Annotated in this window: 101 protein-coding genes, 1 pseudogene and 2 riboswitches (1 of these 104 running past the window's edge); of the genes and pseudogenes, 67 read left to right on the forward strand and 35 right to left on the reverse strand. The window is 72.7% G+C overall.

All coding sequences use genetic code 11. The features are described 5' to 3' along the window. The first annotated feature begins 115 nt into the window (after positions 1-115). On the forward strand, positions 116-889 hold the full coding sequence (locus tag ABZ862_RS08770) for a spherulation-specific family 4 protein (RefSeq protein WP_360954571.1): 774 nt from the start codon (positions 116-118) through the stop codon (positions 887-889). Here the strand turns inward: ABZ862_RS08770 and ABZ862_RS08775 are convergent. Next, the gene (locus ABZ862_RS08775; RefSeq protein WP_360955479.1) at positions 852-1,664 is read right to left on the reverse strand and encodes an adenosylcobinamide-GDP ribazoletransferase; all 813 of its coding nucleotides are present in this window, start codon (positions 1,662-1,664) and stop codon (positions 852-854) included. The genes ABZ862_RS08770 and ABZ862_RS08775 overlap by 38 nt on opposite strands. Positions 1,665-1,725: 61 nt before the next feature. Between ABZ862_RS08775 and ABZ862_RS08780 the strand changes: the two genes are divergently transcribed. Beyond that, positions 1,726-2,544 carry a hypothetical protein gene (locus ABZ862_RS08780; protein WP_360954574.1) on the forward strand — a complete coding sequence of 273 codons (819 nt, stop codon included), beginning with the start codon at positions 1,726-1,728 and terminating at the stop codon, positions 2,542-2,544. Positions 2,545-2,647: 103 nt separating this feature from the next. On the opposite strand, the gene ABZ862_RS08785 is transcribed toward ABZ862_RS08780, so the two are convergent. From ABZ862_RS08785 to cobT, 3 genes are all read right to left on the reverse strand, one after another. After that, positions 2,648-3,334, reverse strand: a complete 687-nt coding sequence (locus ABZ862_RS08785; protein WP_360954577.1) for a hypothetical protein — start codon at positions 3,332-3,334, stop codon at positions 2,648-2,650. A gap of 64 nt (positions 3,335-3,398) precedes the next feature. Further along, a complete protein-coding gene (locus ABZ862_RS08790) occupies positions 3,399-5,159 on the reverse strand; it encodes a phosphatidylglycerol lysyltransferase domain-containing protein (protein WP_360954580.1) in 1,761 nt (586 codons plus the stop codon). 88 nt (positions 5,160-5,247) lie between these two features. Next, entirely contained in the window at positions 5,248-6,384 is a 1,137-nt protein-coding gene (gene cobT, locus ABZ862_RS08795) for a nicotinate-nucleotide--dimethylbenzimidazole phosphoribosyltransferase (protein ID WP_360954583.1), read from the reverse strand. Positions 6,385-6,661: 277 nt separating this feature from the next. Between cobT and ABZ862_RS08800 the strand changes: the two genes are divergently transcribed. Further along, complete coding sequence (locus ABZ862_RS08800; RefSeq protein WP_360954586.1) at positions 6,662-7,654, forward strand: class I SAM-dependent methyltransferase; 993 nt, start codon at positions 6,662-6,664, stop codon at positions 7,652-7,654. 28 nt (positions 7,655-7,682) lie between these two features. On the opposite strand, the gene ABZ862_RS08805 is transcribed toward ABZ862_RS08800, so the two are convergent. Continuing rightward, positions 7,683-8,885: a bifunctional adenosylcobinamide kinase/adenosylcobinamide-phosphate guanylyltransferase gene (locus tag ABZ862_RS08805; RefSeq protein WP_360954589.1), complete on the reverse strand. Its 1,203-nt coding sequence runs from the start codon at positions 8,883-8,885 to the stop codon at positions 7,683-7,685. Positions 8,886-9,036: 151 nt separating this feature from the next. On the opposite strand from ABZ862_RS08805, the gene ABZ862_RS08810 reads away from it, so the two are divergent. Beyond that, the gene (locus tag ABZ862_RS08810; RefSeq protein WP_360954592.1) at positions 9,037-9,252 is read left to right on the forward strand and encodes a hypothetical protein; all 216 of its coding nucleotides are present in this window, start codon (positions 9,037-9,039) and stop codon (positions 9,250-9,252) included. A gap of 85 nt (positions 9,253-9,337) precedes the next feature. Here the strand turns inward: ABZ862_RS08810 and ABZ862_RS08815 are convergent, their stop codons facing one another. Together ABZ862_RS08815 and ABZ862_RS08820 are read right to left on the reverse strand one after the other, a co-directional pair. Next, complete coding sequence (locus ABZ862_RS08815; RefSeq protein ID WP_360955481.1) at positions 9,338-10,075, reverse strand: methyltransferase domain-containing protein; 738 nt, start codon at positions 10,073-10,075, stop codon at positions 9,338-9,340. Between the two features lie 83 nt (positions 10,076-10,158). Next, the gene (locus ABZ862_RS08820) at positions 10,159-10,842 is read right to left on the reverse strand and encodes a DUF3043 domain-containing protein (RefSeq protein WP_360955483.1); all 684 of its coding nucleotides are present in this window, start codon (positions 10,840-10,842) and stop codon (positions 10,159-10,161) included. 223 nt (positions 10,843-11,065) lie between these two features. Between ABZ862_RS08820 and ABZ862_RS08825 the strand changes: the two genes are divergently transcribed. The 5 genes from ABZ862_RS08825 to ABZ862_RS08845 all read left to right on the forward strand — a co-directional run bounded on the left by ABZ862_RS08825 (position 11,066) and on the right by ABZ862_RS08845 (position 17,753). Beyond that, positions 11,066-11,848, forward strand: coding sequence for a PspA/IM30 family protein (locus ABZ862_RS08825; RefSeq protein WP_360954595.1), 783 nt, complete (start codon positions 11,066-11,068; stop codon positions 11,846-11,848). A 60-nt stretch (positions 11,849-11,908) separates the two neighbouring features. Further along, complete coding sequence (locus ABZ862_RS08830; RefSeq protein ID WP_360955485.1) at positions 11,909-12,187, forward strand: hypothetical protein; 279 nt, start codon at positions 11,909-11,911, stop codon at positions 12,185-12,187. Between the two features lie 177 nt (positions 12,188-12,364). Then, positions 12,365-13,588 carry a sensor histidine kinase gene (locus ABZ862_RS08835; protein ID WP_360954598.1) on the forward strand — a complete coding sequence of 408 codons (1,224 nt, stop codon included), beginning with the start codon at positions 12,365-12,367 and terminating at the stop codon, positions 13,586-13,588. A gap of 61 nt (positions 13,589-13,649) precedes the next feature. Next, entirely contained in the window at positions 13,650-14,336 is a 687-nt protein-coding gene (locus ABZ862_RS08840) for a response regulator transcription factor (RefSeq protein ID WP_360954601.1), read from the forward strand. Positions 14,337-14,612: 276 nt separating this feature from the next. After that, a complete protein-coding gene (locus tag ABZ862_RS08845) occupies positions 14,613-17,753 on the forward strand; it encodes an efflux RND transporter permease subunit (protein WP_360954604.1) in 3,141 nt (1,046 codons plus the stop codon). Between the two features lie 106 nt (positions 17,754-17,859). On the opposite strand, the gene nadA is transcribed toward ABZ862_RS08845, so the two are convergent. Continuing rightward, a complete protein-coding gene (nadA, locus tag ABZ862_RS08850; protein ID WP_360954607.1) occupies positions 17,860-19,044 on the reverse strand; it encodes a quinolinate synthase NadA in 1,185 nt (394 codons plus the stop codon). A 353-nt stretch (positions 19,045-19,397) separates the two neighbouring features. Between nadA and ABZ862_RS08855 the strand changes: the two genes are divergently transcribed. Next, on the forward strand, positions 19,398-19,754 hold the full coding sequence (locus ABZ862_RS08855) for an iron-sulfur cluster assembly accessory protein (RefSeq protein WP_360954610.1): 357 nt from the start codon (positions 19,398-19,400) through the stop codon (positions 19,752-19,754). Between the two features lie 93 nt (positions 19,755-19,847). Here the strand turns inward: ABZ862_RS08855 and ABZ862_RS08860 are convergent, their stop codons facing one another. Together ABZ862_RS08860 and ABZ862_RS08865 are read right to left on the reverse strand one after the other, a co-directional pair. Beyond that, the gene (locus tag ABZ862_RS08860; protein WP_360954613.1) at positions 19,848-21,764 is read right to left on the reverse strand and encodes a hypothetical protein; all 1,917 of its coding nucleotides are present in this window, start codon (positions 21,762-21,764) and stop codon (positions 19,848-19,850) included. Positions 21,765-21,941: 177 nt separating this feature from the next. Then, complete coding sequence (locus ABZ862_RS08865; RefSeq protein ID WP_360954616.1) at positions 21,942-22,160, reverse strand: hypothetical protein; 219 nt, start codon at positions 22,158-22,160, stop codon at positions 21,942-21,944. Between the two features lie 130 nt (positions 22,161-22,290). On the opposite strand from ABZ862_RS08865, the gene ABZ862_RS08870 reads away from it, so the two are divergent. Then, positions 22,291-23,265, forward strand: coding sequence for a carbohydrate kinase family protein (locus ABZ862_RS08870; protein ID WP_360954619.1), 975 nt, complete (start codon positions 22,291-22,293; stop codon positions 23,263-23,265). Positions 23,266-23,269: 4 nt separating this feature from the next. Here ABZ862_RS08870 and ABZ862_RS08875 read toward each other — a convergent pair whose 3' ends face one another. Continuing rightward, a complete protein-coding gene (locus tag ABZ862_RS08875) occupies positions 23,270-24,652 on the reverse strand; it encodes an aminotransferase class V-fold PLP-dependent enzyme (protein WP_360954622.1) in 1,383 nt (460 codons plus the stop codon). Between the two features lie 267 nt (positions 24,653-24,919). Here ABZ862_RS08875 and coxB point away from each other — a divergent pair, with 267 nt between their 5' ends. The 4 genes from coxB to ABZ862_RS08895 all read left to right on the forward strand — a co-directional run bounded on the left by coxB (position 24,920) and on the right by ABZ862_RS08895 (position 29,366). Then, positions 24,920-25,846, forward strand: a complete 927-nt coding sequence (gene coxB / locus ABZ862_RS08880) for a cytochrome c oxidase subunit II (RefSeq protein ID WP_360955487.1) — start codon at positions 24,920-24,922, stop codon at positions 25,844-25,846. After that, positions 25,843-27,570: a cytochrome c oxidase subunit I gene (ctaD, locus tag ABZ862_RS08885; RefSeq protein WP_360954625.1), complete on the forward strand. Its 1,728-nt coding sequence runs from the start codon at positions 25,843-25,845 to the stop codon at positions 27,568-27,570. The genes coxB and ctaD overlap by 4 nt, the downstream gene beginning before the upstream one ends. Next, positions 27,567-27,965: a cytochrome c oxidase subunit 4 gene (locus ABZ862_RS08890; protein WP_360954628.1), complete on the forward strand. Its 399-nt coding sequence runs from the start codon at positions 27,567-27,569 to the stop codon at positions 27,963-27,965. The genes ctaD and ABZ862_RS08890 overlap by 4 nt, the downstream gene beginning before the upstream one ends. Before the next feature lie 150 nt (positions 27,966-28,115). After that, complete coding sequence (locus tag ABZ862_RS08895) at positions 28,116-29,366, forward strand: Ig-like domain-containing protein (protein WP_360954631.1); 1,251 nt, start codon at positions 28,116-28,118, stop codon at positions 29,364-29,366. A gap of 145 nt (positions 29,367-29,511) precedes the next feature. Here the strand turns inward: ABZ862_RS08895 and ABZ862_RS08900 are convergent, their stop codons facing one another. After that, the gene (locus ABZ862_RS08900) at positions 29,512-29,913 is read right to left on the reverse strand and encodes a hypothetical protein (RefSeq protein ID WP_360954634.1); all 402 of its coding nucleotides are present in this window, start codon (positions 29,911-29,913) and stop codon (positions 29,512-29,514) included. A gap of 190 nt (positions 29,914-30,103) precedes the next feature. On the opposite strand from ABZ862_RS08900, the gene ABZ862_RS08905 reads away from it, so the two are divergent. The 6 genes from ABZ862_RS08905 (at position 30,104) to ABZ862_RS08930 (ending at position 37,858) form a co-directional block, all read left to right on the forward strand. Beyond that, a complete protein-coding gene (locus ABZ862_RS08905) occupies positions 30,104-30,724 on the forward strand; it encodes a heme-copper oxidase subunit III (protein ID WP_360954637.1) in 621 nt (206 codons plus the stop codon). A gap of 126 nt (positions 30,725-30,850) precedes the next feature. Next, a complete protein-coding gene (locus tag ABZ862_RS08910) occupies positions 30,851-31,663 on the forward strand; it encodes a c-type cytochrome (protein WP_360954640.1) in 813 nt (270 codons plus the stop codon). Continuing rightward, positions 31,660-32,718: a Rieske 2Fe-2S domain-containing protein gene (locus ABZ862_RS08915; RefSeq protein ID WP_360954643.1), complete on the forward strand. Its 1,059-nt coding sequence runs from the start codon at positions 31,660-31,662 to the stop codon at positions 32,716-32,718. The genes ABZ862_RS08910 and ABZ862_RS08915 overlap by 4 nt, the downstream gene beginning before the upstream one ends. Next, the gene (locus ABZ862_RS08920) at positions 32,715-34,355 is read left to right on the forward strand and encodes a cytochrome bc complex cytochrome b subunit (RefSeq protein ID WP_360954646.1); all 1,641 of its coding nucleotides are present in this window, start codon (positions 32,715-32,717) and stop codon (positions 34,353-34,355) included. Before ABZ862_RS08915 ends, ABZ862_RS08920 begins: the two co-directional genes overlap by 4 nt. A 360-nt stretch (positions 34,356-34,715) precedes the next feature. After that, positions 34,716-35,780 (forward strand): anthranilate phosphoribosyltransferase, encoded by a 1,065-nt coding sequence (gene trpD / locus ABZ862_RS08925; protein ID WP_360954649.1) that lies wholly within the window; start codon positions 34,716-34,718, stop codon positions 35,778-35,780. Positions 35,781-35,933: 153 nt separating this feature from the next. After that, positions 35,934-36,050, forward strand: a riboswitch (SAM riboswitch). Between the two features lie 428 nt (positions 36,051-36,478). Next, positions 36,479-37,858, forward strand: a complete 1,380-nt coding sequence (locus tag ABZ862_RS08930; RefSeq protein ID WP_360954652.1) for an aminotransferase class V-fold PLP-dependent enzyme — start codon at positions 36,479-36,481, stop codon at positions 37,856-37,858. Positions 37,859-38,024: 166 nt separating this feature from the next. On the opposite strand, the gene ABZ862_RS08935 is transcribed toward ABZ862_RS08930, so the two are convergent. Together ABZ862_RS08935 and ABZ862_RS08940 are read right to left on the reverse strand one after the other, a co-directional pair. Then, positions 38,025-38,306 (reverse strand): Lrp/AsnC ligand binding domain-containing protein, encoded by a 282-nt coding sequence (locus ABZ862_RS08935; protein WP_360954655.1) that lies wholly within the window; start codon positions 38,304-38,306, stop codon positions 38,025-38,027. Next, positions 38,303-39,061: a rhomboid family intramembrane serine protease gene (locus tag ABZ862_RS08940; RefSeq protein WP_360954658.1), complete on the reverse strand. Its 759-nt coding sequence runs from the start codon at positions 39,059-39,061 to the stop codon at positions 38,303-38,305. Before ABZ862_RS08940 ends, ABZ862_RS08935 begins: the two co-directional genes overlap by 4 nt. Positions 39,062-39,256: 195 nt before the next feature. Here ABZ862_RS08940 and ABZ862_RS08945 point away from each other — a divergent pair, with 195 nt between their 5' ends. The 5 genes from ABZ862_RS08945 (at position 39,257) to ABZ862_RS08965 (ending at position 44,736) form a co-directional block, all read left to right on the forward strand. Further along, on the forward strand, positions 39,257-39,496 hold the full coding sequence (locus ABZ862_RS08945; RefSeq protein ID WP_014672226.1) for a hypothetical protein: 240 nt from the start codon (positions 39,257-39,259) through the stop codon (positions 39,494-39,496). 61 nt (positions 39,497-39,557) lie between these two features. Beyond that, positions 39,558-40,901, forward strand: coding sequence for an NYN domain-containing protein (locus tag ABZ862_RS08950; protein ID WP_360954661.1), 1,344 nt, complete (start codon positions 39,558-39,560; stop codon positions 40,899-40,901). 209 nt (positions 40,902-41,110) lie between these two features. Then, positions 41,111-42,145, forward strand: coding sequence for an NlpC/P60 family protein (locus ABZ862_RS08955; protein WP_360955489.1), 1,035 nt, complete (start codon positions 41,111-41,113; stop codon positions 42,143-42,145). A gap of 260 nt (positions 42,146-42,405) precedes the next feature. Beyond that, positions 42,406-43,428, forward strand: coding sequence for an NlpC/P60 family protein (locus ABZ862_RS08960; protein ID WP_360954664.1), 1,023 nt, complete (start codon positions 42,406-42,408; stop codon positions 43,426-43,428). Between the two features lie 156 nt (positions 43,429-43,584). Continuing rightward, on the forward strand, positions 43,585-44,736 hold the full coding sequence (locus ABZ862_RS08965) for a hypothetical protein (RefSeq protein ID WP_360955491.1): 1,152 nt from the start codon (positions 43,585-43,587) through the stop codon (positions 44,734-44,736). Here the strand turns inward: ABZ862_RS08965 and ABZ862_RS08970 are convergent. Continuing rightward, positions 44,693-46,009 (reverse strand): glycosyltransferase family 87 protein, encoded by a 1,317-nt coding sequence (locus ABZ862_RS08970; protein WP_360954666.1) that lies wholly within the window; start codon positions 46,007-46,009, stop codon positions 44,693-44,695. The two genes, ABZ862_RS08965 and ABZ862_RS08970, sit on opposite strands and share 44 nt — an antisense overlap. A gap of 131 nt (positions 46,010-46,140) precedes the next feature. Between ABZ862_RS08970 and ABZ862_RS08975 the strand changes: the two genes are divergently transcribed. Both ABZ862_RS08975 and ABZ862_RS08980 read left to right on the forward strand, forming a co-directional pair. After that, positions 46,141-47,283, forward strand: a complete 1,143-nt coding sequence (locus tag ABZ862_RS08975; protein WP_360954669.1) for a glycosyltransferase family 4 protein — start codon at positions 46,141-46,143, stop codon at positions 47,281-47,283. 291 nt (positions 47,284-47,574) lie between these two features. After that, entirely contained in the window at positions 47,575-49,218 is a 1,644-nt protein-coding gene (locus tag ABZ862_RS08980) for a GMC oxidoreductase (protein ID WP_360954671.1), read from the forward strand. Between the two features lie 53 nt (positions 49,219-49,271). Here ABZ862_RS08980 and ABZ862_RS08985 read toward each other — a convergent pair whose 3' ends face one another. Further along, positions 49,272-51,068, reverse strand: coding sequence for an AMP-dependent synthetase/ligase (locus tag ABZ862_RS08985; protein WP_360954674.1), 1,797 nt, complete (start codon positions 51,066-51,068; stop codon positions 49,272-49,274). Between the two features lie 312 nt (positions 51,069-51,380). Here ABZ862_RS08985 and ABZ862_RS08990 point away from each other — a divergent pair, with 312 nt between their 5' ends. From ABZ862_RS08990 to ABZ862_RS09015, 6 genes and pseudogenes are all read left to right on the forward strand, one after another. Then, positions 51,381-52,178 (forward strand): metallophosphoesterase, encoded by a 798-nt coding sequence (locus ABZ862_RS08990; protein ID WP_360954677.1) that lies wholly within the window; start codon positions 51,381-51,383, stop codon positions 52,176-52,178. 162 nt (positions 52,179-52,340) lie between these two features. Continuing rightward, positions 52,341-52,784 carry an SRPBCC family protein gene (locus ABZ862_RS08995; protein WP_360954680.1) on the forward strand — a complete coding sequence of 148 codons (444 nt, stop codon included), beginning with the start codon at positions 52,341-52,343 and terminating at the stop codon, positions 52,782-52,784. A 151-nt stretch (positions 52,785-52,935) separates the two neighbouring features. Next, positions 52,936-54,114, forward strand: coding sequence for an ArsA-related P-loop ATPase (locus ABZ862_RS09000; protein WP_360954683.1), 1,179 nt, complete (start codon positions 52,936-52,938; stop codon positions 54,112-54,114). A 483-nt stretch (positions 54,115-54,597) separates the two neighbouring features. Further along, positions 54,598-55,053 (forward strand): annotated as a pseudogene (locus ABZ862_RS09005) (DUF5304 domain-containing protein); the annotation flags it as partial. Between the two features lie 54 nt (positions 55,054-55,107). Further along, on the forward strand, positions 55,108-56,061 hold the full coding sequence (locus ABZ862_RS09010; RefSeq protein ID WP_360954686.1) for an ROK family glucokinase: 954 nt from the start codon (positions 55,108-55,110) through the stop codon (positions 56,059-56,061). A gap of 101 nt (positions 56,062-56,162) precedes the next feature. Continuing rightward, positions 56,163-56,927 carry an endonuclease/exonuclease/phosphatase family protein gene (locus ABZ862_RS09015; RefSeq protein WP_360954689.1) on the forward strand — a complete coding sequence of 255 codons (765 nt, stop codon included), beginning with the start codon at positions 56,163-56,165 and terminating at the stop codon, positions 56,925-56,927. 235 nt (positions 56,928-57,162) lie between these two features. Here ABZ862_RS09015 and ABZ862_RS09020 read toward each other — a convergent pair whose 3' ends face one another. Both ABZ862_RS09020 and ABZ862_RS09025 read right to left on the reverse strand, forming a co-directional pair. After that, on the reverse strand, positions 57,163-57,933 hold the full coding sequence (locus ABZ862_RS09020) for a hypothetical protein (RefSeq protein WP_360954692.1): 771 nt from the start codon (positions 57,931-57,933) through the stop codon (positions 57,163-57,165). Further along, entirely contained in the window at positions 57,926-58,705 is a 780-nt protein-coding gene (locus tag ABZ862_RS09025; protein ID WP_360954695.1) for an alpha/beta fold hydrolase, read from the reverse strand. Before ABZ862_RS09025 ends, ABZ862_RS09020 begins: the two co-directional genes overlap by 8 nt. 139 nt (positions 58,706-58,844) lie before the next feature. On the opposite strand from ABZ862_RS09025, the gene ABZ862_RS09030 reads away from it, so the two are divergent. The 5 genes from ABZ862_RS09030 (at position 58,845) to ABZ862_RS09050 (ending at position 64,026) form a co-directional block, all read left to right on the forward strand. Beyond that, positions 58,845-59,588: a lysophospholipid acyltransferase family protein gene (locus tag ABZ862_RS09030; protein ID WP_360954698.1), complete on the forward strand. Its 744-nt coding sequence runs from the start codon at positions 58,845-58,847 to the stop codon at positions 59,586-59,588. Positions 59,589-59,670: 82 nt separating this feature from the next. Next, complete coding sequence (locus ABZ862_RS09035) at positions 59,671-60,948, forward strand: DUF5931 domain-containing protein (RefSeq protein ID WP_360954700.1); 1,278 nt, start codon at positions 59,671-59,673, stop codon at positions 60,946-60,948. Continuing rightward, on the forward strand, positions 60,945-61,628 hold the full coding sequence (locus tag ABZ862_RS09040; RefSeq protein ID WP_360954703.1) for a response regulator transcription factor: 684 nt from the start codon (positions 60,945-60,947) through the stop codon (positions 61,626-61,628). The genes ABZ862_RS09035 and ABZ862_RS09040 overlap by 4 nt, the downstream gene beginning before the upstream one ends. Before the next feature lie 190 nt (positions 61,629-61,818). Next, positions 61,819-62,853 (forward strand): 6-phosphofructokinase, encoded by a 1,035-nt coding sequence (locus ABZ862_RS09045; protein ID WP_360954706.1) that lies wholly within the window; start codon positions 61,819-61,821, stop codon positions 62,851-62,853. A 153-nt stretch (positions 62,854-63,006) separates the two neighbouring features. Next, positions 63,007-64,026 (forward strand): 2-hydroxyacid dehydrogenase, encoded by a 1,020-nt coding sequence (locus tag ABZ862_RS09050; protein ID WP_360954709.1) that lies wholly within the window; start codon positions 63,007-63,009, stop codon positions 64,024-64,026. Here ABZ862_RS09050 and ABZ862_RS09055 read toward each other — a convergent pair. Both ABZ862_RS09055 and ABZ862_RS09060 read right to left on the reverse strand, forming a co-directional pair. Next, on the reverse strand, positions 63,954-65,858 hold the full coding sequence (locus tag ABZ862_RS09055; RefSeq protein ID WP_360954712.1) for an anthranilate synthase family protein: 1,905 nt from the start codon (positions 65,856-65,858) through the stop codon (positions 63,954-63,956). The genes ABZ862_RS09050 and ABZ862_RS09055 overlap by 73 nt on opposite strands. Before the next feature lie 106 nt (positions 65,859-65,964). After that, positions 65,965-66,090 (reverse strand): trp operon leader peptide, encoded by a 126-nt coding sequence (locus tag ABZ862_RS09060; RefSeq protein WP_360954715.1) that lies wholly within the window; start codon positions 66,088-66,090, stop codon positions 65,965-65,967. Between the two features lie 120 nt (positions 66,091-66,210). Between ABZ862_RS09060 and ABZ862_RS09065 the strand changes: the two genes are divergently transcribed. Beyond that, positions 66,211-67,566 (forward strand): class II 3-deoxy-7-phosphoheptulonate synthase, encoded by a 1,356-nt coding sequence (locus ABZ862_RS09065; RefSeq protein WP_360954718.1) that lies wholly within the window; start codon positions 66,211-66,213, stop codon positions 67,564-67,566. A 165-nt stretch (positions 67,567-67,731) separates the two neighbouring features. Beyond that, complete coding sequence (locus ABZ862_RS09070) at positions 67,732-67,965, forward strand: (2Fe-2S)-binding protein (protein WP_360954721.1); 234 nt, start codon at positions 67,732-67,734, stop codon at positions 67,963-67,965. A 27-nt stretch (positions 67,966-67,992) separates the two neighbouring features. On the opposite strand, the gene bfr is transcribed toward ABZ862_RS09070, so the two are convergent. Further along, positions 67,993-68,472: a bacterioferritin gene (gene bfr / locus ABZ862_RS09075; protein WP_360954724.1), complete on the reverse strand. Its 480-nt coding sequence runs from the start codon at positions 68,470-68,472 to the stop codon at positions 67,993-67,995. Positions 68,473-68,657: 185 nt separating this feature from the next. Here bfr and ABZ862_RS09080 point away from each other — a divergent pair, with 185 nt between their 5' ends. Further along, positions 68,658-69,308 carry a sulfite oxidase-like oxidoreductase gene (locus tag ABZ862_RS09080; protein ID WP_360954727.1) on the forward strand — a complete coding sequence of 217 codons (651 nt, stop codon included), beginning with the start codon at positions 68,658-68,660 and terminating at the stop codon, positions 69,306-69,308. Between the two features lie 22 nt (positions 69,309-69,330). On the opposite strand, the gene ABZ862_RS09085 is transcribed toward ABZ862_RS09080, so the two are convergent. From ABZ862_RS09085 to thiO, 5 genes are all read right to left on the reverse strand, one after another. Continuing rightward, positions 69,331-70,206, reverse strand: a complete 876-nt coding sequence (locus ABZ862_RS09085) for a deoxyribonuclease IV (RefSeq protein ID WP_360955493.1) — start codon at positions 70,204-70,206, stop codon at positions 69,331-69,333. A gap of 178 nt (positions 70,207-70,384) precedes the next feature. Continuing rightward, a complete protein-coding gene (pknB, locus tag ABZ862_RS09090) occupies positions 70,385-72,340 on the reverse strand; it encodes a Stk1 family PASTA domain-containing Ser/Thr kinase (protein WP_360954730.1) in 1,956 nt (651 codons plus the stop codon). A gap of 172 nt (positions 72,341-72,512) precedes the next feature. Beyond that, entirely contained in the window at positions 72,513-73,307 is a 795-nt protein-coding gene (locus ABZ862_RS09095; RefSeq protein ID WP_360954733.1) for a thiazole synthase, read from the reverse strand. A gap of 3 nt (positions 73,308-73,310) precedes the next feature. Next, the gene (thiS, locus tag ABZ862_RS09100) at positions 73,311-73,532 is read right to left on the reverse strand and encodes a sulfur carrier protein ThiS (protein WP_360954736.1); all 222 of its coding nucleotides are present in this window, start codon (positions 73,530-73,532) and stop codon (positions 73,311-73,313) included. Continuing rightward, positions 73,529-74,815 (reverse strand): glycine oxidase ThiO, encoded by a 1,287-nt coding sequence (gene thiO / locus ABZ862_RS09105; protein ID WP_360954739.1) that lies wholly within the window; start codon positions 74,813-74,815, stop codon positions 73,529-73,531. Before thiO ends, thiS begins: the two co-directional genes overlap by 4 nt. After that, positions 74,813-74,924: riboswitch (TPP riboswitch) on the reverse strand. (Overlaps the previous gene by 3 nt.) A gap of 63 nt (positions 74,925-74,987) precedes the next feature. On the opposite strand from thiO, the gene ABZ862_RS09110 reads away from it, so the two are divergent. The 6 genes from ABZ862_RS09110 to ABZ862_RS09135 all read left to right on the forward strand — a co-directional run bounded on the left by ABZ862_RS09110 (position 74,988) and on the right by ABZ862_RS09135 (position 80,474). Beyond that, a complete protein-coding gene (locus ABZ862_RS09110; protein ID WP_360954743.1) occupies positions 74,988-75,338 on the forward strand; it encodes a hypothetical protein in 351 nt (116 codons plus the stop codon). A 233-nt stretch (positions 75,339-75,571) separates the two neighbouring features. After that, positions 75,572-76,738, forward strand: coding sequence for an FAD-dependent oxidoreductase (locus ABZ862_RS09115; protein ID WP_360955495.1), 1,167 nt, complete (start codon positions 75,572-75,574; stop codon positions 76,736-76,738). A 125-nt stretch (positions 76,739-76,863) separates the two neighbouring features. Next, on the forward strand, positions 76,864-77,229 hold the full coding sequence (locus ABZ862_RS09120) for an Rv2175c family DNA-binding protein (RefSeq protein WP_360954746.1): 366 nt from the start codon (positions 76,864-76,866) through the stop codon (positions 77,227-77,229). 457 nt (positions 77,230-77,686) lie between these two features. Next, on the forward strand, positions 77,687-78,334 hold the full coding sequence (gene thiE / locus ABZ862_RS09125) for a thiamine phosphate synthase (RefSeq protein WP_360954749.1): 648 nt from the start codon (positions 77,687-77,689) through the stop codon (positions 78,332-78,334). Between the two features lie 122 nt (positions 78,335-78,456). Then, positions 78,457-79,413 (forward strand): methylenetetrahydrofolate reductase [NAD(P)H], encoded by a 957-nt coding sequence (gene metF, locus ABZ862_RS09130; protein ID WP_360954752.1) that lies wholly within the window; start codon positions 78,457-78,459, stop codon positions 79,411-79,413. Positions 79,414-79,436: 23 nt separating this feature from the next. After that, entirely contained in the window at positions 79,437-80,474 is a 1,038-nt protein-coding gene (locus ABZ862_RS09135) for a hypothetical protein (RefSeq protein ID WP_360954755.1), read from the forward strand. Here the strand turns inward: ABZ862_RS09135 and ABZ862_RS09140 are convergent, their stop codons facing one another. The 4 genes from ABZ862_RS09140 to ABZ862_RS09155 form a co-directional block, all read right to left on the reverse strand. Beyond that, entirely contained in the window at positions 80,475-81,983 is a 1,509-nt protein-coding gene (locus tag ABZ862_RS09140; RefSeq protein ID WP_360954758.1) for an NAD(P)/FAD-dependent oxidoreductase, read from the reverse strand. 446 nt (positions 81,984-82,429) lie between these two features. Next, a complete protein-coding gene (locus ABZ862_RS09145) occupies positions 82,430-83,065 on the reverse strand; it encodes a TetR/AcrR family transcriptional regulator (protein WP_360954761.1) in 636 nt (211 codons plus the stop codon). 153 nt (positions 83,066-83,218) lie between these two features. Further along, complete coding sequence (locus ABZ862_RS09150; RefSeq protein ID WP_360954764.1) at positions 83,219-85,303, reverse strand: YhgE/Pip domain-containing protein; 2,085 nt, start codon at positions 85,301-85,303, stop codon at positions 83,219-83,221. Then, positions 85,275-86,348 carry an ATP-binding cassette domain-containing protein gene (locus tag ABZ862_RS09155; RefSeq protein ID WP_360954767.1) on the reverse strand — a complete coding sequence of 358 codons (1,074 nt, stop codon included), beginning with the start codon at positions 86,346-86,348 and terminating at the stop codon, positions 85,275-85,277. Before ABZ862_RS09155 ends, ABZ862_RS09150 begins: the two co-directional genes overlap by 29 nt. 194 nt (positions 86,349-86,542) lie before the next feature. Here ABZ862_RS09155 and ABZ862_RS09160 point away from each other — a divergent pair, with 194 nt between their 5' ends. The 3 genes from ABZ862_RS09160 (at position 86,543) to ABZ862_RS09170 (ending at position 88,846) form a co-directional block, all read left to right on the forward strand. Next, on the forward strand, positions 86,543-87,118 hold the full coding sequence (locus ABZ862_RS09160) for an SAV_6107 family HEPN domain-containing protein (RefSeq protein ID WP_360954770.1): 576 nt from the start codon (positions 86,543-86,545) through the stop codon (positions 87,116-87,118). 247 nt (positions 87,119-87,365) lie between these two features. Further along, the gene (locus tag ABZ862_RS09165) at positions 87,366-88,178 is read left to right on the forward strand and encodes a methyltransferase (RefSeq protein WP_360954773.1); all 813 of its coding nucleotides are present in this window, start codon (positions 87,366-87,368) and stop codon (positions 88,176-88,178) included. 278 nt (positions 88,179-88,456) lie between these two features. Continuing rightward, entirely contained in the window at positions 88,457-88,846 is a 390-nt protein-coding gene (locus ABZ862_RS09170) for a DUF3040 domain-containing protein (protein WP_360954776.1), read from the forward strand. A 278-nt stretch (positions 88,847-89,124) separates the two neighbouring features. Here the strand turns inward: ABZ862_RS09170 and ABZ862_RS09175 are convergent, their stop codons facing one another. The 4 genes from ABZ862_RS09175 to ABZ862_RS09190 form a co-directional block, all read right to left on the reverse strand. After that, positions 89,125-91,509 (reverse strand): DUF3488 and transglutaminase-like domain-containing protein, encoded by a 2,385-nt coding sequence (locus tag ABZ862_RS09175; protein WP_360954779.1) that lies wholly within the window; start codon positions 91,507-91,509, stop codon positions 89,125-89,127. Further along, positions 91,506-92,879, reverse strand: coding sequence for a DUF58 domain-containing protein (locus tag ABZ862_RS09180; protein WP_360954782.1), 1,374 nt, complete (start codon positions 92,877-92,879; stop codon positions 91,506-91,508). Before ABZ862_RS09180 ends, ABZ862_RS09175 begins: the two co-directional genes overlap by 4 nt. Next, positions 92,879-93,883: a MoxR family ATPase gene (locus ABZ862_RS09185; protein ID WP_360955497.1), complete on the reverse strand. Its 1,005-nt coding sequence runs from the start codon at positions 93,881-93,883 to the stop codon at positions 92,879-92,881. Before ABZ862_RS09185 ends, ABZ862_RS09180 begins: the two co-directional genes overlap by 1 nt. Before the next feature lie 334 nt (positions 93,884-94,217). Then, positions 94,218-94,766: a carbonic anhydrase gene (locus tag ABZ862_RS09190; protein WP_360954785.1), complete on the reverse strand. Its 549-nt coding sequence runs from the start codon at positions 94,764-94,766 to the stop codon at positions 94,218-94,220. 411 nt (positions 94,767-95,177) lie between these two features. On the opposite strand from ABZ862_RS09190, the gene rsmH reads away from it, so the two are divergent. From rsmH to ABZ862_RS09270, 16 genes are all read left to right on the forward strand, one after another. Beyond that, entirely contained in the window at positions 95,178-96,134 is a 957-nt protein-coding gene (gene rsmH, locus ABZ862_RS09195; RefSeq protein WP_360954788.1) for a 16S rRNA (cytosine(1402)-N(4))-methyltransferase RsmH, read from the forward strand. A gap of 162 nt (positions 96,135-96,296) precedes the next feature. Continuing rightward, positions 96,297-96,839: a septum formation initiator family protein gene (locus tag ABZ862_RS09200; RefSeq protein WP_360954791.1), complete on the forward strand. Its 543-nt coding sequence runs from the start codon at positions 96,297-96,299 to the stop codon at positions 96,837-96,839. A gap of 5 nt (positions 96,840-96,844) precedes the next feature. Next, positions 96,845-98,791, forward strand: a complete 1,947-nt coding sequence (locus tag ABZ862_RS09205) for a penicillin-binding protein 2 (protein ID WP_360954794.1) — start codon at positions 96,845-96,847, stop codon at positions 98,789-98,791. A gap of 81 nt (positions 98,792-98,872) precedes the next feature. After that, positions 98,873-100,528, forward strand: a complete 1,656-nt coding sequence (locus tag ABZ862_RS09210) for a UDP-N-acetylmuramoyl-L-alanyl-D-glutamate--2,6-diaminopimelate ligase (protein WP_360954797.1) — start codon at positions 98,873-98,875, stop codon at positions 100,526-100,528. Positions 100,529-100,532: 4 nt separating this feature from the next. Next, positions 100,533-101,939 carry a UDP-N-acetylmuramoyl-tripeptide--D-alanyl-D-alanine ligase gene (murF, locus tag ABZ862_RS09215; protein ID WP_360954800.1) on the forward strand — a complete coding sequence of 469 codons (1,407 nt, stop codon included), beginning with the start codon at positions 100,533-100,535 and terminating at the stop codon, positions 101,937-101,939. After that, on the forward strand, positions 101,936-103,009 hold the full coding sequence (gene mraY, locus ABZ862_RS09220) for a phospho-N-acetylmuramoyl-pentapeptide-transferase (protein WP_360954803.1): 1,074 nt from the start codon (positions 101,936-101,938) through the stop codon (positions 103,007-103,009). Before murF ends, mraY begins: the two co-directional genes overlap by 4 nt. Further along, positions 103,006-104,442 carry a UDP-N-acetylmuramoyl-L-alanine--D-glutamate ligase gene (gene murD / locus ABZ862_RS09225; RefSeq protein WP_360955499.1) on the forward strand — a complete coding sequence of 479 codons (1,437 nt, stop codon included), beginning with the start codon at positions 103,006-103,008 and terminating at the stop codon, positions 104,440-104,442. Before mraY ends, murD begins: the two co-directional genes overlap by 4 nt. A 226-nt stretch (positions 104,443-104,668) precedes the next feature. Further along, positions 104,669-106,048: a putative lipid II flippase FtsW gene (gene ftsW / locus ABZ862_RS09230; RefSeq protein WP_360954805.1), complete on the forward strand. Its 1,380-nt coding sequence runs from the start codon at positions 104,669-104,671 to the stop codon at positions 106,046-106,048. A gap of 6 nt (positions 106,049-106,054) precedes the next feature. Continuing rightward, a complete protein-coding gene (gene murG / locus ABZ862_RS09235) occupies positions 106,055-107,143 on the forward strand; it encodes an undecaprenyldiphospho-muramoylpentapeptide beta-N-acetylglucosaminyltransferase (protein ID WP_360954808.1) in 1,089 nt (362 codons plus the stop codon). 200 nt (positions 107,144-107,343) lie between these two features. Continuing rightward, positions 107,344-108,138, forward strand: coding sequence for an FtsQ-type POTRA domain-containing protein (locus tag ABZ862_RS09240; protein WP_360954811.1), 795 nt, complete (start codon positions 107,344-107,346; stop codon positions 108,136-108,138). Positions 108,139-108,416: 278 nt separating this feature from the next. Beyond that, positions 108,417-109,616 carry a cell division protein FtsZ gene (gene ftsZ, locus ABZ862_RS09245; RefSeq protein WP_360954814.1) on the forward strand — a complete coding sequence of 400 codons (1,200 nt, stop codon included), beginning with the start codon at positions 108,417-108,419 and terminating at the stop codon, positions 109,614-109,616. A gap of 10 nt (positions 109,617-109,626) precedes the next feature. Then, positions 109,627-110,355 (forward strand): peptidoglycan editing factor PgeF, encoded by a 729-nt coding sequence (gene pgeF, locus ABZ862_RS09250; protein ID WP_360954817.1) that lies wholly within the window; start codon positions 109,627-109,629, stop codon positions 110,353-110,355. 6 nt (positions 110,356-110,361) lie between these two features. Next, positions 110,362-111,081 (forward strand): YggS family pyridoxal phosphate-dependent enzyme, encoded by a 720-nt coding sequence (locus ABZ862_RS09255; RefSeq protein WP_360954820.1) that lies wholly within the window; start codon positions 110,362-110,364, stop codon positions 111,079-111,081. 130 nt (positions 111,082-111,211) lie between these two features. Next, entirely contained in the window at positions 111,212-111,853 is a 642-nt protein-coding gene (gene sepF, locus ABZ862_RS09260; RefSeq protein WP_360954823.1) for a cell division protein SepF, read from the forward strand. A gap of 50 nt (positions 111,854-111,903) precedes the next feature. After that, positions 111,904-112,188 carry a YggT family protein gene (locus ABZ862_RS09265; protein WP_360954826.1) on the forward strand — a complete coding sequence of 95 codons (285 nt, stop codon included), beginning with the start codon at positions 111,904-111,906 and terminating at the stop codon, positions 112,186-112,188. 53 nt (positions 112,189-112,241) lie between these two features. Continuing rightward, on the forward strand, positions 112,242-113,588 hold the full coding sequence (locus ABZ862_RS09270; protein WP_360954829.1) for a DivIVA domain-containing protein: 1,347 nt from the start codon (positions 112,242-112,244) through the stop codon (positions 113,586-113,588). A gap of 224 nt (positions 113,589-113,812) precedes the next feature. Here the strand turns inward: ABZ862_RS09270 and ileS are convergent, their stop codons facing one another. Beyond that, positions 113,813-115,343, reverse strand: the 3' end of a protein-coding gene (gene ileS, locus ABZ862_RS09275; protein ID WP_360954832.1) for an isoleucine--tRNA ligase. Its footprint extends 1,613 nt past the window's final position; 1,531 of the gene's 3,144 nt are visible here — the last part of the coding sequence; its start codon lies beyond the right edge, outside the window; the stop codon is at positions 113,813-113,815.

Consider the following 115,343-nt stretch of genomic DNA (forward strand, 5'->3'; position numbering starts at 1 on the left):
TCCCTAACGGCCGGGGGCGCCCCCGGCCCCCCGCCGCCGCGCCCGCCACCGGGCGGGGCCGGCGGCGGGGCCGCCACCGTCAGCGCACCCTGCTGGGAAGGGCCACCGCCCACCGATGACCGCACTGCTGGTCCCGTACTACGAGCACCCGTCCGCCCGCCCCGCCGACTGGGAAGCCCTGATCGCGGCCGCGCCACGGCTGTACGGCGTGGTCCTCAACCCGGCCGGCGGCCCCGGCCCGCGGCCCGACCCCGCGTACGCCGCGGTGGCCGCCCGGCTGCGGGCCGCGGGGGTACGGGTGCTCGGGTACACCGACACCGGCCACGGCCGCCGTCCGGTCGGCGACGTCCTGCGCGACCTGGCGTACCACCGCGCCTGGTACGCCGTCGACGGCGTCCTCCTCGACCGGGCGGCGGCCGACCCGCACCGCTTCCCCCACTACCGCCGCCTGGCCTGCGCCGCCCGGGCCGCCGGCTGCGCCACGGTCGCCCTGAACCCCGGTACACCCCCGCACCCCTGCTACGCGGAGATCGCCGACGTCCTGATCACCTTCGAGGGTCCCTGGACGGCGTACCGCCACCTCCAGGGCCCGCCCTGGTACGGCCCCGCGGGACCCCTGACCTGCCACCTGGTCCACGGCACCCCACCGGGAGCGGACGCGGGCGCGCTGTCCCGCGCGAGGGGCGCGGCCCTGCACTGCGCGGCCCCGGGCACGGGCACCCGTCCGTGGGGCGCGCTGCCGGAAGCGGTGGCGCGCGTTCCCGGGGCGCGGGGCCGTGCCGGGACGCGGCTCCGCCCCGCGGACCCGACCGGCCACGACGCACCCGCGGCCACCAGGGACGGGAGTCCGGCTACCGTCCCAGGGCCGCCACGACCACCGCGACGGTGAAGACGGTCTCCTCCACCCCGCCGAACACATCACCCGTGATCCCGCCGAAGCGGCGGACGCAGCGCCGCAGCAGGAGTTCCCCCGCCCCCAGCGCCAGCAGCGCCGCGCCGCCCGACCGTACGGCGTCGAACCCGCCGAACCCGCTGCCCGCCGCCGCGGCGGCCAGCGCGACCGTCCCCGCCGCCGCCCAGGCGGACCGCACCGGCACCACGCCCGCGACCGCCGCTCCCAGCCCCTCCGGCCGGGCCGCGGGCACCCCGTCCCGCGCGGCCAGCGTGAGCGCCGCCCGGGAGGTGACCGCGGCCACCACCACGGCGAGCGCCCCGCCCGCCCACGAGCCGTCGTAGACCCGTGCCAGCGCCGCGACCTGCGCGAGCAGCGCGAACAGCAGCGTGATCACGCCGAACGGACCGATGTCCGACTGCTTCATGATCCGCAGCGCGTCCTCGGCCGGTTTCGCGCTGCCCAGCCCGTCCGCGGTGTCGGCGAGCCCGTCCAGATGCAGACCCCGGGTGAGCAGGGCGCACACGGCGACGGAGCCGACGGCGGCCAGCAGCCCACCGGAGCCGAGGGAGAGCAGCAGCAGCCCGGCGACGGCGGCGCAGCCGCCCACGACCAGCCCCGCCAGCGGAGCGCTCAGCATCCCGCCCCGCGCGGCGTCCCGGTCCCAGCGGTGCACGGTGACCGGCAGCACGGTGAGCGTGCCGAAGGCGAACCGCGGTCCGTGCAGCGGCGGTACGGACGGTCGGGACGGCTGCCGCGGCGGCGACGGGATCTCGGGCACGGCGGCAGGCTACAGGGAGGCGCCACCGCGGTGATCAGGGCAAACTTGACGTATGGGGCACTGGTTGTACCGGAACGTCGTCGAACCCGGCAAGCTGCCCTTGCTGCTGGCGCTGATCGCGTTCATGACGACGTTCCTGGTGACCCGGGTCGTCGTCCGGATGATCCGCGCGGGCAAGGGGCCGTTCGGCAATGTCCGGGCGGGCGGACTGCACATCCATCACGTGGTGCCCGGGGTGATCCTCACGGTGGTGGGCGGGTTCGGGGCCGCCGCCAGCAACGGCAACGCCATCGGCGCGTCCGTCTCGGCGGTGCTGTTCGGGATCGGCGCGGGGCTGGTGCTGGACGAGTTCGCGCTGATCCTCCACCTGGACGACGTCTACTGGAGCGAGGAGGGGCGGCAGAGCGTCGAGATGGTGGTGGTCACGGCGGCGCTGGTGGGGCTGATGCTCGTCGGATTCGCGCCGTTCGGGGTCAACGACCTCTCGCAGGCGGAGCTCCAGGACCGGGGCGCCGTGCTCTCCACCGTGGGGGTGAACGTACTGTTCGCGGTCATCGCGCTGGTGAAGGGGAAACCCCTGCTGGCGGTGTTCGGGGTGATCATCCCGGTGGTGGCCCTGGTCGGAGCCGTCCGGCTGGCCCGCCCCGGCTCGCCCTGGGCCCGCCGCTTCTACCGCCGCCGCCCGCAGGCCCGGGCCCGCGCCGCCCGACGCGCCTACCGCCACGACCGCCGCTGGGCCGGCCCGAGCCGAACCTTGCAGGACTGGATAGGCGGCCGCCCGGACCCACCCCCACCGCCCGGCCCCGGCGCGGAACGGGGGTCGCCCCCGGGCCGTGGCCCGGATCCGGCGAGGCTGCCTGACCACCGCTGACCGCTGCGGCCGCACCGCCCGCGCGGCGGAGCCGCAGGTCCGGGGGTCCGGGGGCGAAGCCCCCGGGGACGGGAACGGGAAGGGGCGACGGGGGCGAGACACCTCACCGCCCGCCCGCGCCGCGGCCCCGCGCCCACCGTACGGCGACGGCGCGGACGGCCATGAGCAGCAGCACCCCGACGATGGCCGCGACGTGCTCCTTCCCGGCGAGGTTCTCCTTCACCGCCACCTCGGCCGCTATCGCCACGACCACCGCGATCGCCGTGACATGGGCGCCGTAGCGCCAGCCGACGTACACGGCGAGGCCCACGACCGCCGCCGAGGGCCCGGTGTCCACGACCCGGGCGTCGGAGGCGGGCAGTCCGAGCGGGCTGCCGGGGCCCAGGGCGATGCCCACGCGCGCGTAGAGCGTGCCGGCGAGGGTGGCGACGTAGGCGATCGTGAGGGTCCGCCACCAGCCGAGGCAGATCTCGGAGATCCCGAACACGAACAGGATCTGCACCAGCGCGCCCCACACCGGCAGGTCGAGGGCGGGGACGAAGAGGGAGAGCGGGGTGCGCAGCAGGGCGAGGCCCAGGGGGTCGGCGGCGCGTACCCCGCCGGCCTGCACGACCGGTCGGTGGCCCCACGACTGGTTCTGCACCAGTTGCAGCAGCGCGGTGAGCCCCACCGCCGTGAGCGCCATCGGGACCGCCCCGGGTAACCGCCGGGGCCCCTTCAGCAGCGGCTCACGCACGGTGACCCACAGCAGTCCCCACTCCGCACGGGCCCAGCGGGCGAGCACCTTCACCGCCCGCCGCTCCCGGGCCGGGCGACCCGGCCGGGAGGCGTGCCGCGGAGCCGCGCCGCAGCGGTCACCGGTGGGTCTCCAGATGTCTGCGGTGCAGCCACTTCGGCAGGCCCGGGGCCTCCAGGAAGCCCTCCGCGCGGGCCGCCGCCACCCCGATGCGGGGCAGGTCCGAGCTCTTCTCGAAGAGCAGGAACCGCGGCTCCCAGATCGGTCGGTACTTGGCGTTGGCGCGGTACAGCGACTCGATCTGCCACCAGCGCGAGAAGAAGCTCAGCAGCGACCGCCACAGCCGCAGCACCGGCCCGGCGCCCAGCCGCCCGCCCCGCTCGAACACCGAGCGGAACATCGCGAAGTTCAGGGAGACCTGCGTGATGCCGATCTCGCCCGCCCGGCGCAGCAGTTCGATGACCATGAACTCCATCAGACCGTTGTCGGAGTCCCGGTCGCGCCGCATCAGGTCGAGCGACAGTCCGTGCGGTCCCCACGGCACGAAGGACAGCAGCGCCCGCAGTGTGCCCTCGGCGTCATGGCACTCGAGCATCACGCAGCGCCCGTCCTCCGGGTCCCCGAGCCGTCCCAGGGCCATGCTGAACCCGCGCTCGGTGGCACCGTCCCGCCAGTCGTCGGCGCGCTCGACGAGGTGCGCCGTCTCGCCGGCGGGGATGTCCTCGTGGCGCCGGATGCGCACGGTGTACCCGGCCCGCCTCACCCGGTTGTGGGCCTGCCGCACGGTGCGCATGGCGCGGCCCTCCAGGGTGAACTCGGCGACCTCGACGAGCGCCTCGTCACCGAGTTCGAGGGCGTCGAGTCCGTGCCGGGCGTAGACGGTGCCGGCCTCCTCGCCCGCCCCCATCACCGCCGGGATCCAGCCGTGCGCGCGGGCCTCGGCGAGCCACGGGGCGATGGCGCCCGGCCAGGCCTCCGGGTCGCCGATCGGATCGCCGGACGCCAGCGACACCCCGCCCACCACCCGGTAGGCGACGGCCGCCTTCCCGGTCGGCGACCAGACGACGCTCTTCTCCCGGCGCAGCGAGAAGTAGCCGAGCGAGTCCCGGTCGCCGTGCCGCTCCAGCAGGGCCCGCAGCCGCTTCTCGTCGTCCTCGGTGAGCGGATCCACGGCCCGCCGGGCGCGGAACGCGGCGTAGGCGACGGCGACGACCAGCGCGGTGCTCAGCACGTTGATGGCGACGTTCACCCAGTTGGGTGCCGCGATCCCCGGGAAGTGCGACTCGTCGACCGTGACGGTGACCAGTCGCAGGGTGCCGTAGTGCCAGCGTTCCGCGAAGGTCGAACGGCTCGCGTCCGGCGCGCGGTTGGTGACGGTGACCAGGAGCCCGGCGAGCAGCGACGACACCAGCAGTCCGCCGACGGCCACGACGGCGGCGAGCCTCGGGTTGGAACGGTCGCCCTTCGCGTAGAACTCCCGGCGCCCCACCAGCAGCGCGGCCACGAAGGCGGCGGTGAGCAGCACCGAGATCCAGTTCTGCGCGTACCGCCGGATCTCGGGGAAGGACATGGCGAAGCAGAACAGCCCCAGGAACGGGCCGCTGAGCGCCAGGTTGAGGATCCACGCCGCGCGCTTGCGGCGCCGCATGGTGACCGCGAGGAACGCGGTGAACACCCCGGAGGCGAAGCCCGCGGTCAGCAGGTACGGCGTGAAGAGGTTCTGCTGGTTGTGCCGCCGTACGTCCTGGCCGAGGGAGACCCAGATCGCGCTCAGGAAATTGACGAACGCGACCGCCCGCAGATACCACACGGCGTAGGCGGCGGCCCGTTGCGAGAGGGGCCTGTGGTCTTGGTCTGCGGTGATCCGCGTATCGCCCATGAGCCAGGATCATATGGGGGCCGGGGGGACGAACCGCTCTTTTCGGTCCCCCGCGGCCGGACGGTTCCCCGTGGGCCCGTGATTCTCCTCACGCGCCGGGATCCGTGCCGTTCTCCGCGCGCGGCGCCGGTGTCGTCCCCGGCTCCTTTTCCCCTTCCTCTTCCTCCCCCGGGAGTTCGGCTTCCTTCTCCGGCAGTTCGGCGGCCAGCGCCGCCGCGGCCCGTACCAGCGGCAGGGCGAGCAGCGCGCCCACGCCCTCCCCGACGGTCACCCCCTGGTCGAGCAGCGGCTCCAGCGCCATCCGGTCCAGTGCCTTCGCCTGCCCCGGCTCACCGCTGCTGTGCCCCGCCAGCCACCAGTCCGGCGCCCGGAAGGCGACCCGCTGGGCGGTCAGCGCGCACGCGGCGGCGACGACACCGTCCAGCACCACCGGCAGCTTGCGCACCGCGCACTGCAGCAGGAAGCCCGTCATGGCGGCCAGATCGGCGCCGCCCACCGTGGCCAGCAGCTGCAACTGGTCCCCGAGGACCGGACGCGCCCGGCGCAGCGCGTCCCGGATCGCCGCGCACTTGCGCATCCAGGCCAGGTCGTCGATGGCCTGGCCGCCCCGCCCGGTCACCACGGAGGCGTCGGTCCCGCACAGCGCGCCCACCAGCACCGCCGCCGCCGTCGTACCGCCGACGCTGAGGTCGCCGAGCACCACGAGGTCCGTACCGGAGTCGGCCTCCTCGTCGGCCACCGCGATCCCGGCCCGCAGCGCGGCCTCGGCCTCCTCGGCCGTCAGTGCGTCCTCGACGTCGATACGGCCGCTGCCGCGCCGCACCCGGTGCCGTACGACGTCCTGAGGCAGCGACTCGGGCGGGCAGTCCAGCGCCATGTCGACGATCCGCACCGGTACGCCGAGCCGCCGCGCCAGCACCGCCACCGGGCTCGCGCCGTCGAGGACCGCCCGCACCAGCTGCCCGGCCCCGCCCGCGGGACGCGCCGACACGCCCAGGGCCGCGACGCCGTGGTCGCCGGCGAACAGCAGCACCTTCGGCCGCTCGACCGGCCGCACCGGCACGGCGCCCTGGGCGGCGGCCAGCCACTCGCCCAGGTCGTCGAGGCGCCCCAGCGAGCCGGGCCGCACGGTCCGGCGCTCCCGGTACGCCTCGGCGTCACGCCGGACCCCGCCGTCGGGGCGCTCGATCAGATCGGTGAAGTCGTCGAGATTAAGCGTGGTCATTCGCCGAACAGTACCGGCACCGGCCGAACGGAACGGCGCCACGTCACCACCACACGGGGGTCACGTCGTTGCACCCGGGATCGTGATCCTTTACGTTCCGGTACGACGTCTGGTTTGTTGCGAATTGTCGCACGCCTGTCCGAACTCGCCCGCCTGCCCCTGCCCGCCCGGCCCTTCCCGTCCCCTCCGTCCGAACCCGTCCCCTCCGTCCGAACCCGTCCTCTCCGTCCGATCCCGTCCTCTCCGTCCGATCCCGTCGTGCCGTCCGGGAGCGCTCATGCCGTCCACCCCGCCGCCCCCAGCCGGCGGCCCGCCCGCGCCGCGCCGCGACGACTGCCCCTGGTGCGGCTCCGTCCGGCTGCGCACCAGGCTGCGCCCGCACCCCCGGGCGACGCCCCGGACGGCGTCCGCCGTCGACGAATGCCGTGACTGCGCCCACGCGTTCCGCAACCCGCCCCCCGTGCCGGAGGGACCCGCCCTGCCCAGGCCCCTGCCCGGCACCCTGCCCGGACCCCCGCCCGACCGCCGCCGCCATCGCCGCCACCGTCTCGCCGCCGCCCGCGCCCTGCTGCCCTTCCCCGAGCCGGAGAGCTGGCTGGACGTCGGCACCGGCCACGCCCGCTTCCCGGAGGCCGCGCGCGACGTCTTCCCGTACACCGCCTTCGACGGCCTCGACCCCACCCCGCGCGTGATCGCCGCCCGGGAGGCCGGACGGATCGAGGAGGCCCACGTCGGCCGGCTGACGGACCCGCGGATCGAGGAACGGCTCCGCGGCCGCTACGACGTGGTCAGCCTGTTCCACCACCTCGGCCGCACCCCCGACCCGCGCGAGGAACTCCGCGCCGCCCTGGCCGTGCTGCGCCCCGGCGGCCACCTGGTCGTCGAGGTCCCCGACCCGGCCTGCGCGTTCGGCGCGCTGCTCGGCCCCTGGTGGTTCCCGCACAGCCGGATCCGCCAGCTGCACCTGCTGCCGCTGGACAACCTGTGCGCCGAACTGGAGGCGCGGGGCTGCGAGATCGTGTCGACGGACCGCCGCGGTGCCCATGTCCCGTACGACCTCTCGGCGGCCCTGGCCCTGCTCCTGGCCCGCGCCCTGCCGGCCCCCCTGCGCCCGGCGGGCACCCCTCTGGTGCTGGCGGCGGCGGCCGTGGACCACACCCTGGCGCCCCTGCTGCGCCGGACCCGCTTCTCCAACGCCTACCGCGTCGTCGCCCGCAAGGCCCCGGCCGGGGACGGCCCGCCGACCGGGCCGTGGACCGGAGGGCCGTAGGCCAGAGGAGCGAGGGACAGCCCCGCCGTCAGCCCCGCAGGACCAGGGCCTGGCCCGCCGTCACCAGCACCACCTGCTCGCACTCCGCCGCGAACGCCGCGTTCAGGCGGCCGAGTTCGTCGCGGTAGCGGCGCCCGGAGGGAGTGGCGGGGACGATGCCCGAGCCCACCTCGTTGGAGACGGCGACGACGGTGCGCCGCGTGGCCCGTACCGCCTGCGTCAGTTCCCGCACCCGCTCGCGCAGCGCCCGCTCCCCGCCGTCCGCCCACATCGCGTCGTCCCAGGCGCCCACGGAGTCCATCGCGTCCGTCAGCCACAGCGACAGGCAGTCGATCAGCAACGGCGGTCCCTGGACCGCGAGCAGGGGGACCAGGTCGCAGGTCTCCTCGGTCCGCCACGAACCGGGCCGCCGCTCCCGGTGCGCCGTCACCCGGTCCGCCCACTCGGTGTCGCCGCCCCGGGTGCCGCCGGTGGCGACGTAGCGCACGTCCGGGAAGGACTCCAGGCGCCGTTCCGCCTCCACCGACTTCCCGGAGCGGGCCCCGCCCAGCACCAGGGTGCGGCGCGGCACGTCGGGCACGGCCTCGTACTCGCCCACCGTCAGCGTCGTGCCGTCCGGCACCGCCCGCGCCCCGGCCGCCGCGAGCCGCCGCCGCAGTTCGCCGCCCGGGGGCACGTCGTGGTCCAGGTGCACGGCGACGACGTCGGTCGTCGGACCCACCGCGCCCGCGGCCCGCAGCCGGGCCAGCGCGTCCGGCCGCGCCACGGCATCGGCGAGGACCATGTCGTACGGCGGTCCGGAACCCTCCTCCAGACCCGCCGGAGCGGCGCCCGGCGGCAGATACAGCAGCCGCTGCCCGGCCGGCCCGGTCACCGCGTAGCCCGTGCCCGGCGAGTCCGTCGCCAGGGCCCGCACCCGGTGCCCCGTCAGCAGCGTCAACTCCTGTCCGTCCGGCACCCGGCCGGGTTGCGGCACGCCCGCGGGCACCTCCAGTGCGGGGCCGTCGTGCGGATGCGTCAGCAGCACCTGGCCGACGGTGCCCAGCGACCGGCCCGCGCGGGCCGCCGCGAACGCCGCGCCCGGCGTCAGATCGAACAGCAGCACCCCGTCGACCAGCAGCGCGGTCGCCGCGCGGGCGTCCGGGCCGGTCGCGGTGGCGCACGCGGCGCAGGGACAGTCGGGGCGGGGCAGTCCCGCAGGGGCACCGGTGCCGAGCAGAGTGAGGTCCACGCACCGATTTTCCCGTGCGGCGGGGCCCGCTGCGCGCCCATGGCCCCCGACCGCCTCTGACGTCACACCGGGCGGAGCGCATAGGCTCTGATCAGGAGCCGGATCCGAACCGGCTCCCGCCGTGCAGTGTGGTCACACCAGGGAGGCGTACATGGTGGCGTGGACGTGGCGGTTCGAGAAGACCGACGGGGCGGAGGTCCAGCCCGCGGTGCTGCCCGAGGAGTTCACCACGCAGGGGGACGCCGAGTCCTGGATCGGGGAGAACTGGAAGGAACTGCTGGAGGGCGGCGCGGACCAGGTGCGGCTGTTCGAGGAGAGCACGGAGATCTACGGGCCGATGAGCCTGCACGCCGACAAGACGTCGTGAGCGGACGGGCGGCTCTCGACCGGCCGCCCGTCGTCCTCCCCCTCCGGCTCCTGACCGGTTCGGCCGGTCCTGCCGGGGGGGCACGTCAGCCGCGTACGCCGCACAGATGCAGCAGCGCCGCGACCCCGCGGTACGGATCGGTGCGCCCGGCCCGCTCCTCCACCGCCAGCAGTGTCTCCGGGTCCGCCGGGAGCGGCGCGTCGTCCGCCGCGGTGTCCGTGAAGACGCGTACGCCGTACCAGGTGTGCAGCGGGGCGCCGATGCCGGCGAGGGTGGCGGTGAGGGTGGCCAGCCGGTCCGCGCGGACGTCCGGCCCGAGGCGGATGGGGGTCCCCCCGTTCGAGTCTGTCCGAGAATGGGGGAGGTAGGCGGTGGTGTCGAAGGCGGCGAGCGCGCCGGCCCAGTCGCCGTAGAGGCCGGGCCGCATGGCGAGCGCGTCGCCGTTGCGCACCAGCAGGGAGAGCAGCCCGCCCGGGGCGAGCATCCGGGCCAGCCCCGCCAGCAGGGGGTCGGGCTCCTCGACGTACATCAGCACGCCGTGGCACAGCACCACGTCGAAGCCGCCGGGCAGGAAGTGCACACCGGTGTCCCGGCCGTCGCTCTCGACGATCCGCATGCGTTCCCGGATGCCGGGCGGTTCGGCGTCCAGGGCCTGCCGGGCCGCGGTCAGCATCGTGGGGTCCTGCTCGACGCCCGTCACCTGATGACCGGCCCGCGCGAGCCGCAGCGCCTGCGTGCCCTGGCCCATTCCCACGTCGAGCACCCGCAGCCGCTGCCCGACCGGGAAACGCCCGGCTATCTGCTCGTCGAGCTGCCGGGCCACCAGTTCCTGGCGCACGGCATCACGCAGCGCGCCGAGCCTGCTCAGCCAGGCGTCCGCCGCGTCCCCGGTGAAAGCGGCCGCTGTCAGAACTTCTCCCCGCGCTTGAGCTGCGGCTTCGGCAGCCGCAGCCGACGCAGCTGGAGGGAGCGCATCAGGGCGTAGGGAACGGCACCCCGGCGGTTCTGGTCGGGGAAGCGCTCGGCGAGCCGCTTGCGCAGCCGCATGCCGCTGAAGACCGAGTCCAGCACGATGAGGACGATCACCACGAGCCACAGCAGCAGCGCGATCTGCTGGATCGCCGCCGCCCGCACCAGGGTCATGACCAGGATGATCACGGCCATCGGCAGGAAGAACTCGGCGACGTTGTAGCGCGAGTCGACGTAGTTACGGGCGTACTTGCGGACCGGGCCCTTGTCCCGGGCCGGGAGATACCGCTCGTCACCGCCCGCGAGCGCCTGGCGCTGCCGCTCCATCTGCGCCCGGCGGTCCTCGCGCTGCCGCTTGGCCGCGTCCTTGCGCGTCGAGGGCGTACTGGCGACACTGCGGCGCTGGGACTGTGCCTCACTGCGCTTCGGCGTGGGGCGGCCCTTGGGAGCCTGCGGGTCGCGGGTCTGCTTGGAGAAGTTCACCGGCGCCTTGTCGGCGGGGGCCTTCTCTTCTTTGGCACGGCTACGGAACACAAAACCCAAGGGTACGGGGTGGCGGGGTGTGGACCCCCGTCCCCCGGGGAACGATCCGGCAACACCATTCGTCTGTAGTGGGGACAGAGGGGACGTCGCGGACGGTTCGCTCGGTGTGCGGCACGGAGCCTTCGGGGGCCACCTACTCCTCACGCCGGAGCGCGGCCGTGCACAGTCGTCCTTGGGGATGAGCGCATCGGTCCCCGAACAGTGCGGTAATGGATGCAGGGCCCGTACTGTGGGTTCTGTTGCAGGGTCGCTTGAGCTCAAGTCGGTCAGAAGGGGGCGCGCGAAGCCCATGAGCGGTGTCATGAAGCGTATGGGGATGATCTTCCGCGCGAAGGCGAACAAGGCCCTTGACCGGGCCGAGGACCCGCGCGAAACCCTGGATTACTCGTACCAGAAGCAGCTGGAGCTGCTGCAGAAGGTGCGCCGGGGTGTCGCCGACGTGGCCACGTCGCGCAAGCGCCTGGAACTGCAGCTGAACCAGCTTCAGCAGCAGTCCTCCAAGCTGGAGGACCAGGGCCGCAAGGCGCTCGCGCTCGGGCGCGAGGACCTCGCCCGCGAGGCACTGTCCCGCAAGTCCGCGCTCCAGCAGCAGGTGACGGACCTGGAGACCCAGCACTCCACGCTCCAGGGCGAGGAGGAGAAGCTCACCCTCGCGGCGCAGCGCCTCCAGGCCAAGGTCGACGCCTTCCGCACCAAGAAGGAGACCATCAAGGCCACCTACACCGCCGCCCAGGCCCAGACCCGGATCGGCGAGGCGTTCTCCGGCATCTCGGAGGAGATGGGCGACGTCGGCCTGGCCATCCAGCGTGCCGAGGACAAGACCGCCCAGCTCCAGGCCCGCGCGGGAGCCATCGACGAGCTCCTCGCCTCCGGTGCCCTCGACGACCCCACCGGTATGCACAAGGACGACATCGCCGCCGAGCTCGACCGCATCTCCGGTGGTACGGATGTAGAGCTGGAACTGCAGCGCATGAAGGCCGAGCTGGCCGGAGGCACGGCGGCCCCGCAGGCCATCGAGGGCGGCACCGGCCAGGGTCAGCCCCAGCAGCAGCCGCAGGACACCCCGCGCTTCGACAAGCAGTAGCACCCCGGAGACCGCATCCGGGGCCACGCCGAGGAGACGGACATGGGCGACACGGGCGAGATGGTCGTACGGATCATGGGCGAGGGACAGGTGAGGCTGGCGAAGAGCCACCTCACCGAACTCGACACCCTGGACGACGAACTCCTGGCCGAGATGGAGAACGGCGACGGTCCCGCTTTCCGCCGCACCCTCCAGTCGCTCCTGACCAAGGTCCGCGACCTCGGCACCCCGCTGCCCCCCGACACCCTGCAACCCTCGGACCTCATCCTCCCGTCCCCGGACGCCACCCTCGACGAGGTCCGGGACCTCCTGAGCGACGACGGCCTGATCCCGGGCTGAGGACCCCCACGGACCCGCGGAACCGCGCGGACCCCCACGGACCTGCGGACCCGGACGGGACCCGTGACCCGTGACCCGCACAGATCCGCCCGCCCGCGCGGCGACGGCCCTCGCCGGCCGTCCGTCCTCGCGCCCGGCGGGGACGACTCCGCTCACCTCTCAGAAACGGGCGGACACGTGACCGCACTGGACCGGGCCCGCTGCAAGCTCGGCGCACACCCGCTCGTCCTCGACGCCGCCCTCGCCGCCGCCGTCCTGCTGTGCATGATCGTCAGCGCGCTGATCGACCCGCACGGCGACAGGAGCACGGCATGGGGCGTCCGCACCCCGGACCCGCTCAGCCTGCTGCTGATCGTCGCCGCCGCCGCGGCCCTCGTGCTGCGCCGCCGCGCCCCGCTCCCGGTACTGGCGGTGACGGGCACGGCGACGCTGCTCGAGAGCGTCACCGGCGACCCGCGCGCCCCGGTGGCGATGTCGGCGGTGGTGGCCCTGTTCACCGTCGCCGTCAGCACCGACCGCACCACCACCCTGCGGGTCGGCCTGCTCACCGTGACCGTCCTGACGGGTGCCGCGATGCTGGCGGGCCCGCTGCCGTGGTACGCCCAGGAGAACCTGGCGATCTTCGCGTGGACCGGCATCGGCGCCACGGCGGGCGACGCGGTGCGCAGCCGCAAGGCGGTGGTGCGGGCGATCCAGGAGCGCGCCGAGCGGGCGGAGCGCACCCGCGAGGAGGAGGCCCGCCGCAGGGTCGCCGAGGAACGGCTGCGGATAGCCCGCGACCTGCACGACGTGGTCGCCCACCACATCGCCCTGGTGAACGTGCAGGCCGGTGTGGCGGCGCACGTCATGGACAAACGGCCCGACCAGGCCAAGGAGGCCCTCGCGCACGTCCGCGAGGCGAGCCGGTCCGCGCTGAACGAACTGCGGGCGACGGTCGGTCTGCTGCGCCAGTCCGGCGATCCGGAGGCGCCCACCGAACCGGCCCCCGGCCTGGACCGCCTGGAGGAACTGGTCGGCACCTTCCGCAAGGCCGGACTGCGGGTGGAGGTCGCGCGGTCCGACCTGGGCGCCGTACTGCCCGCCGCCGTGGACCTGGCGGCGTTCCGGGTGATCCAGGAGGCCCTCACCAACGCCCAGAAACACGCGGGCACGGCGGCGAGGGCCGAGGTCAGCGTCGTACGGGTGGGACCGAACGTGGAGATCACGGTGCTGGACGACGGCCGCCCCGACGACGAGCCGCTGCCCGTCCAGGGCGGCGGGCACGGACTGCTGGGGATGCGCGAACGGGTCACCGCCCTCGCCGGGACCCTCACGACGGGCCCCCGCTACGGCGGCGGCTTCCGCGTCCATGCGATCCTCCCGCTGAGACCCCGCACCCGCGCGGCGGAGAGCCGCGTATGAGCGGCCGCCCGGCGTGACCCGCGACCGCCACCGAACTCCCGAGGACTCCGAGGACCCCGACATGACCATCCGCGTCCTGCTCGCCGACGACCAGGCCCTGCTGCGCAGCGCGTTCCGCGTGCTCGTCGACTCCGAGCCCGACATGGCGGTCGTCGGTGAGGCGGCCGACGGCGCCGAGGCGGTGCGGCTGGCCAAGGAGCGGAGCGCGGACGTGGTCCTGATGGACATCCGGATGCCCGGCACCGACGGCCTCGCGGCCACCCGCCTGATCAGCGCGGACCCGGACCTGGCGAAGGTCCGGGTGGTGATCCTGACGACGTTCGAGGTCGACGACTACGTCGTGCAGTCGCTGCGCGCCGGCGCCTCCGGTTTCCTCGGCAAGGGCAGCGAACCGGAGGAGCTCCTGAACGCCATCCGGGTCGCGGCCGGCGGTGAGGCGCTGCTGTCCCCGGTGGCGACGAAGGGGCTCATCGCCCGTTTCCTCGCCCAGGGCGGCGACCGGGCGGACGGCGGGACGGGTCCGGCCGGCGCGGAACGGCTGGACGCGCTCACCGGCCGGGAGCGCGAGGTGCTGGTACAGGTCGCCGGGGGCCATTCCAACGACGAGATCGCCGAACGCCTGGTGGTCAGCCCGCTCACGGTGAAGACCCACGTCAACCGGGCCATGGCCAAGCTGGGCGCCCGGGACCGGGCCCAGCTGGTGGTGATCGCGTACGAGTCCGGGCTGGTCCGTCCGCGGGTGGACTGACCTCCGCCCCGCCTACTGCGGCGGCAGTATCCGGCACCGCGCGAAATGGACCTGGGGCTTACGGAATCACCCCCTCCATGGACCAGGGTGTAGGAGCGCGGCCCCGCACGCGCCCGCCCGCACGCCTACTCGCACCCGCCCGCCCACCCTCACGATCCACCCTCGCCCGCCCCGCCCGACCGGCGCGCCCGGCCGCGGCTCACCGCCGCACGCCCACGCCCGTTCCCGCGCGCCCGCCCCGCCCGTTCCCGCTCACGGAAGAGAGACCCCCGCTCCATGTCCCGGCTGTCCCGGTTCAGCCTCGCCCAACGGGCCCTCATAGGTCTGATCTCGATCGTCGCCGTCGTCTTCGGCGCGATCGCCATCCCCCAGCTCAAGCAGCAGCTCCTGCCCACCATCGAACTGCCCATGGTGTCGGTGGTGGTGCCCTTCCCGGGCGCCTCGCCCGACGTGGTGGAGAAGCAGGTCGTCGAGCCGATCGAGAACACGGTCGAGGCCGTCGACGGCATCACCGGCGTCACCTCCAAGGCCAGTGAGGGCAGCGCCGTCATCATGGCGTCCTTCGACTACGGCAACGACACCAAGCGCCTGGTCGCCGACGTCCAGCTCGCCGTCAACCGGGCCCGCGCCCAGCTGCCGGACTCCGTGGACCCGCAGGTCGTCGCCGGTTCCACGGACGACATGCCGACCGTCGTGCTCGCCGTCACCTCCGGCAAGGACCAGCAGGCCCTCGCCGACCAGCTCGACAAGAGCGTGGTGCCGGTGCTGAAGAACATCGACGGCGTCGGCCGGGTCACCGTGGACGGCGTACGGGACCTCCAGGTCACCGTCACCCCCGACCAGGCGAAGCTGGCCCGCGCCGGGCTCACCCCCGCGGCCCTCGCCCAGGCGTTGCAGACCGGCGGCGTCACCGTCCCGGCCGGTTCCTTCGACGAGGCGGGCAAGAACCGCACCGTCCAGGTCGGCAGCGGCTACACCTCCGTACGGCAGATCCAGGACCTGATGGTCACCGGCGAGGGCGTCAGGAAGCCGGTACCGCTCGGCGACGTCGCCACGGTGAAGCAGGAGGAGGCCACCGCCGACTCGATCACCCGCACCGACGGCAGGCCCAGCCTGTCCGTCAGCGTCACCATGGACCACGACGGCAGCGCGGTCGCGATCTCGGACGCCGTCCGGGACAAGCTGCCCGGCCTGCGGGGGGATCTCGGCTCCGGCACCGTCATCACGGTCGTCAGCGACCAGGGCCCGGCCGTGTCCAAGTCCATCAAGGGCCTCACCACCGAGGGCGGCCTCGGTCTGCTCTTCGCGATCGTCATCATCCTGGTGTTCCTGGCGTCGGTGCGTTCGACGCTGGTGACGGCGGTGTCGATCCCGCTGTCCGTCGTGCTGGCCCTGCTCGTGCTGTGGACGCGCGACCTGTCGCTGAACATGCTGACGCTGGGCGCGCTGACCATCGCCATCGGCCGGGTCGTGGACGACTCGATCGTCGTCCTGGAGAACATCAAGCGCCACCTCGGCTACGGCGAGGAACGCCAGGAGGCCATCCTCGGCGCGGTGCGCGAGGTCGCCGGGGCCGTGACCTCCTCGACCCTCACCACGGTCGCCGTGTTCCTGCCGATCGGCCTGGTCGGCGGCATGGTGGGCGCGCTGTTCGGCGCGTTCAGCCTCACCGTCACGGCGGCGCTGCTGGCGTCGCTGATCGTCTCGCTGACGGTGGTGCCGGTGCTGTCGTACTGGTTCCTGCGCGCCCCCAAGGACACCCCCGAGGACGCCGGCGAGGCCCGCAGGCAGGCGGAGGAGAAGGAGGCGAACAGCCGTCTCCAGCGGTTCTACGTCCCCGTCCTGCGGTTCGCCACCCGGCGCCGTCTCACCAGTGTGCTGATCGCCGTGGTGGTGCTGCTCGGCACCTTCGGCATGGCGCCGCTGCTGAAGACCAACTTCTTCGACGCGGGCGACCAGGAGGTCCTCACCGTCAAGCAGGAGCTGACGCCCGGCACCAGCCTGGCCGCCACGGACGTCCAGGCGCGCAAGGTCGAGAAGCTGCTCTCCGGCATCGACGGCGTCAAGGACTACCAGGTCACCATCGGCTCCTCCGGCTTCCTGGCCGCGTTCGGCGGCGCCACCAGCTCCAACCAGGCGTCGTACCAGGTCATGCTGGACGACTCGGCGTCCTACGACGCGGTCGAGCGGCGCATCACCGACGGTCTGCACGGTCTCAAGGGCATCGGCACCACGACCCTCACGGCGGGCGCCGGCTTCGGCAGCCAGGACCTCGGTGTCGTCGTCAAGGCGTCCGACGCGGAGGTGCTGCGCACGGCGTCGGAGCAGGTCAGGAAGGCCGTCGCGAGCCTGGACGACGTCACCGACGTCACCAGCGACCTCGCGCAGAGCGTGCCGAGGATCTCCGTGAAGGCCAACAGCAAGGCGGCCGCCGCGGGCTTCACCGACCAGACCCTCGGCGCGGCGGTGGCACAGTCCGTGAAGGGCACCACGGCCGCCAAGGTCGTCCTCGACGACACCGAGCGCGACGTCGTCATCCGCTCGGCGAAACCGGCCGCCACGCTGGCGCAGCTGGAGAACCTGCCGCTCGGCCCGGTGAAGCTCGGTGACATCGCCACGGTGAAGCTGGTCGACGGACCCGTCTCCCTGACCCGTATCGACGGCCAGCGGGCCGCCACCGTCACCGCCAAGCCGACCGCCGACAACACCGGCGCGGTGAGCACGAAGCTCCAGGCCAAGATCAAGGCGCTGAAGCTCCCGGCCGGCGCCACGGCCCAGATCGGCGGCGTCACCTCCGACCAGGACGACGCGTTCAAGAACCTCGGTCTGGCGATGCTCGCGGCGATCGCGATCGTCTTCCTGCTGCTGGTCGCGACGTTCCGTTCGCTGGCCCAGCCGCTGATCCTGCTGGTCTCCATCCCGTTCGCGGCGACCGGCGCGCTCGGCCTGCTGATCGTGACCGGCACCCCGATGGGCGTCCCCGCGATGATCGGCATGCTGATGCTGATCGGCATCGTGGTGACGAACGCGATCGTGCTGATCGACCTGATCAACCAGTACCGCGCCCAGGGCCACGGCGTCGTCGAGGCCGTGATCGAGGGCGGCCGGCACCGGCTGCGCCCGATCCTCATGACGGCCCTGGCGACGATCTTCGCCCTGCTCCCGATGGCCCTCGGTGTCACCGGTGAGGGTGGTTTCATCGCCCAGCCGCTGGCCGTGGTGGTGATCGGCGGTCTGGTCACCTCGACCCTGCTGACCCTGCTCCTCGTCCCCACGCTCTACGCGATGCTCGAACTCCGCACGGAGCGGCGGGCCGCGAAGCGGGCGGCGAAGCGGCGGGGGAAGGACACCGGGCAGGGTCCGGGGGCCGGACCGGAGACGGAGTCGGACGAGCCCAGGGAGCCCGCCACGGTATGAGGCCCAGGCGGACCCCTGCCGCACGGCAAGGAGACCGCACGGCACGGAGGCTCGGTACGCGCTCGTCGCGCGTACCGGGCCTCCGGTGTTTCGGCAGGGGGAGCGCCTACGGCAGGGCGAGCATCCGCTCGAGAGCCAGCTTCGCGAAGCGCTCCGTCTCCTCGTCGACCCGGATGCGGTTGACGACCTTGCCGTCCGCCAGGGACTCCAGGGCCCAGACCAGGTGGGGGAGGTCGATACGGTTCATCGTGGAGCAGAAGCAGACCGTGCGGTCGAGGAACACGATCTCCTTGCCCTCGGGAGCGAAACGGTTCGCCAGACGGCGGACCAGGTTCAGCTCCGTGCCGATCGCCCACTTGGAGCCGGCCGGGGCGGCCTCCAGGGTCTTGATGATGTGCTCGGTCGAGCCCACGTGGTCCGCGGCCATGACGACCTCGTGCGTGCACTCCGGGTGGACCAGGACGTTGATGCCGGGGACCCGCTCGCGCACGTCCTTGACGGAGTCCAGGGTGAAGCGGCCGTGCACCGAGCAGTGACCGCGCCAGAGGATCATCTTCGCGTCCCGCAGCTGCCCGGCGGTCAGTCCGCCGTTCGGCTTGTGCGGGTTGTAGACGACGCAGTCCTCCAGGGACATGCCCATGTCCCGCACGGCGGTGTTGCGCCCGAGGTGCTGGTCGGGGAGGAACAGCACCTTCTCGCCCTGCCTGAACGCCCACTCCAGGGCCCGGCGGGCGTTGGACGAGGTGCAGATCGTGCCGCCGTGCCGGCCCGTGAACGCCTTGATGTCGGCGGACGAGTTCATGTACGACACGGGCACGACCTGCTCGGCCACGCCGGCCTCGGCCAGCACGTCCCAGCACTCGGCGACCTGCTCGGCGGTGGCCATGTCGGCCATCGAACAGCCCGCGGCCAGGTCCGGCAGCACGACCTTCTGGTCGTCGCCCGTCAGGATGTCCGCGGACTCGGCCATGAAGTGGACACCGCAGAAGACGATGTACTCGGCCTCCGGCCGTGCCGCCGCGTCACGGGCGAGCTTGAAGGAGTCGCCGGTGACGTCCGCGAACTGGATGACCTCGTCACGCTGGTAGTGGTGGCCGAGCACGAAGACCTTGTTCCCGAGCTTCTCCTTGGCGGCGCGGGCGCGCTCCACCAGGTCCGGGTCGGACGGCGCGGGCAGGTCACCGGGACACTCGACGCCGCGCTCGCTCCGCGGGTCGGCCTCGCGGCCGAGGAGCAGCAGGGCGAGGGGCGTCGGCTGTACGTCGAGCTCCTGGGTCTGGGCGGTGGTCACGACACGCACCCTTTCTGTTCTGCGGTTTCTGCGGCTCACCGGTCCGGAGGCCGGGCCGGCGGGTCAGGCGGACGCGCCTTTTCGTCGAATTGACGCTATCTATCATAACCGCTTCACGTCATATTGACGACGGCCATAGCGTCCATGTGACGTGAATCCCGGCGGCCCTCCTGGCACGGCACCGGACCCGACCTAGGGCCAGTGACCGCTTCGGCGGGCATGTGCGAGCATGAAGGGGCAGGGACACCACACAGTGCTCGGCCCGGAGTGATCCGCGGACCCGGAATGAATCCGGGAACGTGCCGGTTGCACTCGTCGGCAAGCAGTCTCCGTACAACCCGGGAGAGATGTAGATGTCCGTATCGGACGAGACCAGCACCGTCACCGACGGCATCGTTCTGACCGACGCCGCGGCGTCCAAGGTCAAGGCTCTGCTCGAGCAGGAAGGCCGTGACGACCTCGCGCTGCGCGTCGCCGTCCAGCCCGGCGGCTGTTCCGGCCTGCGCTACCAGCTCTTCTTCGACGAGCGCTCCCTCGACGGCGACGTGGAGAAGGACTTCGGCGGGGTCAAGGTCGTCACGGACCGGATGAGCGCCCCGTACCTGGGCGGCGCCACCGTCGACTTCGTCGACACGATCGAGAAGCAGGGCTTCACGATCGACAACCCGAACGCGACGGGCTCCTGCGCCTGCGGCGACTCCTTCAGCTGACCGGCCCGTACGGCGTCGCCCGTACGGCGTACGTACGGACAGGGAAAAGGCGGCGGCTCCCGCGCTGAGCGGGAGCCGCCGCCTTTTCGTGACTCAGCGGGCCGAAGGGGCGGACGAGGCCGTGGGGGCGGGCACCCGCCTGCCCGGCTCGCCCCGCGGGATCTCCTTGCCGTCGGTGCCGACCACCTTCCGGTCGCCGAGCGGCCGGTCCAGCTCGACGACCTGCTCGTAGAACTTGGCGATCATGACGCAGACCGTACCGGGCCTCGTCGTCCCGGTCACCTTGACGGTCACCTTGCCGGACTCCTCGGTGGCGGAGGTGCGGAAGGTGGCACAGACTCCGCTGGTGAAGGTCACGGTCAGCTCCCTGCCGTCGGCCCGGTAGCCCTCCACGGCGATGTCCCGGGTCTGCGCGCCGCCGGTGCCGGTGCCGGTCGGCAGGGGAACCGGCTGCGCGGAGGAGGCGGAGGAGGCCAGGTACCGGGGATCGACGGCCGGACGGGCCACCGTGGCCGTGGCACCGCGCCGCCCGCCCTCCCGTACCTCGAACAGCCAGGACGGCACCAGCACCTGACGTCCGCCGGAGGTGTACGCGGCCAGCCCGAACACCGCCTTCTCCACGACGGCGGTGGCTGCCGCCGTGGACGTGGTGGCAGCCGTGGCCGTCGTACCGGTCCCGCAGGGCGCTTCCAGCCGGTCCTTGAGCGGTACGGGACTGGCACAGCCCCCGATGCCCATACGGTGGTCGCTCCCCGGCGCGGCGTTCATCAGGTCCAGGGTCTTCCGCGCGCTCAGCACGGGGTACGTCTCACCGCGCACCGGCATCTTCAGCCGGCCGGTCCCGGCGGCCACTTCGCCCTGCGCGTCGATCGCGAGCCCGGTGGTCCAGCCGTCGGTGGGCAGGTCGCCGACCACGGGATCCGCGTTCACCACCCGCTGGGAGCCCAGGAGCCGGCCCGCGTCCACCGCGGCGTCGTCCTGTCCGAGCGCCTCGAGCACGGGGGCGGCGGCCCGCTCGGCGGCGGACTCGCTCACCGGCGTGGCGGAGGAGGCGGAGGGCGAGGCGCCGGGGGTGCAGCGGGCGGTGCCGCTCCCGCACCCGTCGGTGCCGGGGGCGTACCGGCTGAAGGTCCAGGCGCCGGGTGCCGTCGTGCTCACCCGGAGACTCGGCCCGGTGCCGTCCCGGCCGGGGCCCACCCGCCATTCCGGTCCCTCGGTCACCGGCGTCCCGTCGACACCGAGCGCCTTCGCGAGCCGCGCCACGTCGCTCCGGGTGACCTCACCCGCGGCCCGGTACACGGGCGCGGAACGGGGACCGCCGGGGAGGGTGCCGGAGGCGCGGTAGGCCGTGCCGTAGGGATTCGGTTCCCCGGGCGCGACAGCGCCGGTACCGCCGGTGCCGCTGCCGCCGTACCCGTCGAGTACGAGCACCCCGGGCGTCCCCGCGGCCCCGGCACCGCCGCCTCCGCCCAGGGCGGAGGCACCCAGATAGGCGCCGCCGCCGACGACGAGCACGGCGGCGACGACACCGGCCACCAGCGCCGAGGGCCTCCGCCGCCGGACGTCCCGCCCCGCACCCTTCCCGGTGCCGGCCGCCCCCACCTCGACGACATCGTGCTCGTCGTCGGCGGGCTCACCGGCGGCGACGGCACCGCGGTCGCCCTCCCGGGCCGCGCCGGCCTCGGCGGTCTCCTCCACCGCGTCCGTGCCGGGAGTCCCCGCCGTCGTCTCCGTGCCGCCGGCCGCCGTGCCGCGTTCCTCCGCCGGGCCCGAAGGCCGTGACGCGTCGGAGGTCGGCGGGTCCGGCCGCGTGCCGCCGGCCGCCGTCGCCGGATCCCCGGCGCGGTCCCCGGGCGCCGGAGCCCCGCCCCCGCTCACCGGTGAGTCCGGTGCGGAGACCGGTCCGGAGGCCGGGCCGGATGTCCCGTCGGCCCGGTCCGGGCCGGAGTCCGGTGCGCCGGGCGTGCCGGGCGTGCCGTCGTGCTGCTCGGGTCGGTCGTCGGTGGTCACCGCATCGCTCCTTCGGCTGCGCCCTGCTGTCCCTGGCCCCGGCGGGCCGCAACCGGCTCGCGGGGCGTATCGCGCCTCCCCTGTACGGGGTGCGGCGATGGGACGCGGCGGGGGAGCGCGCGGTTCCCGTGGTGTGCTCCGACCGGGTGCTCGGCGCCCCGGCCGGCCGGCGGGCGGTCAGTCGCCGTAGTCGGACATCGCGTCCAGGAGATGTGCCGAGGAGGCCGGGACCTTCACCCCGTGGATCAGGGACGGCGGCACCGGGAGGGCGGCGGGGCGCTCGGGGACCGTCCAGTGCGGGGCCATCCGGGCGCAGTCGCCGCGCAGGGAGGCGAGGTCGCCGACCGGGCCGAAGAGGTCCGCCGGAGCGGGGGCATGGACCTTTAGGTTCGTCATAGCGGCACCGTAAGCATGCCGAAGCCTGCGAAGAAAGCGCTACTATCGGGTAGTTTCGGATGCTTCAGAGGCAGGCCCCCACCGGGTAGCGTGAAACGTCAATACCCCTCCCCCCAGGAGAGTTCCCGCCGTGCGCATCGCAGTCACCGGCTCCATCGCCACCGACCATCTCATGACCTTCCCCGGCCGCTTCGCCGACCAGTTCGTCGCGGACCAGCTGCACACGGTCTCGCTCTCCTTCCTGGTCGACAACCTCGACGTCCGCAGGGGAGGGGTCGGCGCGAACATCGCCTTCGGCATGGGCCAGCTCGGCTCCCGGCCGATCCTGGTGGGCGCGGCGGGCTTCGACTTCGACGAGTACCGCGCCTGGCTGGAGCGGCACGGGGTGGACACCGAGTCGGTCCGCATCTCCGAGACGCTGCACACCGCCCGCTTCGTGTGCACCACGGACGCCGACCACAACCAGATCGGCTCCTTCTACACCGGCGCGATGAGTGAGGCCCGCCTCATCGAGCTGAAGACCGTCGCCGACCGGGTGGGCGGCCTCGACCTGGTCCTCATCGGTGCCGACGACCCGGAGGGCATGCTCCGGCACACCGAGGAGTGCCGCTCCCGCCAGATCCCCTTCGCCGCCGACTTCTCCCAGCAGATCGCCCGGATGAACGGCGACGAGATCCGGATACTGCTGGACGGGGCGGCGTACCTCTTCTCCAACGAGTACGAGAAGGGCCTCATCGAGGCCAAGACCGGCTGGAGCGACGAGGAGATCCTCGGCAAGGTCGGCACCCGCGTCACCACCCTCGGCTCGCGCGGTGTCCGGGTCGAGCGGGCCGGTGAGGACCCGATCGAGGTCGGCACCCCCGACGAGGAGCGCAAGTCCGACCCCACCGGCGTCGGCGACGCCTTCCGCGCCGGTTTCCTCTCCGGCCTGGCCTGGGGCGTCAGCCTGGAGCGCGCCGCGCAGGTCGGCTGCATGCTCGCCACCCTCGTCATCGAGACGGTCGGCACCCAGGAGTACCAGCTGCGGCGCAACCACTTCATGGACCGCTTCACCAAGGCATACGGCGACGACGCCGCCACGGAGGTCAAGAAACACCTCCTCTGACCCGTCAGGACAGCCGGCGGACCAGATAGGCGGCACCCTGGTCCGCCGGTTCCTCGCCGGCGTACTCCTGGCCGCGCATCTCGCACCACGCCGGGATGTCCAGCCGCGCCGCCTCGTCGTCGGACAGCACCCGCACCAGCCCGCCCACCGGCACGTCACCGAAGACCTTCGCCAGCTCGATCACCGGAACGGGGCACCGCTTCCCGAGCGCGTCCACCACGACCCCCTCACCGCTCCCCGGGCCGCCGGCCGCCGAAGGGGGCGCGCCCAGCTTCTCCCGTACCCCGGCCACCGCCCCCGGCAGCACCTCCAGGAACCGCTCCACCTCCGCCTCGGGCGTGCCCGGCGGCAGCGACACCCGCACATTGCCCTCGCTCAGCACCCCCATCGCCTTCAGTACATGGCTGGGCGTCAGCGTGCCGCTGGTGCACGACGACCCCGACGACACCGAGAAACCGGCCCGGTCCAGCTCGTGCAGCAGGCTCTCCCCGTCGACGTACAGGCACGAGAACGTGACGACCCCCGGCAGCCGCCGCTCCGGATCGCCCACCACCTCCACGTCCGGCACCAGCACCGGCACCCGGGCCCGGATCCGCTCCGTCAGTTCCCGCAGCCGCAGCGCCTCCCCGGCCGCCTCCGCCCGCACCGCCCGGAGCGAGGCCGCCGCCGCCACGATCGCCGGGAGGTTCTCGAACCCGGCCACCCGGCCCGACTCCCGCTCGTCCACCGGCCCCGGCGGAGCGAACCGCACCCCCTTGCGCACGGCGAGCAGTCCCACCCCCGACGGGCCGCCCCATTTGTGCGCACTGCCCGTCAGCACCGACCAGCCGTCCTCCACCGGCCCCCAGGCCAGCGACTGCGCCGCGTCCACCAGCAACGGCACCCCCGCCGCCCCGCACACGCCGGCCACCTCGGCCACCGGCTGCACGGTGCCCACCTCGTGGTTGGCGGACTGGAGGCAGGCCAGCGCGGTGTCCTCCCGCAGCGCCTCGCCGTACGCCGCCGCGGTCACCGCCCCCGTACGCAGCACCGGCACCCGGGTCACCGTCCCGCCGCCGTCCTCCAGCCGCTGGGCCGAATGGAGGACGGAGGAGTGCTCGACCGCCGACACGACCAGGTGACGTCCGGTCCTGCGCCGCCCGGCCAGCGCCCCGGCGACCCCGAGGTGCACGGCCTGCGTGCCCGACGCCGTGAACACCAGCTCGTCCGCCCGGCACCCCACCGCCTCGGCGGCGGCCTCCCGGGCCGCGTCCAGCAGCAGCCGGGCCCGTCTCCCCTCCCGGTACAGCCGGGCGGGATCGGCCCAGCCCTCGTCCAGGGAGGCCAGCAGGGCCTGGCGTGCGACGGGATGAAGCGGAACGGCGGAGGCGGCGTCGAAATAAGACATACGGCCACGTTAGAACGCCGAATCGCACCCCCGGGGGTGAAGGGCGACGCGTATGCCACCCTCCCCGCGAACGCCGACAGAGCGTCGGCTAGGGTTTGCTCCGCATAAACATCCAAACCCTGCCCGACGCAGGGCGGCGACCGTGCAGACCGGGCCGCAGCCATGTCGCGGGCGAGACTCTCGGGAAGGCGCTACGTGAGTCCCAACGGCTCCGACCTCCCCCACGGCCCGAAGGGCGTGGGCGGGACCCTCAAGCCGCGGCGCCCGATGCGGCGGAAGCTGCTGCAGGCAATGACCGCGGGCCTGGTCCTGGCGACTGCCACCGGTTGCACATACAAGGACTTCCCCCGCCTTGGTATGCCCACCCCGACCACGGAAGAGGCGCCCCGCATCCTCTCCCTGTGGCAGGGATCGTGGGCGGCCGCGCTTGCCGTCGGCTGCCTCGTCTGGGGCTTGATCCTGTGGTGCGTCGTCTTCCACCGGCGCAGCCGCACCAAGGTCGAGGTTCCTGCGCAGACCCGGTACAACATGCCCATCGAGGCGCTGTACACCGTGGTCCCTCTGATCATCGTCTCCGTCCTGTTCTACTTCACGGCCCGGGACGAGTCGAAGCTCCTGGACATCTCCAAGAAGCCCGACGTGACGGTCAACGTCGTCGGCTTCCAGTGGAGCTGGGGCTTCAACTACATCGCGAACGTCGACGGTTCGACCGGCGACGCCAGGACCGACGCCAACCTGTCGGCCATCCCGGACGCCTACAGGAAGCAGTTCCCGTCGAACGCGGGCGGCGTCTACGACGTCGGCACGCCGAACACGAAGAACCCGCAGACCGGCAACCCCGGACCGACGCTCTGGCTCCCGGAGGGCCAGACCGTCCGCTTCGTCCTCACCTCACGTGACGTCATCCACTCCTTCTGGGTGGTGCCGTTCCTGATGAAGCAGGACGTCATCCCGGGCCACACCAACGCCTTCCAGGTGACCCCGAACAAGCAGGGCACGTTCCTCGGCAAGTGCGCCGAGCTCTGCGGCGTCGATCACTCCCGGATGCTGTTCAACGTGAAGGTCGTCTCGCCCGAGCGTTACCAGCAGCACCTCAAGGACCTCGCCAAGAAGGGCCAGACCGGCTACATCCCGGCGGGCATCCAGCAGACGGAGCACGAGAAGAACGCCGAGACGAACAGGACGAAGAATTGAGCATCCTCAACGAACCCCAGGGTGCCGCGGCAGAGGATTCGTACGAGAACGAGCTACCGGTACGACGCCGCCGGCCCGGCAATGTCGTGGTCAGGTGGATGACGACCACCGACCACAAGACCATCGGCTCGCTGTACCTGATCACGTCGTTCGTGTTCTTCTGTGTCGGCGGTGTGCTCGCGCTGGTCATGCGCGCCGAACTGGCCCGGCCCGGTCTGCAGATCCTGTCGAACGAGCAGTTCAACCAGGCGTTCACCATGCACGGCCTGATCATGCTCCTGATGTTCGCGACGCCGCTGTTCGCCGGCTTCGCGAACTGGATCATGCCGCTTCAGATCGGCGCGCCCGACGTCGCGTTCCCGCGGCTGAACATGTTCGCCTACTGGCTGTACCTGCTCGGCTCGCTCGTCGCGGCGGCCAGCTTCCTCACCCCGAGCGGCGCCCCCGACTTCGGCTGGTTCATGTACGCGCCGCTGTCGGACGCCGTCCACTCGCCGGGCATCGGCGCCGACATGGGCATCATGGGCCTCGCCCTGTCCGGTTTCGGCACCATCCTCGGCGCGGTCAACTTCATCACCACGATCATCTGCATGCGCGCCCCCGGCATGACCATGTTCCGCATGCCGATCTTCGTCTGGAACGTGCTGCTGACCGCGATCCTCGTGCTGCTGGTCTTCCCGGTCCTCGCGGCCGCGCTGTTCGCGCTCGAGGTGGACCGAAAGTTCGGCGCCCACATCTTCGACCCGGCCAACGGCGGGGCCCTGCTGTGGCAGCACCTCTTCTGGTTCTTCGGCCATCCAGAGGTGTACATCATCGCGCTGCCGTTCTTCGGCATCGTCTCCGAGATCATCCCGGTCTTCTCGCGCAAGCCGATGTTCGGCTACATGGGCCTGATCGCCGCGACCATCTCGATCGCCGGTCTGTCCGCGACCGTGTGGGCGCACCACATGTACGTCACCGGCGGTGTGCTGCTGCCGTTCTTCTCGTTCATGACCTTCCTGATCGCGGTCCCGACCGGCGTGAAGTTCTTCAACTGGATCGGCACCATGTGGAAGGGCAGTCTGTCCTTCGAGACCCCGATGCTGTGGGTGACCGGCTTCCTCGTCACCTTCACGTTCGGCGGTCTGACCGGCGTCATCCTGGCCTCGCCGCCGCTGGACTTCCACGTCTCGGACTCGTACTTCGTGGTGGCGCACTTCCACTACGTCATCTTCGGCACGGTCGTGTTCGCGATGTTCGCCGGCTTCCACTTCTGGTGGCCGAAGTTCACCGGCAAGATGCTCGACGAGCGGCTCGGCAAGATCACCTTCTGGACGCTGTTCATCGGCTTCCACGGCACCTTCCTCGTCCAGCACTGGCTGGGTGTCGAGGGCATGCCCCGCCGCTACGCCGACTACCTGGCCTCGGACGGCTTCACCGTCCTGAACACGGTCTCGACGATCAGCTCGTTCCTGCTCGGCATGTCGATGCTGCCGTTCTTCTACAACGTGTGGAAGACCGCCAAGTACGGCAAGCCGGTCGGCGTCGACGACCCGTGGGGCTACGGCCGTTCGCTCGAGTGGGCGACGTCCTGCCCGCCGCCGCGGCACAACTTCGTCACCCTGCCGCGGATCCGCAGCGAATCCCCGGCGTTCGACCTGCACCACCCCGAGATCGCCGCCCTCGAGCAGCTGGAGTACGCCGGTCACGGCGCCGCCGCGGGCAGCAAGGAGGCCGGCAAGTGAAGATCCAGGGCCGGCTGTTCATCTGGCTGAGCGTCTTCCTGCTCGTCATGGCCATCGTCTACGGCGTGTGGTCCAAGGAGCCGGCGGGCACCACGGCGCTCTTCCTCTCCTTCGCCCTGACCGTGATGATCGGCTTCTACCTGGGCTTCACCGCCCGGCGGGTCGACGCGGGCGCCATGGACGACACGGAGGCCGACGTCGCGGACGAGGCGGGCGAGGTGGGCTTCTTCAGCCCGCACAGCTGGCAGCCGCTCGCCCTCGGTGCGGGGGCCGCGATCGCCTTCCTCGGTGTCGCGATCGGCTGGTGGCTGCTGTTCTTCGCCGCGCCGGTCATCCTGATGGGCCTGTGGGGCTGGGTCTTCGAGTACTACCGCGGCGAGAACCGCACCCAGTAGCACGCCCGAGCAGGTCGAGCAGTCCGGGAGCCCGGGTCCTCCGTCACAGAGGACCCGGGCTCCCGTCGTTGCCTCGATTGCCGCAATGTCCCTCCCTCTTCCGAGTCACCCAGCGCGCCGCCCTTGACGGATCTTCCTAGCGTGGACCGCATGAACCCGTCTCCGCGCACCCGCACCGTCATCGGCTGCAGCCTGCTGGCGATGACCGCCCTCGGCGCGGGCCTCACCGCCTGCGGCACCGACGGCAACCCCCTGTCGGCCGAGCCGTTCGACGCGGCCGACCAGATCTCCGTCAACACGCCCACCGGCGGCGGCGAGAAGGCCGACCCCGACAAGCCGCTCGAGATCACCACCGAGGACGGTGACGGCCGCATCACCGACGTCACGGCCGTCGACGCCGCGGGACGCCGTGTGACGGGCGAACTCTCCTCGGACGGCACCCGCTGGCACAGCACCTCCGTGCTGGCCGCGGACGCCCGCTACACGGTGCGGGTGAGCACGGAGGACGAGGACGGCGCCCCCGGACGCCGGGTCGTCGCCTTCGACACGGGGAAACCGGTCGGCCGGGACCTGAACGTCGTGTTCGGCCCGGAGTCGGGCGCCTACGGCGTCGGACAGCCCGTCACCGCGCAGCTCAGCCGGCCGGTCAGGGACCGGACCGAGCGCGCCGTGGTGGAACGCGGCCTGCACGTCGACTCCGAGCCCGCCGTGCCGGGCGCCTGGTACTGGGTGGACGACAAGGAGCTGCACTACCGCCCCGAGAACTACTGGCCCGCCCACGCCACGATCCGCGTGCACAGCACCCTGGACGGCGTCCGCATCGGCGACCGCCTCCGGGGCACCGCCGCCAGGCCGCTGGCGCTCGCCATCGGTGACCGCGTCATCGCCGTCACGGACGCCGCGGCGCACCGGATGACGGTCTACAAGAACGACACCGAGATCCAGCAGATGCCGGTCACCACCGGCAAGCCCGGCTTCGAGACCCGCAACGGCGTCAAAGTCGTGCTGGCCAAGCAGTACTTCGTACGGATGCGCGGTACCACCATCGGTATCTCCGAGGACAGCGACGACTCCTACGACCTGCCGGTCTACTACGCCACCCGCGTGACCTGGAGCGGCGAGTACGTCCACGCCGCCCCCTGGTCGGTGGACTCCCAGGGCAGCGAGAACGTCAGCCACGGCTGCACCGGCATGAGCACGGAGAACGCCGAATGGTTCTACGACCACATCCACGAGGGCGACGTGGTCAAGGTCGTCAACTCGAACGGCGACCCGATGGAACCCTTCGGCAACGGCTACGGCGACTGGAACGTCCCGTGGTCCGTCTGGCGCAAGGGCACCGCCCTCACCCCGCCCCCGCCCCCGCAGGACCCGTCAAGACTGACCCCCACAGCGATCTAGCAACCCCGGCCCCCCCACGACCCGCCCGCAGCGAACGACGGACCGGCACCCCCCAAGGGGCGCGGGGCTGTGCCGATGTGCGGCTCCGCCGCGTGGGCGCGAACAACCCCCACCCGGCAGGGCACCGCAGAGGGGAAGGGGGCCGTCAGACCCCCACCAACCCCCGCCGCCGCAGCAGAGAAGCCAACGCCGCCGCAAACTCCACCGCCTCCAGCGGATGCGTGACCGTCGACTCGGCCCGGCTCCACGTGGCCAGCCACGCGTCCTGGGGCCGCCCGATCAGCAGCAGCACCGGCGGGCACTCGAAGACCTCGTCCTTGATCTGCCGGCACAGCCCCATGCCGCCCATCGGCACCGCCTCCCCGTCCAGGACGGCGACGTCGATGCCCCCCTTGTCCAGCTCACGCAGCGCCGCCTCCGGCGTCGCGCACTCCACGAACTCCACCACCGGCGCATCGGGAGCGGGCCTGCGCCCCGTCGCCAACCGGACCTGTTCGCGGGTGTTGGAGTCGTCGCTGTAGACCAGCACCGTGGCGGTCGGCTGCATGTTTCCTCCGGGACGTCAGCGTCGTACGGACTGAACCGCTGCCGCGGATGCTACTCCCTCGGACTCCCCGTCGACAGCCGTTGGATCACCCCTTCGATCACCCCTTTGATCAGCCATCCGGGCAGTCCAGGAGGGCCGGACACTCCGAACGGCACCCCCCGGAGTGAGGGCGAGATAAGCGACCGACATAATGTCGGTCGTGGCGACAGCAACGACAGTAGACACCGGGCACGCGCACCCGTCGGTCAATAGGCCGAACCTCACCAGCGTCGGGACCATCATCTGGCTGAGTTCCGAGCTGATGTTCTTCGCGGCCCTCTTCGCGATGTACTTCACCCTGCGATCGGTGACCGGTCCGGACCACTGGAAGGAGATGGCCGGCCATCTCAACCTTCCGTTCTCCGCGACCAACACCACGATCCTGGTGCTCTCCTCCCTCACCTGCCAGCTCGGCGTGTTCGCGGCCGAGCGCGGGGACGTGAAGAGGCTCCGGGGCTGGTTCATCGTCACCTTCGTGATGGGTGCCATCTTCATCGGCGGTCAGATCTTCGAGTACACGGAGCTGGTGAAGAAGGACGGGCTCTCGCTCTCCTCCGACCCGTACGGCTCCGTGTTCTACCTGACCACCGGCTTCCACGGCCTGCACGTGACGGGTGGCCTCATCGCCTTCCTGCTGGTCCTCGGCCGTACCTACGCGGCCAAGAGGTTCACGCACGAGCAGGCGACCGCCGCCATCGTCGTGTCCTACTACTGGCACTTCGTCGATGTGGTCTGGATCGGCCTCTTCGCCACGATCTACCTGATCAAGTAACCGGGCTGCCCGTCCGCGGCAGCCGGTCACCGCAGGTCCCGCAGTTCAGCGGGAGACCGCCCGGCCACGACGAGCCGATCCCTCACCAGAAGCATCGACGCAGAAGATCCTGACACCGGGGTAATCGTGAAAAAGCTCTCCGCACGACGACGCCATCCGCTGGCGGCGGTCGTCGTCCTACTCCTCGCGCTGGCGGCCACCGGGGGGCTGTACGCGGCCTTCGCGCCCGCGAGCAAGGCGCAGGCCGATGAAACCGCCCAGTCCCTGACCATCGAGGAGGGCAAGAAGCTCTACTCGGTCGGCTGCGCCAGCTGCCACGGCACCGGTGGCCAGGGCTCCTCCGACGGCCCGAGCCTGGTCGGCGTGGGCGCCGCCGCCGTCGACTTCCAGGTCGGCACCGGCCGGATGCCGGCCGCCACCTCGGCCGGCGCCCAGGCACCGCGCAAGAAGGTCCAGTACACGCAGGCCCAGATCGACCAGCTCGCGGCGTACGTCGCCTCGCTGGGCGCCGGTCCCTCGGTGCCGACCAAGGAGCAGTACAGCAAGGACGGCGCCGACATCGCCAAGGGCGGTGAGCTGTTCCGCACCAACTGCGCCCAGTGCCACAACTTCACCGGCAAGGGCGGCGCGCTGACCAAGGGCAAGTACGCCCCGTCGCTCACGGGCGTCGCTCCGAAGCACATCTACGAGGCCATGCAGACCGGCCCGCAGAACATGCCGTCCTTCCCCGACACGACGATGTCGCAGCAGAACAAGAAGGACATCATCGCGTACCTGAACGCGGTCAACGGTGACGAGACGACCAACCCGGGCGGTCTGGAACTGGGCGGTCTCGGTCCGGTCACCGAGGGCCTGTTCGGCTGGATCTTCGGACTCGGCGCGCTGATCGCGGTCGCCGTCTGGGTCGCCGCTCGGACCGCAAAGGCCAAGAAGTCATGAGTAGCCAAGACATTCCGGAAGAGAACCTGCCCACCGGGCAGGACACCGCGCACGGCACGGTGAGCGTCGCGGACGAGAAGCACCCGTTCGCCGACCCGGGCCTGCCGCCGCACGAGCACCGTATCCAGGACATCGACGAGAAGGCCGCCCGGCGCTCCGAGCGCACGGTCGCCCTGCTGTTCACGCTGTCGATGCTGGCGACCGTCGGCTTCATCGCCTCGTACGTGTCGATCCCGCACGACAAGAGCATCTACGTCTTCCCGATCGGTCACATCAGCGCGCTGAACTTCGCGCTGGGCCTGACCCTCGGTGCGGCGCTCTTCTGCATCGGAGCGGGCGCCGTCCACTGGGCGCGCACCCTGATGTCCGACGCGGAGATGACCGACGAGCGGCACGCCATCGCGGCCCCCCAGGACGTCCGTGCCAAGGTCCTCGAGGACTTCCGGCAGGGCGCCAAGGAGTCCGCGCTCGGCCGCCGCAAGCTGATCCGCAACACGATGCTCGGAGCGCTCACCCTGGTGCCGCTCTCCGGTGTCATCCTGCTGCGCGACCTCGGCCCGCTGCCCGGCACCTCGCTGCGGCACACCCTGTGGGCCAAGGGCAAGCGCCTGGTCAACATGAACACCAACGAGCCGCTCAAGGCCGAGGACATCAGCGTCGGTTCGCTCACCTTCGCCAAGCCCGACGGGCTGGAGGAGACCGACGAGGACTTCCAGACCCAGATCGCCAAGTCGGCCCTGATGATCATCCGGCTCCAGCCGGACAACATCAAGGACAAGCAGGAACTCGAGTGGTCCCACCAGGGCATCGTGGCCTACTCGAAGATCTGCACCCACGTCGGCTGCCCGATCTCCCTGTACGAGCAGCAGACGCACCACGCGCTGTGCCCGTGCCACCAGTCCACCTTCGACCTCTCCGACGGCGCCCGAGTGATCTTCGGCCCCGCCGGCCACGCCCTGCCGCAGCTGCGCATCGGTGTGGACAGTGAGGGCTACCTCCAGGCGCTCGGCGACTTCGAGGAGCCCGTCGGTCCTGCATTCTGGGAGCGCGGATGAGTACTACGGCAAGCAACGCGTCCGGCCGCGACCGCGGCAAGGCACCCGCCGGTGAGCGGGTGGCCGACTGGGCCGACGGCCGGCTGGGGATCTACTCCCTGGCCAAGTCCAACATGCGCAAGATCTTCCCCGACCACTGGTCGTTCATGCTGGGCGAAGTGTGCATGTACAGCTTCATCATCATCATCCTCACGGGTGTGTATCTGACGCTGTTCTTCCACCCGTCGATGAACGAGGTGGTGTACCACGGCAGCTACGTCCCGCTCCAGGGACAGCTGATGTCCGAGGCGTTCAACTCGACCATGCACATCTCGTTCGACGTGCGCGGCGGGCTGCTCATCCGGCAGATCCACCACTGGGCCGCGCTGGTCTTCATCGCGGGCATGTTCGTGCACATGATGCGCGTGTTCTTCACCGGCGCGTTCCGCAAGCCGCGTGAGGTCAACTGGCTGTTCGGCTTCCTGCTGCTCGTCCTGGGCATGTTCACCGGCTTCACCGGTTACTCGCTCCCGGACGACCTGCTGTCCGGCACCGGTGTGCGGTTCATGGAGGGCGCCGTCCTGTCCGTGCCGATCGTCGGCACGTACCTGTCGTTCTTCCTCTTCGGCGGCCAGTTCCCCGGCGGCGACTTCGTGGCCCGCTTCTACTCGGTCCACATCCTGCTGCTGCCGGGCATCATGCTCGGGCTGATGGTGGGCCACCTGATCCTGGTCTTCTACCACAAGCACACCCAGTTCGCGGGCCCCGGCAAGACGAACAACAACGTCGTCGGCATGCCGCTGCTGCCGGTCTACATGGCCAAGGCCGGAGGCTTCTTCTTCCTGGTCTTCGGCGTCATCGCGGCCATCGCCGCGGTCGCGCAGATCAACCCGATCTGGGCCATGGGCCCCTACCGTCCGGACCAGGTGTCCACCGGCGCCCAGCCCGACTGGTACATGGGCTTCTCCGAGGGCCTGATCCGCTTCATGCCGGGCTGGGAGATCAACTTCTGGGGCCACACGCTCGTCCTGGGCGTGTTCATCCCGCTGGTGGTCTTCCCGCTGGTCCTGGTCGCGATCGCGGTCTACCCGTTCATCGAGTCCTGGGTCACCGGCGACAAGCGCGAGCACCACATCCTGGACCGCCCGCGCAACGCCCCGACGCGCACCGCGTTCGGCGTCGCCTGGCTGACGGTGTACTTCACCCTGCTGATCGGCGGCGGCAACGACCTGTGGGCCACCCACTTCAACCTGTCGATCAACTCGGTCACCTGGTTCGTCCGGATCTTCGTCTTCGTCGGCCCGGTGATCATGTTCATCACCACCAAGCGGATCTGCCTCGGCCTCCAGCGCCGCGACCGTGACAAGGTGCTGCACGGCCGGGAGACCGGCATCATCAAGCGCCTGCCGCACGGCGAGTTCATCGAGGTCCACGAGCCGCTCAGCCAGGAGCAGCTGCACACCCTCACCGCGCACGAGCAGTACACGCCCGCCGAGATCGGCCCGACGGTCGACGAGAACGGCGTCGAGCGCAAGGTGAAGGGTTCGCTGAAACTGCGCGCCAAGCTCAGCAAGGCGTACTACGGCGAGGAGAACCAGATCCCGAAGCCGACCGTCGAGGAGTACAAGGAGATCACCAGCGGCCACGGTCACCACTGATCACCTGGATCACCGCGTGTCGCCACGCCACAGCCGAGGGGCCCCGTCCGGTGTTCGGACGGGGCCCCTCGTCGATCCCTGCGGCTCTAGTGCCGCAGCAGGCAATGTTCGCCCCGTCGCGACGCCCGGCACTCCCCCAAGCTCTTCGAGCAGGGACCCCCACTCGCCGCACCGGCCGAAAGCCCGAGTACATCCAGTACGGGGGCTTCCGGCCGGCACTCCCCCAAGCTCTTCGAGCAGGGGGGACCCCCAGAGAGCACGCACCGGACGCCGCTCCTTCACGGGCAAACATTGCCTGCCGCGGCACTAGGCTGGGGTCGCACCCCGATTCACGACACCCAGGACACCCAGGAGCGGCTGATGAGCGCTGTGACCCCCGCTGGAGGCGACACCGCGGCGGGCCGTTCCTGGCCCCAGGTACTGAACGCCCTGCTCGACGGCCGTGACCAGAGCGCCGACTCCACCGCCTGGGCGATGGACCGGATCATGCGCGGTGAGGCGACCGACGCCCAGATCGCCGGGTTCGTGGTGGCCCTGCGCGCCAAGGGCGAGACCGTCGAGGAGATCACCGGCGTCGTCCGGGCGATGTACGAGCACGCCAACGTCATCGAGGTGTCCGGCCGTACGGTCGACATCGTCGGCACGGGCGGCGACGGCGCGCGGACGGTCAACATCTCCACCATGTCGGCGCTCGTCGTCGCCGGCACCGGCGCCAAGGTCGTCAAGCACGGCAACCGGGCCGCGTCCTCCGCCTCCGGCTCCTCCGACGTCCTGGAGAAGCTCGGCGTCAACCTCGACCTCACCCCGCAGCGGGTCGCCGAGGTCGCCGAGGAGGCCGGCATCACCTTCTGCTTCGCCGTGAAGTTCCACCCCGCGCTGCGCCATGTCGCCGCCGCCCGCGGCCAGCTGGGCATCCGTACGGTGTTCAACGCGCTCGGCCCGCTGACCAACCCGGCCAAGGTGAAGGCCCAGGCGATCGGCGTCGCCGACCCGCGCATGGCGCCGATCATCGCGGGAGTCCTCGCCGACCGGGGCAACTCCTCGCTGGTGTTCCGCGGCGACGACGGCCTCGACGAGCTGACCACGACCGCCACCTCGCGGGTGTGGACCGTCCGCGACGGCAAGGTCGCCGAGGAGACCTTCGACCCGCGCGACGTCGGCATCGAGCGGGTGCCGGTGGACGCCCTGCGCGGCGGCGACCCCTCCTACAACGCCGATGTCGCCCGCCGGCTCCTGAACGGCGAGCGGGGCCCGGTCCGCGACGCGGTGCTGCTCAACTCGGCCGCCGCCCTCGCGGCCCTGGACCCGGCCGACGCGCCGCTCGCCTCGCAGCTGGCGGCCGGGATGGCGAAGGCCGCCGAGTCGATCGACTCGGGGGCGGCGGCGCGGACACTGGAACGCTGGGTGGCGGCGAGTCACGCCTGAGCCGGCACGCCTGACGGCTTCCCGGGGGCGGCTGCGCGGCCGGCGGTCCGCCCCCTCCGCCCCCTCCGCCCCTTCACCTCCGCGCTTCTCCGCCGGTCCGGTATGTGGACCGCGTCTTGCGCGGTGGTGATCGTGTGGCAAGATTCTGGACCAGGTCATGAGTGACAGTCATCAGGCCCCGGCCGACTGTCCGGCAACCCTCCGTCCGTGGCGGGGTGCCCCGGGTGAAGACCAGGTCGTGGACAGCAACGTCCACGGCAAGCGCGGACCCCTCGCGTATCAGGGGTCCTGGTCGTCGAGGAGCCTTCCGTGAGCAAGCGAATGCGCTAGGCCTGTCCGGCCGATCAAGCCGTGGACACCGGCGGTGCCCGCCCCCTCCGCGACGACCATCGGGTGTACAGGCCTCAGGCCCTGTCGTCACCTCCCCTCCGCCGTCTGTGACCGGCTCGACCGGCGGTCCGCCGTTCCGGACCGCCCGGCCGCCCCGCCACTCGGCGGGTGACGGGAACCCGACGACAGGCACCAGGGCCGCAGAGCTCTCTCCGCGCCCCCGGACCGCCCTGTCGCTCTTCCTTCCTTCGTCTTCACCCCGCTCGAGCCGTCCGCACCGGCCCGGTGACCGCCGCTTTCCGCGCGGCACCCGGCACCGGTCGCACGCGCCCGCGTGGTGAGTCCTTCTGCCTCACGGGAGTTCAGCCATGTCCGTCGCCACCGCCACCGCTGTCCGTACCGCCGCCGCCACCGAAGAGCCCCCCTGCGCTCCGCTGCCCGTGCTGGGGCGGGACGTCGCCGTGCCGCTCGTCACCGGTGGCTCCGTCACCTACGCCGCCCTCGACTACGCGGCCAGCGCGCCCGCGCTCCAGCGGGTCTGGGACGACGTCGCCGCGTACGCCCCGTACTACGGCAGTGTCCACCGCGGTGCCGGACACCTCTCCCAGCTCTCCACCGAGCTGTTCGAGAACGCCCGCCGCACCGTCGCCGCCTTCCTCGACTGCCGCCCCGACGACCAGCTGGTCTTCACCCGCTCCACCACGGACTCCCTCAACCTGCTCGCCGCCGCGCTGCCCGCCGGCTGCGAGGTCTACGTCTTCGAGACCGAGCACCACGCCGCCCTGCTGCCCTGGCAGAGCGCCCGCCTCACCGTCCTCGACGCCCCGCGCAGCCCCCGCCAGGCCGTCGAGACCCTGGAGCGGGCCCTCGCCGGCCGCGACCCCCACGGCCCGGCCCTGGTCTGCGTCACCGGCGCCTCCAACGTCACCGGCGAGCTGTGGCCGGTGCGCGAACTCGCCGCCGCCGCCCACGCGCACGGCGCCCGGATCGTCCTGGACGCCGCCCAGCTCGCCCCGCACCACCCGGTGTCGGTACGCGACCTCGACGTCGACTGGGTCGCCTTCTCCGGCCACAAGCTCTACGCCCCGTTCGGCTCCGGCGTCCTCGCGGGCCGCGCCGACTGGCTGCGCGCCGCCGAGCCCTACCTCGCCGGGGGCGGCGCCAGCCGCCGGGTCACCCGGGACACCGACGGCACGGTCGCCGTGGAGTGGCACGACAGCGCCGCCCGCCACGAGGCCGGCTCACCGAACGTCATCGGCGCCTACTCCATCGCGTCCGCCTGCACGGCGCTCACCGAGGCGGGCTTCGCCTCGCTGGTCGCCCGGGAGCAGCGCCTGATCGCCCGGGTCCGCGCGGGCCTCGCCGAGGTTCCCCAGGTCACAGTGCTGTCCCTGTTCGGCGACGACGCCCCGCGGGTCGGTGTGGTGTCCTTCGTGGTCGAGGGCTGGAACAGCTCCCACTTCGCCGCGGCCCTCTCCGCGGAGTACGGCATCGGCGTCCGCGACGGCCTCTTCTGCGCCCACCCGCTGCTCCGCACCCTGCTGGGCACCGCCCCGGCCACCGAGGCGGAGTGCGGCGCCCCGCAGAACCCCCTGAGCGCCCTCCGCGTCAGCTTCGGCGCCGGCACCCCCGACGAACACATCGACCGCTTCCTCACCGCGGTCCGCGAACTGGTCACCCACGGCGCCCGGTGGACCTACGAGACCAAGGACGGCCGCTGCGTCCCCGTCCAGGAAGACGGCAACTGATCACCGGTCATGTGGAAGCGCCGGCCACTCCAGCCGGCCCAGGGGCGCGGGGCTGTGCCGATGTGCGGCTCCGCCGCGTGGGCGCGAACAACCACGACGCACCCGCACCCGCGAACGCACCACGCGCCCCCACCCCCTGACCGGGCCCCCACCCGGCAGGGCTCCGTCAGGAATCCAGCCCGATGGAGAACGCCGCCTCCAGGTCATGCTGGGAGTACGTGCGGAAAGCAACGTGCGTGTCCGTGGCCTCCACCCCGGGAATCTTGCTGATCCGCCCGGGAATGACCGACGCCAGCTCCTCGTGCTCCCGCACCCGCACCATCGCGATCAGGTCGTACGTCCCGGTGACGGAGAACACCTCGCTGACGGACTCCAGCGCGGCGATCGACTCCGCGATCTCGGGGATCCGGTCCACGCTGGTCTTGATGAGGACGATCGCGGTGATCACGGTTGGTTCTCTCCCTCGTGGGCCGGAGCCTGAGCTGGGGCGGCTTGCGCGGCTTTCACTCTAGTCGCACGCCCGAACCGCACCCAGGCGAAGCAGAGCCCCAGCGCGAAGCCCACCAGATGGGCGAGGTAGGCCACGCCGGGTCCCTGGGGCGCCCGCTGGGCCGCCAGCCACTGGACGGCCGCCCAGAACGGCAGCACCACCCAGGCCGGCAGCCGCAGCGGAAGGAAGAACAGGAAGGGGAAGAGGCTGGTCACCCGGGCCCGCGGAAAGAGGAACAGGAAGGCGCCGAGCACCGCCGAGATCGCCCCGGACGCGCCGACCAGGGCCTGCCCGGAGGCGGAGTTCGCGACGGCGTAGCCCAGCAGGGCGAGATACCCGCAGCCGACGTAGAACAGCACGAACCGCAGGCGGCCCATCCGGGCCTCGGTCATCGCGCCGAAGACGTAGAGGAACAGCATGTTGCCCAGCAGATGCACCCAGTTGGCGTGCACGAAGAGCGCGGTGACGGGGGTGAGGGCCTCGCGGGCGGCGCTGTCGAAGAGGTCCGCCGGGACGACGCCCCAGCGCCGGAAATAGGCGTGCCGGGCGGTGAGCAGCGCCGCGCCGGACCCGTAGGACGGGTTCAGGCCGGAGACCGGGGCGGCCAGGAAGACGAGGGCGCACAGCGCGATCAGGCCGTGCGTCATCGGTGCCGGGGTGCGGCGCAGCGCCCTCAGCGCCCGGCCGGCCGGTGTGCTCCAGTTGCCGATCATGGTGATAGAGCATGACGTAACGGGACGCAACGGCGCGGACCGCCTCGCCGCCGTGGACGGACGGGCGACGAGTACCCGCCAGGCCGTAGGGTTACGAGCCAAACGCGCCGGGCAACCGGCGGTCACGGACACTGGACACTGCGACAGCGCCCGGACCTGGCGAAGGACCATGGAGAAGGAAGGCGAACAGCCCCGATGACGGTTCCCCTGCCGACCGCCACGACGCGGTGGCGCTGCACCCTGTGCGGCAACCTCACCCGTTTCGACGTGACCCGTTCCTCGAAGGTGGTGGAGTACGTCCACCTCGACCTGGCCGGGGAGCCCACGGTCGAGGAGCGCGAGGTGGTCAGTGAGACCATCGAGTCGGTGCGGTGCCGTTGGTGCAACGCCGTGGATCAGGTGGAACTGGTGGACAGGCCGGGCGCCGGCTCCTGACGGGAGCGGCCCCGCGGACGGCCCCTCGCAGGGGGCCAGACAGAGGCATGGGTGGTGACGGATGGTGGAGACCGCGGACGCGGAGCCTGACGACGGCGCCGCGGAGACGCTCGACCGTCCGCTGCCCGACGGCGTGCGCCGCCGGGTCGTGCAGATCGTCTCGGACGGCTTCGGCGGACTGACGGTCGCCGAGCTGCCCGCGCAGCTGAGACAGTACGCCCGGTTCGCCCCGAACCGGCGGGCGAAGTTCGCGGGCAACGCCATGGCGGCGGCCCTGGAGACCGACCCGCTGTTCCGCCAGCGCATCGGCGAGAAACTCCGGGAGGCCCAGCCGGAACTGTGCGGCGCCCTGGACTCCGGTGCGGCGCCCCCGGCCGCGGACCCCCTCGACGTCGCCGCCGCGGCCTACGTACTGCGCCCGGCCGACTGGGCCAAGCTGGTGACCGCGGCGGGCGAGGAGGCCCAGCGGGCCGACGCCGAGCGGGCCGGTGAGGAGAGCCGGGCCGAACTGGAGCGGCTGCGCGAGGAACTGGAGCGGGCCCGGGAGCTGACCCGCTCCGAGACGGAGCGGCTGCGGACCGAGCTGGACGCGGCCAGGAAGGAAACCGACGTACTGCACCGCAAGCTGCGCGCGGCGCACAGCGACGTCAAGCGCGGCGAGGCCGCGCTGCGCAAGGCGGTGGGCGAGATCGAGGCCGTACGGGCCGAGGGCCAGGCCCAGGTGTCCGCCGCGGAGAGCGAGAGCCGGCGGCTCAAGTCGCGTCTCGCGGAGACCGAGGCGGCCCTGGAGGCGGCCCGCCGCGCGGCCCGGGAAGGGCGCAGCGTCGAGGACATGCGGGTGCGGCTGCTGCTGGACACCGTGCTGGACGCCGCACAGGGCCTCAGACGCGAACTCGCCCTGCCGCCGGTGTCGGTGCGTCCGGCCGAGACGGTCGACGCGGTCGAACCGGGACGTATGACACCGAAGGACATCGCGACGCGTGCGCTGTCCGAGCACGATCCGGCCGTTCTCGACCAGTTGCTCGCGCTGCCGCAGGCGCATCTGGTCGTCGACGGCTACAACGTGACCAAGACCGGCTATCCCCAGATGCCGTTGGAGAAGCAGCGGCTGAGGCTGCTGGGGCAGCTCTCCGCGCTCGCCGCGCAGACCGGCGCGGAGGTCACCTGCGTCTTCGACGGCGCCGAACTGGCCGCCCCGGTGCTGCTCGCGCCGCCGCGCGGGGTGCGGGTGCTGTTCTCCAAGCCAGGGGTCACCGCCGACGAACTCATCCGCCAACTGGTGCGCGCGGAGCCGCCGGGCCGCCCGGTGATCGTCGCCTCGACCGACCGCGAGGTGGCCGACGGGATCGCCAAGGCGGGTGCCCGCCCCGTCGCGTCTGCGGTACTTCTGAAGCGACTGTCGTGAACGTCAACGTACAGGCTTAATGCCCGAATTGGCGTAAAGATCACGCAACCCAGCGTCAGGCAAGTGTCACCGGCTGTGTGTTGTGGGCAAAGAATGCAGGGTGTGACGGGATTTTTCTTCTGAGGATTTGAACTGATCACGGCTGGGTCACTAGGGTCAGGGCTCGAACCTTCACACGGGTGATCACTCAGAAGAAGGAGCGCGTCTCCGTGGCGTCCCACCGTCGACCGAAGCAGTCGAGCCGAGCACGCGTGACCGTGCTGACCACAGCAGCAGCTGCTGCCGTCGTTCTGAGCTCACAGGCCGCGAATGCGGCACCCGCAGAGAAGCTCAGCAAGGACGAGGTCAAGGCCAAGGTCGACGCCCTCTACGAGCAGGCGGAGCAGGCCACCGAGAAGTACAACGGGGCCAAGGAGAAGCAGGAGAAGCTCCAGAAGGAGATCTCCACGATCCAGGACAACGTCGCCCGCGGCCAGGACGAGCTCAACAAGCTCCGTGACGGCCTCGGTTCGATGGCGGCCGGCCAGTACCGCACCGGCGGGATCGACCCCTCGCTCCAGCTCTTCCTGTCGTCCGACCCGGACAGCTATCTCGACAAGGCCTCCACGCTCGACCAGTTGAGCGGGCAGCAGGTCGAGGCGCTGAAGAAGATCCAGGACAAACAGCGCGAACTGGCCCAGGAGCGCACCGAGGCGAGCGACAAGCTCGGCGACCTCGCCGCCACCCGCACCGAACTGGGCAAGAAGAAGAAGGAAGTCCAGAGCAAGCTCGCCGACGCGCAGAAGCTGCTCAACACGCTGACGGCCAAGGAGAAGGCGGCGCTCGCCGCCGACCAGGCGCGAGCCGACCGCTCCTCCACCGCCCGCGTCGACCTCGGCAACACCACCTCCGCCTCCAGCCGGGCCGCCGCCGCCTTCGCCGCCGCCCAGACGAGGATCGGCTCCCCCTACGTCTACGGCGCCACCGGCCCGTCCTCCTTCGACTGCTCGGGTCTGACCTCCTGGGCCTACGCCCAGGCCGGCGTCTCCATCCCGCGCACCTCGCAGGCCCAGGCGAACGCGGGCACCCGCATCTACAGCCAGAGCGACCTGAGGGTCGGCGACCTGGTCATCTTCTACGGCGACCAGCACCATGTCGGCCTCTACGCCGGCAACGGCCAGGTGCTGCACGCCCCCCGCACCGGCACGGTCGTCCGCTACGAGGCGATCAGCAACATGCCGTTCCAGTTCGGCGTCCGCATCTGAGCCGTACGCTCCCCGCTCCCTCGGAGCCTGCCGCGGTGCCGCCCGAACGGGCGAATCACCACCGGCCCCGCTGACCCCGCGCCCCGCCGCTGACCTGCGTCAGAGGCGGGGTGTCACGCTGTGTGCACACCCGGGTCGCTGGCCGTCACGGATCCGCGCGGCTACTGTCTGGCGCGTTTTCCCGCACCGGCGCGGCCCCCGCGCCGCCGCCGGTACGGGAGGACGGTCCGTGTCCGCCAGCGGAAGGAGTGCGGCTTCCCGTGGGGTCCCATCGCCGCCTTGCAGCGTTCCCAGGATTCGACCGGGGTGCCGGTGTCGCCCTCTGCGTCATCTCGGCCGCGGCCGCCGGTGCCCTGCCGGCCACGTCCGCCGGGGCCGCACCGCACGACGGCACCCGCTCCGAGGTCGACCGCCTCTACCACGAGGCCGAGCGGGCCACCGAGGCGTTCGACCGGGCCGGCGAGCGTGCCGGACGGCTGCGCCGGGAGACGAACGACGCCCAGGACCGCATCGCGCGGCAGCAGTCGCGGGTCAACACCCTGCGCGAGGAACTCGGTTCGCTGGCGGGCGCCCAGTACCGGTCCGGCGGCCTCCCCTCCTCGCTCCAGCTGTTCCTGTCCTCCCGCCCGGACGACTACCTCGACAAGGCGGCCGTCCTCGACCGGATCACCGCCCGGCAGGCCGGCCGGCTGCGGGACTTCCGGGCGGCGCTGCGCGAACTCGACCAGGAACGCGCCGCGGCGACCGGGAAACTCGCCGATCTGGAGAAGGCCCGCCAGGCCGTCGCCCGCCACAAGAGGACCGTGGAGCACAAGCTCGCCCGGGCCCGCCGGCTGCTCGACTCCCTGCCGCCCGCGGAACGCGCCGCGCTCGACCGGGTCTCCCGTACCGGCCGCGCGGACCTCCCCGGCCTCGGCGGCCCTGCCGCCCCGGCGGGCCCGCGCGCCATGGCCGCCGTCGCCGCGGCCCGCTCCGCCCTCGGCCGCCCCTACATCTGGGGCGCCAGCGGCCCCGGCGGCTTCGACTGCTCCGGCCTCATGCAGTGGTCGTACGCCCATGCGGGCGTCCAGCTGCCGCGCACCTCGCAGGAGCAGCGCTTCGCCGGCCGGCACGTGCCGCTCTCCGAGGCCCGCCCCGGCGACCTGATCGTCTACCGCTCGGACGCCAGCCATGTCGCGATGTACGTCGGCCACGGCCAGGTCATCCACGCCCCGCACCCCGGCGCCCCCGTCCGCTACGACCCGGTCGGCATGATGCCGATCTCCGCGGTGACCCGGGTCTGACCGGCACCGGCACCGGGTGCGGAGGCCGTGAGTCCGGTCCGGTGCCCCGGTCCGGGACCGGCCCGGTCCGGCGGGCGGGCCCCGGCTCCCCGTACGATCGGAAAGGTGGCTGGTCGTACGCGCGTGTCGCGCTCCTCGGTCCCGGGGCTGTGCCTGCTGCTGGTGTCCCTGCTGGTGTCCCTGGTGGCGTGCGGCGGCGGCCCCGCCGCCGACCGTGCCCGCGCCGAGGTGCAGGGGCTGCTGGACCGCCGCTCGGCGGCCCTCCTCCACCACGACGCCACCGCCTGGGCCCGTACCGGCACCCGCACCGGCTACACCGGCCTGAGCGCCGTCCCCCTCACCGCCTGGTCCTACCGTCTCACCGCCTTGCACCGCACCGGCGCGACCGCCACCGCCGACGCCGAACTCCGCTACCGCGTGACGGGCTACGACAAGGTGCCCGTCACCGCCGGGCGGACCCTCGCCCTCAGCCGTACCGCGGACGGCCGGTGGTACGTGAACTCCGACCGCCCGGCCGCACGGAGCGGGCAGCAGCTCTGGGACCAGGGCCGGATCACCGCCGTGCACGGCCGGCACAGCCTGGTGCTCGGTGTCGGCACGTCCACGGCGCTGCTGCGCGCCTTCGCCGGGCTCGCCGACCGCGCCGTCCCGGCCGTCACCGGTGCCTGGGGCACGGACTGGGCCCGCCGGGTCGTCGTCCTCGTTCCCCGCTCCCTGGAGGACATGGCGGGCCTGCTCGGCTCCCCGGCCTCCTCCTACCGGGGGATCGCGGCGGTCACCACCGGCGAGGCGGGCGGCTCGGGGCGGACCCCGGCCGACCGCGTCATCGTCAACCCGGAGGCGTACGCCGTCCTCGGCCCGGCCGGCAAACAGGTCGTCCTCACCCACGAGACCACCCATGTCGCCACCCGCGCCCGCACCACCGCCGCGACCCCGCTGTGGCTCTCCGAGGGCTACGCCGACTGGATCGGCTACCTCGGCACCGGCCGCACCCCCGCCGAGGCGGCCCCCGAACTGTGGCGCGCCGTCCAGGACGGCAGCCTCCCGTCCGCCCTGCCCGCCGACAAGGACTTCGGCTTCACCGGCGACGCCACCGAGCTGGCCCGCGCCTACGAGGGCGGCTGGCTGGCCTGCCGCATGATCGCCGCCCACTGGGGAGCCGACCGGCTGGACCGGTTCTACCGGGCGGTGGGCGCCCGTCCACAGCGGGCGGGAGCGGTGGAGGACGCCCTGCGGACGGTCCTCGGCACGGATCTCACGGCCTTCACCGCGCGGTGGCGGGACTATCTCCGGACTCAACTGGGCTGAGTCCGGGCCCGAGTCCGTGCTCGGCTCCGTGCCCGGCTTCGTGCCCGGCTTCGTGCCCGGCTTCGTGCCCGGCTTCGTGCTCGGCCTCGGGCCCGGTGACCGTCGAGCGCCACAGCCGCACCGCCGCCATGACCGACGCCGCCACCAGCAGCCCGTCGCGCAGCAGGAGCAGGGCGATGCCGAGCGGATCGCTCGCCACGACGTGGACGAAACCGAGCGGGAACTCCAGCACGGTCACGAACGACGCCACCAGCACCAGTCCGACCGGCCGGCGCATGACCCCGGCACGGAAACAGAGGCAGACCGCCCCGGTCCCCACCAGCCACACCAGGTACTGCGGGCTGATCACCCTGCTGGTCACCGTGAACAGCAGCACCGCCGTGAACGCCGCCTCCGCCAGGGTGTGCGGCAGGAACCGCGTCGCCGTCAGGCGCCACAGCAGCAGCCAGCCGAACACCGCCCCGGTGAGGGTGAGGGCGATCGTACTGACCACGTCCACGTACGGGCCGAGGAATTCGATCGAGCCGTAGTTCAGCAGCACCTGCCCCCGCCAGCCGAAGTGCCGGGCCACATGGAAGCACAGGCCCCCCAGCGACTCCACCTCCGTGCCCCGGTCCCGCTGCGCGGTCAGGAACGCGAAGGCGCCGGGCGCGGCCAGGGCGGCCAGTACCGAGAGGCCGCCCGCCGTCACCCCGGCCGTCACCCACGCCCGGCGCCGTACCGCGCCCACCAGCAGCAGCGCGGGCCATACCTTGAGCAGCGCGCCGAAGCCCGCCAGCGCCCCCGCCACCCGGGGACGCCGGGCTCCGGCGAGCAGCGCGGCCACCGCCACGGCGGTCACCATCACGTCGTAACGGGCGTACACCGTCGGCCCGAGCAGCGGCACGCCCGCCACCCACACCCAGGCGCCGCGCGGCGTACGGCCGGGACGCAGACCGGCGCGCAGCAGGAGGACGAGCACGGCGAGGTCGGCGAGGCAGGCCAGCACGAAGAAGGCGGTGGCGTAGCCGAGGAACGGCAGCAGACCGGGGGAGAGGACCGCGAGGGCGGCTGCGGGCGGGTACTGCCAGGTGACGTCGCCCGCCGGGAAACTCCCGTGCCGCAGCACGTCGTACCAGCCCTGGTAGATCACCGACACGTCGGTCGTCACGTCCGGACCGGGGAAGACGAACACCTTGAGGACGAACAGCAGCAGCACCGCCCGGGTCACCCCCCAGACCACCGGCGGACGCACCAGGTCGCGCCGGGTGGCCCAGCCGTCGCCGCCGTCCATGCCGCCGCCCGTCTCCCGCCGCTGTGCCCGTCCGCTGTGCCCATGATGATGGCGCGGCCGGCTGTGCGCCGCCCATGAGACACCACGGGGAGCACCTGTGGGGCGTCCCGTTCGATAGGGTCGGCGGTGCGATGCACAGGACCTTGATCGTCACGAACGACTTCCCGCCCCGCCCCGGCGGCATCCAGGCGTTCCTGCACAACATGGCGCTACGGCTGGACCCGGACCGGCTCGTCGTCCACGCCTCCACGTGGAAGCACGGCCGCGAGGGCGCCGAGGCCACCGCCGCCTTCGACGCCGAGCAGCCCTTCACCGTCGTACGCGACCGTACGACGATGCTGCTGCCGACCCCCGCGGCGACCCGGCGGGCCGCCGGGCTGCTGCGCGAACACGGCTGCACCTCCGTATGGTTCGGGGCGGCGGCACCGCTCGGCCTGATGGCACCGGCCCTGCGCAGGGCCGGCGCCGAGCGGCTGGTCGCGACCACCCACGGCCATGAGGCGGGCTGGGCCCAGCTGCCCGCGGCGCGCGGACTGCTGCGCCGCATCGGGGAGTCCACGGACACGCTCACGTACCTCGGCGAGTACACCCGCTCGCGGATCGCCGGCGCGCTGACCCCGCAGGCCGCGGCGCGGATGACGCAGCTGCCGCCGGGGGTGGACGAGAAGGTCTTCCACCCGGACTCCGGCGGCGACGAGGTACGGGCCCGGCTGGGCCTGACCGAGCGCCCGGTGGTCGTGTGCGTGTCCCGGCTGGTGCCCCGCAAGGGCCAGGACACCCTCATCCGCGCCCTGCCGCGCGTCCTGGCCGCCGCACCGGACACCGTGCTGCTGATCGTCGGCGGCGGGCCGTACGAGAAGGACCTGCGCCGGCTGGCCGCCGAGACCGGCGTCGCCGCGTCCGTACGGTTCACCGGTGCCGTCCCCTGGTCGGAACTGCCCGCGCACTACGGCGCCGGTGACGTCTTCGCCATGCCCTGCCGCACCCGGCGCGGCGGCCTGGACGTCGAGGGGCTCGGCATCGTCTACCTGGAGGCGTCCGCGACCGGCCTCCCCGTGGTCGCCGGGGACTCGGGCGGCGCGCCGGACGCGGTCCTGGACGGCGAGACCGGCTGGGTCGTCCGCGGCACCTCGGTGGAGGACACGGCGGACCGCATCACCACCCTCCTCGCCGACCCCGGACTCCGCCGCCGCATGGGCGAACGGGGCCGCCGGTGGGTGGAGGAGAAATGGCGCTGGGACCTGCTGGCGGAGCGCCTGAAGACGCTCCTGTGAGGGCCGTCGGCGGAGCCGGGAAGGGCCGCCGCCGGGCCGGGAGGAGGGCGGGCCGCTGTCTGCGGCCCGCGGCCCGCGGCGGACGGTGCGGCTGAGGCGAGCCGCACCGTCCCGGGAGCGCGGGGCCGCCGGGGCGCGGGCCCGGCCCGGGGAACGGGCGGCAGCAGCGCGCCCGTACGCGGCAACGCACCCGCACCCCGCACCGCACCCGCGCGCGGCGGCGATCCGGCACGTGCCCGCGTTTCTCCCCACCCCCTGGCCGGAACGGGAAAATCCGCCGATGCTGCGCCCATGACACCAGAACTGACGCAACGTCAGATGACAAGGCGCCGAATCCTCGGTCTCGCGGCCCTGCAGACCGCGGCCGCCCTCGGCATCACCAGGATCTCCCTCCAGGCGGCCCAGGGCGCCGAGCCCGCCGCCGTCGACACCGTCCCGGCCGTCGTGGTCGGATCGGGCTACGGCGGTGCCGTCTCCGCCCTCCGCCTCGGACAGGCCGGCGTCCGGACCCTCGTCCTGGAGATGGGCCGGCTCTGGAACACCCCCGCCTCCGACGGCAAGGTGTTCTGCCCGACCACCTCCCCCGACCGGCGCTCGATGTGGTTCCGCACCCGCACCGAGGCCCCGCTGTCCACCTTCCTCTGGCTGGACGTCGTCAACCAGGACATCAGCGCCTACCCCGGCGTCCTGGACCGCGTCCACTACGACAACATGTCCGTCTACGTCGGCCGGGGCGTCGGCGGTGGCTCCCTGGTCAACGGCGGCATGGCGGTCACCCCGCTCCCGTCGTACTTCGCCGAGCAGTTCCCCACGGTCGACGCCATCGAGATGTACGCCACGTACTTCCCGCGCGCCCGCGCGATGCTCGGCGTCAACGCCGTCGACCCGGCGTGGTTCGAGTCCACGGAGTGGTACCGGTTCGCCCGTACCTCCCGGAAGGCCGCCGCCGCCACCGGTCTGAGGACCACCTTCGTGCCCAACGTCTACGACTTCGGCTACATGCAGCGCGAGGCCGCGGGCACGGTCACCAGGTCCGCCCTCGCCGCCGAGGTGATCTACGGCAACAACCACGGCAAACGCAGCCTCGACCAGACGTACCTGGCCGCCGCCCTGGGCACCGGCAACGTCACCGTCAACACCCTGGAGAAGGTGACCGCCGTCAGCCGTGCGAGCGACGGGAGCTGGGTGCTGACCGCGGACCGGATCGACGAGACCGGCGCGGTCGTGGCGACGCGGCAGTACGGCTGCAGGTATCTGTTCCTCGGCGGCGGCAGCATCGGCACCAGCGAACTCCTGGTCCGCGCCCGGGACACCGGCGCGCTGCCCGCGCTCGGCGCCGACATCGGGGCCGGCTGGGGCACCAACGGCAACACCATGCTCGGCCGCGCCAACCACATCTGGGACACCGTCGGCGCCGACCAGTCGACCATGCCGGTCCTCGGCATCGACGACTGGGCCAACACCGACAACCCGGTCTTCGCGGAGATCGCCCCGCTGCCCATGGGACTGGAGCACTGGATCAGCCTGTACCTGGCGATCACCAAGAACCCGCAGCGGGCGTCGTTCACCTACGACTCCGCGTCCGGCACGGTCAAGCTGGGCTGGACCGCCGCCCAGAGCGCGGTGTCCGTCGCCATGGCGAAGAAACTCTTCGACCGGATCAACGCCGCGAACGCCACGATCTACCGCTACGACCTGTTCGGCTCCACCGGCAAGGTCTTCGCCGACGACTTCACCTACCACCCCCTGGGCGGCTGCGTCCTCGGCAGGGCGACGGACGACTACGGCAGGGTCAAGGGCTACCCCAGGCTCTACGTCACCGACGGCTCGCTCGTCCCCGGCTCCATCGGCGTGAACCCGTTCGTCACCATCACGGCCCTGGCCGAACGCACCCTGGACCGGGCCATAACCGAGGACATCACCCCCGGCACCTGACCCCCGGCACCTGGCGCAGCGGCAGCCCGCGGCCGGGAGCCGGCCCCGTGGGCCTACCGCCGGTAGATCGCCTCGATCTCGGAGGAGAAGTCCTTCGCAACAACGTTCCTCTTCAGTTTCAACGACGGAGTCAGATGTCCGGACGCCTCCGTGAACTGCGCGGACAGCACCCGGAACTTCCGCACCGACTCCGCCTTGGACACCGCCGCGTTCCCGTAGTCGACCGCCGTCTGGATCGCCGCGAGCAGTTCGGGATCCTCCCGCAGCGACCGCACCGAAGAACCGGCGGGCTTCCCGTGCTCGGCGGCCCAGCGGGCCAGGAACTCCTCGTCCAGGGTGATCAGCGCGCCCACGAACGGCCGCCCGTCACCCACCACCATGCACTCCGCGACCAGCGCATGCGCCCGGATCCGGTCCTCGAGCACCGCCGGCGCCACGTTCTTGCCGCCCGCGGTGACGATGATCTCCTTCTTGCGCCCGGTGATCCGCAGATACCCCTCCTCGTCGAGGGTGCCGATGTCACCGGTGTGGAACCAGCCCTCGGCGAGCGCCTCCGCGGTGGCGGCCTCGTTGTTCCAGTAGCCCGTGAACAGGTGCTCGCCGTGCAGCAGCACCTCCCCGTCGTCCGCGATCCGGATCACCGAACCCGGCAGCGGCTGCCCGACCGTGCCGATCTTCTGCCGGTCCCACGGGTTGAACGCGGTGGCCGCACAGGACTCGGTCAGCCCGTACCCCTCCAGCACCCGGAAGCCGATGCCGCGGAAGAAGTGGCCGAGCCGCTCGCCCAGCGGGGCGCCGCCGGAGATGGCCCACTCACCGCGCCCGCCCAGCACCGCGCGCAGCTTGGAGTAGACGAGCCGGTCGAAGACCCGGTGCCTGATCCGCAGCCCGAGGGACGGCCCCGACGGCGTGTCCAGCGCCTTGCTGTAGGCGATGGCGGTGTCGGCGGCCCTGTCGAAGATCTTGCCCTTGCCGTCCGCCTGCGCCTTGGCCCGCGCCGAGTTGTACACCTTCTCGAAGACCCGCGGCACGCCGAGGATCAGCGTCGGCCGGAAGGCGGCCAGCTCGTCGGTGAGGTTCCTGATGTCGGGCAGGTTGCCGAGCTTGATCGGCGCCATCATCGGCGCGATCTGCACCAGCCGCCCGAAGACGTGCGCCAGCGGCAGGAACAGCAGCACCGAGCACTCGCCGGTGCGGAACAGCGGACGCAGCCGCTCCACGATGTTGCCGCACTCCGCGAAGAAACTGCGGTGGGTCAGCACACAGCCCTTGGGCCGGCCCGTCGTACCGGAGGTGTAGACGATGGTCGCCGGGTCGTCCGCCTTCGCCAGCGAGGTGCGTTCCTCGACCGTCGCGTCCGTGACGTCCTGCCCGAGCCGCCCCAGCTCCTCCACCCCGCCGGCGTCGATCTGCCAGACCTGCTTGAGGGCGGGCAGTCTCTCGCGCACCGACTCCACGGCGGCCGCGTGGGCGTCCAGCTCCACCACACAGGCGCTCGCGCCCGAGTCGGACAGGATCCACTGCACCTGCTCCGGCGAACTCGTCTCGTACACCGGCACGGTGACCGCGCCCGCCGTCCAGACCGCGAAGTCCAGCAGCGTCCACTCGTAGCGGGTGCGCGACATCAGCCCGACGCGGTCGCCCGGCTGGATCCCGGCGGCGATCAGACCCTTGGCGGTGGCCCGCACCTCGGCGAGGAACTGCGTCGAGGTGACGTCCTGCCAGCCCCCGTCCGTCCTGCGGGCCAGCACGGCGACCTCGGGATGCTGCGCGGCGTTTCTGCGGACGATGTCGGTCAGATTCCCGTCCGCGGGGACCTCGTACAGAGCCGGAAGGCTGAACTCGCGCAAGACTGCTGCTCCTCATAGGGCGCCGGCGCCACGACGTTGTGTGATGCGACCGGTGCGGTCCAAGGCTCGGGCAGGTGCTCGGGCTCGTCAGCGGCCGACGGGCCACCGGTTGGTTCCTGAGCACGACTGGACGGCCCGGACGTTACCCGTCGGTATGGCCATCTCGACAGGGGGTCCCGACGAGATGTTCGCTGCGTCACACGGATTGCTGTTCTCTCCGGTACGGTAGTCGACCCGCTTCCGGACTGGCCAGTAACCGCAGGTCCGGCCGCCACTGTTCACCCGGGCCGCGCACCCGTACCCTTGATCGCCATGGCACCCGTACCGGCCGGTCACCGCACGACCCGCGTCCACGTGGTCAGCGACGTGCACGGCAACGTCCGCGACCTGGCCCGCGCGGGCGAGGGCGCCGACGCCCTGGTCTGCCTGGGTGACCTGGTCAACTTCCTGGACTACGCCGACCACTCCCGCGGCATCTTCCCCGATCTGTTCGGCGAGGCGAACGCCGACCGGCTGGTGGAGCTGCGCACCGCGCGCCGGTTCGCCGAGGCCCGCGAGTTCGGCGCCCGGCTGTGGGCCGGGGTCGGCTCCGACCGCACCCCGGTGATCGAGAAGGCGGTGCGCAAACAGTACGCAGAGCTGTTCCCGGCCTTCCCGACACCGACGTACGCCACCTACGGCAATGTCGACATACCGCGCCTCTGGCCCGAGTACGCCGCCCCCGGCACCACCGTCCTCGACGGCCGGACCACCCGGATCGGCGGCTGGACCTTCGGCTTCGTCGGCGGCGGACTGCACAGCCCGATGCGCACCCCGTTCGAGATCAGCGACGAGGAGTACGCCGCCAAGATCGAGGCCGTCGGCGCCGTCGACGTCCTGTGCACCCACATCCCGCCGGAGGTCCCGGAACTCGTCTACGACACGGTCGCGCGCCGCTTCGAGCGGGGCAGCCGCGCCCTGCTAGACGCGATCCGCCGGACGAAACCCCGGTACGCGCTCTTCGGACACGTCCACCAGCCGCTGGTGCGGCGGATGCGGATCGGCCGCACGGAGTGCGTGAACGTGGGCCACTTCGCCTCGGCCGGGCAGCCGTTCGTCCTGGAGTGGTGAACCGCCGTCCGGGCCCGGGCCGGGGTGAACGCACCAGGTCGCGTGCGCGGTAGCCTTCACGCTGCACACACGTGCGCATCCCCGCGCACGACGACGACCTCTCTACCGGTCTACCGGCCCGTCTGTCCGGTCTGCCGGCCCGCATCCGGAGGAGCCACGGAGATGGCGGAACACACCAGCTCGAGCATCACCATCAAGGCGGCCCCGGCCGAGGTCATGGGAGTGATCGCCGACTTCGCCCGCTACCCGGACTGGACCGGCGAGGTGAAGGAGTCCGAGGTCCTCAGGACCGACGACCAGGGCCGCGCGGTCCACGTCCGCCTCGTGATGGACGCCGGCGCCATCAAGGACGACCAGGTCCTGGAGTACACCTGGACCGGCCCCGGCGCGGTCTCCTGGACCCTGGTCAAGTCCCAGATGCTCCGCTCCCTGGACGGCTCCTACCGCCTCGAGGCCACCCCCGAGGGCATCACCGAGGTCACCTACCAGCTCACGGTCGACGTCAAGATCCCCATGCTCGGCATGATCAAGCGCAAGGCGGAGAAGGTCATCATCGACCGCGCCCTGGCCGGCCTGAAGAAGCGCGTGGAGTCCGGCGAGGCCTGACGGCCCGCCCGAGAGCGGTGCCCGGCGGGCGGGGCCGGGCGTTCCGTGCCGGAGCCGATGACCTTCCGGGCCGTCGGACGGGCTTCCCGCGCCACGGCCGTGGCCGAGCCGATGACCGCACGGGCCGCCGGCCAGGCTAGCGTGGTGGACCATGCGCACGATCCTGATCACCGGCCCCGGCGGTGCGGGCCGCACCACGGTCGCCGCGGCCACCGCCCTCACGGCCGCCGCCGCCGGCACCCGCACCCTCCTCCTCGGCGCCGACCGCACCGACACCCTCGGCGCGGCGCTGGGCGTGAGCACGGGCGCCGCGCCGGTCCCGGTCGTGCCGCACCTCACCGCCTGGCGCCCCGACGCGGCCCGGGGCTTCCGCGAGGACCTCGCCGCCTTCCAGGACCGCGCCTCCACCGTCCTCGACCTGCTCGGCGCCGCCCGTCTCGACGCGGAGGAGGTCACCCCGCTGCCCGGCGCGGAGGAGCTGAGCTTCCTGCGGGCCCTGCGCGACGCCGCGCTGTCCGAGCGCCACGACCTCCTCGTCGTCGACCTCCCGCCCGTGCCGCAGGCCCTGGCCCTGCTCGCGCTGCCCGAGGAACTGCGCCGCTACCTGCGCCGCATGCTGCCGCCCGAACGGCAGGCGGCCCGCGCCCTGCGCCCCGTCCTCGGCCGGCTCGCCGGCGTCCCGATGCCCGCGGAGTGGCTCTACGACACCGCGGCCCGCTGGGACACCGAACTCGCCGCCGTGGAGGCGGTACTGGCGGACCGCCACACCGCCGTACGGCTGGTCGCCGAGCCGGGACCGGCCGGCGCCGACGCCGTACGCACCGCGGCCCTGGGGCTCGCCCTGCGCGGCCTCGCGGTCGAGACGGTGGTCGCCAGCAGGGTGCTGCCCGAGGCCGCGGCGGACGCCTGGCTGGCCGGGCCCATCGCCCAGCAGCGCAAGGCGCTGGCCGACTGGCGCGAGGAGTTCCCGGTGACCGAGGTCCCGCACCTCGGCCGTGACCCGCGCGGCACCGACGACCTCGCCGCGCTCACCGGCGCCGCCGGGACCGGCCCCGCACCCGCCCCGGCCCCGGTCGAGTGGCCGGTCGCCGACCGCATCGCCGACGACGGGGTGCTGGTGTGGCGGATCCCGCTGCCCGGCGCCCGGCGCGACGCACTGGACCTGATCCGGCGCGGTGACGAACTCGTCGTCACGGTGGGACAGTTCCGGCGGATCGTGCCGCTGCCGTCGGCGCTGCGCCGGTGCACCGTCGAGGGGGCCGCGCTGCGGGAGGGCGAGCTGCGCGTGCGGTTCGCGCCGGACCCCGCACTGTGGCCGCGTACGCGGTGAACGTCCCGCGGCCGTTCGGGTAACGTCGGAGGGACGAACCGTAGTCAGGAGTCCGTCATGAGCGAAGAGCGTCCCGCGCCCGACGACGAGGCCACGCCTGAGGCGATCGACGCGACGGGGCGGCCGCCCGCCCACGCGGGGGAAGCGGCGGCGGACCGGAAGCCGGGGTCCGGGAAGGCCGCCGGTCCGGGACCGGCGCAGCCGCCCGCGGACGAGGTGCCGCAGACGCCGGAGCCCGCCGAGGCGCCTGCGGACGGCGGACCGAAGACCCCCAGGGCGACCGTCAGGCCCGCCGGGGCCGGCCGCAGGACACCGACGACGCCCGCCGCGCCCGCGTCCGCGGAGGCGCAGGCGGCGCCCGCGGACGACGAGCCGGAGACGCCCCGGGAGGCCGCCGGGCCCGCCGGGGCCGGACCGGCGACGCCGGAGCCCGCCGCGCGGCCCGCGCCCGGCGCCGCCGACGTTCCCGGGGCGCCGCCGTCCCGCGCGACACCCGACGACGACGCCTGGGCCACCGCCTGCGCCGAGGACCTCGCGGCCGAGAAGGCCCGCCGCCAGGCCCGTAACGGCCCGCCGCCCGGCTCGGCGGCGGAGGAACTGCGCAAACTCGTCGACGCCGTGGCGGACCGGCTGTCCGGCTTCCGGTCGCCGCTGTTCGGGGCGGTCGCGGGTCCGGCCGCCCAGCAGGTGGTGCGGCAGGTCGTGCAGCAGGCGAAGGCGGCGGTGGAACCGGTGATCGAACGGAACCCGGACGTCTTCGACCACTTGGCGGCAGCGGGCGGGGAGCTGCTCGCCGCGTACCGCTCCGCCGTCCAGGCACAGGAGAAACGCTGGACGGACCGCCCGGCGCGTCCGGAGGACACCCTCGGGGACCGGTGGGCCGACCGGCGTGACGGCGGGGAGGGTACCACTCCGGGGGAGCGTATCGACTTGGACTAGCGCTCACTCGGGTACGGTTGGCCGTAGCGGGGCTCGACCGGAACTGAGGGATTCATGGGACTCACCATCGGCGTCGACATCGGCGGCACGAAGATCGCGGCCGGCGTGGTCGACGAGGAAGGCAACATCCTCTCGACCTTCAAGGTGCCGACCCCCACCACGCCCGGGGCCATCGTGGACGCCATCGCCTCGGCGGTGGAGGGCGCGCACGCCGGGCACGAGATCGTGGGCGTGGGCATCGGCGCCGCCGGCTACGTCAACCGGCAGCGTTCCACGGTGTACTTCGCGCCCAACATCGACTGGCGCTCCGAGCCTCTCAAGGAGAAGGTCGAGGCCCGGGTGGGTCTCCCGGTCGTCGTCGAGAACGACGCCAACGCCGCGGCCTGGGGCGAGTACAAGTTCGGCGCGGGCAAGGGCCACCGCAACGTCATCTGCATCACCCTGGGCACCGGGCTCGGCGGCGGCATCATCATCGGCAACAAGCTGCGCCGCGGACACTTCGGCGTGGCCGCCGAGTTCGGCCACATCCGGATGGTCCCGGACGGCCTGCTGTGCGGCTGCGGCTCGCAGGGCTGCTGGGAGCAGTACGCCTCCGGCCGTGCGCTGGTGAGGTACGCCCATCAGCGGGCCAACGCCACCCCCGAGGCCGCCGAGATGCTGCTGGCGCTCGGCGACGGGACCCCCGACGGCATCGAGGGCAAGCACATCTCCATGGCCGCCCGGCAGGGCTGCCCGGTCGCGATCGACTCCTACCGGGAGCTGGCCCGCTGGGTCGGTGCCGGCCTCGCCGACCTGGCCTCCCTGTTCGACCCGTCGGCGTTCATCGTCGGCGGCGGCCTGTCGGACGAGGGCGAGCTGGTCCTCGACCCGATCCGCAAGTCGTACAAGCGCTGGCTGGTCGGCGGCAACTGGCGTCCGGTCGCCCAGGTCCTCGCGGCCGAGCTCGGCAACAAGGCGGGTCTGGTGGGCGCGGCCGACCTGGCCCGGGAGCCCGACCCGATCATGTGATCCACGGCTCACGGCACCGTCCGCCCGCCGCACCCCCGAACCGGGGACGGCGGGCGTTGCCGTACCGGTACGAGGCCGTTATGACGCGTATCTTGACGGACATGCCGACGACGACACCGCTGCAGCTTCCCAACTCACGCACCGAGCCAGACGGTTCGGCCGTCATCCGGGTCCTCAGCTACAACATCCGCTCGATGCGCGACGACACCGACGCACTCGCCCGGGTGATCGGCGCGTGCGCGCCCGACCTGGTGCTGGTCCAGGAGGCGCCGCGGTTCTTCCGCTGGCGCAAGAAGCTCGCCCGGCTCGCGGCCGAGAGCGGACTGGTGATCCTCACCGGCGGTGCCACGGCGGCGGGACCGGCCCTGCTGTGCTCCCTGCGGGCCACGGTGGAGCGCACCGAGGACGTCCTGCTGCCGCTCGCCCCGGGGCAGCACCGGCGCGGCTTCGCGACGGCCGTGGTCCGCTTCGGCGGGGCCCGGCTCGCGGTGGTCAGCTGCCATCTGAGCCTGGAGAAGGAGGAACGCTACGAGCAGGGGGGCATGCTGCTCGACCGGCTCGCCGCGATGGGCGTCGACCACGCGGTGGCCGGCGGCGACCTCAACGAACGCCCCACCGGCCCCACGTTCTCCCGGCTGGCGGAGGACCTCCAGGACTGCCGCGCCACGGCCCCGTGGGGCTCCGACGACCACACCTTCTCCTCGGCGGCCCCCTACCAGCGCATCGACGCGATCTTCGCGACGAAGGGCATCGAGGTCCTGGCCTGCGGAGTCCCCCTGTACCACCCGGGCGTCACGGAACCCGACCTGAAGGCGGCCACGGACCACCTCCCGGTCCTCGCAGCCCTGAAACTCCCCCCGACCTGACCCCACCCTGAGACCTCCCGCTGCCGCGGCCCGCCACGCAACACGGACGACTCGTCCTGGCCCCCCCCGCGTGCAGGCGTGCGTGTGGGAGCGTGCCGACCTGGGCGGCGTGGGCGTGGGGGTCCGGGACGGGTAGGCGCCGATGGCGCTTCGCCCCCGCGGGAGACGGCCGTCTCTCAGCCGCTGAACGGGCGGTGCGCGGGTGGGAGGGACCGCCGGCCCGGCAGGGCCGGCGTCAGACCACCGCCCCCCGCCCCGGATCGTCGCCGTTCTCGTCGTCCGGGCTCATCCGCGCGACCAGCGTGACGAACCCGCCCAGGAACCCGCCGACCCCCAGCGTCGTCAGCCACCACGTCATGTCCCACCCGAACAGCACCGCCAGCAACAGCAGCACCGGCCCGCCGATCACCCCCAGCCACGCGAACCGCGCCGTCGTATCGCCCGAAGGCAGCGGCGGAGGCTCCGGCGGCACGAAATGACCCTCGTCGTCCTCGTCGAAGTCGGCCTCGTCCGGCTCCCGGACCGTGAAGTCGCGAGGCCCGACCCCCGGGGCGAAGGACACCGAACTCCCCAACGGCGGCTTCACGGCCCCGGCGGGCGGGGTCGTCCCGGGCGCGGGCTCGCTCTTCGCCGCGGCCCCGGCCGCCTCCCCGGCGTCCGCCGCCGTATCGGCGGCCTCGGCGGCCTCGGCGGCCTCGGCCGCCTCCGCCACCTCCGGCCCCCGCCCCGCCGCAGGCTCCCCGTCCGCGGCGGGAGGCGCGGGAGGCGCGGGCGCGGGAGGAGGCGTGGGCTGGAAGACCGACTCCGGCAGAGCGAGATCCTCGACCGGCTTGAACGGTCTGGCACCCGGCGGGTCCGGCGGCTCCTCGCCGTACCCCGCGACGATCGCCGCCCAGGCGGCCTCCTCGTCGAACGGGCCGTCCAGCTCCTCCGGCACGCGGTCCTCGCGCCCGTCGCGGTCGTCGCGGTCCTCGCGCTTCTCGCGGTCGGAGTCGTGCTCAGCCAACGGTGGCCGTCCCTTCCTTGCCGGCATGGGGCGCGAGCCGGCCGATGAACGCGAGGCTCTCCGTGAAGATCCGGTCCGCATCGTGGTCCAACGTCGCGACGTGGTAGCTCTGTTCCAGCAGGATCTCCGTGACGTCCGTGGAGGAGACCCGCGCCAGGACGCGTGCCGCGTCGGCGGGCGGCACCACATGGTCCTGCGGGCTGCGCAGCAGCAGCAGCGGCTGGGTGACCTGCGGCAGCTCCCCGTCGACCATCCGGAGGAAGACCCGCAGCGAGTACGCCGCGTGCAGCGGTACCCGGTCGTACCCCAGCTCCGTCGCGTCCGGCAGGGCGATGTCGCTCGCGATGCCCTTCGTGGAGGGCACCAGATGCCGTATCACCGGCAGGGCGTGCGCGGCCGCCCCGTGCACCTTGTTGGCCGGGTTGACGACCACCACCCCCGCGACCGCGTCCCCGTGCCGCGCGGCCAGCCGCAGGGCCAGCGCACCGCCCATGGACAGCCCCGCCACGAACACCCGGGAACACCGTTCGCCCAGGGCACGCAGCTCGCGGTCCACCTCCGCGTACCAGTCCGGCCAGCCGGTGAGGTTCATGTCCTCCCAGCGGGTGCCGTGCCCGGGCAGCAGCGGCAGCGAGACGGTCAGCCCCTGCGCGGCGAGCCGGTCGGCCCACGGGCGCAGGGACTGGGGGGAGCCGGTGAAGCCGTGGCAGAGGAGGACGCCGACCTCCCCGCCCTCATGACGGAACGGCTCGGCTCCGGGGAGCACCGCCACCTTGGGTCTCCTGTTCGTCGAGGGAACGAGTCCCTGAGGGTGAAGTCCAGGTGTGCTTCACGGTACGCGACCGCACTGACACCGACCAGGGTCGTCGGGCTCATTGGGCCCTTCGCGGGTTATGGTCTGATCGACACACATGGGAGGCACTCGCTTGTTGTACGGCGCGATGAAGGTCGCTATCGGGGGACCGCTGAAGGTCGCCTTCAGGCCCTGGGTGGAGGGGCTGGAACACATTCCGGCCGAGGGCCCCGCGATCCTGGCGAGCAACCACCTCTCCTTCTCGGACTCCTTCTTCCTGCCCGCGGTGCTCGACCGCAAGGTCACCTTCATCGCGAAGGCGGAGTACTTCACCACGCCCGGCGTGAAGGGACGCCTCACGGCCGCCTTCTTCAAGGGTGTCGGCCAGCTCCCCGTGGACCGCTCCGGCGCCCGGGGCGCGGGCGAGGCGGCGATCAGGAGCGGTATCGAGGTGCTGGAGCGCGGCGAGCTGTTCGGCATCTACCCCGAGGGCACCCGCTCGCCCGACGGCCGGCTGTACCGGGGCAAGCCCGGCGGCCTGGCGCGCGTGGCGCTCGCCACCGGCGCTCCCGTCATCCCCGTCGCGATGATCGACACGGAGAAGATCCAGCCGCCCGGCAAGGTCGTGCCCAAGCTGATGCGCCCCGGCATCCGGATCGGCGAGCCCCTCGACTTCACCCGCTACCAGGGCATGGAGCACGACCGCTTCGTCCTGCGCGCGGTGACCGACGAGGTCATGTACGAGATCATGAAGCTCTCCGGCCAGGAGTACGTCGACGTCTACGCGACCGCCGCCAAGCGCCGGATCGCGGAGGCCGCGAAGGCCGCGAAGAAGGACCTGAAGGACTCCGCGGACCTGTAGAACAGCCTTGTAGAACAGACCTGCAGAACCAAGGGGACGGAGAGGACGGACCGGGGCGCGCGGTCCGGACGGGGGGCGGGGCATGGCCCGGCGCGAGCGGGTGATGAGGATGTCCGTCGAGCTGCCGCTGTGGCGCGCGCTCGCCGGGTACCGGGTGCTGACGATGCTCTACGCCGTCGGCCTCTTCGCGACCGCCTACGACCGCTTCTCCCGCCCCTGGCTGGCCGTCGCCTACTACGTCGTCCTGTGCGGCTGGACCCTCGCCACCCTGCCCAGGGTCGCGAACGAGGCCGCCTGCACCCGGCGCTTCCTGGCCGCCGACCTCACGCTCGCCGTCACCGGCATCCTCCTCACCCCCGTCGCCGACACCCCCCGGCGGGTCCTGGCCGGCGGCCCCACGCTGCCCTCCATCTGGACGGCGGGCGCGGTGCTGGCCTTCGCCCTCAAGGGCGGCTGGCGCTGGGCGGCGCTCGCCTCCTCGGCCGTCGCCGTCACGAATCTGGTGGAACGCGGCCGGCCGGCCCGCGACACCGTGCACAACGTGGTCCTCGTCTGGGTCGCCTCCATCGCCATCGGCTACGTCGTCGAGGTCGCCCGCGCCTCCGAGCGCACCCTGGCCCGCGCCCTGGAGATCGAGGCCGCCGGCCGGGAGCGGGAACGGCTGGCCCGGGACATCCACGACGGTGTCCTCCAGGTGCTGGCGATGGTGCAGCGGCGCGGCGCGGTGCTCGGCGGCGAGGCGGCCGAGCTGGGCCGGATGGCGGGGGAGCAGGAGATCGCGCTGCGCACCCTGGTCTCCGGCGGCCTGGTGCCCGTCTCCCGGGTGTCGGAGGACGCCGCCGAGGGGGCGGTCGTACGGCTGGTGGAGGAACCCGACGAGGCGGGCGCGGGCGACGGCGGCCCCCTGGACCTGCGGACGCTGCTGGCGCCGTACGCCGCCCCCCGGGTCAGCCTCGCGGAGCCCGGCGCCCCCGTGCCGCTGCCGCCGCACACCGCCCGGGAACTGGCCGCGGCGGTCGGCGCCGCCCTGGACAACGTGCGGGTGCACGCGGGCGACGGCGCCCGCGCCTGGATCCTGGTCGAGGACGAGCCGGAGTCGGTGATCGTCACCGTCCGGGACGACGGCCCCGGGGTTCCCGAGGGCCGTCTCGCGCAGGCGGCGGGGGAGGGGCGGCTCGGGGTGGCGCAGTCCATCCGCGGCCGGCTCAGGGACATCGGCGGCACGGCCGAGCTGGTCTCGGTGCCGGGCCAGGGCACGGAGGTCGAGATGACGGTACCGAAGGACAGGCACGACAGACACGACCGGCAGCAGCGGGCGCGCCGGGCGGACGGGGCGCGGGGGAAGGCGGAGCGGCGATGAGCGAGCGGCAGGGCCCGATCAAGGTCATGGTGGTCGACGACCACCCGATGTGGCGCGACGCCGTCGCCCGCGACCTGGCCGAGTCGGGCTTCGACGTGGTGGCCACCGCGGGCGACGGCGAACAGGCCGTACGGCGCGCGCGGGCCGCCGGGCCGGAGGTCCTGGTGCTGGACCTGAACCTGCCGCAGAAGCCGGGCGTGCAGGTCTGCAAGGAGCTCGTCGGCGCCGACCCGGCGCTGCGCGTGCTGGTCCTGTCGGCGAGCGGCGAGCACGCCGACGTCCTGGAGGCCGTGAAGTCGGGTGCCACGGGCTATCTGGTGAAGTCGGCCTCGACGGCGGAACTGCTGGACGCGGTACGCCGTACGGCGGCGGGCGACCCGGTGTTCACGCCGGGCCTGGCCGGTCTGGTGCTCGGCGAGTACCGGCGGCTGGCCGCCGAGCCCGCGGCCGCCCCGGACACCGGCGGACCCGACGCCCCGCGGCTGACGGACCGGGAGACGGAGGTGCTGCGGCTGGTCGCCAAGGGCCTGAGCTACAAGCAGATCGCCGAGCGCCTGGTGATCTCCCACCGCACGGTCCAGAACCATGTGCAGAACACCCTCGGCAAGCTCCAGCTGCACAACCGGGTCGAACTGGTCCGCTACGCCATCGAGCGCGGCCTCGACGACGAGCGGCCGTGACGGGGCCCCGGTACCCCGGCGGCCGGACAGACGAGCGAACGCGCAGACAAACGAGCGGCGTCTAAACGGGCCACAGGTGCCCTCCAGGACCCCCTCCCGCCCCTCCCCGCCCGCCCCGGCCCGTGACTAACGTGGATCCGTTCGGTACGAACCGGACGTTTCGGCGGTACGGCGGCGAAGGGACGTTGACATGCGTGTCGGAGTGCTGACCGGAGGCGGCGACTGCCCGGGGCTCAACGCGGTCATCCGGGCCGTGGTCCGCAAGGGAGTCCAGGACTACGGCTACGAGTTCACCGGCTTCCTGGACGGCTGGCGCGGCGTGGTCGACGGGGACACGATCCCCCTCGACATCCCCTCGGTGCGCGGCATCCTGCCCCGCGGCGGCACCGTCCTCGGCTCCTCCCGCACCGACCCGCACCATGTGCCGGACGGTATCCGCAAGGTCAAGGACACCCTGGCCAAGTACGAGATCGAGGCGCTGATCACCATCGGCGGCGAGGACACCCTGAGCGTGGCGGCGCAGCTGTCGGAGGAGCACGCGATGCCGTGCGTCGCCGTCCCCAAGGCCATCGACAACCACCTGTGCGCCACCGACTACACCTTCGGCTTCGACACCGCCGTGGGGATCGCCACGGAGGCCGTCGACCGGCTGCACACCACGGCCGAGTCGCACATGCGGACCCTGGTCGTCGAGGTGATGGGCCGGCGCGCCGGCTGGATCGCGGTCCACTCGGGCATCGCCGGCGGCGCCAACGTCATCCTCATCCCCGAGCAGCCCTTCGACATCGACCAGGTGTGCGACTGGGTGGCCTCGCGCTTCCGGGCGTCGTACGCCCCGATCGTGGTCGTCGCCGAGGGCGCCAGGCCCAGGGGCGGCATCCCGGAGCTCGCCGTCGACCCCTGCGCCCCGGCCCCGCCCGGACGCACCCGGCTGTCGGGCGTCGGCGAATGGCTGGCCCGGGAGATCGAGCGGCGCACCGGCAAGGAGTCCCGGATGACCGTCCTCGGCCCCATCCAGCGCGGCGGCACCCCGAGCCCCCACGACCGCTGGCTCGCCACCCGCTTCGGGCTGCACGCCGTCGAGGCCGTCCACGACGGCGCGTACGGCACGATGGTCGCCCTGCGCGGCACGGACATCGTCCGGGTGCCCGTCGCCGACGCGGTCGCCCGGACGAAGACGGTCGATCCCGGGCTGTACCGGGAGATCGGTGTCTTCTTCGGCTGACCCGCGCGCCGGTCACGCCCCTGCCGCGCCGGAGGGGAGCCGGTCACGCGCCGGCCGCGTACCGGCCGGGAGCCGGTCGCACGGGCGGTGCCTCCGGGGTCGTAAACTCGCTGGTAGCACACCAGTTCCGGCCCCGACCCCGGAGGGACACCCTTGGAGATCCTGGCGTTCGGCGTACAGGCCGACGAGAAGCCCCTGCTCGAGCAGGCGTTCGCGGGACATCACGAGATCCGCTGTCTGGACGTCTTCCTGAACCAGGACACCGCCAAGATCGCGGCCGGTTACGACGTCATCTGCACCAGCGTCAACTGCGGCCTCGACAACCACGTCCTGCAGACCCTGGCGACCGGCGGCACCCAGATGGTCGCCCAGCGCTCCACCGGGTTCAACAACATCGACCTCAAGGTGGCCGAGCGCCTCGCCATGACGGTCGCCCGGGTCTCCTTCTACTCGCCGTACTCGGTCGCCGAGTTCGCCTGGACGCTCGCCATGGCGGTCAACCGCCGCATAGTGCGCGCCTCCACCCGCACCCGCGACTTCAACTTCCGGCTCGACGGGCTGATGGGCCGCGACATGCACGGCCGCACCGCCGGAGTCGTCGGCACCGGCAAGATCGGCGAGGCGTTCGCCCGGATCGCCCACGGCTTCGGGATGCGGCTGCTCGGCTGGGACATCGCCGCGAACCCGGCCTGCCTGGACCTCGGCATGGAGTACGTCTCCAAGGAGCAGCTGCTCGCCGAGTCCGACCTGATCACCCTGCACGTCCCGCTGATGCCGCAGACCCAGCACCTCATCGACGCCGACGCGCTGAAGTCGATGAAGGACGACGCGATGCTGGTCAACACCAGCCGCGGCGGCCTCGTCGACACCGCCGCCCTCGTCACCGAGCTGCGCGAGGGCCGCTTCAGCGGCATCGGCCTCGACGTCTACGAGGCGGAGGCGGGCCTGTTCTTCCTGGACAAGTCCCTGGAAGCCATCGCCGACGACACCCTGGCCCGCCTCGTCACCTTCCCGAACGTGCTGGTCACCTCGCACCAGGCGTACTACACCGAGGACGCCGTGGGCCAGATCATCGACGCCACCGTGCGCAACGTCGACGACTACCTGGCCGGCCGCCGCTCGGACAACGTGCTGGTGCCGCGCCTGCCCGCCCCGTCCGCCGGGGCCAGCTGACCGACCAGCTCCCGGACGACGGCGGCGCCGTCCAGCGACAGCACCGACTCCGGGTGGAACTGGACACCGGCGAAGCCCGGGCCGCGCACGGCGTGCACCTCGCCGTTCGCGGCCCGGCTCACCTCCACGTCGTGCGCGGCCAGCTCCCGCGCGGCCTCGTCGTCGCAGTACGCCACGAAACTGTTGTAGAAACCGACCGTCTCGGGCCGCCCGAACAGGTCGATCACCGTCTGCGCGCCCTGGTACGGCACCTCCTTGCGCACGATGTCCAGCCCCAGCTCCGCCGCGATCAGCTCGTGCCCCAGACACACGCCCAGCACCCCGTGCCGGTGCTCCCGGATCACCCGCGCGGCCAGCCCGCGCAGGAAACGCATCTTCGGATCGGTGCGGTCGGAGGGATCACCGGGACCGGGGCCCAGCACCACCGGGCCCTCGTGCGCCAGGACCGCCGCCCGCAGCCCGGGCTCGTCGTAGCGCCGTACGGTCACCTCCAGGCCGGCCGAGCGCAGGACGTGCGCGAGCATCGCCGTGAAGGTGTCCTCACCGTCCACCACCAGGGCGTGCCCGGACAGCTCCCCGGACCGCTCCTGCATCCGCAGCCAGAACGGCGCGAGCGCCGCCCGGCGGCCGTCCAGCGCCGCCCGCACCCGCGGGTCGCCGGCCAGCCGGGGACGCCCGTGCTCCGCCCGGGGCCGGGACGGCCGTACGCCCAGCGCCGCCAGCACGCCCGCCGCCTTGGCGTGGGTCTCCGCGACCTCGCCCGCCGGGTCCGAGCCGCGCACCAGCGTCGCGCCCACCGGGACGCGCAGCCGCCCGGCCGCGTCGATGTCGGCGGTGCGGATCAGGATGGGGGAGTCCAGCGTCTGCGCGCCCCCGGAGTCCCGGCCGAGCAGGGCCAGCGCGCCCGCGTAGTAGCCGCGCCCACCGGCCTCGTGCCGCTCGATGACCCGGCAGGCGTTCTGCACCGGCGATCCGGTGACGGTGGCCGCGAACATCGTCTCCCGCAGCACCTCCCGCACATCCATGGAGGAACGGCCGCGCAGCTCGTACTCGGTGTGCGCGAGGTGTGCCATCTCCTTCAGCCGGGGACCGACGACCACCCCGCCCATGTCGCCGACCGTGCACATCATCTTCAGTTCCTCGTCGACGACCATCGACAGCTCCTCGATCTCCTTGCCGTCCGCGAGGAAGCCGAGCAGGTGCTCCGGGGTGGGGCCGCCGTCCGGGTAACGGTAGGTGCCGCTGATCGGGTTCATGACCACCGTGCCGCCGGACATCCGCACATGCACCTCCGGACTCGCCCCCACCAGCGTCCGGTCACCGGTGTGCACCACGAACGTCCAGTACGCGCCGCGCTCGCCCTCCAGCAGCCGCCGGAACAGCGCGAGCGCGTCCGCCCGCCCGAACCCGGGGATCTCACCCTCGTACGTCCGCCGGATCACGAAGTTCGCGCCCTCGCCGCGCCCGATCTCCTCCCGCAGCACCCGCCCGACGATCTCCCCGTACTCCGCGTCGTCCACGTCGAAGCCGCCGCCGCGGACCCGCACCTCGTGCGACGGCAGCTGCGCGAGCACGTCCTCCAGGGGCAGGACGTGGGTCTCCTCCGGCGTGAGGACCGCCAGCGGGGTCCCGTCGTCGCGCACGTCGAAGCCGCGCTCGCGGATCTGCCGGAAGGGGACCAGGGCGAGACCCTCGCCGGGAAGGTCGGCGAGCCGCTCGCAGGTGGTGACCGGGCCGAGGAACAGCTCCACGGTGTTCTCGTCGTGGCCCGGCGTGCGCCGCCGCAGCAGGGCGAAGGGGCGGGGGTCGTGCGCGAGCTGTGTCAGGTCCATGCTTCCTCTTCCAGCGACGGAGGTATCGGTGGCGGTGAGGAGCGGACCCCGGAAACGCCGAAGGCCGCCCCTCGGGCGGCCTTCGCGAAGTCGTGCGTACGCGCAGTCAGTGGGCCGCCGGATGAGCGGTCCACCACCAGGTCTGAACGAACGGAGACGCGTACATGCGGGGAACCCTAGAGGTCATGGACCGTCCGTGTCCACCGGTCCCCGCGATCGTCATGACGGACATGAGATGTGTGTCCCCGCCCGCGCGGGGGTGGCGGGGCGCGACGACCGGAGTCGCGTTCCCGGCCGTCTCATCTGACGGGAACGAGGGGGATCACCAGACATGACCCCGTAGTGTTAGAGCGTGACCGTGAACGCTGAATCCCACGCCGTCGCCGCTCAGGCGACCTGGCGCAACCTGCCCGCGGCGCAGCAGCCGGACTACCCCGACGCCGAGGCTCTGCGCGAAGTGATCGCGGAGTTGTCCTCCTATCCTCCGCTGGTCTTCGCGGGCGAGTGCGACCAGTTGCGCGCCCGGCTCGCGTCCGTCGCCAAGGGAGAGGCGTTCCTCCTCCAGGGCGGCGACTGCGCCGAGGCGTTCGACGCCGTGTCCGCCGATCACATCCGCAGCAAACTCAAGACGCTGCTCCAGATGGGCGCCGTGCTGACGTACGCCGCCTCGGTGCCGGTGGTGAAGGTCGGCCGGATCGCCGGCCAGTACTCCAAGCCGCGCTCCAAGCCCGACGAGACCCGCGACGGCGTCACGCTGCCGACCTACCGGGGCGACTCCGTCAACGGCTTCGACTTCACCGAGGCCGCCCGCATCCCCGACCCCGAGCGGCTCAAGCGGATGTACCACGCGTCCGCGTCCACGCTGAACCTGGTGCGCGCCTTCACCACCGGCGGCTACGCCGACCTGCGCCAGGTGCACGCCTGGAACCAGGACTTCGTGAAGTCGTCCCCCTCCGGCCAGCGCTACGAGCAGCTGGCCCGCGAGATCGACAACGCGCTGAGCTTCATGATGGCCTGCGGCGCGGACCCGGAGGAGTTCAGGACCGTCGAGTTCTACTCCTCGCACGAGGCCCTGCTGCTGGACTACGAGTCGGCGCTCACCCGCGTGGACTCCCGTACCGGGCAGCTGTACGACGTCTCCGGGCACATGGTGTGGATCGGTGAGCGCACCCGGCAGCTGGACCACGCGCACATCGAGTTCGCGTCCCGGATCCGCAACCCGATCGGCATCAAGCTCGGCCCCACGACCACGGCCGAGGAGGCGCTGCGGTACATCGACCGCCTCGACCCCGACCGTGAGCCCGGCCGGCTGACGTTCATCGTCCGGATGGGCGCCGACAAGATCCGCGACCGGCTTCCCGAGCTGGTCGAGAAGGTCACCGCGTCCGGCGCGGTGGTGGCCTGGGTGACCGACCCGATGCACGGCAACACCTTCGAGGCGGCCTCCGGCCACAAGACCCGCCGCTTCGACGACGTGCTCGACGAGGTCAAGGGCTTCTTCGAGGTCCACAAGGGGCTGGGCACCCACCCGGGCGGCATCCACGTCGAACTCACCGGCGACGACGTCACCGAGTGCGTGGGCGGCGGCGACGAGATCTTCGTCGACGACCTCCACCAGCGCTACGAGACGGCCTGCGACCCCCGCCTGAACCGCAGCCAGTCCCTGGACCTGGCGTTCCTGGTCGCGGAGATGTACCGGGACCAGTGAGGAACCACCGACCGCCGGTCCGGCGGCGGCGGCCCTGGGGCGCGGATCACACCGGATCCGCGCCCTTGTCCCTTTTGCGGGGACCGTCGGCCGCGTAAGGTTAGGTTTGCCTCACCGAACCACGGGGATCCGGTGCGGCAGGCTCTGAACCGATCCCGCCAGGGGGTGAACCGCGTGTACGTCTGCAGTTGCTTCGGCGTCACCGAGCAGCAGGTCAAGGAACACGCGGACGGCGGTGTCCGCACCCCCCGCCAGATCGCCTCGGCCTGCAAGGCCGGCACCGACTGCGGCTCCTGCGTCCGCCGTATCCAGGCCCTCCTGGGCCGGGCCGCAGCCCCGCGCCGCGACCTGACCGACCTGCCGACCTCCCGGCCCGCGGCCCTCGGGGAAGCGGCCTAGCTCCGCGGCGGGGCGCCGGTCGCGGAGCTAGCTCTCCGGCTGCTCGACGACCTGGGCCAGGTACAGCGCCTCGCCCAGCTTCTCCAGCAGTTCCAGCTGGGTGTCGAGGTAGTCGATGTGCTGCTCCTCGTCGGCGAGGATGTCCTCGAAGATGTTCGCGGACGTGATGTCGCCCTTGTCACGCATCACGGAGACGCCCCGCCGGAGCCGGTCGATCGCCTCGATCTCCACCTGGCGGTCCGCCTCGAACATCTCCTTCACCGTCTGGCCCACCCGGACGTGGAACAGCCGCTGGTAGTTGGGCAGGCCCTCCAGGAGCAGGATCCGGTCGGTGAGCACCTCGGCGTGCTTCATCTCGTCGAACGACTCGTGCCGGGTGTATTTCGCGAGCTTCAGCCAGCCGAAGTTCTCCTGCATCTTCGCGTGCAGGAAGTACTGGTTGATGGCGGTCAGCTCACCGGTCAGCTGCTCGTTGAGGAATTCGATGACCTCGGGGTCGCCCTGCATGGCAGCGGCTCCTTCCAGAGCGGGACGGGCGCTCGTCCGGGGCGGAACGGGCGCAATGCGCCGCATGATGGCACCGGTGCACCGGATCGTCCAGTAAGTGCACACTTATATGTGCTCGCTGTGAAATGCCCGTTTCGGGTTCCCGGTGGTCGGTCGCACCGCTCCGGGTCTGTCAGGATGGAGGCATGCGTCATCCGGTGGAACCCGAATCAGGAGAATCAGGAGAATCGGGGGAGACCCTACGGTCCGACCTTCCGCCGGGGCAGCGACTGCAACGCGGCTGGCCGGTCACCCACTACGGCCCGGTGCCCAAGTTCCGGCCCGAGCGCTGGGAGTTCCGGGTCTTCGGAGCCACCGCCGACGGCGACAAGCACACCTGGGACCACGCCGGATTCACGGCCCTGCCGTATGTGACCGTGGTCGCGGATCTGCACTGCGTCACCAAGTTCAGCATGCCCGGCGCGGAGTGGGGCGGGGTACCGGCCCGTACGATCCTCGAGGCCGCGCCGCCCGCTTTGGCGGTCACCCATGTGATGGTCTGGGCGGAGTACGGCTACAGCGCCAACCTCCGGCTGTCCGACTTCGCCTCCGAGCGCACCGTCTTCGCCACGCACAAGGACGGGGAGATCCTCACCGCCGAGCACGGCTTCCCGGTCCGGCTCGTCGTCCCCGACCTGTACGCCTGGAAGGGCCCCAAATGGGTCCGCGGCGTCGAGTACATGACCGCCGACCGCCGGGGCTTCTGGGAGGAGCGCGGCTACCACAACATCGGCGACCCCTGGAAGGAACAGCGCTACTCCTACCAGGAGGCACCGGGGGACGGCCCCGAACTCTGACCCCGGCCCGGACCGCCGCCCGTCAGCCCCCGTCGCGCAGCTTCTTCAGCCGCTCCACGTCCGCCGCGTGCCCCTCCCTGCCGCCGGGCGTCTCGATGACCAGCGGTACGCCCTCGGTGGCCGGGTGGGTCATCAGCGCGCGGAAGGGATCCTCGCCGATGTGACCGGCGCCGATGTTCGCGTGGCGGTCCTTGCGGGCGCCGGAGACGTCCATGGAGTCGTTGGCGTGCACGAGCTTGAGCCGCCCCGCGCCGACCGTGTCGACCAGCAGATCGAGGGTCCGGTGCATGCCGTGCGGGCCGGTCAGGTCGTGCCCGGCGGCGAAGACATGGCAGGTGTCCAGGCAGACGCCCAGCCGGGGGTGCGCGTCCAGCGCCGCGAAGTACGGCCCGAAGTCCCAGGTCCGGGAGCACAGCGACGCGCCCTGCCCCGCCGTCGACTCCAGCAGCAGGAACGGGTCGTCGTCGTGGGTGAGCTCGTCCAGCAGCGGCAGCAGCAGCCGCCGTACCTGCGCCAGCGCCACGGACCGCTCCCGGCCGCCCGTCGCGCTGCCGGTGTGCACCACCACGCCCCGCGCGCCGATCTCCCGGCCGCGCCGCAGCGAGTGCCGCAGCGACTCGGCCGACCGCTCGGCGGTGGCGTCGGTGTGCGAGCCGAAGTTGATCAGATAGGGGGCGTGGACGTACACCGGGAGCGACTCGGCCTCGCACACCGCGCGGAACGCCTCGTCCTGGCGCGGATCACCGGCCGGGGTGGCCCAGCCGCGCGGGTTGGCGACGAAGACCTGCAAGGCCTCCGCGCCCAGCTCACGGGCGTAGGCCAGCCCCACGGAGTGGAGGCCGCCGGCGACCGGGACATGGCCGCCCACGGGATTGCGCACGGCGCCGGCATCGCGCACGGCACCGGGACCGTGTTCGCCGACGGGACCGTGCACGGCACCGGGACCGCGCCCGACGGCGGCGTCGCGTCCGCCGGCGGGACCGTGCTCCTCAGAGGTGCCGTGCACGCCGCCGGGAAGGGGAGAGGACTGCTGACTGCTCACCCGGCCAGGGTGCCATGCCCTCTCCGGTGCCCGGTCACCGGATGGTGATCTTGATCGTCGAGCCCTTGGGCGCGGTGTCGCCGCCCTTCACCGACTGGCTCTTGACCGTGTCGCCGAACAGCCCGAGCAGCCCGCGGTCCTCCTCGACCTTGAACCCGGCGTCCTCGAGCGCCTGCGTCGCGTCGTCGACGTTCTTCCCGGTCACGTCCGGCACCTCGACCATCACCGGGCCCTTGGAGACCGTCAGCGTCACCGTGTCGTCCTGGGCGGCCTGCGCGGCGCCCGCCGGGGTCTGCTCGGCGACCTGGCCCGCGTCGAACTCGGAGTTGACCTGTTCGGCCGCCACCTTCACCTTCAGGCCCGCGCCCGTCAGGTCCGCCTTCGCCCGGTCCAGGTCCTCGCCGGTGACGTCCGGCACGTCGATCGGCCTGCCCTTGCTGACGGTGAGCGCGATCGCGGAGCCCGCGTGCCGCTCGGTGCCCGCGGCGGGCACGGTGCCGGTCACGGAGCCGCGGGGCACGGTGTCGTCGAACTGCCGGGTGACCATGCCCGGCTCCAGCCCGCTCTTCTTCAGCAGGGCGCGCGCCTCGTCCAGCGGCCGGCCCGCGACATCGGGGACCTTCACCGTCTGCGGACCGTCCGAGACGACCAGGGTCACCGCGTCGTTGCTGCGGATACGGGCGCCGGAACCGGGGTCGCTGCTGATGACCGAGCCGCGCTGCACGGTGTCGCTGTAGGCGTGCTCGACCTTCTTCACGTCGAGCCCGGCGCTCTTCAGCCGTGCCTCGGCCTGCGCCTGCGTCTTCGCCAGCAGCGGCGGGACCCGCGTGAACTGCCCGGAGTTGATGTACCAGACACCGCCGCCCACCCCGAAGATCACGAGCAGCGCCACGACGACCGTGACCAGCCCGCGCCGGGACCGGGCCGACGGCTCGGGGCGGGGCGCGAGCGCCGGGCTCTCCAGCCGGCTGGTGCGGTTCAGCAGCGTCTGGGTGTCACCGTCGTCCCCGGTGAAACCCCGCTCGTCCTCGTTGACGGGCAGCGGGCGCGGCACGCTCAGCCCGTGCGCGATGACGCTCGTACGGTCGTCGGCGTTGTCGTGCGGCCCCGGCACCGCCCGCGGCGGGAGGGCGTCCAGCTGGGCGTCGGTCAGGGGGGCGCGCGCCTCGCGCGCCCGTGCGAGCAGCTCCACGGCGTCGTGCGGCCGGACGTCCGGGACGCGCGCGGTGGCGGTGGCGACCAGGTCGTCCAGCTCGAAGGGCAGCCCCGGCACGGCGGCCGAGGGCGGCGGCACGTCCTCGTGGAGGTGCTGGTAGAGCACCTGGGCGGGCGACTCCCCGGCGTGCGGCTTGGCGCCGGTCAGCATCTCGTAGAGGACGACGCCGCACGCGTACACGTCGACCCGCGGATTCGCCGTGCCGTGCTCGATCTGCTCCGGCGCGAGATACGACACCGTGCCGAGGACCGCGCCGGTGCTCTGGGTGACCGTGTCCACGGCCCGCACCAGCCCGAAGTCGGCGACCTTGACGCTCCCGTCGTCGCCTATCAGCACGTTCTCCGGTTTCATGTCGCGGTGCACGAACCCGGCGCGGTGCGCGGCCCCCAGCGCGGCCAGCACCGGCTCCAGGATGTCGAGCGCGGCCCGCGGCTGGAGCGCGCCCCGCTCGCGCAGCACGTCACGCAGGGTGCAGCCCGGCACGTACTCCATCGCCAGATAGACGTACGACCCGTCGGTGCCCTGGTCGAAGACCTGCACCACGTTGGGGTGCGCCAGCCGGGCCACCGACTTGGCCTCCCGGATGAACCGCTCGACGAAGGAACCGTCGGCGGCCAGCGTCGGGTGCATCACCTTGAGCGCGAGAACCCGGTCCAGACGGGTGTCCAGAGCCCGGTAGACCGTGGCCATCCCGCCCACCGCGATGCGCGCGTCCACGCGATACCGGCCATCGAGCACACGGCCGACCAAAGGGTCCTGAAGGGTCGTATCCACGCAGGCGAGTGTACGAGGCGTCCGCGACACCGCAGACGTTCCGGCCACCGCGGAACCGCTACTGCAGCGCACCTGTGACGCAAATCCCGGCCGGCGGCGGCCCCCACCCACCGGAAACCCGCCGGCGGTGAGCACCCGGCGGTGAGCACCCCGCCGCCGGGCGCGAACCGGCTCAGAACGCCGGCCGTTCGGGATCCAGCACCCCGATCCCCTCCGCGGGAGAACTCGCCAGCGCCAGATACCGCCGCGGCATCCGCCCCGCCAGCCGGGCCAGCCGTCCCGCCTCCACGGCGAGCCGCATCCCCGCGGCCATCCGCACCGGAGACCGCGCCCGGGTCACCGCCGACGCGAGCATGACCCCCGCACACCCCAGCTCCATCGCCAGCGCCGCGTCCGACGCCGTCCCCGCGCCCGCGTCGAGCAGCACCGGCACCCCCGCCCGCTCCACGATCAGCTCGAAGTTGTGCGGATTGCGGATCCCCAGCCCGGACCCGATGGGCGAACCCAGCGGCATCACGGCCGCGCACCCCACGTCCTCCAGCCGCCGCGCCAGCACCGGATCGTCATTGGTGTAGGGCAGCACCGTGAACCCGTCGTCGACCAGGGTCTCCGCCGCGTCCAGCAGCTCGACCGGATCGGGCAGCAGCGTGCGCTCGTCGGCGATCACCTCCAGCTTCACCAGATCCGTGCCGAGCGCCTCCCGTGCGAGACGGGCGGTGAGGACGGCCTCCCCGGCGGTGAAGCAGCCCGCGGTGTTGGGCAGCACCCGGATGCCGAGCCGGTCGAGCACCGACAGCACGGAGCCCCGTACGGACGGATCGACGCGCCGCATCGCCACGGTGGTCAGCTGGGTGCCGGACGCCACCAGGGCCCGCTCCAGCACCTCCAGGCTCGGCGCGCCGCCGGTGCCCATGATCAGACGGGACGTGAAGGACGTCCCGCCGAGGACGAGAGGATCGTCGGCCATCGGTCAGCCTCCCTGGACGGCGGTCAGGACTTCGACGCGGTCGCCGTCGCGTACGGCGGTCCGCGCCCACCGCGCGCGCGGGACGACGGTCTCGTTGAGCGCGGCGGCCACCCCGGACGGGGCGGCGGTCAGCTCCCGCACGACGGCGTCGAGCGCCGTCCCCGTCGGGAACCGCCGCACCTCACCGTTGACGGACACGGACACGGCGGCACGCCCGGCACTCATACGTTCCGCCCGGCACTTAGTCCGGCGCCCAGCCCGGCGCCGGGCCGGGCGTTCCGTCCGGCGTCCGGTTCGGCGTTCCGCTCCCCGCCCGGCTCCGTGATCCGCCCGGCGGCGGAACCGTCCGCCGAGAACCTCGACGCCGCGAACGGCCGGGCCTCCGGCGGAAGTTCCCCGGTGACCAGGGCATGCGCGAGCGCGTCCCCGGTGACCGGTGTCAGCAGCACGCCGTTGCGGTGGTGACCGGTGGCCAGCAGCAGACCGGGCAGCGCGGTCGGACCGAGCAGCGGCGCGTTGTCGGGGGTGCCGGGACGCAGCCCGGCCCGGGTCTCGGTCAGCGGCAACTCGGTGATTCCGGGCACGAGTTCATGCGCGTCGCGGAGCAACTCGTAGACCCCGCCCGCCGTCACGGTGGTGTCCCAGCCGAGGTCCTCGCTGGTCGCGCCGATCACCAGCTCGCCGTTCTCCCGGGGCACCAGGTACACCTGGCCGCCGCGCACCACCGCTCGCACGGTACGGCTCAGGAAGGGCGCGTACCGGGGCGGCACGGTCAGTCGCACCACCTGGCCCTTCACCGGCCGTACGGGCGGCACCACGGCCCCGGGCACCCCGGCGAGCCGCCCGCTGCGGCTGCCGGCGGCCAGCACCACCCGGTCCGCGCCCAGTTCACCGCCGTCCGCAGTGACCACGCCGGTGGCCCGGTCCCCGGTGACCCGCAGCCGCTCCGCCCACACCCGGTGGAAGACCACCCCGGCCCGCTCGCACGCGGCCAGCAGTGCCGTGGACAGCCGCCGCGGGTCGATCTGGTGGTCCCCGTCCACCCGCAGCCCGCCGCGCACCCCCGGCGCGAGCATCGGTTCCAGCCGCCGGCACTCCCGCCCGGACAGCCACTCCGTATCGAGCCCCGACTGCCGCTGCAACAGGTGCAGTTCGCGCAGCTGGGCGCGGTCGTCGGCGTCCAGGGCGACGGCCAGGGTGCCCGAGCGGCGGTAGCCGAGGCCGTGGCCGGTGAGTTCGGTCAGCTCGGCCGCGAAGTCCGGGTAGCGGCGCGCCGACTCCAGGTTCAGGGCGAGCAACGTCTGCTCCCCGGTGTGCAGTTCGGTGACCGGCGCCAGCATCCCGGCGGCCACCCGGGCGGCCCCGCCGCCGGGTGCCGGGTCCACCACGGCGGTGCCGAGCCCGCGTTGCGCGGCCCGCCAGGCCGTGACCAGGCCGATGATCCCGCCCCCGATGACGAGGACGTCCGACGTACATGAAGCGTGCGATGCGTGTGAGCGTGACGGCATGGGCGTCCAGCCCCTCCCTTCGCCGGCATGACCCGGATCAGGTTCGTACGGTCGGAGGCCGCCAGCCTCCCTCTCAGCCCGGTGCGTCCGGGCTCCCGCGAGTGCTTGTACGGTGGCCACCCTAGACCCTGCCGCCCGGACTGTCCCCGACCCCGGTGAAGGAGCCTCCCGCATGCCCCGTTCGCTCGACGGCCTCGTCCTCGCCCCGGTGGCGGACCAGGCCCCCGGCCAGGTGGGCACCCGTACCCGCTTCACCTACCACGAGCGGGACGGCGTGGTCTGGGCCGACTACACGGGCGGTGACGTGGTGCGCGGCCATCTGCTCGGCACCCGGGACGGCGACCGGCTGGACTTCCGGTACGTGCAGCTCGGGCGGGACGGAACCACCTCCTCGGGGCACTGTGTGTCCGAGGTCGCCGAGCTGCCCGACGGGCGGATCCGGCTGGCCGAGACCTGGGAGTGGGAGTCCCGGGAGGGCCACGGCACGAGCGTCGTCGAGGAAGTGGCGCGGGAACCCGCCTGACCCCGGCCGGGCATGTGCAGGACGTCACTGTCCGCAGCGGCCGACGGGCGCATCGTCATGGCTAAGGTGATCGTGTGAGCGTGCGGAGACAGGACGAGCGGACAGCCGGGCGGCCGGACGAGCGGCCGGACGGACCGACGGACTCACCTGCGGCGGAGGAGCCCGGCACGGGCGCCCGCCCGACGGGGCACGGCACGCCACCGGAGCGGCGCGTGGTCGTCGTCGGCGCGGGCATGGCCGGGGTGCAGACCGCGGTCGCACTGCGCGAACAGGGTTTCACCGGCACCGTGACGCTGATCGGCGCGGAACCCCACCGGCCCTACGACCGCCCCCCGCTCTCCAAGGCCGTGCTGCTCGGCAAGGCCGAGGACCCCGCCTTCGACATCGACTTCGACGCGCTCGGCATCGAACTGCGCCTCGGCCGCACGGCCCTGGGCGTCCGGCCCGCCGACCGCGAACTGGACACCGACGCGGGCCCGGTGCCCTACGACGTCCTCGTGCTCGCCACCGGCGCCGAACCGATTCGCCTCCCGGGCACGGACACCGTGCCCGGCGTGCATCTGCTGCGCACCCTGGACGACGCCGGGCGGCTGCGGCCGGTACTGGCGGCGCAGCGCGACGTGGTCGTCGTCGGCGCGGGCTGGATCGGCGCCGAGTTCGCCACGGCCGCCCGCGAGGCCGGCTGCGCGGTGACCGTCGTCGAGGCGGCCGACCGCCCGCTGGCCGGTGCGCTGCCCGCCGAGGTGGCCGCGCCGATGGCCGCCTGGTACGCCGACAGCGGGGCCGTGCTGCGCACCGGCGCGCGGGTGGCGGCCGTCGAGCCCGGCGCGGTCGTCCTGGACGACGGCACCCGGCTGCCCGCCGCGGCCGTCGTCGTCGGCATCGGCGCCCGCCCCGCCACCGGCTGGCTCGCGGACTCCGGCATCGCCCTCGGCGCGCACCGCGAGGTCCTCGCCGACGACCACCTGCGCACCTCCGTGCCCGACGTGTACGCGGTCGGCGACTGCGCCTCCTTCCCCTCCGCGCGCTACGGCGAGCGGCTCGTCGTCCACCACTGGGACAACGCCCTCCAGGGGCCGCGCACGGTCGCCGCGGACATCGTCGGCGAGGACCCGGCGGCCTACGACCCGGTGCCGTACTTCTGGTCCGAGCAGTTCGGCCGGTTCGTGCAGTACGCCGGACACCACGCGGCGGCCGACGGCACGGTGTGGCGCGGCGACCCGGACGGTCCCGCCTGGTCGGTCTGCTGGCTGCGGCAGGGCCGGCTGGTCGCCCTGCTCGCCGTCGGACGCCCGCGGGACCTCGCCCAGGGACGCCGACTGATCGAGGCGGGCCGCCGGATGGACCCGGAGGTCCTCGCCGACCCGTCCCGCCCGCTGAAGACCGCGACCCTCGCGTAGCGCCTCGCGCGGCGTCGTGCGAGGGGTCTCGCGGGGTGCGGCCGGGCGCGCGGTGGCCGGCCGTGCTACCCCGGCCGGACCGGCCCGGCTTCCGGCTGTCAGCGGCAGATGGCAATCTGGTGACTGTGACCGAGATTGACACGAAGACCGATGCTCTCGTCCCCGCCTGGCTCACCGTGCCCGACATCGCCGAACAGCTCGGCGTCGACGTGCTGCGCGTCCGGCAGCTGGTCAAGGAGGGCCAGCTCATCGCCGTACGCCGAGGTGAGAACCGCGCCCTGCACGTCCCCGCCGCCTTCATCGACGGCGACAAGATCGTCAAGGGTCTCACCGGAACCCTGACGCTGCTGAGGGACGACGGCTTCACGGACGAAGAGATGATCGAGTGGCTCTTCACCCCCGACCCCAGCCTGCCCGGCACCCCCGCGCAGGCACTCAGCGAGAACCGCGGCACGGAGGTGAAGCGCCGCGCCCAGGCGCTGGCCGTCTGACCCGCCGCCGGCGGCGGGTCGTCCCCCGCCCGTGACGGCCCGCCCCCGCCGCAGCGGCCCACGCCGCGCCGGCCGGTGCGGTGCGGTTCCGCCGTGGCGAGGCGTGCCGGGCCGTCCCGGCCCGTGCAAGCCGCGGTGGGACGGTCCGGCAGGCCCCGGGAGCGGGCCGCGCCGTGGCAGGGCGGCCGGTGCCCCGCCACCGGTACGACGCGCCTGCCGTCGTACGGCGGTCCGGGGCTGCCCTGGCCCGTGACCGCCGCCGAGGCCCGGCAGGTCCCCGGCACGTCCGCGCCGTGCCGGGAGGCAGGCCCGCGCCGCCCAGCGCACGGCGGACGACGCCTCCCCGCGCAGGACGGGCGCCCCGGCGGACCACAGGGCCGCCCGGTTCCACCGGCACGGCCCGCACCCGGCATCATCCGCACCAGACACCGCACCACCCGACACGGGGGACCCGCTCATGACCGCCAGCGCACGTACGCGGCTCGCCGACGCCCGGCTCTACCTCTGCACGGACGCCCGCCGCCGCCAGGGGGATCTCGCCGGGTTCCTGGACGCGGTCCTGGCCGGTGGCGTGGACATCGTGCAACTGCGCGACAAGGGCATGGAGGCGGCCGAGGAGCTGGACCGGCTGGAGGTCTTCGCCGACGCCTGCGCCCGGCACGGCAAGCTGCTCGCGGTCAACGACCGCGCCGACGTCGCCCACGCCGCCCGTTCCGCCGTGCTGCACCTCGGCCAGGGGGACCTGCCCGTCCCGGCGGCCCGCGCGATCCTCGGCCCGGACGTCCTGATCGGCCGCTCCACGCACAGCGAGGCGGAGGCCGCCGCGGCCGCCGCGCAGGACGGCGTGGACTACTTCTGCACCGGCCCCTGCTGGCCCACCCCCACCAAGCCGGGCCGTCCGGCGCCCGGCCTCGGCCTGGTCCGCCGCACGGCGGCGCTCGGCACCGCGCGCCCCTGGTTCGCCATCGGCGGCATCGGCCTCGGCAACCTCGACCAGGTGCTGGAGGCGGGCGCCCGCCGGGTCGTCGTCGTCCGGGCGATCACGGAGGCGGACGACCCGGGCGCGGCGGCGGCCGAGTTCGCGAAGCGGCTCCGTACGGCCTGAGCCCGCGACAGGCCCGCCCGGCTGTGTCCGGCCCTGTCCAAGGCGTGGACAACAAGGCGACAAAAAGGTCAAATCCTCAGTGTGCGGTTGGGTGACCCGCGACGCCTGGCTAACCTGCCGGTATGGCCCTCGGAACCCCCTCCACCAGGACTGATCGCGCACGCGTCGTGCGTGACATGCTCGCCGCCGGCAAGACGACGTACTCCTTCGAGTTCTACGCGCCGAAGACCCCCAAGGGTGAGCGGAACCTGTGGGACGCGCTGCGCAGGGTCGAGGCGGTGGCCCCGGACTTCGTCTCCGTGACCTACGGCGCCGGCGGTTCCACCCGGGCGACCACGGTCAAGGAGACCCAGCAGATCGTGGCCGACACCACGCTCACCCCGGTCGCCCATCTCACCGCCGTCGACCACTCCGTCGCCGAACTGCGCAACATCATCGGCCAGTACGCCGACGCCGGGATCCGCAACATGCTCGCGGTGCGCGGCGACCCGCCCGGCGACCCCATGGGCGCGTGGGTGCCGCACCCCGAGGGGCTGACCTACGCGGCCGAACTCGTCCGGCTCATCAAGGAGTCCGGCGACTTCTGCGTCGGCGTCGCCGCCTTCCCGGAACTGCACCCGCGATCCGCCGACGAGCAGTCCGACATCCGGCACTTCGTCGACAAATGCCGGGCGGGGGCCGACTACGCGATCACGCAGATGTTCTTCCGGCCCGAGTCCTATCTCCGGCTGCGTGACCAAGTCGACGCCGCCGGCTGCACGACCCCGGTGATCCCCGAGATCCTGCCCGTGACCAGCATCAAGATGCTGGAGCGGCTGCCGCAGCTCAGCAACGCGGCGTTCCCCGCGGACCTCCGGGAACGCATCCTCACAGCGAAGGACGATCCCGCCGCTGTACGCTCCATCGGTATCGAGTTCGCCACGGAGTTCTGCGCGCGGCTGCTGGCCGAGGGAGTGCCCGGACTGCACTTCATCACGCTGAACAACTCCACGGCGACCCTGGAAATCTACGAGAACCTGGGTCTGCACCACCCACCGCAGGCCTGGACCGGCCGCACGGGCGTACGCCACACTGCGTAGCGGCCACTGGGAGAGGGGCGTACATGGGCTGGACGGTCCTCTATATCGCGTTCGGCATCGTCGCGCTGTGGTTGCTCGGCGAGGTGCTGCTGCAGTACAAGGCGCGGCTGCGCTGGCGGCTGCTCGCCTTCGCCGGCTTCCTCGGCGTGGTCGTCGGTGTGCTGATGGCCTCGGTCGTCGTGATCGGGATCGGTGCCGCCGCGTTCGCCGTCGGCCAGACCTACGTCACCCTGTCGTTCCGGCGCGGCTTCGTCGCGGGCTGGGCGGTCAAGCGGCCCGAGGACGAGGCCGGGGACGGACCGGCCGGCGGCTTTGGTGCCGTTCCCGGCGTCGGCAGCAAGCGCCGCCGCGGCAAGAAGGACCGCCAGGAGGCCGTCCTGGAGGTCTCCGACCTGGAACCCGAGGAGAGCGGCTACGCCGAGGAGGCCGCCGCCTACCGCCGTGACGGCCTGGCGTACGGCCAGGAGGACGACGACCGCGACGACGTCTTCGCCCCCGGCCGTCCCCCCGCGCCCACGGCCGCCGAGGCGACCGCCGTTTATGAACCGCAGCCCATCCCGGACGACACCGGCAACTACGGCGTGTACGGCGACTCGGGAGCCGCCGGCTATCCGGGCGCGGCGCAGTCCGGGCAGCAGCCCGCCTCCCCGGACCAGGACTACGCCGCCGCGGCCCAGGGCACCGGCCAGAACTACGGCTACGACTACTCGGGATACGGCCAGCAGCAGTACGGCTACGACGCGAACGGCCAGCAGCAGTACGCCGGTTACTCCGACCCCTACGGCAACGGCGGCCAGGCGTACGACCCTTCCGGTGCCTCCTACGACGCGTACGGCCAGCAGCAGTACGGGCAGCAGCAGGGCTACGGCCAGGACCAGTACGGGACTTCCGGCACCGGTGGCAACGCCGAGACCCCGGCCGGCGGCGTCTGGGTCCCGCAGCAGCGCAACGACGAGTCCTACGGCGGCGCGCTCCCGCCCGAGCAGCCGTACCCCTACCAGCAGACCGGCGACGGCCAGCAGCAGACCGGCGGCTACGACGACCAGCAGTACCGCTTCTGATCACTGCGAGCCGCGGAACCCCGGTCCCTCCACGATCAGTCCGGCCACCAGCGCGCCCGACATCCCGGCATGGGCCAGCCCGCCGCCGGGATGGGACCAGCCGCCGACCGCGAACAGCCCCGGTACCGCCGTGCTGTTGGCCGGATGCAGCACCCCTCCGGGCGCGGCCAGCGAGGGCGGCGGCACCGCACCGCCCGCCGCCCCGGTCTCCCGCTCGGTGTGCACCGGTGTGCGCACCTCACGCCACAGCGTCCGCTCCCGCAGCCCCGGCACCGCCCGCTCGGCGGCGGCGGCCATCCGGTCCGCGAAGGCGTCCGCCGCGCCCGGCGCCGTCCAGTCGTGGTCGCGCCCCGACGGCACCGTCGCCGTCAGCACCACGGACTCGTGCGCCGCGTCGGGACGCAGCGCCGGGTCGTCGGGGCGGTCGATCCGCACCGTGAGGTGCCCGGACGCCGGCTCCCGCCCGGACAGGCCCGGTCCGCCGGCCGCGTCCGGCGAGTGCACCACCGTGCGGTGCGCCGCACCCGGCTCCCGTGCGCCGCGCAGCGCGAGGCACACCACGACCCGGCCCGGCCACCGTTCCTCGGGCTCCGGGGGCGGGCCCTCCGCGCCGTGGAGCTCACGGCCGGGCAGCAGTCCCCGCAGCCGCCACGGGCCGCCGCCGACGACCGTGTCGGCCTCGGCGACGGTGCCGTCACCCAGTTCGACCCCGGCCGCCCGGCCGTCCTTCTCCAGCACCCCCGTGACCTCGGCACCGAAGACGAACTCGACCCTCCGCGCCAGGCACCGCTCGTACACCGCGCGCGCCAGCTCCCGCATGCCGCCGCGCACGCACCAGACACCGAAGGCGTGCTCCATGTACGGCAGTACGGCCGCGCTCGCCGGGGCCGTGGCCGGGTCGACGCCGTAGGCCAGCGCACAGCTGTCCAGCAGGGCCGCGAGGCGCGGGTCACGCAGCTCCCAGGCGCCGATCTCGGCGAGGGTGGCGGCCCGCCGGGTGCGCAGCAGCCGCTTGTGCGGCACCGCGGGGTAGGGCTCACGCTCGGCCAGTACGGCCCAGCCGGGCCACAGCGGCTCCTCCAGGAGCGGTCTGCGGGTGCGGTCCCACGCCTCGCGGGCCCGTACCAGGAAGTCGCCCCAGCGCTTGCCCGCGCCGTCCCCCAGCGCCTCGTCGAGCGCCGCGACCACACCCGCGCGCGAGGCGTTCGGCAACGCCACCTCCGTACCGTCCGCGAACAGATGCCGTGCCGCGGGGTCCACCTGGACCAGCTCGACGCACTCCTCCAGCGGCTGCTTCCCGGTCTTGACGAAGAGGTCGCGGTAGACGGCGGGCAGGGTCAGCAGCCCGGGGCCGGTGTCGAAGGCGAAACCGTCCCGCTCCAGCCGGCGCACCGCGCCGCCGTAGGTCTCCGTGCGCTCGTACACCACCACCCGGTGCCCCGCGACGGCCAGCCGGGCAGCAGCCGCCATCGCGCCCGTACCGGCGCCGATCACCGCGATCCGTCCCATGCCCGCGACTGTATCGGGCCCCACCGGCGCTCCGGCCCGTGAGCCCCGCCGGACCACCGGACCACCGGACCACCGGACCACCGGACCACCGGTCCGGCGGGGCCGGAGAAGCGGCGGCATGTCGTGGGGGCGCGTACGGGGACCTGAGTACCTGTACCCAGACGCGGAGATGAGTACCCGCACGGATGGGCCGCGACCTGCGGGAACGGGAGAGTGGAGACACGGAGGGGGCGCGGTTCCGTACCGCCGGCACGGGGCGGCGGAACGGAGCCGCGCCCCTGCTCCGCTCCGGGCGACGGCCCGGGGACGGTACGGGGGACGCCACGGGGGTGCGGGAAGGCGCCGGTGCGGCGGACGGCCCGCGGGGGACGCGGCCGCCGTCGGACCGGCGCCTTCGTGCCGCCGCCGGGGCGACGGCGGACCGGGACATCCGCCCGGCGGGCGCCCTACGGCGCGCAGCGGCCGCCGACGCGGCCCTGGAGCAGCAGGGACAGGGACGCGTGGACGTCGTCCAGGGTCCGCTCCGGCTGGAAGGCCTGCCAGTCGAGGGCCGCCACCAGCACCATGCCGACCAGGGCGGCGGCCGTCAGGGCCACGTCGATCTCCTCGCTCAGTTCGCCGTTCGCGACGCCCTCGCGCAGGACGTCCTCGATGACCGCGACGGCCTGCTGACGCACCACCATCAGCGTGGACTGCCAGGCGCGGTTGGTGCGCCACAGCTCGGCGACGTACAGCTGGGTGAACGACGGGTAGCGGGCGATGAAGCCGAGCCCCGCGCGGATCATCGCGTCCAGGGCGTCCACCCGGCTGCCGCCCTCGCGGGCCGTCCGCTCGGCGGCCTCCCGCAGCGACGCCGTGAGCAGTCCCACGCCGTGCCGCAGCAGCTCCTCGAAGAGGACGGACTTGCTCGCGAAGTTGTAGTAGACGGTGCCCTTCGCGACCCCGGCCCGCTCGGCGATCTCGTCCACGGTGGTCGCGGAGAAACCCTGCTCGGCGATGAGGGTGACGGCCGCCTCGTAGAGCTTCTGCCGGGTGGCCTCGCGGCGCGTGGTGCCCCCGGTCCTGGCGCTGCTGCTTTCCATGGCCCCGATTCTCACAGGAACGGCTCCTTCGGTGGGCGTGGAAGAGGGAGGTTGGGGAGAGCTGGGGGAGGGGCGACGGTGGAGCAGGTGGGGAGGGAGGGCAGGGCCGGTGAGGGGCGGCCGGTGCCCCGGCTGCCGCCCCTCACCGGCCGGTCACAGGGTCAGCTCCGGGTGCAGCCGGCGCACCGTCCACACCTGCTGGCGCCGGGCGGACACGGTCGTCAGCACCAGGCAGCCCACCAGGAAGGCGGTCAGCACCGCGCAGGCGTGCCACACCGGCTGCAGACCGCCGCCCGAGATCAGCCTGCGCAGCGACTCGATGACGTACGTCATCGGCAGGAAGGGGTGGATCGCGGTGAAGAAGCCGGGACTGGTCTGGATGGGGTACGTGCCGCCCGCCGCCGTCAGCTGGAGCATCAGCAGCGCCAGGACGAAGACCCGGCCGGCCACGCCGAAGAGCGCGTTCAGCCACTGCACGATCGCCGCGAAGGAGACCGCCGTCAGGGCCAGGAAGGCGATCGTCCCCGCCGCCCGCGCCATCTGGAGGCCGATCGCCCAGTGCAGCACCGTCATCAGCGCCAGCATCTGGATCACGCCGACCGACGCCACCGGCAGCCAGCCCGCCAGCGCGATCCGCCGCGCGGAGGCGCCCGCGGCGAGGGCACGGCGGTTCATCGGCGGGATCAGCATGTACGCCACCATCGCGCCCACCCACAGGGACAGCGGGATGAAGAACGGGGCGAAACCGGTGCCGTAGTTGGGCGCCTCGTGGATGTTCTTCGTGGCGAGCTGCACCGGGTCCGACATCACCTGGCTGCGCAGATCGCGGTCGCTCTTGTCGTAGTCGGGGATCTGGGACGCGCCGTCGTGCAGTCCGCCCGCGAGCGTGGAGGAGCCGTCGGCCAGCTTGTACATGCCTCCGGAGAGGGTGTCCGCGCCCGCCTCGAGCTTGCCGACGCCCGTGTCGAGGGCGGTCGCCCCGCTGCGGGCCGTGCCGAGGCCGGAGTGCAGGGTCTTCGCGCCCGCGGCGACCTCGGCGGCGCCGTCGTTCAGCTTGTCGACCTTCTTCACGGCGGCGTCGAGGTCCGAGGACAGGTGCGGGGCGTCGTCGGCGAGCTGCCGGGCCTGCTCCTGGAGCGTGGCCAGGTCGCTGTCGAGCTTCTTCAGGTCACCGTGCTGGTCGGCGACGAGGGTGTCGAGGTCGTCGGCGATCGTGGCGACGTCGGTCGCGGCCTGCTCGGCCTTCTTGAGGTCGGCGCAGGCGTCGTCCGACGGCGTGGCGCTCTCGCAGCGGTCCCGGTAGACCGTGCCGAGCGTGTCGGAGGCGGCGTGGGCGCCCTTGGCGGCGACCGGGGCCGTCTTCACCAGCGTGTCCAGGTTGGCGCGGATCACCTTGGCGGAGTCGGCGACCAGCCGGGCGGTGTCGCCGATGGTCTTCTCGTTGTCCTTCAGGAACGGCCCGACCTTGTCGGTGACCCCGTGTACCTGGTCGGCGAGGGTCTGTGTGCCGTCCGCGACCTGCCGGGAGCCGTCCTCCAGGTCACCGGCGCCCGTGGTGAGCTTCTTCAGCCCGCCGGCCAGCCGCGAGCTGCCGCTCCTGGCGTCCTTCAGGCCCGCGGCGAGATCCTTGGAGCCCTGCTCGGCCTTGCCGATGCCGCCCTCCAGCTTGTCGGCGCCGTTCGCGGCCTTGACCGTCTCGTCGTGGATGGAGGAGAACGAGATGAAGATCCGGTCGAGGAACGACCGGGACGTCTTCGTGGACGCCGCCTTGCGCACCTCGCTGAAGACCGACCGGGAGATCGAGCCGATGATGTAGTTGTTCGCGTCGTTGGTGCGCACCTGGAGCGCGCCCGTCTCCGGCGAGTCGCCGGAACTCGACGCGATGCGCCTGCTGAAGTCGGCCGGCATGGTCAGCGACAGGTAGTAGGTGCCCTTCTCGACGCCCTTGCGTGCGTCCGCGGCGCTCACCTCGTGCCACTCGAACGTGTCACTGTCCAGCAGGCCCTTGGTGATGTCGGCGCCCGCGTCGATCTTCTCCCCGTCGGCGGTGGCGCCCTTGTCGGCGTTCACCAGGGCGACGGGAATGCGGTCGAGACGGCCGTACGGGTCCCAGAAGGACCACAGGTACAGGGCGCCGTAGAGCAGCGGCAGCAGCAGGATGGCGACCAGCGCCACCCGGGGCAGCTTGCCGCGGCCGAAGCGCAGGAGCTCAAGCGCGGCCAATTTCGGCAAACGCATCGGCCGACTCCTTCGCTGTGTCGGTCACGTCGTCCGTGACGTGGTCGGGGGTGCCGGCGGGATCGGAGGCGGCCACGAGGGTGGAGGCGGTGGCTGCGTCTGCGGCTGCGGGGGCCGGGGCTGCGGGGGTCTTGCGGAGGTTCACGGCCCCGGGGGCGCTGTTCTCCCGGTCCGCCGCGTCGTCGGCGACCGCTCCGGCGTCCGCGGCGGACGGGTCCGCCGGCGCACCGCCGGTGGTGCCGGTGCCGGTGTCGTCGGTGGTGCCGGTGTCGTCGGTGGTCCCGCGCGGGCGGCCGTCGCCGGGAGGCGGGGCGTCACCCTTGCCGCGCGGATCGCCGCAGCCGGGCTCACGGGTGGGGACCACGACGGCGCCCTCCGGGGCCGTGCTGCACACCGCGATCACCGTCGTCCCGTTCCCGGCGATGGACCTGAGGAGTTCCCACACCTCGGTCCGCTCGGCGTCGGAGAGCTTGAGGTCTGTGTCGTCCACGCCCAGCAGCCGGGGCCGGCCGATGAGGGCCAGGGCGATGGACAGCCGCAGCGCCTCGACCCGCTCCAGATCGCGTACGACGGTGCGGTTGCCCTTGGGCAGCGCCTCCCGGTCGAGCCCGGCCGCCTCGAGGGCCGCCTCGATGCGCAGCCGTGCCGCCAGGCGCCGCTCCCTGCCGGGCCGCATCAGCCCGCGCAGCGAGTCCCAGAACTGCCGCTGCAACAGCGCGCGTTCCCGCAGGTGCTCGCCCACCGTCAGAGCCGGATCGAGCTCGGTGACCCCGGCGACGTGCGCCAGCGCGCTCACCCGGCGGACCGCCGCCAGCTGCTTGGGCAGCCGGAACCCGCCGACGGTCGCGGTGCCCTCGGTGGCCTTCATCCGGCCGGTGAGGGAGAGCAGCAGACAGGTGCGGCCCGTGCCCGACGGCCCCTCGACCGCGATCAGCGAACCGGGATCCGCGTCCACGCCGATCCCGCGGAACGCGAAGCCGCGGGGGCCCTTGAGCCCGTACCCGCGGGCCGTGACGGCCAGTCCGCCGCCTTCACTACCCCGCATGACCCATCCCCTTGTTTCCCCAGTGCCCGGCGAGCCAGGTTTTTGAACTGACTGGTCAGTTCAAAAACTAACCCGAACTTGCGCTCGAAGCAAAACCGCAGGTCAGAACGGATTGTCAGTGGCATACCTCACGATGGGCACATACGGCACCATGTGTCAGGGCGTGCCGTCACCCAGACGACAGGAGGTTCGTCATGGCCAGCCACCACGGAGCCGCCGCCCACCGGCGCCGCGCCAGCGGCCCTGCCCCCTCACTGACCGGCCCGGCGAGCGACGTCCACCCCGTGCTGCGCAGGGCCACGGCCCCGCCCGCCGCCCTCGACCTGCTCGCCCAGGCACGGGCCGGTCTCGACGAGGCCGACGCCTTCGAGGCGCCCAACGAGCGCTACGCCACCGCCCACCTCGCCGCCCTGCGCACCGCTGCGGCGGTGCTGGCCGCACGGGGCCGCCCGGAGACCGCTCCGCGCCGCCGGGCCCGCATCCGGAGCGCCTGGGAGGTACTCCCCGAGATAGCGCCCGAACTCACCGAATGGAGCGCGCTGTTCGCCTCCGGCGCCCGCCGCCGCGCGCGTGCCGAGGCGGGCATCCGGGGCGCGGCCAGCCGTCGGGACGCGGACGACCTGATACGTGACGTGGAGATGTTCATCCGCCTCGTGGAGCGCATGCTGGTACTCCAGCCGGTCCTGCCCCAGCCCCGCCCGGACGCGGAGGCGCCCGACGTCCCCCGTCCGGGCCGGCACCCCGGGAGCGACCTCCCGGACGCGGGCTGACCGCCCCGGGCCCGCCGGCCGCCCCTACGGCTCCCGCCCGGCGTCCGCCCGGCGTCCGTTCTGCGTCCGTTCTGCGTCCGTTCTGCGAGACAGGGGGCGGCGCGGGTCGTCGCGGCGACCTGGCAGGGGCTGAGGCAATAGGGTGGACAGTGCCTATGGCCTCCCTCCTCCCCGCCTGCGGGGGCGGGAGGCGCCCCCGTTCGCGCCGCCGGGCAAGTGGCGGTGCTGCGCCGAGGAGTCAACTGCCGTGTCGGACCACCGCCCTCCCACGACGTCGCCGCGCTCCGACCCCTCCCGGCCCCGCGCCGCGCTCCGCACCGCCGTGGTCTGGGAGGTCCTCCAGGACGCCCTCGAACGCCGGGTGAAGGCGACCGGACGGGAGTCGCTGGACGTCCTCGACACCGGCGGCGGCAGCGGTAACTTCGCGGTGCCCGCCGCCCGTCTCGGCCACCGCGTCACCGTCGTCGACCCCAGCCCCAACGCCCTGTTCGCGCTGGAGCGCCGCGCGGCCGAGGCCGGTGTCGCCGACCGGGTCCGCGGCGTCCAGGGCGACGCCCACGGGCTCTTCGACGTGGTCGAGCGCGGCCGCCACGACGTCGTGCTGTGCCACGGCGTGCTGGAGTACGTCGACGACCCCGCCGAGGGCGTCCGCAACGCGGTGGCCGCGCTGCGTCCCGACGGCGTGCTCAGCGTCCTCGCCGCCGGGCTCGGCGGCGCCGTGCTCGCCCGGGCCCTCGCCGGTCACTTCAAGGAGGCCCGCCAGGCCCTCGCCGACCCCGACGGCCGCTGGGGCGCCGGTGACCCCGTGCCCCGGCGCTTCACCGCCGAGCAGCTCACCGGGCTGGTCGAGGGCGCGGGCCTCACGGTCGCGGCGGTGCACGGCGTACGGATCTTCGCCGACCTGGTACCCGGCGTCCTCGTCGACACCGAGCCCGGCGCGCTGGAGGCCCTGCTCAAGCTGGAGGAGGCGGCGGCCGAGTTGCCGGCGTTCCGCTCCGTGGCCACCCAGCTCCATGTGCTCGGCGAGACACAAGGGGCCCACGGGGCGGAGGGGGTCTGAGTCCCCTCCCGGGGCGCGGCCCCTGATCAGGGCCTTGTCCGTGGATGGAGTACGCCACAGACCGCCCGAACGGGCGACCTGGGCCGTATGATCGAGGTGGAACACCTGGCATGACGGGTCGGCCACGGGGGAATGGAAGCCTCAGTGGGCCGGGACGTCCGTGGCGGGATCCGGTTGGCCAATTGGCGCAGAGGGGCGGGTTTCACGGGGGCGATTCCCTGCCTATCCTGAAGGGACCCCCCGGGTCGCCCCGGCGACTGCACGATGAGGAGGACTCCGTGCCGCTCTCGGAGCACGAGCAGCGCATGCTCGAGCAGATGGAGCGAGCGCTGTACGCCGAAGATCCCAAGTTCGCGTCAGCGCTCGAGGGAAGCGGGCTGCGTACGTACACCCGGCGGCGGGTCTACCAGGCGGTCGCTGGCTTCCTCGTGGGTATTGCGCTCCTCATGGCCGGTGTGGTCGCGCAGCAGATCCCGGTCAGTGTGGTCGGCTTCCTCGTGATGCTCGGCTGCGCGGTGCTCGCCGTCACCGGCTGGCGCAAGGCCCCCAAGCCGGGCGAGCAGCCCGCCGGTGCCCCGCACGCCCGTCGCCGGCCGAAGCAGAAGCGCTCCGTGATGGACCGCATCGAACAGCGCTGGCAGCGCCGCCGCGACGAGCAGGGCCAGTAGAGCGGGACGGCCGCCCGCCGGGGTTCGGCCGCAGACGTCCGTGAGGGGCGGTCACCGACCGGTGACCGCCCCTCACGCGCATCCCTGACCCGAATCCACGCGCCCGCGCCCGCGCCTTCACCGACCGACCCGGCCCTGCCCGACCCGGTCCCGGCCCATGCGGTCCTGGGCCACCCGGTTCGGCCGAACCGGTCCTGGGCAACCCGCTTCCGGCCGGTCCACCGTGCCGCTCGGGCCCGCCCGGCCGGCCTCACGCCCGCGTCGCCGGAGCGCCGGTCTCAGCCCCGTTGCCCCGACGGTCTGCGCAGCCTCGGTACCGGGAGAACGGCCTTGACCCGCGCCGTCAGTGCCGCCCGGCGGGCCGAGAACGACCACGCCATGCGGACGGCCGAGCGGGGCGCGAACAGGGCCCGCAGCCGGGTGCCCCGGCCGGCGGAGGCCCGCAGGGCCGTCAGGACCCGGCGTGCCTCCTGAGCGAGCCCCGGCACCGGACGCGGCCGGGGCGCGTACAGGACCTGCTCCACCGCGTCCGCGATCCGGTGCACCGACGCCGCCGCGACCGGATCCAGACGCCCCAGCCGGACGAGGCGGGCCGCGGCGCCGCGCGGGGTCTGTGAGTCGTCCGGGAGGATCCCGAAGTCCCAAGCGGTGTCCGTGAGTTCCTGCCAGACCGCCAGCGTGTGCAGGGCCGCGTCCGCCTCCGTGCGGCCGCGCGCGCTGAGCCGTACCGCCCGGATCCGCAGCCTCCACAGCATCGGCGCCAGCGGGATCGCCAGGGCGGCGAGGACACCCAGCGCCAGCAGCACCGTCAGCCACCACGTCGGGCCGCCCCCGTCCCGCACGAGCGCGATCTGCGCCGACTCGCTCGGACACGCGCCCAGCTTGCGCTGCCGCGCCGTGCAGCTCTCGGTCGCCGAGGGCGCCGCGGAGGCCGACGGGCCCACCGCGCGGGACGGCAGGCCCGGATCCGGGACGGTGCCGCCGGGCGTCGTGGACTGCGTGTACGACGGCACCGTGCCCCGGCTGGGCGTCGGCTCGAAGCGGGTCCAGCCGACGCCCTCGAAGTACAGCTCGGGCCAGGCGTGCGCGTCCTTCAGCCCCACCGACACCGAGCCGTCCGCCTGCTGCGCGCCCGGCAGGAAGCCCACCGCGACCCTCGCCGGAATGCCCAGGGTGCGGGCCATCGCCGCCATCGCGAAGGAGAAATGGAGGCAGAAGCCCTCCTTGTCCCGCAGGAAGTTGGCTATCGCGTTCGTGCCCGTGCCGACCTTGACCGAGGTGTCGTACTGGAAGCCGCCCGTCAGGGAGAACCAGTCCTGGAGCCTGACCGCCTCCTCGTAGTGGCTGCTCGCGCCCTCCGTGACCTGACGGGCGGTCCGCTCCACCACCGACGGCAGCGAGTCCGGCACCCGGGTGTACTCGCGCTCGAACGCCTTCGACGGCTCCGGCGCCCCCGCCAGCTGTTCCGCGGTCGGCTGCACGGCCAGGCTGGTGACCGTGTACGACACGCCGCTGGTCGTCTGGCCCCGGACACCGGCCAGGAGCATGCCCACCGGTTCGTACCGCCAGTTGCCGCCGACCGTGACCTCGCTCGGCGGATACGGCATCGGCAGCCAGTCCTGGACGTACGACTCCGCCGCCACGACCCGGGTGGTGACCCGGGTGCTCCTGACGCCGGAGCCGAGGCCCGGCGGCGTCGGGAGCGGATCCGGCACGGACGTGCCGGGCCGCGGGGACGCCTTCCAGGTGGTGCCGTCGAAGATGTCCAGAGAGACGATGCGCAGATACAGGGAGGAGAGGTCGTCGCTGGTGGTCCGCAGTTTCAGGACCGTGCGGTCCTCGTCCACGTTCAGGTTGTCGCGCAGCGCCACCACCGGGTCGACCGCCGTGCCGCCCCGGCCGATGCCCACCCCGATGCCGGTCCTGGCACCGTCCAGCAGCCCGCCGTGCATCGCGGGCAGCGCGGCCGGCACCACCAGAGCCACACCCAGCGCGACCGCGCCGATCCGGCGGCCGGTGCGCACCGGCGCCACCGCACCGGGGGACGGCTCCCCGGGCGCGCGTGGCGCCCCGCCGAAGACCCGCCCCCACCGCGCGAGCCGGTCCCGGCCCTCCGCGAGCAGCAGCGTCAGATAACCGGCGGCTGCCACCAGGAACCACAGCCAGTCCGTGCCGCCGCCGGACAGCCCCGCCGCGACCACGTACGGCACGAGCAGCGGCAGACCGGCCGGGGCCGCGCTGCGGTAGGTCACCGCGAGGGTGTCCACCAGGAGACCGATCAGCAGCACCCCGCCGATCAGCATCAGCCGGATGCCGTCGGACAGCGGTGCCGGGATGGCGTACCGGCTCACGTCGTCCGTGCCCGTCTGCAACAGGCCGCCGAGGTGCCGGAAGGCGTCCGGGCCGGGCAGCAGCCCGGCGAAGGCGTACGCGCGGGCGAAGACCAGGGTCAGCAGGAGCAGCGTCACCAGGGCCTGCGCGGCCACGGTCAGCGGCCTCGCCAGCGGCACCCGCCGCGCCGCCGCACCCACCCCGGACTGCACCGCGAGCAGGAAGGCGGCCTGGATCAGCCAGGTCGCGGGGGAGACCAGCGGCAGCATGGCGCAGGCCGCCGCCAGCGTGGCCGCGGCCGCACACAACGCCACCCGGGCCTGCCCGCTCATGTCCGTACCTCACTCACGTCGCGGTCTCCGGTGCCGGGGCCCGTGCGTTCGTGGTCGGCCTGGCGCCACAGCGCCTCCAGGGAGGTGCCGCGCGGCACCCTCACCGCCGTCCAGCCCGCCTCGCGGAGCATCCGCAGCCGCTCCTCCGGGGAACGGGCGGGTGCGGGCACCTCGTCCGGCCTGCGGCCCCACCCGTCGCCGTCCAGCAGGAACGCCACCGCGCCCCCGCTGCGCCGGCGCATCTTCGCGGCCACCGCCGCCTGTTCCTCGTCGAGGTCGCCGAAGAAGGCCACCAGCAGCCCCTCGTTGCCGCCGCGCAGCACGTCGTAGGCCGGCGACAGGCCCTCGCAGTCGGAGTGGTCGATCACCGCGAGGGTGTCCATCATCAGCCCCGCCGCGTCCGCCGACTGCTGACCGGTACCGGCGAACCCGTCGGTGCCCTCGCCGGGTACCGAGTTCCCGGTGTCCGTGAGCAGCCGTACCGCGAAGCCGCGCTCGAGCATGTGCACCAGCACCGACGCGGCGCCCGAGACGGCCCACTCGAAGGCCGAGTCGGGCCCGGCGCCCCGGAAGGCGCTCCCGCGCGTGTCCAGCAGCACCGTGCAGCGGGCCCGCTGGGGCTGCTCCTCACGGCGCACCATCAGCTCGCCGTAGCGTGCGGTGGAACGCCAGTGCACCCGGCGCAGATCGTCGCCGTGGCGGTATCCGCGCGGGATCACGTCGTCCTCGCCCGCCAGGGCCAGCGAGCGCTGCCGCCCGTCGCCGTAGCCCCTCGTCTCGCCGCTCAGGCGGATCGGGGACAGCGGCTCGACCCGCGGGACCACGGTCAGCGTGTCGTACGTCGAGAAGGCGCGGGTCAGTTCGCACATCCCGAACGGGTCGGTCAGCCGCAGCTGGAGCGGCCCCAGCGGATAGCGGCCCCGCAGATCGGAGCGGACCCGGTAGGACACCTCACGGCGGCCGCCCGGCTCCACCCGGTCCAGCACGAAACGGGGCCGCGGCCCGAGCACGTACGGCACCCGGTCCTGGAGCATCAGCAGCCCCGTGGGCATGCGCGACACGTTGTCCATCCGCAGATGGACGCGCGCCTCGCCCGCCGCGGGCACCCGCGAGGGGGAGAGCCGGCGGCTGGCGGCGACCCGGTACCGCGTGCGGTACAGGACCCCCGCGCAGATCAGCGGCAGCACGGCGAGCAGCAGCCCGACCCGGAGCAGATCGCTCTGCCCCAGCACGTACGCGCAGATCCCCGCCGCGATCCCGGCCGCCAGGAAGGAACGGCCACGGGTGGTCAGACCGGCCAGCGCGGTCCGTACGCCGCCTTTCTCCCCGCGGTCCGGGCCCGGCCGGCCCGCCGGCCCCGGGGAGGTCATCACAGCCCCCGCGGCGGCCGGCCGTACGCGGGCGCCCCGCGGCCCGGCCCGCCGCCGAAGCCGCTCTGCCGCGCCGGCGCCGTGGGCACCGGGGTGCGCTGCAGGATCTCCTGCACGATCTGCTCGGAGGTGCGCCGGTTGAGCTGGGCCTGGGCGGTGGGCAGCAGCCGGTGCGCCAGGACGGCCACGGCGAGGGCCTTCATGTCGTCCGGCGCCGCGTAGTCCCGGCCGCAGAGCGCGGCGGACGCCTTCGCGGCGCGCAGCAGATGCAGCGTCGCGCGCGGGGAGGCGCCGAGTCTCAGCTCCGGGTGCGTGCGGGTGGCGGCGACCAGGTCCACCGCGTAGCGCCGTACCGGCTCGGCGACATGGACGCCGCGCACCGCCTCGACCAGCTTCAGGATGTCGTGCGCGTGCGCCACCGGCTGGAGATCCTCCAGAGGGGAGACCCCGCCGTGCACGTCCAGCATCTGCAGCTCGGCCTCGGCGCTGGGGTAGCCGACCGAGACACGGGCCATGAAACGGTCGCGCTGCGCCTCCGGCAGCGGATAGGTGCCCTCCATCTCGACCGGGTTCTGCGTGGCCACCACCATGAAGGGGCTGGGCAGTTCGTAGGTCTGCCCGTCGATGGTGACCTGGCGCTCCTCCATCGACTCCAGGAGCGCCGACTGGGTCTTGGGCGAGGCGCGGTTGATCTCGTCGCCGATCACGATCTGGGCGAAGATCGCGCCCGGCTTGAACTCGAAGTCCCGCCGCTGCTGGTCCCAGATGGAAACGCCGGTGATGTCCGACGGAAGCAGGTCGGGCGTGAACTGGATACGGCGCACCGAACAGTCGATGGACCGGGCGAGCGCCTTGGCGAGCATGGTCTTGCCGACGCCGGGGACGTCCTCGATGAGGAGATGCCCCTCGGCGAGCAGCACGGTCAGCGAGAGCCGTACGACCTCGGGCTTGCCCTCGATCACCCGCTCCACCGAACCGCGGACACGCTCCGCGACGGCGGTCAGGTCCTCCCCCGCCCTCGCGTACGTCCGAGCGGGGGCACCCCCTTGGCTCGCCCGATCGTCATAGGTCGTCACCCGGCCCTCCTCGGCCCGTTCTTACCGGGCCGACGCTCTGCGGTGCGGACCGGCCCTCCCCGAAACACGAACACCACGCGTGAAGAGTTCCGCGTGACGCCACAAGCGCATTCTTGTTGCCGTTACCGGTTCGTGTCACTCGCCTGTGGACAACTGGCCTCGGAATGTCCGCCTTGCCGGTTTTTTGCGCAGAGTGTCGCCTTGTGGATGACCGGATGTACCGTCCGGCCCGTCCGGCCGGCACATCCGGACGCCCCGTCCGTCAGGCCGGGTCGACCTCGGTCAGCAGACCGGTCCGCACGTCGAAGACGAAGCCCCGCACGTCGTCCGTGTGCAGCAGGAACGGCGAGGTGCGCACCCGCTGCATGGACTGCCGTACGTCCTGCTCGACGTCGCGGAACGCCTCCACCGCCCAGGCGGGACGCTGGCCGACCTCCATCTCCAGGTCGTGCCGGAAGTCCTCGGTGAGGGACTGCATACCGCAGCCGGTGTGGTGGATGAGGACCACGCTGCGGGTGCCGAGCGCGCGCTGGCTGATGGTCAGGGAGCGGATCACGTCGTCGGTGACCACACCGCCCGCGTTGCGGACCGTGTGGCAGTCGCCCAGCGACAGGCCGAGCGCGGCGTGCAGGTCGAGACGGGCGTCCATGCAGGCGACCACGGCCACCTGGAGGACGGGACGGGCGTCCATGCCGGGATCGGTGAACGCGTGGGCGTAGCGCTGATTGGCCTCGACGAGGCGGTCCGTCACGGTGCCGCCGCCCGTTATGGCGCCTTCAGACCCGGCGGGAACTGCTGCGGAAGTCGTCATAGTCACGACCGTACTGGTCAAGGGCCGTTCGGTCCTGCTGTGGAACGGGACAAAGAACGTCATCGTGACTTGTTGTGAATAACCCCACACGAAGGGCGAGCGCTGGACCGTACGGGTGATTCCGAAGGAATCACGGGACGGCCCGGGACGGGGCGCGACGCGCAGCCGGTTGATTGACCGCGCGACACGGTCGACTAAAGTGACGCGGAGCGGGAGGCGAGGCTCCCCCTGCTGCCGTCCCGGGGACCCCGGTGACGCTTTGGAGTTCACCCGCGTGCGCGGCGCGTACGTACGGCCCGGCCTCCTCCCGCTCGCGGCCGGCCGACGCCTCCGGCGCCGGCGGGCCCCCTTCACGGCCGAGCGGGCGGGGACCCGGTGGTGCGTCCGGCCCGCCGGACCTGAGAGGGCCCCTTGAGCAACACTCGACATGTCCCGGTGATGCTCCAGCGCTGCCTGGACCTGTTGGCCCCCGCCCTCACCGCCCCGGGGGCCGTGGTCGTCGACTGCACACTCGGTCTCGGCGGCCACAGCGAGGCGCTGCTCACCCGGTTCCCCGAGGCCCGGCTCGTGGCGCTCGACCGTGACAAGGAGGCACTGCGCCTGTCCGGCGAGCGTCTCGCGCCGTTCGGCGGACGCGCCACCCTGGTGCACGCCGTCTACGACGAACTGCCCGCCGTGCTCGGCAGGCTCGGCATCCCGCGCGTCCAGGGCGTGCTGTTCGACCTCGGCGTGTCGTCCATGCAGCTCGACGAGGCGGAGCGCGGGTTCGCCTACGCGCAGGACGCCCCGCTCGACATGCGCATGGACCAGACGGCCGGCATGAGCGCGGCCGAGGTCCTCAACACCTACCCGCCCGGTGACCTGGTGCGCATCCTCCGCGCGTACGGCGAGGAGAAGCAGGCCAAGCGGATCGTCTCCGCGATCGTGCGGGAACGCGAGAAGGAGCCGTTCACCACCAGCGCGCGGCTGGTCGAGCTGATCCGGGACGCGCTGCCGCAGGCCGCCAAGCGCACCGGCGGCAACCCGGCCAAACGCACCTTCCAGGCGCTGCGCATCGAGGTCAACGGCGAACTCGCCGTGCTGGAACGGGCGATCCCGGCCGCCGTCGGCGCACTCGCCGTCGGCGGACGGATCGCCGTGCTCTCGTACCACTCGCTGGAGGACCGGCTGGTCAAGCAGGTGTTCGCGGCAGGGGCCGCCACCACCGCCCCGCCCGGTCTGCCCGTCGTGCCCGAGCGTTACCAGCCCCGGCTCAAGCTGCTCACCCGTGGTGCCGAACTTCCCACCGAGGACGAGGTCGCCGCGAACCGGCGCGCGGCCCCGGCCCGGCTGCGCGGGGCCGAACGCATCAGGGAAGCCGTGGAGTAGGGATCGGACGGATCGTGGAGCGAGCGCGATGACGGGCGTGCGGGGCGGCGCGGGCGGGCCCAGGGCCTGTCCGGCGGACCATGCCGCGCAGGCGGGGCGAGGGGCGCCGCCGGTGCCCTCCGGCGTGAGCCGCCGGGCGGCCACCGGCTCCCGGGAGGGCATGTGAGCGGGACACCCGAGCTGAAGGGCCGGGCCGCGCGGCTCGCCCGGCTGTTCCCGGCGGGCCGGGGACGGGCCGCCAGGACGCCGTTCGTCCTGCTCGTCGTGCTGCTCCTCGGCGGCGGCCTGATCGGGCTGCTGATGCTGAACTCGGCGCTCAGCGCGGGGGCGTTCCGGATGGACGATCTCCAGAAGGACACCAAGAACCTCACCGACGAGGAACAGGCCCTCCAGCGGGACGTCGACTCCTACTCCGCGCCCGACGCCCTGGAGCGCCGGGCCCGGGAACTCGGCATGGTCCCCGGCGGCGACCCGGCCTTCCTGAACCCCGACGGCACGGTGAAGGGCTCCCCGAGCCCCGCCCCGGCGGCGGCCGCCGCCCCCCTGGTCCTGGCCCCCGAGGCCCTCCGCACCACCGCCCCGCCGGCCGCCCCCGTGCTCCGGGCCACCCCTTCGGCCGCCCCGGCGCTCCCGGCGACCCCTTCGGCCGCCCCCGCGCTCCCGGCGACCCTCACGGCCACCCCGACCCCGACCCCCGGCAGGTGACGGAAGTGACCGACAGGCAACCGCCACGGCGTCGTGTGCCCCCGCCCGCCCGGCCCCGGGCGGGCGGCGGACAACGGCCCGGGCCCGGGGCCCGGCCCGTACGGCGGCCGGGCGCGCCGCGGCCCGCGCCGAAGATCATCCGGCTCGGCAGCCCGCGGCCCCGGCTGCGCCTCGTCGGCTTCGCGCTGACGCTGGTGCTGCTGATGTTCGTCGTACGGCTGCTTCAGGTCCAGGCGGTCGACGCGAGCGCCTACGCGGCCAAGGCCGAACAGAACCGCTACGTCGTGCACACGCTGGCGGCCGAGCGGGGCGGGATCACCGACCGCGACGGAGTGGCCCTGGCCATCAGCGTGGACGCCGACGACATCACGGCCGACCCCACGATGTTCACCCGGAAACAGCTCGGCATCGACGACGGGCCCGAGCGGGCCGCCGACCTCCTCGCACCGGTCCTCGGCCAGGAGAAACCGGCGCTGGTGAAGAAGCTGCGGACGAAGGACACCCGCTACGTGCTGCTCGCCCGCCGGCAGACCCCGCAGGTGTGGAAGCAGATCAAGGACCTCAAGGCCGGGCTCGCCGCGAAGGCCGGCGGCGGCAAGCCGGTCGTGAACGTGCTCGCGGGTGTCTTCTCGGACCCCAGCAGCAAGCGGGTCTATCCCAACGGCGACCTCGCCGCCGGGATACTGGGCTGGGTCAACGCCGAGGGCAGGGGCGGCGGCGGTATCGAGCAGCAGCTGAACGCGCAGCTGTCGGGCAAGGACGGCAAGATCCGCTACGCGCAGGCCGGCGGACGTGAGGTGCCCACGGCGGGCTCCACCGAGACACCGGCGGTGTCGGGTTCGGACGTCGAGCTCACCATCGACCGCGACATCCAGTGGGCCGCGCAGAAGGCCATCACCGAGCAGGTCGGGCAGTCCAAGGCCGACCGGGGCTACGTCGTCGTCCAGGACACCCGTACCGGGGAGATCCTGGCCATGGCCGACTCGCCCGGCTTCGACCCCAACGACCTCTCCGAGGCAGACCCCGCCGCCCTGGGCAACGCGGCGCTCCAGGACGCCTACGAGCCCGGCTCCACCGCCAAGGTCATGTCGATGGCCGCCGTCCTCGAGGAGAACGCCGCGACCCCGCTCACCCATGTCGTCGTGCCGAACCGGCTGCACCGCGGCGACCGGCTGTTCCAGGACGACGTGGACCACCCGACCTGGAACCTGACGCTCAACGGCGTGCTCGCCAAGTCCAGCAACATCGGCACGATCCTGGCCGCCGGACAGCTCGGCAGGACCCAGCCGGAGGCCAACCGGGTCCTGTACTCGTACCTGCGCAAGTTCGGCCTCGGCAGCTACACCGGCCTCGGCTTCCCCGGCGAGACGAAGGGCATCCTCGCGCCCCCGGGTTCCTGGTCGACCTCGCAGCAGTACACGATCCCTTTCGGCCAGGGCATGTCCCTCAACGCGGTGCAGGCCGCCTCCGTCTACTCGACCATCGCCAACGGCGGCGTCCGTGTCGAACCGACCCTGGTCCGCGGCACCGAGGACGCCCAGGGACGCTTCACCGCCGCCGCGAAGCCCGCGAAGACCAGGGTGGTCAGCGAGAAGACCGCCCGCTCGGTCGCCCGGATGCTGGAGTCCGTGGTGGACGACGAACAGGGCACCGGCGCCAAGGCCCGCATCCCCGGCTACCGTGTCGCCGGCAAGACCGGTACCGCGAACCGAGTGGATCCGGCCACCGGCAAGTACCGCGGCTACACCTCCTCGTTCGCCGGGTTCGCCCCCGCCGACCAGCCCCGCGTCACCGTCTACTGCGCGATCCAGAACGCCACCGAGGGCAGCTACTTCGGTGGCCAGATCTGCGGCCCCGTCTTCAAGCAGGTGATGGAGTTCGCGCTGAAGTCCCTCCAGGTCCCGCCCACCGGGGCGAAGGCCGCCAACCTGCCCGTCTCCTACACCCCTTGAACCGCCCCTGACCCGCCCCTGACCCGCCCCTCACCAAGGCCAGAAACCGTCACTGATCAGCGCAACCAGCCAGGAACGCCCGTGACCATGATCACTCCCGACCCCGGGAACCCCATCCCGCCCCCGCCTCCGCTTCGCCCGCAGGCGGGTACGCCCGGTACGCTCACCGCCGTGCCACACGCTGATCAGTTCCAAACCACCCAGAAGGGCGTTTCCGTGACCTACCCGGGACCGCCACGACCGGTTCAGGTCTCCGCCACCCCCCTCGCGGAGCTCGCCGATCAGCTGGGTGCCGCCGCCCCCGACACCCCCGCGGAGGTCACCGGCATCACCCATGACTCGCGCGCCGTCCGCCCCGGCGATCTGTACGCCGCGCTGCCGGGCGCCCGTGCGCACGGCGCGGACTTCGCCGCCCAGGCCGCCGGACTCGGCGCGGTCGCCGTGCTGACCGACCCGTCCGGCACCGCCCGCGCCGCCGCCACCGGCCTTCCGGTACTGACCGTGGACGACCCGCGCGGCCGCATGGGCGAACTCGCGGCCACCGTCTACGGCCGGCCGGGAGGCGATCTCCTCCAGATCGGCATCACCGGCACCTCCGGCAAGACCACCACCGCCTACCTCGTCGAGGGCGGCCTCCGGACCACGTACCGCACCGGCCTGATCGGCACGGTCGAGATGCGCGTCGGCGACGAGCGCGTCAAGTCCGAGCGCACCACCCCCGAGGCCACCGACCTCCAGGCCCTGTTCGCCGTCATGCGCGAACGCGGCGTGGACGCGGTCGCCATGGAGGTCTCCAGCCACGCCCTGGTGCTCGGCAGGGTCGACGGCTGCGTCTTCGACGTCGCCGTCTTCACCAACCTCAGCCCGGAGCACATGGAGTTCCACTCCGGCATGGAGGACTACTACCGGGCCAAGGCGCAACTGTTCACCCCGGCCCGCAGCAGACTCGGCGTGGTCAACACCGACGACGAGTACGGCCGCCGGCTCGTGAAGGAGGCGGCGGTCCCCGTCGTCACCTACTCCGCCGAGGGCCGGACCGACGCCGACTGGCGCGCCGAGGAGGTGCGGATCGGTCCGATGGACTCGTCGTTCACGGCGGTGGGGCCCCAGGGCGAGCGGATCGCCGCCGTGTCACCGCTGCCGGGCCCCTTCAACGTGGCGAACACCCTCGCCGCGATCGCCGCCCTCGCCGCGGCGGGCCTCGACCCGCAGACCGCCGCCGACGGGGTCGCCGCCGTACCGGGCGTGCCGGGCCGCCTGGAACGCGTGGACGCCGGACAGCCGTATCTCGCGGTCGTCGACTACGCCCACAAGACCGACGCCGTCGAATCGGTGCTGCGCGCCCTGCGCGAGGTCACCGAGGGCAGGCTGCACGTCGTCCTGGGCTGCGGCGGTGACCGCGACCGCACCAAACGCGCCCCGATGGGCGCCGCCGTCGCGCGGCTCGCCGACACCGCCGTACTGACCTCCGACAACCCGCGCTCCGAGGACCCCCTGGCGATCCTCGCGGCCATGCTCGAGGGTGCCGCGTCCGTACCGGCACACGAACGGGGCGACGTCGTCCTGTACGAGGACCGGGCCGCCGCCGTCGCCGCCGCCGTCGCCCGCGCGCGGCCCGGGGACACCGTGCTGGTCGCGGGCAAGGGCCACGAGCAGGGCCAGGACATCGCCGGGGTGGTACGTCCCTTCGACGACCGCCAAGTGCTTCGCGAAGCTATCCAGAAGACCCAGGGATGAACTTGTGATCGCCCTCTCCCTCGCCGAGATCGCAGCCGCAGTCGGCGGGCAGACCTACGACATACCGGATCCGTCCGCGCAGATCACCGGACCGGTCGTCCGGGACTCCCGCGAGGTGGTGCCCGGCAGCCTCTTCGCCGCCTTCGCCGGTGAGCACGCGGACGGCCACGACTACGCCGCCCAGGTGGTGCGGGCGGGCGCGGTGGCCGTGCTGGCCGCCCGCCCCGTCGGCGTGCCCGCGATCGTGGTGGACGACGTGCAGAGGGCGCTGGGTGCCCTCGCCCGCCACGTGGTGGCACGGCTCGGCGCCACCCTCGTGGCGCTCACCGGCTCCGCGGGCAAGACCAGCACCAAGGACCTCATCGCCCAGGTGCTCCGCCGCAAGGCGCCGACGGTGTTCACACCCGGCTCGCTGAACAACGAGATCGGACTGCCGCTCACCGCGCTCAGCGCCACCGAGGAGACCAGGTTCCTCGTCCTGGAGATGGGCGCCCGCGGCATCGGCCACATCCGCTACCTGGCCGGCCTGACGCCCCCGAAGGTCGGCCTGGTGCTCAACGTCGGCACCGCCCACATCGGCGAGTTCGGCGGCCGGGAGCAGATCGCGCAGGCGAAGGGCGAACTCGTCGAGTCCCTGCCCGCGGACGGTACCGCGATCCTCAACGCCGACGACCCGTTGGTCCGGGCCATGGCCTCCCGTACCCAGGCGAAGGTGCTCCTTTTCGGAGAGTCCGGCGAAGCGGACGTTCGTGCCGAGAACGTACGACTCACGGACAGCGGACAGCCCGTATTCAGGCTTCGCACACCCTCCGGGTGCAGCGATGTGACCATGCGCCTGTACGGTGAGCATCACGTGTCGAACGCGCTCGCCGCGGCCGCCGTCGCCCATGAGCTGGGCATGTCCGCAGACGAGATCGCCGTGGCGCTCTCCGAGGCGGAATCCCTCTCCCGCTGGCGGATGGAGGTCACCGAGCGCCCTGACGGCGTGACCATCGTCAACGACGCCTACAACGCCAACCCGGAGTCCATGCGGGCCGCCCTGCGCGCGCTCGTGGCCATGGGCGGGGAACGGCGCACCTGGGCGGTGCTCGGCAAGATGGCCGAGCTCGGGGACGAGGCGCTCGCCGAGCACGACGCGGTCGGACGGCTCGCCGTCCGGCTCAACGTCAGCAAGCTCGTCGCGGTCGGGGGCAGGGAAGCCGCCTGGCTGCAACTGGGCGCATATAACGAGGGTTCGTGGGGTGAGGAGTCGGTGCACGTGTCCGACGCACAGGCGGCGGTCGACCTGTTGCGCAGCCAGTTGCGCCCGGGGGACGTCGTCCTCGTGAAGGCGTCCCGTTCGGTGGGGCTCGAGAGCGTTGCCCAGGCGCTGCTCGAGGCCGGTGCCGAGGGTGAGGTTGCTGCCCGATGATGAAGCAGATCCTGTTCGCGGGAGTCATTGGACTGTTCCTCAGCCTGGTCGGCACACCGCTGCTGATCAAGCTGCTGGCCCGCAAGGGCTACGGCCAGTACATCCGCGACGACGGCCCCCGCGAGCACCACAGCAAGCGCGGTACGCCGACGATGGGCGGTATCGCCTTCATCTTCGCGACGATCGCCGCGTACTTCCTGTCCAAGGTCATCACCGGCTTTCCGCCCACCTTCTCGGGCATCCTGGTGCTCGGCCTGATGGCGGGCATGGGCCTGGTCGGCTTCCTGGACGACTACATCAAGATCGTCAAACGGCGTTCGCTGGGCCTGCGCGCCAAGGCGAAGATGGCCGGACAGCTCATCGTCGGCATCGCCTTCGCGGTCCTGTCGCTGCAGTTCTCCGACTCCCGCGGCAACACCCCGGCCTCCACCAAGCTGTCGTTCATCACGGACTTCGGCTGGACGATCGGCCCGGTGCTGTTCGTCCTCTGGGCGCTGTTCATGATCCTCGCGATGTCCAACGGCGTGAACCTCACCGACGGTCTCGACGGCCTCGCCACCGGCGCCTCCGTCCTGGTCTTCGGCGCCTACACGTTCATCGGCGTATGGCAGTTCCAGGAGTCCTGCGCCAACGCGCAGACCCTGACCAACCCCAACGCCTGCTACGAGGTGCGCGATCCGCTCGACCTGGCGGTGGTCGCCTCCGCCCTGATGGGCGCCTGCCTCGGCTTCCTGTGGTGGAACACCTCGCCCGCCAAGATCTTCATGGGTGACACCGGCTCGCTGGCACTCGGCGGTGTCCTCGCCGGCCTCGCGATCTGCTCCCGCACCGAACTGCTCGTCGCGCTCCTCGGCGGTCTGTTCGTCCTCATCACCATGTCGGTCGTCATCCAGGTCGGCTCCTTCCGGCTCACCGGCAGGCGCGTCTTCCGGATGGCGCCGCTCCAGCACCACTTCGAACTCAAGGGCTGGTCCGAAGTGCTCGTGGTGGTCCGTTTCTGGATCATCCAGGGCATCTGTGTCATCGTCGGACTGGGCCTCTTCTACGCAGGATGGGCAGCGGAGAAATGACCGCGTCGGAGCCTTCGGGGCACAGCGCATTCCAGGGCAGGCACATCACCGTCGCCGGGCTCGGCGTCTCCGGCGTCCCGGCGGCCAGGGTGCTGCACGGGCTCGGCGCCCGCGTCACCGTCGTCAACGACGGCGACGACGAACGCGCCCGCGCCCAGGCCGCCCCGCTGGAGGCGCTCGGCGTCACCGTCCGCCTCGGCGACGGCGACACCCTCCCCGAAGGCACCGACCTCATCGTCACCGCCCCCGGCTGGCGGCCCGGCAAGCCCCTGTTCGCGGCCGCCGCCGAGGCCGGCGTCCCGGTCTGGGGCGACGTCGAACTCGCCTGGCGGCTGCGCGGTCCGGACGCCGCCCCCTGGCTGGCCGTCACCGGCACCAACGGCAAGACCACCACCGTGCAGATGCTCGCGGCCATTCTGGAGGCCGCGGGCCTGCGCACGGCGGCCGTCGGCAACATCGGCGTCTCGCTGCTCGACGCGGTGCTCGGCGAGGAGAAGTACGACGTCCTCGCCGTGGAGCTGTCCAGCTATCAGCTCCACTGGGCGCCCTCGCTGCGCGCCCACTCCGCCGCCGTCCTCAACCTGGCCCCGGACCATCTCGACTGGCACGGCTCCATGGAGGCGTACGCCGCCGACAAGGGCCGTGTCTACGAGGGCAACCGCGTCGCCTGCGTCTACAACACGGCCGACAAGGCCACCGAGGACCTGGTGCGCGCGGCGGACGTCGAGGAGGGCTGCCGGGCGGTCGGTTTCACCCTCGGCACCCCGGGACCCTCCCAACTCGGCGTCGTGGACGGCATCCTGGTCGACCGTGCCTTCGTGGCGGACCGGCAGAAGAACGCCCAGGAGCTCGCCGAGGTCTCCGACGTGCGCCCGCCGGCCCCGCACAACATCGCCAACGCCCTTGCCGCGGCGGCCCTGGCCCGCGCCTTCGGGGTGCCCGCCAGGGCCGTACGGGACGGGCTGCGCTCCTTCACCCCCGACGCCCACCGCATCGCCCATGTCGCGGACCTGGACGGCGTCACGTACATCGACGACTCCAAGGCCACCAACACCCACGCGGCGGAAGCCTCGTTGGCGGCCTACGAGTCCATCGTGTGGATCGCGGGCGGCCTCGCCAAGGGCGCGACCTTCGACGAACTCGTCGCCAGGTCGGCGAAGCGGCTGCGCGGTGCCGTGCTGATGGGCGCCGACCGGGCCCTGATCCGCGAGGCACTCGCGCGACACGCCCCGGAAGTGCCGGTCGTCGACCTCGGACGGACCGACACTGGGGCGATGCTCCAGGCCGTCCAGGAGGCCCGGCGGCTCGCCCGCCCCGGCGACACGGTACTGCTGGCCCCGGCCTGCGCCTCCATGGACATGTTCACCAACTACAACAAGCGCGGTGACGCGTTCGCGGCGGCGGTTCGCGAACTCGGCGCCGGGGGTGCCTGATGGCCACCCGTGGAGTACGGTGCGGCGCCCGGTGTGTCCGGCCGCGAGGCACCGGAGCGCTCGTGTGGCCCGGCCACAGGGGTGCTGCGGCGTCGCCGCGGGCCTGCGCGCCGGGCCCCGTGACGCCGCGGGAGGCCGTCGGGCACCGCCATTGAGACCCGGTTCGCCGGGAGACTCCGGGAGGGACGCGTGGGACCGACGCCGATGCCGTACCGCGGAGCCGCGGATGTCCGGTAGCCCCGGCAGCCGTACCGGGCGGCCCCCGGCCCAGCGGGCCGTACGGCCGCCCGCCGCCCCGCGCGCCCCCCGCCCCCCGCGCGACAACCCCGTGGGGCGCCTCTGGACCCGTGCGCGCAAAGCCTGGGACCGGCCGCTCACCGCGTACTACCTGATCCTCGGCGGCAGCCAGCTGATCACGGTGCTGGGCCTGGTGATGGTCTACTCGGCCTCCCAGATCACCGCGCTGCAGATGTCCCTGCCGGGCTCGTTCTTCTTCCGCAAGCAGTTCCTCGCCGCCGCCATCGGCGCCGTCCTGCTGCTGGTGGCCTCCCGGATGCCGGTCAGGCTGCACCGCGCGCTGGCCTACCCGATCCTCGCGGGCGCCGTCTTCTTCATGGTCCTGGTGCAGATCCCGGGGATAGGCAAGACGGTCAACGGCAACCAGAACTGGATCTCCCTCGGCGGCTCCTTCCAGATCCAGCCCAGCGAGTTCGGCAAACTCGCCCTGGTCCTGTGGGGCGCCGATCTGCTCGCCCGCAAGGCCGACAGGAAACTGCTGGCCCAGTGGAAGCACATGCTGGTCCCACTGGTCCCGGCCTCTTTCATGCTGCTCGGACTGATCATGCTCGGCGGCGACATGGGCACCGCGATCATCCTCACCGCGATCCTCTTCGGACTGCTGTGGCTGGCGGGCGCGCCGACCCGGCTGTTCGTCGGCGTGCTCTCGGTCGCCGTGGCCCTCGGGACGCTCCTCATCTGGACCAGCCCCAACCGCATGGCCCGCCTCGCCTGCATCGGCGCCACCGCGCCGCGCTCCGGCACCGCCGACTGCTGGCAGGCGGTGCACGGGATCTACGCCCTGGCCTCCGGCGGACTGTTCGGATCCGGACTCGGGGCAAGTGTGGAGAAATGGGGGCAACTCCCCGAGGCGCACACCGACTTCATCTTCGCCGTGACCGGAGAAGAACTGGGTCTGGCGGGCACGCTGTCCGTCCTCGCCCTCTTCGCGGCTCTAGGCTATGCGGGTATCCGCGTGGCCGGACGCACGGAGGACCCCTTCGTCAGGTATGCCGCGGGAGGCGTGACCACCTGGATCACGGCTCAGGCCGTGATCAACATCGGTGCAGTGCTCGGTCTGCTGCCGATCGCCGGAGTCCCCCTCCCGCTGTTCTCCTACGGAGGTTCCGCCCTGCTGCCGACCATGTTCGCCATCGGGCTGCTGATCGCCTTCGCACGCGACGAGCCCGCTGCGCGGGCGGCGCTTGCGATGCGGCAACCCCGCTTTGGTAGAAAGCGTGGCGGAGGCGCCGTGCCGGATCGGGGGCCTCGGAGATGGAACACGATGCGACGGCGAGCGCCAGCGGCGCGGCCGTCCGGAGAGCGGTGAATTTCGGTGCATGTCGTACTCGCCGGTGGGGGGACCGCCGGCCACATCGAGCCGGCGCTCGCCCTCGCGGACGCCCTGCGCAGGCAGGACCCCACCGTGGGGATCACGGCCCTGGGCACGGAACGCGGTCTGGAGACCCGGCTCGTCCCCGAACGCGGCTATGAGCTCGCGCTCATCCCGGCCGTGCCGCTGCCCCGCAGACCGACCCCGGAACTGATCACCGTCCCGGGCCGGCTGCGCGGCACCATCAAGGCGGCCGAGCAGATCCTGGAGCGCACCAAGGCGGACGCCGTGGTCGGCTTCGGCGGCTACGTCGCCCTGCCCGGCTACCTCGCCGCCAAGCGCCTCGGCGTGCCCATCGTGATCCACGAGGCCAACGCCCGGCCCGGCCTCGCCAACAAGATCGGCTCGCGCTACGCCGCGAAGGTCGCCGTCTCCACCCCCGACAGCAAGCTGCGCGACGCCCGCTACATCGGGATCCCGCTGCGCCGCTCCATCTCCACCCTGGACCGCGCCGCCGTCCGGCCCGAGGCCCGCGCGGCGTTCGGCCTCGACCCCAACCTGCCCACGCTGCTGGTCTCCGGCGGCTCGCAGGGCGCCCGGCGGCTCAACGAGGTCGTGCAGCGGGTCGCGCCGTACCTCCAGCAGGCCGGCATCCAGATCCTGCACGCGGTCGGACCGAAGAACGAACTGCCGCAGGTCCACCAGATGCCGGGGATGCCCCCCTACATCCCGGTGAGCTATCTGGACCGGATGGACCTCGCGTACGCCGCGGCCGACATGATGCTCTGCCGCGCGGGCGCGATGACCGTAGCCGAGCTCTCCGCCGTCGGTCTCCCGGCCGCCTACGTCCCGCTGCCCATCGGCAACGGCGAACAGCGGCTGAACGCCCAGCCGGTGGTGAAGGCGGGCGGCGGACTCCTCGTCGACGACGCGGAGCTCGACCCCGGCTGGATCCAGCAGAACGTGCTTCCGGTGCTCGCCGACCCGCACCGGCTGTGGGAGATGTCCCGCGCCGCCGCCGAGTTCGGCCGCCGGGACGCCGACGACCTGCTCGTGGGAATGGTGTACGAGGCGATCGCCTCGTCCCGCTGAGCCCGCCCGGCGGATCCCGTGTGAACCGCCGGGCGGCTCCCCGGAGCTGCCCGGCGGCTGACGCGGGGGAGACGGTACGGCCCTGCCGGTCCGGACGGTCCGGCGCCGGCGGTTCGCGTGCCGGGGCCCGGGGCGGTGGCGGCCTGGTGCATGATCGGGCCGACAGCCCCCGCGCGTCAGCGAGATGAGAGGCAGGGAACGTGGCCGGAACGACCGCCGCCGAACGCGGTGACCGTGAACGGGTGCCGTCCGGTCCGCCCCTGCTGCGCCGGCTGAGGCGCCTCAAGGCCCGTACGATGATCATTCTTGCGGTGACCGTCACTCTGCTCGGTGCGGGCTGCGTCTGGCTGTTGTACGGCTCCCCATGGCTGCGGGTGGACCGCGTGGCGGTCTCCGGGACCCGTGTCCTGACACCGGCCGAGGTGCGCAGGGCCGCCGCCGTGCCGGTCGGGTCGCCGCTGCTGTCCGTCGACACCGCCGCGATCGGGGCCCGGCTGCGCCGCGAACTGCCCCGGATCCGCACGGTCGAGGTATTTCGTTCCTGGCCCCACGGAATCGGGCTGAAAATCACCGAACGAACTCCGGTACTCGTGCTGGAGAAAAGCGGACGTTTCATCGAAGTCGACGGCCAAGGTGTCCGTTTCGCCACGGTTTCCCGGCGTCCGGCCGCCGTTCCCACCCTCGATCTGGACCTGTCCTCACCCGGTTCGGCCGGTGCGAGCCTGCGCCGTTTCGGCCAGGACCGGCTGGTGCGCGAGGCGGTCGCCGTGGCGGGCCGGCTGCCGGCCGCGGCCGCCCGGGACACCCGTGTCGTCAAAGTCCGTTCCTACGACGACATCTCGCTGGAGCTGACCGGCGGCCGGACCGTGGCCTGGGGAAGCGCCGGGAACGGCCCGGCCAAGGCCAGGACGCTCACCGCCCTGATGAAAGCCTCGCCCGGGTCGCGGCACTTCGATGTGAGCGTCCCCACCGCCCCCGCGTCAGCGCGGAGTTGACGTACATCCGCGCAGGCCAGCACCCTGGTTGGGCACCCCAGTGCCTGATCACATAGGGTGAAAAGAAAAACGGGAGGTTCGGCGTGTTCATTGAACGTCCGCCACTTGTCGACTTAGTGTCCTGTTCGGAAGAGTCCAAGGAACAGACACACTGGTAACCCTAAACTTCAACGTTAGGGTTCGGGTCGGCGTTCGGACCGCCCCATTCGGCATCAGTCACCGCCCCACGGCCCGGCCGTGGGACGGCGACACGTAACTCGAGGCGAGAGGCCTTCGACGTGGCAGCACCGCAGAACTACCTCGCAGTCATCAAAGTCATCGGTGTCGGCGGCGGTGGTGTCAATGCCATCAACCGGATGATCGAGGTCGGTCTGAAGGGCGTCGAGTTCATCGCCATCAACACCGACGCGCAGGCGCTGTTGATGAGCGACGCCGACGTCAAGCTGGACGTCGGACGCGAACTCACCCGCGGACTCGGCGCCGGAGCCAACCCGGCGGTGGGCCGCAAGGCGGCCGAGGACCACCGCGAGGAGATCGAGGAGGTCCTCAAGGGGGCCGACATGGTCTTCGTGACGGCCGGCGAGGGCGGCGGCACCGGCACCGGCGGCGCGCCCGTCGTGGCCAACATCGCCCGCACCCTGGGCGCCCTCACCATCGGTGTCGTCACCCGTCCGTTCACCTTCGAGGGCCGCCGCCGCGCCAACCAGGCCGAGGACGGCATCGCCGAGCTGCGCGAAGAGGTCGACACCCTCATCGTCATCCCGAACGACCGGCTGCTGTCGATCTCCGACCGCCAGGTCTCGGTGCTGGACGCCTTCAAGTCGGCCGACCAGGTGCTGCTCTCCGGTGTCCAGGGCATCACCGACCTCATCACCACGCCCGGCCTGATCAACCTCGACTTCGCCGACGTCAAGTCGGTCATGTCGGAAGCCGGTTCGGCCCTCATGGGCATCGGCTCGGCCCGCGGCGACGACCGCGCGGTGGCCGCCGCCGAGATGGCGATCTCCTCGCCGCTGCTGGAGGCGTCCATCGACGGCGCCCGGGGCGTCCTGCTCTCCATCTCCGGCGGCTCCGACCTCGGTCTCTTCGAGATCAACGAGGCGGCCCAGCTGGTCAGCGAGGCGGCCCACCCCGAGGCCAACATCATCTTCGGCGCGGTCATCGACGACGCCCTCGGCGACGAGGTGCGGGTCACCGTGATCGCGGCCGGCTTCGACGGGGGCCAGCCCCCGGCCCGCCGGGACAACGTCCTCGGCTCGGCCTCCTCCACGGCCCGCCGCGAGGAGCCCGCCCCGGTACGGCAGCCGGAGAGCCGCCCGTCGTTCGGCTCGCTCGGCAGCGTCACGCCGAAGGAGGAGCCGGTGCCCGTCGCCCCCGAGCCGGTCGCCGACCTCCCCGTCGCCCCGCCGGTGCCGCCGTCGCGGGCCTACGCGGACAGCGCCGCCGAGGAACTCGACGTCCCGGACTTCCTGAAGTAGAGACACGGAAGTGATGGGACAGCGCGAGACCGTGAGCGGCGCCCACTTCGCCTTCACCGACCGGTGGGGCGGGGTGAGTGCCGCTCCGTACGGTGAGCTCAACCTCGGCGGAGCCGTCGGCGACGACCCCGCCGCCGTACGGGCCAACCGGAAGGCCGCCGCCGGGGCGCTCGGCCTCGACCCGGCCGCCGTGGTCTGGATGAACCAGGTGCACGGCACCGGGGTCGCCGTCGTGGACGGACCCTGGGGCACGGGCCCCGCGCCCGAGGCCGACGCGGTGGTGACCGCCCGCCGCGGACTCGCCCTCGCCGTGCTCACCGCGGACTGCACACCGGTCCTGCTCGCCGACCCGGTCGCCGGGGTCGCGGCCGCCGTCCACGCCGGGAGGCCCGGCATGGTCGCCGGAGTGGTCCCCGCGGCCGTGCGCGCGATGGCGGAACTGGGCGCCGAACCCTCCCGGATCGTCGCCCGCACCGGCCCCGCGGTCTGCGGACGGTGCTACGAGGTGCCGGAGGCGATGCGCGCCGAGGTGTCCGCGGTCGTACCGGCGGCGTACGCCGAGACCGGTTGGGGCACTCCGGCCGTCGACGTGAGCGCCGGAGTGCACGCGCAGCTCGATGCGCTCGGGGTGCGTGACCGGGCGCAGTCACCGGTGTGCACACGGGAGTCGGACGATCACTTCTCGTACCGCCGCGACCGCAGCACCGGGCGGCTCGCGGGATACGTCTGGCTGGACTGACGGGACATGGCGGACCGTAAGGGCGACATCGCGGCGAACCTGGCGAAGGTGGAGGAGCGGATCTCCGCCGCCTGTGCCGCCGCGGGCCGCGGACGCGAGGAAGTGACCCTGGTCGTGGTCACCAAGACCTATCCCGCGAGCGATGTGCGGATCCTGGCCGGTCTCGGGGTGCGCCATGTCGCCGAGAACCGCGACCAGGACGCGGCCCCCAAAGCGGCCGAGTGCGCCGACCTTCCCCTGACCTGGCACTTCGTCGGCCAGTTGCAGACCAACAAGGTCCGATCTGTGGTCGGTTATGCCGATTTCGTGCAATCCGTCGACCGGGCCCGGCTGGTGACGGCCCTGTCGAACGAGGCGCAGCGGGCCGGACGCGGGATCGGGTGCCTGATCCAGGTGGCGCTCGACGCCGGGGAGAGCGGTCGCGGGGAGCGCGGCGGCGTGGCACCCGGAAGGATCGGGGAGTTGGCCGAGGAGATCGACCGGGCGCCGGGGCTGACGCTCCGCGGTCTGATGACGGTCGCCCCGCTCACCGGGGAGTACGCCGGTCGTCAACGGGCGGCGTTCGACCGGTTGATGGATTTGTCGACCGACCTGCGCCGAGACCGTCCGGCTGCGAACATGGTCTCGGCAGGGATGAGTGCGGACCTAGAGGAGGCGGTGGCGGCCGGGGCGACACATGTACGCGTCGGCACTGCGGTACTCGGAGTCCGTCCCGGGCTCCGGTAACGTCGCCAAGAAGTCGGACCACAGCAGAAAATATGGTCAATGTCGCCGAAAGGCGGACATAACGGCCCCGTGGATCGTACGGACTTGGTAGTCGTCAGCCCGATCCACCACAGAGCGGAGGACTCAGAGCATGGCCGGCGCGATGCGCAAGATGGCGGTCTACCTCGGCCTCGTGGAGGACGATGGATACGACGGCCGGGGATTCGACCCCGACGACGATTTCGAACCCGAACTGGACCCGGAGCCCGAGCGGGACCACCGGCGGCACGAGCAGCCGCTCCCGTCACACGCCGCACATCAGTCCCAACGGGACGAAGAGGTACGTATCGTGCAGCCGCCCGCGCCCCGGGAGCCCGTGGCGCGGTCCTCTTCGCTGTCCGCGGAATCCGGACGTCCCGCACGGATCGCACCCGTGGCGTCCATCACACAAGAACGTCAGCCCCTGGAGAAGAACGCGCCGGTGATCATGCCCAAGGTCGTGTCGGAACGAGAGCCGTACCGGATCACCACGCTCCACCCGCGGACCTACAACGAAGCCCGTACCATCGGGGAACACTTCCGTGAAGGTACGCCTGTGATCATGAACTTGACCGAGATGGACGACACGGACGCCAAGCGTCTCGTCGACTTCGCGGCCGGTCTGGTGTTCGGTCTCCACGGCAGCATCGAGCGGGTGACGCAGAAAGTGTTCCTCTTGTCTCCTGCTAACGTCGATGTCACGGCGGAGGACAAGGCCCGCATCGCAGAGGGCGGGTTCTTCAACCAGAGCTGAGACGCAGTACCGGCAAGGCACAGGCATCAGGGGAGAGGGAAGCAAGGCTCATGGGCGTGGTCCTGGAGATCGTCTACATCGCGCTGATGTGCTTCCTCATCGTGCTCATCTTCCGGTTGGTCATGGACTACGTCTTCCAGTTCGCCCGCTCTTGGCAGCCCGGCAAGGCGATGGTGGTCGTTCTGGAGGCCACTTACACTGTCACTGATCCACCGCTCAAGCTTCTACGGCGGTTCATCCCGCCGTTGCGTCTCGGGGGCGTGGCGCTCGACCTGTCCTTCTTCGTGCTGATGATCATCGTCTACATCCTGATCTCGATCGTGAGCCGGCTGTGAGCGATGTGACCTACCGTCTTGCCGAATGCCGACGACTACGTTGAGGTGAAGAGATGCCGTTGACCCCCGAGGACGTGCGGAACAAGCAGTTCACGACCGTCCGCCTCCGAGAAGGCTATGACGAGGACGAGGTCGATGCCTTCCTCGACGAGGTCGAAGCCGAACTGACCCGTCTGCTGCGCGAGAACGAGGACCTGCGCGCCAAACTGGCCGCGGCCACGCGCGCGGCCGCGCAGAACCAGCAGAACATGCGCAAGGGCCCGGACCAGGACCAGCAGCAGGGTGGCATGCCTCAGCAGGGCGGGATGCAGCAGCAGGGTGGCATGCCCCAGCAGGGTGGTATGCAGCAGCAGGGCGGGATGCCCCAGCAGGGTGGTATGCAGCAGCAGGGCGGGATGCCCCAGCAGGGCATGCGAGGACCCGGCGGACCGGTGCCCGCCGGCATATCGGGCCCGCCGCAGCAGATGGGCGGCCCCATGGGAGGCCCGCCCCAGCTGCCCAGCGGCGCCCCGCAGTTGCCCGCAGGTCCCGGCGGCCAGGGCGGCCCGCAGGGCCACGGCCCGATGGGTCAGGGTCCGATGGGTCAGGGTCCTATGGGTCAGGGCCCCATGGGTCAGGGACCGATGGGTCAGGGTCCGATGGGTCAGGGTCCGATGGGTCAGGGTCCGATGGGTCAGGGACCGATGGGCGGCCCCATGGGTGGTCCCATGGGCGGTCAGCCTCCCATGCAGCACATGGGCGGCCCCATGGGCGGACCGATGGGCGGCCCCATGGGCGGTCCCGGTATGCCCGGTCAGGGGCCGGGTGGCGACAGCGCCGCACGGGTCCTCTCGCTGGCCCAGCAGACCGCCGACCAGGCGATCGCCGAGGCCCGTTCCGAGGCCAACAAGATCGTCGGTGAGGCGCGCAGCCGTGCCGAGGGTCTCGAGCGCGACGCCCGTGCCAAGGCCGACGCCCTGGAGCGGGACGCGCAGGAGAAGCACCGCGTCGCGATGGGCTCCCTGGAGTCCGCCCGCGCCACGCTGGAGCGCAAGGTCGAGGACCTGCGCGGCTTCGAGCGCGAGTACCGGACGCGGCTGAAGTCGTACCTGGAGTCCCAGCTGCGTCAGCTGGAGACCCAGGCGGACGACTCCCTCGCCCCGCCGCGCACGCCGTCCGCGCCCTCGCTGCCGCCGTCCCCGGCGCCCTCCATGGCCCCGGCCGGCGCGAGCGCCCCGTCGTACGGCAACCCGGGCATGGGCGGTGGCCCCGGCCCGGTGGCGCCGTCCTTCGGCGGCCAGCAGCAGATGTCCCCGGCGATGACCCAGCCGATGGCCCCGGTACGCCCGCAGGGCCCGGGCCCGATGGGTGGCGCGCCGTCGCCGATGCGCGGCTTCCTGATCGACGAGGACGACAACTGACGGCCGCCGCCGAGCGGTAGACGTCGTCGGCATTCAAAGGGCGGGGCCCCGGAGTTTCTCCGGGGCCCCGCCCTTTTGCGCGCGTCGCCCCCAGACCCCCTTTTCGGCCCTGGACGGGCCTCGTCCTCAATCGCCGGACGGGCTGAAATCAGCCCCTCCGGCGATTGAGGAGCGGGGGTCCGGGGGCAGCGCCCCCGGGGACGGGAAGGGGCGGCGGGGCGGACTCACGCCTTGCGCAGCCGGAAGGCGAGCGACAGCCCCTCGTCGGTGAAGGCGGAGCCATAGGTGTCGTCCGCCTCGCCCCGGGCGAAGTCCGTGGCCAGGACCTCGTCGGAGATCAGCGAGGAGTGCTCGGCCAGCGCCGCCACGACCGCCGGGTCGGTGGAGGTCCAGCGCAGGGCGATGCGGTCGGCCACGTCGAGGCCGCTGTTCTTGCGGGCCTCCTGGATCAGCCGGATCGCGTCACGGGCCAGACCCGCCTGCCGCAGTTCCTCGGTGATCTCCAGGTCGAGCGCCACCGTCGCGCCGGAGTCGGAGGCGACGGACCAGCCCTCACGCGGCGTCTCCGTGATGATGACCTCGTCCGGCGCCAGCGTGATCGTCTCGCCGTCGACCTCGACCGACGCCGTCCCCTCGCGCAGGGCCAGCGACAGCGCCGCCGCGTCGGCGGCGGCGACGGCCTTCGCCACGTCCTGGACCCGCTTCCCGAACCGCTTGCCCAGCGCGCGGAAGTTGGCCTTGGCCGTGGTGTCGACCAGGCTGCCGCCGACCTCCGAGAGCGAGGCCAGGGAGCTGACGTTGAGCTCCTCCGTGATCTGCGTGTGCAGTTCGGGGTGCAGGGTCTCGAAGCCGGCCGCCGCGACCAGTGCCCGCGACAGCGGCTGGCGCGTCTTGACGCCCGACTCCGCGCGCGTGGCCCGGCCCAGTTCGACGAGCCGGCGCACCAGCACCATCTGCTTCGACAGGCCCGGGTCGATCGCCGACAGGTCGGCCTCCGGCCAGGACGCCAGATGCACCGACTCCGGGGCACCCGGGGTGACCGGCACGACCAGGTCCTGCCACACCCGCTCGGTGATGAACGGGGTCAGCGGGGCCATGAGCCGGGTCACGGTCTCGACGACCTCGTGCAGCGTGCGCAGCGCGGCCTTGTCGCCCTGCCAGAACCGGCGCCGGGACCGGCGGACGTACCAGTTGGACAGGTCGTCGACGAACGCCGACAGCAGCTTTCCGGCGCGCTGGGTGTCGTACGCCTCCAGGGCCTCGGTGACCTGGTCGGTGAGCGCGTGCAGTTCGGACAGCAGCCAGCGGTCCAGCAGCGGGCGGTCGGCCGGGGCCGGGTCCGCCGCGCTGGGCGCCCAGTCCGACGTACGGGCGTACAGGGCCTGGAAGGCCACCGTGTTCCAGTACGTCAGCAGGGTCTTGCGGACGACCTCCTGGATGGTGCCGTGGCCCACCCGGCGTGCCGCCCACGGCGAGCCGCCCGCCGCCATGAACCAGCGCACCGCGTCCGCGCCGTGCTGGTCCATGAGCGGGATCGGCTGGAGGATGTTGCCGAGGTGCTTGGACATCTTGCGGCCGTCCTCGGCGAGGATGTGGCCCAGGCACACGACGTTCTCGTACGAGGACTTGTCGAACACGAGCGTGCCGACCGCCATCAGCGTGTAGAACCAGCCGCGCGTCTGGTCGATGGCCTCGGAGATGAACTGCGCCGGGTAACGGCTCTCGAACAGCTCCTTGTTCCGGTACGGGTAGCCG

The organism is Streptomyces sp. NPDC047000, assembly GCF_040644295.1.
GTDB lineage: Bacteria > Actinomycetota > Actinomycetes > Streptomycetales > Streptomycetaceae > Streptomyces.

Bases quoted from the DNA above. Each gene is read 5' to 3' on its own strand.
- ABZ862_RS08770 (WP_360954571.1), top strand. From the start codon at position 116: ATGACCGCACTGCTGGTCCCGTACTACGAGCACCCGTCCGCCCGCCCC.
- ABZ862_RS08780 (WP_360954574.1), top strand. From the start codon at position 1,726: ATGGGGCACTGGTTGTACCGGAACGTCGTCGAACCCGGCAAGCTGCCC.
- ABZ862_RS08790 (WP_360954580.1), bottom strand. From the start codon at position 5,159: ATGGGCGATACGCGGATCACCGCAGACCAAGACCACAGGCCCCTCTCG.
- cobT (WP_360954583.1), bottom strand. From the start codon at position 6,384: ATGACCACGCTTAATCTCGACGACTTCACCGATCTGATCGAGCGCCCC.
- ABZ862_RS08800 (WP_360954586.1), top strand. From the start codon at position 6,662: ATGCCGTCCACCCCGCCGCCCCCAGCCGGCGGCCCGCCCGCGCCGCGC.
- ABZ862_RS08810 (WP_360954592.1), top strand. From the start codon at position 9,037: ATGGTGGCGTGGACGTGGCGGTTCGAGAAGACCGACGGGGCGGAGGTC.
- ABZ862_RS08825 (WP_360954595.1), top strand. From the start codon at position 11,066: ATGAAGCGTATGGGGATGATCTTCCGCGCGAAGGCGAACAAGGCCCTT.
- ABZ862_RS08830 (WP_360955485.1), top strand. From the start codon at position 11,909: ATGGTCGTACGGATCATGGGCGAGGGACAGGTGAGGCTGGCGAAGAGC.
- ABZ862_RS08840 (WP_360954601.1), top strand. From the start codon at position 13,650: ATGACCATCCGCGTCCTGCTCGCCGACGACCAGGCCCTGCTGCGCAGC.
- ABZ862_RS08845 (WP_360954604.1), top strand. From the start codon at position 14,613: ATGTCCCGGCTGTCCCGGTTCAGCCTCGCCCAACGGGCCCTCATAGGT.
- ABZ862_RS08855 (WP_360954610.1), top strand. From the start codon at position 19,398: ATGTCCGTATCGGACGAGACCAGCACCGTCACCGACGGCATCGTTCTG.
- ABZ862_RS08865 (WP_360954616.1), bottom strand. From the start codon at position 22,160: ATGACGAACCTAAAGGTCCATGCCCCCGCTCCGGCGGACCTCTTCGGC.
- ABZ862_RS08875 (WP_360954622.1), bottom strand. From the start codon at position 24,652: ATGTCTTATTTCGACGCCGCCTCCGCCGTTCCGCTTCATCCCGTCGCA.
- coxB (WP_360955487.1), top strand. From the start codon at position 24,920: ATGCGGCGGAAGCTGCTGCAGGCAATGACCGCGGGCCTGGTCCTGGCG.
- ABZ862_RS08895 (WP_360954631.1), top strand. From the start codon at position 28,116: ATGAACCCGTCTCCGCGCACCCGCACCGTCATCGGCTGCAGCCTGCTG.
- ABZ862_RS08900 (WP_360954634.1), bottom strand. From the start codon at position 29,913: ATGCAGCCGACCGCCACGGTGCTGGTCTACAGCGACGACTCCAACACC.
- ABZ862_RS08905 (WP_360954637.1), top strand. From the start codon at position 30,104: ATGTCGGTCGTGGCGACAGCAACGACAGTAGACACCGGGCACGCGCAC.
- ABZ862_RS08915 (WP_360954643.1), top strand. From the start codon at position 31,660: ATGAGTAGCCAAGACATTCCGGAAGAGAACCTGCCCACCGGGCAGGAC.
- ABZ862_RS08920 (WP_360954646.1), top strand. From the start codon at position 32,715: ATGAGTACTACGGCAAGCAACGCGTCCGGCCGCGACCGCGGCAAGGCA.
- trpD (WP_360954649.1), top strand. From the start codon at position 34,716: ATGAGCGCTGTGACCCCCGCTGGAGGCGACACCGCGGCGGGCCGTTCC.
- ABZ862_RS08930 (WP_360954652.1), top strand. From the start codon at position 36,479: ATGTCCGTCGCCACCGCCACCGCTGTCCGTACCGCCGCCGCCACCGAA.
- ABZ862_RS08940 (WP_360954658.1), bottom strand. From the start codon at position 39,061: ATGATCGGCAACTGGAGCACACCGGCCGGCCGGGCGCTGAGGGCGCTG.
- ABZ862_RS08945 (WP_014672226.1), top strand. From the start codon at position 39,257: ATGACGGTTCCCCTGCCGACCGCCACGACGCGGTGGCGCTGCACCCTG.
- ABZ862_RS08950 (WP_360954661.1), top strand. From the start codon at position 39,558: ATGGTGGAGACCGCGGACGCGGAGCCTGACGACGGCGCCGCGGAGACG.
- ABZ862_RS08970 (WP_360954666.1), bottom strand. From the start codon at position 46,009: ATGGACGGCGGCGACGGCTGGGCCACCCGGCGCGACCTGGTGCGTCCG.
- ABZ862_RS08975 (WP_360954669.1), top strand. From the start codon at position 46,141: ATGCACAGGACCTTGATCGTCACGAACGACTTCCCGCCCCGCCCCGGC.
- ABZ862_RS08980 (WP_360954671.1), top strand. From the start codon at position 47,575: ATGACACCAGAACTGACGCAACGTCAGATGACAAGGCGCCGAATCCTC.
- ABZ862_RS08990 (WP_360954677.1), top strand. From the start codon at position 51,381: ATGGCACCCGTACCGGCCGGTCACCGCACGACCCGCGTCCACGTGGTC.
- ABZ862_RS08995 (WP_360954680.1), top strand. From the start codon at position 52,341: ATGGCGGAACACACCAGCTCGAGCATCACCATCAAGGCGGCCCCGGCC.
- ABZ862_RS09000 (WP_360954683.1), top strand. From the start codon at position 52,936: ATGCGCACGATCCTGATCACCGGCCCCGGCGGTGCGGGCCGCACCACG.
- ABZ862_RS09010 (WP_360954686.1), top strand. From the start codon at position 55,108: ATGGGACTCACCATCGGCGTCGACATCGGCGGCACGAAGATCGCGGCC.
- ABZ862_RS09015 (WP_360954689.1), top strand. From the start codon at position 56,163: ATGCCGACGACGACACCGCTGCAGCTTCCCAACTCACGCACCGAGCCA.
- ABZ862_RS09030 (WP_360954698.1), top strand. From the start codon at position 58,845: ATGGGAGGCACTCGCTTGTTGTACGGCGCGATGAAGGTCGCTATCGGG.
- ABZ862_RS09035 (WP_360954700.1), top strand. From the start codon at position 59,671: ATGGCCCGGCGCGAGCGGGTGATGAGGATGTCCGTCGAGCTGCCGCTG.
- ABZ862_RS09040 (WP_360954703.1), top strand. From the start codon at position 60,945: ATGAGCGAGCGGCAGGGCCCGATCAAGGTCATGGTGGTCGACGACCAC.
- ABZ862_RS09045 (WP_360954706.1), top strand. From the start codon at position 61,819: ATGCGTGTCGGAGTGCTGACCGGAGGCGGCGACTGCCCGGGGCTCAAC.
- ABZ862_RS09055 (WP_360954712.1), bottom strand. From the start codon at position 65,858: ATGGACCTGACACAGCTCGCGCACGACCCCCGCCCCTTCGCCCTGCTG.
- ABZ862_RS09060 (WP_360954715.1), bottom strand. From the start codon at position 66,090: ATGTCCGTCATGACGATCGCGGGGACCGGTGGACACGGACGGTCCATG.
- bfr (WP_360954724.1), bottom strand. From the start codon at position 68,472: ATGCAGGGCGACCCCGAGGTCATCGAATTCCTCAACGAGCAGCTGACC.
- ABZ862_RS09080 (WP_360954727.1), top strand. From the start codon at position 68,658: ATGCGTCATCCGGTGGAACCCGAATCAGGAGAATCAGGAGAATCGGGG.
- ABZ862_RS09095 (WP_360954733.1), bottom strand. From the start codon at position 73,307: ATGGCCGACGATCCTCTCGTCCTCGGCGGGACGTCCTTCACGTCCCGT.
- thiS (WP_360954736.1), bottom strand. From the start codon at position 73,532: ATGAGTGCCGGGCGTGCCGCCGTGTCCGTGTCCGTCAACGGTGAGGTG.
- thiO (WP_360954739.1), bottom strand. From the start codon at position 74,815: ATGCCGTCACGCTCACACGCATCGCACGCTTCATGTACGTCGGACGTC.
- ABZ862_RS09110 (WP_360954743.1), top strand. From the start codon at position 74,988: ATGCCCCGTTCGCTCGACGGCCTCGTCCTCGCCCCGGTGGCGGACCAG.
- ABZ862_RS09115 (WP_360955495.1), top strand. From the start codon at position 75,572: ATGGCCGGGGTGCAGACCGCGGTCGCACTGCGCGAACAGGGTTTCACC.
- thiE (WP_360954749.1), top strand. From the start codon at position 77,687: ATGACCGCCAGCGCACGTACGCGGCTCGCCGACGCCCGGCTCTACCTC.
- metF (WP_360954752.1), top strand. From the start codon at position 78,457: ATGGCCCTCGGAACCCCCTCCACCAGGACTGATCGCGCACGCGTCGTG.
- ABZ862_RS09135 (WP_360954755.1), top strand. From the start codon at position 79,437: ATGGGCTGGACGGTCCTCTATATCGCGTTCGGCATCGTCGCGCTGTGG.
- ABZ862_RS09140 (WP_360954758.1), bottom strand. From the start codon at position 81,983: ATGGGACGGATCGCGGTGATCGGCGCCGGTACGGGCGCGATGGCGGCT.
- ABZ862_RS09145 (WP_360954761.1), bottom strand. From the start codon at position 83,065: ATGGAAAGCAGCAGCGCCAGGACCGGGGGCACCACGCGCCGCGAGGCC.
- ABZ862_RS09150 (WP_360954764.1), bottom strand. From the start codon at position 85,303: ATGCGTTTGCCGAAATTGGCCGCGCTTGAGCTCCTGCGCTTCGGCCGC.
- ABZ862_RS09155 (WP_360954767.1), bottom strand. From the start codon at position 86,348: ATGCGGGGTAGTGAAGGCGGCGGACTGGCCGTCACGGCCCGCGGGTAC.
- ABZ862_RS09160 (WP_360954770.1), top strand. From the start codon at position 86,543: ATGGCCAGCCACCACGGAGCCGCCGCCCACCGGCGCCGCGCCAGCGGC.
- ABZ862_RS09175 (WP_360954779.1), bottom strand. From the start codon at position 91,509: ATGAGCGGGCAGGCCCGGGTGGCGTTGTGTGCGGCCGCGGCCACGCTG.
- ABZ862_RS09180 (WP_360954782.1), bottom strand. From the start codon at position 92,879: ATGACCTCCCCGGGGCCGGCGGGCCGGCCGGGCCCGGACCGCGGGGAG.
- ABZ862_RS09190 (WP_360954785.1), bottom strand. From the start codon at position 94,766: ATGACGACTTCCGCAGCAGTTCCCGCCGGGTCTGAAGGCGCCATAACG.
- mraY (WP_360954803.1), top strand. From the start codon at position 101,936: ATGATGAAGCAGATCCTGTTCGCGGGAGTCATTGGACTGTTCCTCAGC.
- murD (WP_360955499.1), top strand. From the start codon at position 103,006: ATGACCGCGTCGGAGCCTTCGGGGCACAGCGCATTCCAGGGCAGGCAC.
- ftsW (WP_360954805.1), top strand. From the start codon at position 104,669: ATGTCCGGTAGCCCCGGCAGCCGTACCGGGCGGCCCCCGGCCCAGCGG.
- ABZ862_RS09255 (WP_360954820.1), top strand. From the start codon at position 110,362: ATGGCGGACCGTAAGGGCGACATCGCGGCGAACCTGGCGAAGGTGGAG.
- sepF (WP_360954823.1), top strand. From the start codon at position 111,212: ATGGCCGGCGCGATGCGCAAGATGGCGGTCTACCTCGGCCTCGTGGAG.
- ABZ862_RS09265 (WP_360954826.1), top strand. From the start codon at position 111,904: ATGGGCGTGGTCCTGGAGATCGTCTACATCGCGCTGATGTGCTTCCTC.
- ABZ862_RS09270 (WP_360954829.1), top strand. From the start codon at position 112,242: ATGCCGTTGACCCCCGAGGACGTGCGGAACAAGCAGTTCACGACCGTC.